Below are 113346 nucleotides of genomic sequence, written 5' to 3'. Positions count from 1 at the left end.
CAGCAACCAGCCGTTGTCGAACAACAGCCGCTGCCAGTCACGCGCCCATTGAGGCATGTGCGACACCGACTTCGGTCGCTCCTGGGTCTCGCTCTCCGAGGGCAGGTGCTCGTCGAGGAACGCCGCGAACTCGGCGCGGAACTCCTCGACATCGGAGTCGAAGGTCAATTGCATCAGGAGCTCCTGTATTCCGCGGCGATCACGGCGCGATGCTCCGCAGCCCCACCCAGCAGGAGTTCACCGGCCTTGGCTCGTTTCAGCGCGAACTGCAGGTCGTTCTCCCACGTGAATCCCATGGCGCCGAACAGCTGCAGACCGTGGCGGAACACCAATGCCTGCGCCTCTCCCGCCGATGCCTTGGCCATTGCCGCGGCCAGCCGGCGTCGAGGGTCGTCGGCTGCGATGGTCAAGGCGGCGAAGTAGGACAGCGCGCGGGCACGCTCGGTCGCGACGTGCATGTCGACGGCCTTGTGCTGCACGGCCTGAAAGGTTCCGATCGCCACCCCGAACTGCTGACGCTGCTTCACGTGCTCGAGCACCAGGTCGAGGATGCGTTGGCAGGCGCCGACTGTCGTGATGGCCATGCCGGTGAGCGCGACGTGCCGGGCCTTTTCGGTGTCGACGCGGACGCGGTCGGTGTCGGGCACGTGCGTACCGGCGAAGGTGACCTCCGCGACGTGCAGCACCGGATCGAAGACGTCGCTGCGCCGGGTGGCGGCCTCACCGGCGTCGACGACGAAGACCCCGGCCTCGGTGACCACCGCGAGCTTCTCCGCGCGGTCACCGTCGAGGACGTGATGCGCCGTTCCATTCAGGACCCAGCCCCGGGCGTCGCGATGAGCGGTCACCCCGCTGTACACGGCCGTGCCGGCCAGCTGCGGATCGAACCGGTCGCCGGCGAGGGGCGCGAACTGGGTCAATGTCGCCAGGAACGGGGTCGGATCGGTGGCGCGGCCCAGTTCCTCGGCGACGATCGCGAGTTCGACGGCGTTCTCCGGATCGTTGAGCTCGGTCCAGCCCGCGTCGACGTAGGTCTTCCACAGCGGCATGGGGTCTTCGCCGTTCTCGGCGATCCCGCGAACGAACGACGCCGGGCAAGCCTTGGTGACCGCGTCGCGCACGGTCTCCTGCCACAGTCGCTGATCGGCGTCGAATTCCAGTAACACGTGTGGCCTCCCGAGGACCTCGTCGTGGGTTGGCACGAGAATAACATTCTCGTTAGATGCTGTAACCGTTCTCTGGATTCGACTACCTCGTTTCACGGCCGCAGCGCCAAGCGACTGACCAGCGCACACCCTGACCTGCGAAGAAGTAAGCGTTCCGCTGGAGAACAAGATTCTTGCCTTTGAAGAACAAGCCTTTACTATGGCTATATGTCCGGTGCCGGCGCATGTCACAGCCCTTCGTGCGCTCCGGCCACTCGGATGGACATCGGAGACCTTGAGTGAACACACTTCCCGAGAAGCGCCAGCTCGGTAAGACACCCGTGATCGATGCCAGCGTGCACATCTTCAGCGAGTCGAACAAGGACCTGCGCGGCTTCATGCGCGAGCCGTTCAAGAGCCGCGGATTCCCGGACTACGAGATGGACTGGTACGGCGCCCCCGGGGGCGAGTACGCCCCCAACACCGAACGCGAACGCCGCTATCCCGGATCGGACCCCGAGTTCGTCGGCCGGCAGCTCTTCGAAGAACGCGGCGTCGACATTGCGATCCTGCACCCGATGACGCGTGGGATCATGCCCGACCGCCATCTCGGCACCGCGATCGCGGCGGCGCACAACGAGCTCATGGTGTCGCGCTGGCTCGAGGACAATTCCTACGCCGACCGGTTCCGCGGCACGATCCGGGTCAATCCCGACGACGTCACCGGCGCGCTGCGCGACATCGCGAAGTACGCCGACCACCCACGCGTCGTACAGATCGGCGTCCCGCTGCAGTCGCGTGAGCTCTACGGCAAACCTCAGTACTGGCCGTTGTGGGAAGCGGCCGCGGCGGCGAATCTTCCGGTCGCAGTGCATATCGAGGTCGGAGCGGGCGTTCAGTACGCGCCTACGCCGAATGGGGTGCCGAGGACATACGAGCACTACGTCAGCTTCATGGCGCTGAACTTTCTGTATCACCTCATGAACCTGATCGTCGAAGGCGTGTTCGAGAAGATGCCCACGCTGAAGTTCGTTTGGGCGGACGGGGCCGGTGACCTGCTGACGCCGTTCATGTGGCGGATGGACTGCTTCGGTCGCCCCCACCTCGAGCAGACTCCGTGGGCGCCGAAGATGCCCAGCGACTACCTGCCCGGCCACACCTATTTCATCCAGGGCGCGATGGACGGGCCCGGCGATGTCGAATTCGCCGGCGAATGGCTTGACTTCACCGGCAAGGACGACATGGTGATGTACGGGTCGAGCTATCCGCACTGGCAGCTCAACGAGCTGACGGTGCCCAGTTCGTACTCGGCGGAACAACGCGACAAGCTCTGTTGGCGAAACGCCGCACAGCTGTATGGCATAGACGTCGGGGCCGGCGTAAGCGCACAGTAAGAGAAGACTTCGTAAGGGAGGCACCATGACGGTCACAGTGAACGAGCGAAAGCCCGCCGCCGAGCGGATCGCGGTTCGCTGCGTCGACTCCGACGTGCATCCGACGCCGAGGGCCGGCGAGCTGACGCAGTACATCCCTGAGCCGTGGCGCAGCAAGTACTTCCTGACGCGCCGGGTCGGGGACCAGATCTACTACGACGCGCCTGATTACGCACACGCCTATGCGATGCGGGTGGACACGTTCCCGTCGGACGGCAACTTCGCGGGCAGCGACCCCGATCTGGCGTTCAAGCAGTTGATTATGGAGGCCGGCGCCGACATCGCCATCCTCGAGCCGGCCGCCTACCCGGCGCGCTTCCCCGAGGTGAACCACGCGATGAGCTGTGCCCTGAACGACTGGCAAGCCAACCACTGGCTGGACAGTCACAACAACTGGCACGAGCGCTGGAGGGGTTCGATCTGCGCGGCGATCGAAGCGCCGGAGGACTCCGCTCGCGAGATCGAGCGCTGGGCCGGCCACCCCTACATGGGGCAGATCCTGATCAAGGCCGAACCCCGGCCCGCGTGGGGCGATCCGAAGTACAACCCGATCTGGGAAGCCGCCACCAAGCACGACATCACCGTGAGCTGCCACCTGTCGCGCAGCCACCACGAGGAACTGCCGATCCCGCCGGTCGGGTTCCCCAGCTACAACCACGATTTCATGGTCACCTATTCGCTGCTGGCCGCGAACCAGGTGATGAGCATGATCTTCGACGGTCTCTTCGACCGGTTCCCGACGCTGCGGATCGTGTTGGTGGAGCACGCATTCACGTGGATCCTGCCGCTGATGTGGCGGATGGACGCGATCTACGAAGCCCGCAAGTCGTGGCTGGACATCAAGCGCAAGCCGTCGGAGTACGTCAAGGACCACATCAAGTTCACCACCCAGCCGCTGGACTACCCCGAGGACAAGACCGAGTTGACCCGGGCGTTCGAGTGGATGGAGTGCGAGAAGATCCTGCTGTTCAGCAGCGACTATCCGCACTGGACGTTCGACGACCCCCGCTGGCTGGTCAAGCACCTGCCCGAGCACGCCCGCGAGGCGGTGATGTTCCGCAACGGCATCGCGACATACCATCTGCCAGATACGGTTCCGGCCCTCGAGGGCCAGGTGCGGGTGTTCTGAGTTGGACGAGCAGAAGACGCCCCGGCTTGCGCAAGGGCGCGAACACGTCGTCGCCACCGTCGACGAGATCCCGCCGGGCACGCACAAACTGGTGCCCATAGGTCGGCACGGCGTCGGCGTCTACAACGTCAACGGCACGTTCTACGCCATCGCGAACTACTGCCCGCACGAGGGCGGTCCGCTGTGCTCGGGCCGCCCGCGCGGCCGCACGATCGTCGACGACGACGTTCCGGGCGACGCCGTGATGGTGCGTGACCTCGAATACATCTACTGCCCGTGGCACCAGTGGGGTTTCGAACTGGCGACAGGCACGACCGCGGTCAAACCCGAGTGGAGTATCCGGACCTACCCCGTCCGGATCGTCGGCAACGATGTGATGGTGCAGGCGTGACAGCAACTGAGTCCTCGGGCCTGGAGCTTAAGCCCTCCGAAAAGATCTTCGAATACAAGGGCGGCCGGGTCGTCTACGAAATCCTCGGCGAAGACGGCGAATTCATCGCCCTGACACCCGGAGGCCGTTTCAGCAAGGACATTCCCGGGCTGCGGCCGTTGGCGGAGGCGCTGGCCGAAGGCGGCTACCGGGTCCTGCTCTGGGACAGGCCGAACTGTGGCAAGTCGGACGTGCAGTTCTATGGCAAGAGCGAATCACACATGCGCGCCGAGACTCTGCACGCGTTGATCACCGGACTCGACGTCGGTCCGTGCATCATCGCGGGTGGGTCCGGAGGGGCACGCGACTCCATGCTGACGACGATGCTCTACCCGGAGATCGTACGAAAGCTTGTGGTGTGGAACATTGTCGGCGGCGTCTACGGCTCGTTCGTGCTCGGCGGGCACTACGTCGTGCCCAGCATCCTGGCCGCCAAGGGCATGGGCGTCGAAGGCCTGCTCCACGTCGCCGAGTGGAAGGAGCGCATCGCCGAGAACCCGGACAACGAGGCGCGCTTCCGGGCACTCGACGTCGACGAGTTCCTCAAGCTGATGCGGCGCTGGCTCAACGCTTTCGTGCCCAAGCCGGGCCAGACCATCCCCGGCGTCGAAGACGAGATGTTCGACAACATCACCATTCCGACACTGATCATCCGTGGCGGCGAGAACGACTGGGATCATCCCAAACGCACCTCGCTGGAGGTGAGCTGCCTGATCAAGGGTTCGGAGTTGATCGACCCGCCCTGGCCGGAAGACGCCTGGGAACGTGCCGGTGAGAGGTTCGCCGCCAGCGGCGGGAAGAACTTCTGCCTGTTCGACACCTGGGTGCAGGCCGCGCCCGCGATTCTCGAATTCCTGGACGACTGATGAGCGCTTGCGCGAAGAAGAGACGGCACTGATGGCGCTAGACCGTGCGAATGTGCACTTCGCAGTTGAGCGACGCCTCCAGGGCGGTGTGGACGCGACTCTCGGGCACCCGCTCGAGGTCGGACTTGCGCAGCGTCACATGGATCACGTCCCACCCGTCGTCACCGGCGACGCGTTCGATTTCGCCAGCGAGCCCCAATCCGGCGAGCACGCCGTGCGCGTCGTCATCCGTCCCCCTGCTGATGAAAGTCAGCACGCCGGGCACCGGTTTCGTGCCGAAAGCCTTCGCGCACAAACTCACCGCGATGCGTTCCAGTTCGGCGGCATCGTCACCAGCGATCAACAGCTCGACCTCACGTCGTTGTGGCGGAAGGCCGGCGAGGTTGTTCTCCACCACGTCGACGCCCGCCGCGCCGGCCGATTCGCGGAGTCGCGCCATGCCGTCGCTTAACTCTGCGGGCGCGAGTTCGCCGGCCAGATCCACGCCAACGCGCACCACGGCGGTTCTCATGCCCGTCACCCTATCCAGAGGTGCGACGCGATGACCTTCACCGCAACCGAACTCACCGTCGCCACGTGGCCACGGTGTACGCCGCGACTGTTGCGGCCCACCCAGGTGAAAGCCGAGGAGCTCGCCGAGTATGTGCAGGCCGGCGGCTACCGGACGCTGACGGACGCGGACGCACTGCTGGAGCAGATCGACCTGTCCGGTCTGCTCGGGCGCGGCGGCGCGGCCTTCCCGCTGGGGACCAAGCTGCGTACGGTGCGCGACGCCGGGCGCCGCGGCGTGCAGACGGTCATCGTCGCGAACGGCGAGGAGGGTGAGCCGGCTTCGGTGAAAGACCGCTGGCTGCTGCGCAACCGGCCGCACGTCGTGCTGGACGGGCTGCGCCTGGCCGCCGCGATCGTCAATGCACGCCGCGCGTATGTGTATGTGTCCGATCAACAGTCGGCGCTGGCGGTGAACAGTGCGCTGTCCGAACTGGACTCCCAGGTGTTCGGAGCAACGGACGTCACCGTGGTGACCGTCGAACCCGGGTACGTCGCGGGTGAGGAGACTGCCGCGGTCCGCCGCATCAACGGCGGGCCCGCAAAGCCGACCGACAAACCACCCCGGCCGTTCGAGGAGGGGGTGTCGGGCTTGCCGACGACGGTCAGCAATGTCGAGACGCTGGCCAATCTCCCGCACATCCACCAGCACGGCGCTCAAAGTTTCCGCGCGGTCGGCACGCCGATGTCGCCGGGGACGTTCCTGGCGACGATCACGGGCGGCGGCAGGCCCGCAGCGCTGTACGAGATACCGCACGGCGCCGCGTTTTCCGAACTGCTGGCATTGCACGGAGTGCCCAAGGACTCGGTGCGCGGAGTGTTGATGGGCGGCTATTTCGCCGGCCTGGTCAACACCGACATCCTCGATGCGACACTCGACCATGAAACGATTCGGCGACTCGGCAGCGGCCTTGGCTGCGGTGCGATCTCGATTCTCACTGACGACTGCCCCGTCGCCGTCGCCGCGTCGGTGATGTCGTACTTCGATCGGGAGAACGCCGGCCAATGCGGGTCGTGCTTCAACGGCACGGCGGCAATGGCGGCCGTCGTCTCGGCACTGCGCGACGGAGCAGCGGCCCAGGAGGACGTCACGCGCCTGGAGCGCTGGTCGGTGGTACTGCGAGGCCGCGGCGCATGCGGCACCCTCGACGGCGCCACGAACGTCGCGGCGAGCCTGCTGCACCACTACCCGCAGCTGATCACCAGCCACCTCGCCAACGAGTGCACGTCCTGCCGCACCGGCGCTTTCAACGAGACGCGGCCTTACGAAGTGGAGGCGGTGGGACATGAGTGACGGCTTGCGAATCCGGCTCGATCGCACTGTGTGCGACGGCTTCGGCGTCTGCGCCAAGCACGCGCCAGGGTACTTCTCGCTCGACGACTGGGGCTACGCATCGCTGATTGGCGATGGCACTGTGCCCGAGAGGGATCGCGACGCAGTGATGCGCGCGCTGCTCGATTGCCCGGTCCACGCCATCATCTACATGGGTGAGCACCGGCCGTCGGGCGACGGAGCGGCGCATCCAGATGTGCAAGAGTCACCCGAACCGGACCCGGCAACCAACAATAGCGAAGCGATTTCGGAGTTCGTCAGATGACCAGACCGCTGCCCGCACTGACTGCCCAAAACGAGTTCTTCTGGACTGCAGGCGCAGAGGGTGTCCTGCGTATCCAGGAATGCCGGGACTGCGAGGCATTGATTCATCCCCCGCAGCCGGTGTGCCGGTACTGCCGCAGCCGCAACATGGGTGTCCGCGATGTCTCCGGACGCGCCACGCTTTCGGCCTTCACCGTCAATCACAGGTTCGGCTTCCCCGACCTTCCTCCGCCGTATGTGGTCGCACAGGTCGCCGTTGTCGAGGATCCACGAGTTCGGCTGACCACAAACATCGTCGAGTGCGATCCCGACGAGCTGGAGCTCGGACAGACGGTTGAGGTCACGTTCGAGAAGATCGAGGATGTCTGGTTACCGAACTTCCGGCCCACCGCGGAGAAGAAGTTTGGCGCCTTACCCGAAGACGAGATCGCACCAACGGATTTCGCCCGGTACGTAAGCGCGCCGCTGACTACCAGCAGGTTCGAGGAGCACTCCGCGATCACCGGTATCGGCGCGTCGCGGCTGGGTCGCCGCCTGATGGTGCCACCATTGTCGCTGACCGTTGACGCGTGCGAGGCCGCGATCGCCGATGCCGGTTTGACTTGGGACGACATCGACGGGCTGGCGTCCTACCCCGGACTGGACCTCGCCGGCATGGGCGAAGGTGGTGTGACTGCGTTCGAGGGTGCGCTCGGCATCCGCCCGACGTGGATCAACGGCGGTATGGACACCTTCGGTCCCGGCGGATCGGTCATCGCCGCGATGATGGCGATCGCCACCGGCATGGCCCGTCACGTGCTGTGCTTCCGCACCCTGTGGGAGGCGACCTTCCAGCAGCTGATGAAGGAGGGCAAGGCCAGACCGCCCCAGGACCTGAGCACGTCCAGCTGGCAGATGCCGTTCGGTGCCACGTCGGCAGCACATGTGCTCGCGCTCAACGCACAGAGGCATTTTCAGCGTTACGGGACCACGCGGGAGACGCTCGGCTGGATCGCGTTGAACCAGCGCGCCAACGCCGCGCTGAATCCGACGGCGATCTACCGCGATCCGATGACCATGGACGACTACCTGAACGCCAGGCCGATCACGACACCCTTCGGGCTCTACGACTGCGACGTGCCATGCGACGGTGCCATCGCCGTGATCGTGTCGGCCGTTGACGCGGCCAAGGACATGCCGCACAAGCCGGTGCTTTTCGAGGCCGTCGGCACCCAGATCGTCGAACGCACCGACTGGGACCAGAGCACGTTGACGCATGAACCGCAAGTGCTGGGGCAGGCCGCGCACCTGTGGACGCGAACATCTTTGCGCCCCAAGGACATCGACGTCGCCGAACTCTACGACGGCTTCACGTTCAACTGCCTGTCATGGCTGGAGGCGCTCGGGTTCTGCGGCATCGGCGAGGCGAAGGACTTTCTCGACGGCGGTACAGCCATCGCCCGCGACGGTGTGATCCCGTTGAACACCCACGGCGGCCAGCTCTCCCATGGCCGCACGCACGGCATGGGCCTCGTCCACGAAGCCGTCACGCAGTTGCGCGGCGACGCAGGCGAACGTCAGGTGAAAGACGCCCGCGTCGCGGTGGTCAGTAGCGGCGGGCTCACGCCCAGCGGCGCGATCCTGATGCGGACCGACGGGTGAGCGAGGCCCGACCACGGGTCGTCTTCGTCGACGGTGTCCCGATGTCCGGCCTCGTCGCCTCGGTCGACGAACCGAAGGCTGTCGTGGTCGCGTTCCACGGCGGATCCAGTACCGCAGCGTATTTCGACTGTCCGGGGCACCCGTCGCTGTCACTGCTGCGGATGGGAGCCGACCGCGGCTTCACCATGGTGGCACTCGACCGGCCCGGGTACGGAAGCTCGGCGCCCTACCCGGACGCCATGGAGCGGCCGGAGCAACGCATTGCGCTGGTGTACGGCGCGATCGACAAGATACTCGGCGCCAACCCGCGCGGCGCGGGGTTGTTTCTCGTCGGCCACTCCGCCGGTTGCGAGCTGGCGGTCCGTCTGGCCACAGATTGCCGTGCCGAAGAGGCGGGCGTCATCGGACTCGAGTTGGCAGGCACAGGTGTGCAATACGACGCGGCGATGGCGGAGATCATGAAGGCGGCGACGGCGACCGGTCGGCCGACCGGCCTGCGCGAGGTGCTCTGGCAGCCCGCCGAGCTGTATCCGCCCGACGTGCTGTCCGGCATGACGAACTCGTCGACCGGTGCGCTCTACGAAGTGGGCATGACCAAGAGCTGGCCGCGGCAGGACTTTCCCTCGCTCGCGGCCCATGTCCGGGTGCCGGTGCAGTTCAGCGCCGCCGAACACGAGCGGGTGTGGCGATCGGATGCCGAGGCCTTGGGGCAGATCGCCGCCATGTTCACGTCATCACCGCGATTCGTGACCAACGAGCAACCGAACACCGGACACAATATGTCCTTATCGCTCAACGCCGCGGCGTACCACAGCGCAGTGCTGTCCTTCGCCGAGGAATGCGTTGTCGCGCAGCAGAACACATCGGAAGCAATGGAGGCGGGTTGATGCGCGTCGGATTCATCGGGTTGGGCAGTCAAGGTGGTCCCATGGCACGCCGAATCGTCGAAGGCGGCTTCGAGACGACGCTGTGGGCGCGCAGGGCGGCCAGCCTCGATCCGTATGCCGACACCGGCGCGAAGACCGCGGGTTCAGCCGCTGAGTTGGCAGCGGCGAGTGACCTGGTCTGCCTATGCGTGGTCGGCGACGACGACGTACGGGAAGTGCTCTACGGCGACAGCGGCGTACTGGCAGGTCTGGCCTCCGGCGGCGTGGTGGCGATCCACAGCACCGTGCACCCGGACACATGCCAGGAGATCGCGGACAAGGCCGCCGCGCAGGGCGTTTCGGTGATCGACGCGCCCGTGAGCGGCGGAGGCCCCGCCGTGGAGGAAGGTAAGTTGCTCGTCATGGTGGGAGGCGAGGAAGAAGTCGCCGAGCGGTGCCGTCCGGTCTTCGCGACCTACGCCGACCCGATCGTCCACCTCGGTCCGCTCGGCAGCGGACAGGTCACCAAGATCCTGAACAACCTGCTCTTCACCGCCAACCTCGGCAGCGCCTTGAGCACACTCGACCTCGGTGAGGCCCTTGGCATCCCGAGGGTGCGGCTGGCGGAGGTGCTCAACGGTGGCTCGGCCACCAGTAAGGCGCTCGGAAGCATCGCGATCTTCGGCGGCACGGTCGAGGGGCTCGCTCCCATCGCGGGCGGGCTGTTGCAGAAAGACGTCCGTCATGCAGCGACCATCGCCGCCAGCGCATCGGCCCCGGAAGGTTCCGTGTTCACCGCGGCCGATACGGCGTTGGAGTCGATGGAATACCCGCGGTGACCCGCGTCGGATTCGTCGGGGCCGGCCGCATGGGCGGCCCGATGGTCCGACGTCTCGTCGAGTCCGGCCATCACGTACGCGCGCTCGGTAGGACGGACGAAAAGCGCCGGGCGGTCACCGCGCTCGGCGCACAGGCGGTCGCGGGACTCCACGACATCGCCAGGGACGCAGATGTTCTCATCGTCTGTGTCTTCACCGACGAGCAGGTTGTGCAGGTGTGCTCGCCCGGCGTGCTCTCGGCGATGTCGCCCGGCTCGGCGCTCGTCGTGCACACGACCGGAAGTCCGCGCACGGTGCAGTCGATTGCGGCACACTCCCCCAGCATCGACGTGCTCGACGCCCCGGTCAGCGGTGGCCCGCACAACATCGCCGCCGGCGGGCTGACGATGTTCGTCGGTGGTCCCGACGATGCGGCCGCGCGCGTCCGGCCGGTACTCGCCGCCTATGGCGACCCGATTCTGCACGTCGGTCCGCTGGGCGCGGGCCAGGCCGTCAAGCTGACTAACAACGCGTTGTTCGCCGCCCAGATCGGACTGTTGCGGGAGGCCGTCGCGCTGGGCGATCGCCTTGGCGTGGACGAGGCACAGCTGCTGCAGGCGATCACGCACGGCAGCGGGTCGAGCCGGGTCGCGGGTTTTGTCGCCGCGGGCGGATCGGTGGACTCCTTCGTCGAACGGACCAGCGAGTTCATCGGGAAGGACGTCGAGGTCGTGCGCAAGATCGCTGCCGAGCTCGGTGAGACGATCGGGCTCCTCGACAACGTCATCAACGCCGGAATTCAACCGTGAAACAGATGCGATTCCACTGTCTCAGACCCTTCTTGTGAGGCATACTATACGTTACACAAATGCAGCCTTGCGTAACGCACGTAGACGTTAGCCACGCGGCGAAAGAGAGACCATGACCAAGCCCAAATTGGTGTTCAGCCCGGTTTCGCAGGAATACTTCGACAATCCGTACGAGATCTACAAGCGGATGCGCGACGAAGCCCCGATCTACTACGACGAGGAGGAGGACTTCTACGCGCTGACCCGGCACGAGGACGTCGCCGCCGCGCTCAAGGACACCGACGCATTTTCGTCGTCACGCGGGTGCGACCTCGGAATGGTCCGCTCCGAAGAAGCGCCGCACAAGTCCATTATCTTCATGGACCCACCGGAACACCGGCACATGCGCAGCCTGCTGAACAAGGCGTTCACGCCGCGGGCCATCCAGTCGCAACGCGAGACCATCATCGAGGTTGTCGAGCACTATCTGTCGAAATGCGACCCCGCCGGTTTCGACGTCGTGCAGGATTTTTCCGGCCCCTTCCCCGTCGAGGTGATCACCCGGATGGCGGGTGTCCCCGAGGAGTTCCGGCAGCAGGTGCGGCACTGGATCGACACCAGCCTGGAGCGTGAGCCCGGCCAGATCGACCTGTCCGAGAAGAACATGCAGGCCAACATCGACTCCGGGATCTACTACTACAGCCTGGTCCAGGAGCGGCGCCAGAATCCGCAGGACGACATGATCAGCAGGTTGATCGCGGCGGAGATCCCTGGCGAAAACGGTGAGATGCGCCAGCTCGACGACATCGAGATCACTGGCTTCTGCGCACTGCTCGGCGGGGCGGGAGCCGAGACGGTCACCAAATTGATCGGCAGTGCCGTCGTCGAGTTCGCACGGCATCCCGAGCAGTGGCAGTTGCTGCTCGACGACCGCAGCAAGGTGCCGGACGCCGTGGAAGAGTTGCTGCGTTACGTCGGCCCCGTGCAGTACAACGTGCGCTACACGCTCAAGGAAGCACACTTGCCCAGCGGCACGGTGCCCGCGCACAAGCCGGTCTTCATCATGAAAGCAGCGGCCAACCGTGACCCACGGGCGTACGACCGCGCCGAAGAATTCGACATCACCCGCGACCGCACCCAATCGCCACACATGGGTCTGGGCTACGGAATTCACAGCTGCCTGGGGGCGGCGCTGGCCCGCCTGGAGAGTGTGATCGCGCTCGAGCACCTGCTGGACTTCATGCCGCGTTACGAGGTCGACTGGGAGGGCTTACATCGGGTGACGATGCAGAACGTCGCGGGCTACCACAACGTTCCAGTGAGGGTGCTGAAGTGAGCCAGAAAATCGAAGTCGACTTCGGTCTCTGTGAGAGCAACGGGGTGTGCATGGGCATCGACCCTGAGATCTTCGACCTGGACGACGAGGACTATCTGCACGTGCTGCAGGACGAAGTGACACCGGAAAACGAGGACCGCGTCAAAGAAGCCGTGCGACAGTGCCCGCGGCAGGCGATCTTCATCAAAGACGAATGACCAAATCCCAAGTCGTCTTCGACCCGTTCTCCGAGGAATACTTCAACGGTCCCTGGGACATCTACCGGCGCATGCGCGAGGAAACGCCGGTCTATTACAACGAGGCAGAGGACTTCTACGCGTTGTCCCGCCACGAGGACGTCTCGGCGGCTTACAAGGATTTTGCGACCTACTCCTCGGCGTACGGCCTAGACCTCGCGATGGTTCGGTCCGGTGAGCCCCCGCCCATGAAGATGATCATCCTCATGGACCCACCCGAGCATCGCCATATGCGTAGCTTGGTCAACAAGGTGTTCACCCCGCGTGCGATCGAGGCCATGCGACCGATGGTGACCGAGACGATCGACCGCTACCTGAGCGCGGCCGACCCCACGGGTTTTGATGTCGTACAAGACTTCTCGGCGTATTTCCCGGTCGACATCATCACGACGATGCTCGGCGTGCCCGAGGACAAGCGCCAGCAGGTCCGTGAGTGGGTGGACACTTCGCTCCATCGCGAACCGGGCCAGATCGAGATGTCCGATGAGGGTATGGCTGCGATCGCGGAAGCCATGGGTCTGTACTTCCAGCTGATCCTGGAACGCCGCAACGAACCGCAGGACGATATGTTCAGCCGGTTGGTCGCCGCCGAGATCCAGCGTGAGGACGGTGGGGTCGAGTCCCTCGAAGACTTCGAGATCGCTGGATTCGCAACCCTTCTCGGGGGTGCCGGCGCCGAAACAGTCACCAAGTTGGTCGGCAACGCCGTCGTCGAGTTCGCGCGTCACCCTGAACAGTGGCAGAAGCTGCTCGACGATCGCAGCAAGATCCCCGCCGCGGTCGAGGAGCTTCTGCGCTACGAGCCACCGGTGCACTACAACGTCCGCCGATCGATGCGCGAGGTTCACCTCCACGGCGTCACGATCCCCGAGGGCAAACCCGTGTTCCTGCTTCAGGCTTCAGCACATCGCGATCCGGACGCGTTCACCGATCCCGACACTTTCGACATCGATCGCGACCGAACCGAGGCACAAAACCTCGGCTTCGGGTACGGCGTACACAGTTGCCTCGGCGCTGCGCTCGCCAGGATGGAGACCGCGATCGCACTCGAGCGACTGCTTGACCGCATGCCGCGCTACGAGGTGCTATGGAATCAGTGCGAGCGCGTCGCTATGCAGAACGTCGCCGGCTGGTCGCACGTCCCGGTGCGCGTTGTCTAACTTTTCCCGCGAGTAGACGCAAAACTGCCCATATTCGGCGGAAAAAGGGCAGGTTTGCGTCTGCTCGACGGAGGTTATCCACAGCGGGTCGCGCCGAGGCTTTCGCGGACCTGCACCGCACTTGATGATCGACTCGTGCGCCCAGACGACCTCTTCGCCTCGCAAGGTGGCCTGGCGACGACCAAGCAACTGCTCACAGCGATGTCATATCGCACGCTCCGCAGGCGTATCAGGGACGGGAAGGTCATCCGTGTCTGGCACGGGGTGTATGCCGATCATCCTCCCGAAGTCATCGATCGGCTCGCGGCGCTCGACCTCGTATCAGGACGATCAATCGTCGCATGCATGCACACTGCCGCGGAGCTCCATGGTTTCGGCACCGAGGTTGACGGCCGCATCCACATCCTGGATCCTGGCGTCCGCATGCGCCCCTCGTCGGCGCTGATGGTGCACCAGCGAATTGGAGCTCCACTCAAGAGAATTCACGACCGGCTTGCTACTGCGCCAGCGTGGACCGCCGTCGAAATCGCACGAACTCTTCAGCGCCCCCGAGCTCTCGCCGCTCTAGACGCCGCGCTGTTCAAGCGATGCTGCACTCTGCCGGAATTGTGTATGGCGATCGATGAGCAGAATGGCAGACGCGGAATCGTCGGCATCCGCGAATTGATCAGGAATGTCGACGGTCGGTCGGAGTCACCTCTGGAAAGTGAAGCGCGACTGGTCTTCATCGACGGCGGACTCCCGGCGCCGGAAGTTCAATACGAGATCGTCGACCGGTGCGGAAAGCTCTGGCGGGTGGACTTCGCCTGGCCAGAGGCAAAATTGGTCGCCGAGTACGAAAGTATGGAATGGCACGCAACGGCAGAGGCACTCAGGCACGACAGGATGAAGGTAGCCAGATTGCAGGAGTGCGGTTGGATGAGTATCCCCGTGGTAGTCGACGATGTGCGCAGACACCCGAAAGAGCTTGTGGCACGGATCGCCACACACCTCAACCAGAGGACCTCGCTGGCCGGTTGAGGGATGCGGGTCGACGATGTGGCTGATCGGGTCGCCCGTTTGCGGTCGCGAGGAGACGCAAACCTGCCCAAAACTTGCCGAAAATGGGCAGTTTTACGTCTGCTCGCGCAAGAACTGTCAGAGGCCGTGGAGAATGACGCCGTTGCAGTCGGCGGCGGCCTGACGCAGCTTGGCCGCCTCCTGGTAGACGTCGGAGTAGTACCACTCCTTGGCAGCCTCCTCGGATTCGAACTCCAGCAGGACCGTCTGGGTGCCGTGCCACTGCCCTTCGATCACCTCGGCCTTCGAGTCGAACGACAACAGCGTGGCACCGGCCATCGCCTGGCTCGCAAGCTTGCCGTATTCCGCCATCCCGGCCGGATCCTTGACGTCCTCGGTGATGAGGATGTACGCCTTGGGCATTCGATCTCCTTGTTCAACCGTCGATTTCGGAAATGGCTTGTTCGGGGCAGTTGGCGATGGCGTCCTTGGCTGCGCTCTCGAGCTCCGCAGGCAGCTCACCCGGCTTCGCGACCGCCCAACCGTCGTCGGTCATCTCGAACACCTCGGGGCACAAAGTGAGACACATGCCGTGGCCGGCGCACTTGTCTTCGTCGACGGTGACCTTCATCGGACGTCGAACTCGATGTGCAACTGCGTGAGCCCGCGCAGGATATATGTCGGGATGTATTGGTAATTGCGGTTGCTCGCTGGCCCGTGGTGTTTCTCGCTGATGCGGATGTCGGTGGTGCGATCGAGCAGACGCTCGAGCCCGACGCGCGTTTCGGCACGTGCCAGCGGAGCGCCGGGACAACTGTGGATGCCGCGGCCGAAGGCCAGGTGCTGACGGGCGTTCTTGCGGTCGGGATCGAAGGTGTCGGGATCCTCGAACCGCCGCGGGTCTCGGTTGGCCGCCCCGTTGATCACCATCAGCGTGCAGCCGGCACCGATCTCTTGGTCGCCGACGGTCACCGGCACCCGCGACAATCGGAAATCGCCCTTGACCGGACTCTCTATCCGCAGGCACTCCTCGATGAAATTGCCGAGGAGACTGCGATCTTCGCGCAACCGACGCTGAATGTCGGGCTGGTCGCCCATCACCTTGAGCGCCGTACTGAGCAGGCGCACGGTGGTCTCTTGACCCGCCGAGAAGACGTTCGTGGCCACGCGCACGACGTCCGCGACCTCGGGCATCGTTCCGTCCGGGAACGTCGCCGTCGCCAGTCCCGTCAGGACGTCATCACGCGGCTCGGCCCGCCGTTCCTCGACGTAGGTCGCGAAGACCTCGTAGAGGTATTCCAGCGGAGTCTTGTTCATCGTCTTGTCGGCATTGCCCACCGAGCTGCCGTGGGTGCCGCGCGCGAGCCGCTCGAGGAGGTCATCGCGATCCTCGTCGGGCACACCCAGCAGATCGGCGATGACGCGCAGCGTGAACGGTCCGGCGAACCCCTTGATGAACTCCCCCTCGCCCGGTGCCAGGAAGTCGTCGAGGATGTCGTCGGCGAGTTGCCACATCGCGTCCTCGTTCTCCTTGAGGCGCTTGGGCGTGATCAGCCGCATCAGCAGGGCGCGGTGGTTGGTGTGCGTGGGCGGGTCCAGTGTCGGCAGCTGGTCGCTGAACGGGATCTCGTCGCGGTGGTCGATGATCGTCTGCGTCACATCGTCACCTTCGAGGGGCACCGGGAATCCGGGGAACGGCCCGGTCACCGAGATGCACGACGAGAACGTCTCGGCGTCGTTGTAGACGTCGACGGCCTCTTGCCAGCCGGTCACCATCGTCACGCCGTAGTGGTCTTCGCGGCTGACCGGGCACTTGTTGCGCAGCGCCTCGTAGAACGGGAAGGGGTCGTCCGTCAGTCGACTGTCCCTGAAGAAATCAACCGAGGTCAGATCCTCCGTCATGCTTACTCCCTGAGCTCTGGCCACGAGAACGTGATTCTCATATGCGGCTATTAGATTTCCACAGTCGGCCCATCGGCGTCAACGAGGAGCTGTGCACCCGCACAGCGCAATCGCACCGCTATTGGATGGGCTCGTGCCCCAACACGGTGGTTCGCAGCATTTCCCGAGGCGAATCGGGGTCATAGGGCGCCGCGCGGTGCAGGACGCCGTTGTTGTCCCAGATGACGGTGTCCCCGACCGACCAGCTGTGGCGGTAGACCAGGTCGGGCTGGGTGGCGCGGTCCAGCAGCTCGGCGAGCAGCGCCCGGCCGTCGCCGAGGTCCATACCGACGACGTAGTCCGCCGATGCCCCGAGCACCAGCGACTTGCGGCCGCTGCGATGCGTCCACACCAGAGGGTGCTCGTGGGTGGGACGGCTACGCCACCGCGCGACCAGCTCGGGCGATGGGTCGGGGTTGACCCGACGCTGCGAAGCCTCCAGCGAGTGCACCACCCGCAGCGATCCGAACCGCCGCTTTTCTTCGTCGCTGAATGCGTCGTAGGCCGCATAGGAGTTGGCGAACTCGGTTTCGCCGCCGTGCTCGGCCACCTGCTTGGCCGACAGCACGGTGGCCTTCTGCGGGCATTCGTCGTTCAGCGGTGTGCACCCGTCGATGTGCCAGTCGAATGTGGCCCGCAGATAGGCCGCCGACGCGTTCTTCGACTTATCGAGCGTCACGGGATAGATGCCTGCGACCGGATGATGACCGTCGGATGAGTGGTCGATGTCGCCGAGTCGACGGCAGAATGCCACCTGCGCCTCCGGCGCCAGGCCGAGGCCCGGAAAGACCAGCACGCCATTGTCTTCCAGCGCCTCGAGGATGGCCGCGCCGAGCGAATCGTCGGCCGCCAGACCCTCCGGTTCCAGGCCGGTCACCTCCGCACCGACCGACGGCGTGAGTTTGTTGATCATCAGTAGGCTCATGTCAGTTCATCCTGTCGTTCAGGGCACCGGCGCGCTGACGCGGTTCATGACGGCGTCAGCGGAGTCGGCTGGTTTCTGGGTGCCGAAGACTTCGACGGCCATCGAGACCATGATCATCGAATAGACGAGATGCAGCAGATTCAGCGCGTCGTCGGGCACGTCGTGGAGCGGAAACTTATCGCAATAGTCGATCGCCTCTTCGAAACGAGGGGTGAACGCGTCGTAGAACTCGCGTATCTCCGGCATCGGAGTGCAGAGGCGGGTGGCCCAACGTTCTGGTTCGGTTGCCAAACACCATTTTTCGGCGAACGGCTCGAACTCGGCGAACGCGCTCGGTAAACGGGTGCCGGCCATGATCACACTCCCGCCGGGCTGCGCTCGGCCTGATACTCCTCGACCCAGTCGACCGCCACCTTGTGCAGATGGCGGACGAGGATCTCCTGATCACTGAGCGGGTAGTCGTCGACAACCGGCTCGTCCAGGCCGTATTCCAGCGCCGCCTGAGTGCCGCCGAGCATGCCCGCATCCTGCAGCGCGAATTCCTTGAGTACCACCGACGCGACCTCGTGCTCGATGCGCTCGCGCACGGTGCGCGCAGGATGAAAAGCGTTGTAGGCCTCGAACTTGTGCGTGTGGTGCGATGTCGGCCAGTAGCGGTACAGCAGGTACCAGCCGTGGTAGATCAGGATCTCCAGGTTCGGGAAGATCTGGAAATTGGTGATCCCCCACGGTTCGATTCCCCCCGGGTTGAGGCCGGCGGACTGGTGTGTCTCCGGCGTGCGCCACGGTCCGACAAGTCCGCTGCGCGTGACGCGTTCGACCGGGTACATGAACTCCGGCGCGAGCAACCAGCGTCGCGTGCCCGCGGTGGACACCAGGCGATGGGACCCGTCGATCTGGAAATGGCCGCACTCGAATGTGGCATTGGGCTGACGCACCTCGCTCGGCACCTGCTGCGAATGCAGCGACGGCACATGGTAGTACTCCTGGAACGCGTCGGCGAAGATCTTCCAATTGCTGTTGTTGCGCGCCTCGAATTCGTAACGCTCCGTCATCATCTCGAATGGATAGTCGTCCAGCGCGGTGATCATGGGGCCGAGGAATTCACGCAGCGTCCACCGCGGGTTGGGGTCGAAGTTGATGAAGATGAAACCGTTCCACACATCGCACTGCACCGGTTTCAGCCCGTACTGCGCGCTGTCCAGGTCGAAGAACTCACCCGGTTGTTGCACGAACGTCAGGTCGCCTCTCAGGTCGTATCGCCATCCGTGGTACTTACAGGTGAACTGGCGGCACGTACCTTTGACCTCCTCATTGGGATAGTCGTTCCACACCAACTTGTTTCCACGGTGACGGCAGATGTTGTAGAAGGCTCGGATCTGCTGGTCCTTACCCCTGACGACGATCACCGACGTCCCGGCGACCTCGATCTCCTTGGTGAGGTAGCTGCCGACGCGCGGCAGTTCCTCTACGCGAGCGATGTTGAGCCAGGCGCGCTTGAAGACCGCCTCGCGTTCGAGTTCGTAGAACTCCGGTGAGATCGAGTCGCGGAACGAGATCGGTCCGGTGCTCAGTTCCGGGTAATGCTCCGTCCAGCTACCCTCGGCCGGTTTGGGCCACTTACCCATGCGAACCTCCCTGAATCATCACATCACCGACCCGCCGTTGACACCCAGTGTCTGGCCGGTGATGAAACCGGCCTCTTCGGAACACAGGAACCCGACGGCGGCGGCGATGTCGGCGCCGGTGCCCAGGTGGCCGAGCGGGACACTCGCGGCCATCTGCTCGTTCGAGGGCAGATGGCCGGCCGCCTGCCCCGCATGCTGCATCGGCGTCTCGATCGCCGACGGCGGAATGTTGTTGACGGTGATACCCATCGGACCGTATTCCCGCGCTAGCGATCTGGTCAGCGACAACAGCGCGCCTTTCGACGCGGCGTAATGCGCCATCCCCGGCGATCCGCGCTGCGCGCTGGACGACGAGATCATGACAATGCGGCCCCAGCCGGCTTCCAGCATGTCCGGCACCGCGATCTGACAGCAGTGGAAGGTGCCGGTGAGATTGACGTCGATCAGTCGCTGCCAGGCCTGCACGCTGATGTCCGTGAACGGCGCGAAGTCCACCGCGCCCGCGCTGGTGACCAGGATGTGGACCGGGCCCAGTTCGGTGCGCACCTTCGCGAAGGCTTCCTCAACAGCGGTGCGGTCGCTGACATCAGCGGCCACCCCGAACGCCGTCACGCCCTCGGCGCGCAACTCTTCGGCGACCCGTTGCGCCGCTTCGCCGTTGAGGTCGATAACCGCCACCTTGTGCCCACGCCTGCCGAGCTCGTGACAGGTCGCTTCGCCCATACCGGAGGCCCCGCCGGTCACCACCGCCACCCGCGTCATCGCACGCTCCTCCGCTTCATCACTCGTAGACCACATGGACTGTTGGGCTGGTGGGTAGAGACTGACACGTCAACACCCAGCCTTCAGCCACTTCGTCGTCGTCGAGGGCATCGTTGTTCAGCATCCGGGCACTGCCGGTGACGATGCGTGCCATACACGTTCCGCACGAACCCGTCTCGCACGACGACGGCGCCCGCAGGCCGGACATGCGCGCCGTCTGCAGCAGCGTGTTGCCCGGCCGATAGTCGGCGGTCGCCTTCTTGCCATCCAGTTCGATGACGACCGTTTCGGTCGTCTCGGTCAAACTGTTGTCGACGTCGACCGGCACCGGGTCGACCGTGAAGCGCTCGAGGTGCACACGCGCCGACGGCACACCGGATTCCCGAACAACAGCCTCGACGGTGTCCATGAACGGATGCGGTCCGCAGATGTAGTAGTCGGCCGCACCGGCGTCTTCGATGAACGTCCGTACCGCTTCGGGAGTCACCACACCGTTGTCGTCGTCGATGTGGTGCGCGACCGCCAGACGGTCGCCGTGCTTCTCGGCCAGTCGAGCGAGCGCCTCGTCGAAGATCACCGAATCGCGATTGCGATTGGCATAGAACAGCCGAATACGGCGCGACGATCCGTCAAGGGCGGTCCGCACGAGCGACATGATCGGCGTGATGCCGCTGCCGCCCGCGAACGCCACGATCTCGTCGCCGTTGTCGCGCAGGCAGAAGCGTCCCTCGGGTGGTGCCGCATGGATCTCGACGCCCTCCGTGGCGGCATCGTTGAGCCAGTTGGACACCACGCCACCGGGATCGCGCTTGACCGTGATCCGAAGCTCGTCTTCCACCGGCGCCGACGACATCGAATAACAGCGCCGAAGATCCTGACCGGCCACATTGACCCGCAACGTCAGGAACTGGCCGGCCTGATACCGGAACCGTGCCGAGCAGTGGTCGGGCACATCCAGCACCAGGGAGACGGCGTCGGATGTCTCGCGCACCACCCGTTTGATGCGTAACGGCGCGAATCCGTCGGCCCCGTTGTTGTCGCCCATCTCGCTCAATATATCAAGTACTTGTCATTAATCTCAAGTACTGAATACTCCCCTATTGATCGATGTGATCGTCGAACAACTCGTGCCCGGTGCCCTGTTCGACGACGCGCGCCAGCAGGTCACGCAGCGTCTGCTGCTCGGACTTGCTCAGTACCCCGAAAACTTTGTCGTGCGCGGCGATTGCGTCGTTGACCACTGCCTCGGCTACCTCGCGCCCCTGGTCGGTGAGGAACGCCTGCAGGATGCGGCCGTGTTGCGGATCCTTCTTACGCACGATCAGGCCGCGTCGCTCGAGAGCGGTCAGCGCGAGTTGAACACCCTGGGGACTGATCAGCATGCGGCGCGCCAGATCGGCGCCGGACAGGCCCGGCTCGTTCGACAACTGTCGTAACACACCGATTTGGGCAGTACTCACCCCGTGGTCGCTCACCGCATCGTTGACCGTCGTCAAGGAGAAGTACCAGGCCTGCTTCAGCAGCCAGAGAATGTTGTCGGTTTGTTCCACGCCCGCTCCTCTCAGTGGTGCGCTAGCGCTTGTAGACGACGCCGTTTTTCATGACGAACCCGACATCCAGCGTGACGGCGATGTCACGTGACGGGTCGTCCGGTACGGCGACGACGTCGGCGAGATATCCGGCGGCCAGACGTCCCAACTCGCCATCGGCTTCGATGAGTTCGGCGCTGGTGATGGTCGCCGCGCGCAAGGCCTGCATGGGCGTCATCCCGCGTGACACCAGCGCGCACAGTTCTTTTGCGTTCTGCCCGTGTGGAATCGCCGGCGCGTCCGTACCGCAGGCGATGCGGACGCCGGCCTGGATCGCCTTCGGCAGCATGGCCTGGGCCTGCGGGAACACCTCCTCGGCCTTCTTGCGCAATTCGGGGGCGATCCGGTCGACCGCCATCGCCTCGGTCAGATAGGTGGTGGACACCAGAAAGGTGCCGGTGTCGGCCATTAGCTTGATGGTGTCGTCGGTGGCGAGGAAGCCGTGCTCGATGCAGTCGATACCCGCCCGAATGCAGGCCCGAATCGAGCTGTCCCCCACTGCATGTGCGGCCACCCTCACACCAGCGCGATGCGCCTCGTCGGCGATGGCGGCGAACTCCTCGTCGGAATACTGCTGCGCACCGGGCGCAGTGCTGTGTGACATCACCCCGCCGGAGGCGGACACCTTGATCAGCTTCGCGCCGTGCCGGATCTGGTACCGCACACACGCGCGCACGTCGTCGACGCCATTGGCGATGCCCTCGGCGACCGACAGCGGCATGATTCCCGGCGCGAGCCGCTGGAACACAGTCGGGTCCAGATGACCGCCGTAGGGTGTCACCGCATGTCCCGCCGGGTAGATCCGGGGACCGACGTGCCAGCCCTGCTCGATCGCGCGCTGCAGCGCGACGTCGAGCAGATAGCCGCCCGTTTTCACCATCAACCCCAGGTTGCGGACTGTGGTGAAACCCGCCTCCAGTGTGGTGCGCGCGTTGACCGCCCCCCGCAACGTCCGGTACGCGGGGTCGTCCTGCACCCCGTGCATGGGGCTCGGCAGCCCCTCCGGACCGCCCGGACCGCCGATGAGAAGGTTGAGCTCCATGTCCATCAGGCCCGGCAGCAGAGTCACGTCGCCCAGATCGATGTCCTCGTCCGGATTCTGCGGCAGGTCAACGGGATTGACGGCGAGGATTCGGTCACCCTCCACGACGATCACGGCGGGCGAGCGCACCTCGCCGGCCTCGACGTCGGCCCAGCGCGCGGCGCGCAGGACGGTGATCCTTTGAGTCACGGCACCGGTTCCGAGACGCAGTCCAGTGTCGTCGCGCCCGAGTCAGGCACCTTGGGTTGTTTCCAGCACTCGACGGGGAACGACGCCTGGATCATCGAATACAACAGATGCATCAGGTTGAGCACGTCCTCCGGCATGTCGTCCAGCGAGAACTTGTCGCAGTAGGCGATGGCCTCTTCCGCGCGCGCGGTGATCGCGTCGTAGAACGCTTGAATCTCCTGCATCGAACTGGCCAACCGTTTGGCGTAACGTTCGGCTTCGGTGCCCAGGCACCAGTCCGAAAACTCTTCGAGGTCGGCGAACTCCGGCGGCAATTTGGGCGGGCGCGCGGGCGTCGGCGTTTTCGAAGCTGCGGTCGCCATGTCACACCCCCGCGGTCTTGCGCCGGTAGTCCTCGACCCAGGCCGCGGTCTCGGTATGGAGATGGCGGATGAGCACCTCCTGATCGCAGAGGACGAAGTTGTCGAGCACACGCGATTCGACCATCGTCTGGGTGGCCTCCAGGGTGTTGGCGTCCTGCAGGCCGTACTCCTTGAAGGACACGGCGGCGAGTTCCTGCGCGATGCGCTCGCGGGGCGTCCGCGGCGCCGGGAAGTACACCGTTCCCTCGAAAATGTGCGTGTTGTGCGACGTCGGCCAGTAGTGATATGTCAGGTACCAGCCCTGGCCCCAGAACAGAATGACGAAGTTGGGGAAGAGCTGGAACGAATCCAGGCCCCACGGGTCACATTTCGCGGGATTGAGGCCCTTCGGCATCTCCCCCAGATCCGGCTTGTCCCACGGCCCGAAAAGCCCACTCCGACAGATGTCTTCGATGGGCTTGCGCATCTCGTCGGCCATCTCCCACGCGCGGATACCCGACGTGCTCACCAGCCGGTGCGGACCTTCGATGCGGTAGTGGGGAGCCTCGAACCCCGCTTCGGCCGCCGCTTTGGAGTAGGCCGTCGGCGACTGGTTCGCGTGCAGTACGGGTGCGTGATAGAACTCCTGGAACGCGTCCATGTAGAGCTTCCAGTTGGCCTTGACCTCGGAGCGGTAGTAGAACCGCGACGTCATCTTCTCGAACGGATAACCCTCGAGGTCGGTGATCATCGGCCCGAGGAAATCGCGCAGGGACTGCTCGGGTGTCTTCGCGAAGTTGACGAAGATGAAGCCCTCCCACACCTCGCAATGCACCGGCACCAGGCCGTATCGGCTCTTGTCGAGGTCGAAGAACTCCCCCTCCTGCTGGACGAAGGTGAGGTTGCCGTCGAGGTCGTACCGCCAGGCGTGGTACTTGCACGTGAACTGGCGGCACACCCCACTGGTCTCCTCCAACGGCATGTCGTTCCAGACCAGCTTGTTGCCACGATGCCGACAGATGTTGTGGTACGCCTTGACCTCACCCTTTGTGGTACGTACCACGATGATCGACGTATTGACGACCTTCAGTTCCTTGGTGAAGTAGCTGCCCTTACGCGGAATCTGTTCGACGCGGCCGACATTCAGCCATGCGCGTTTGAAAACCGCCTTGCGCTCGACTTCGTAGAACTCCGGGTCCACCGAATCCTCGTAGGACACCGGCCCCGTGCCCAACTGGGGGTAGTGCTCCGTCCAACTGCCTTCGGGTGGTTTCGGAAATCGTGCCATCACCTGTTCCTGTCGACTCGCGATCGGTGTGCGGCACACGGGCTGAGCTTGGGCGCGCCGCACACGCGAGGAGCAAAATTTGTACGGGCCTGCAGCGCTGACGGTAACGCCTCCTTCCGGTAATCGCAAGTAGTTGATACTGTGGACGACCATGGCCGAAATCTCTGAGCCTGAGCCGAACTTCGCCCAACCGTGGGCACCGCATCGATTGCGGATTTACGCCGCGACGGCCTTCTTCACCGCGTTCGTGTTCGTCCTCATGACCGTCGGTGTCAGCCTCGATGTCATCCCGCCGTCGTTCACCGTCGACGTCATCGCGAACCTGCTCTTCGGCATCCCGGTGATCCTGCTGCCGTTCGTCATCCTCTGGGATGCACCGGGCGAGAAGCGGACTCGACTCGACAAGGCCGCCGAACTCACGTTGTTCTACCTGCCGTACACGGCGTTCAGCCAGATCGGGTACGAGCTGATGTTCCTGGTCGGCCATCCGCTGGGAATGTGGACGCCGACCACGGACCCCGGCTGGAAGTGGCTGTGGTGGCAATACGGGTTGGCCGATACCCGCTACGTCAGCGGCAACCCGTGGATGTTCGCCCTGGAGGTCGTCGGAGTCACCACCGGAATCGTCGTCGTCACCATGTGGACGCGCCTGATTCGGCCGACTCTCTCGACCGAGTCGCGCATCCGGTGCCTGTGGGTGACGTTCGCCGGGATCGCGGTGTTGATGAGCAGCACGGCGGTGTATTTCCTGGCGGAGGTGGGCGCCGGGTTCAACGACATCGGGCAAGGCGCATATGGACTGTGGTTCAAGTTCATCGGCGAGAACGTTCCGTTTATCGTCCTGCCGCCGCTGGTGCTGTATTCGATCCACCTTCAGATCGACTACCTGACCAGACGGGCGGGAGCGCTGAGCCCGGACCAACAGCACGTCACGGCAACTTGATCGCCGACGTGTACATCTCGATGACCGGCCGGTAGAGGTCGACGTCGTCGAGTTCGCTGCCGAGCACGACAGCATCGCTGGTCGCGACGAGCACCTGCGCGAACGTCAAGGGCGGTATCAGCAGGGTGCCGTCCAGCCGGTCCATGCCGTCGACGATGAATTTCGCTAGCGCCTTGACGACCTCTGACCGCTTGGCAGCCACCCGCTCTCGCGCTTCGGGGTTGCGCAGTAGGTAGAGCGTGAACTCGTGGCCAAGGGCGGCGTGCTCGGCGCCGCGGTCCCGGCTGAGCTTGCGCCATCGCTTGGCGATCTCGTCGAATTCGCGCGGCCCGACCTGCTTCGCAGAGGCCATGACCTCGGCGAAGTTGTCGAAGTATCGGCGCCAGTAGCGGTCGCTGACGGCCAGGAAAAGGTCCTCCTTGGTCGCGAAGTGCTTGTAGATGGCGCCCTTGGTGTAGCCGGCTGCGCGTGCGATGTCATCGAGACTGGCAGGGGTGAAGCCCTTTTCGGCGAAGACTTCCTCGGCGGCGTCGAGCAGCAGGGAGCGGGTGTGTTCGACGCGTCGTTCCCGCGTCCAGCGCTCGACCATGACGAAAGTCTGCCACAGAATCTGAGAAACCTATTGGCTACTCAGATACTCATTGGTATCTTTTCGGAAATGTTCATCGTTCCCAGCCAGGAGTCGTCGTGAGCGGACCGTCGAAGAAACCACCCGTCACCGAATCGATGAGTCACACCGCGGTACTCGGCTCGGAGAGCCCGCGTTCATCGAACGCCATCAAGATCTGGGCGACCGTCGGCGCCGTTTTCCTGGCGCTGACGGTGTACCTCATCATCCGGTGGGTCAGCGGGCCCTATTTCGAGCCGGTGGCGGGAGGTCCGAGCGAGCCACCGATGTACATGAAGATCCCGTTGATCGCCAACGCGGTCGTGTTATGGATCGGTCTGCCGTTCGCGCTGTGGTTCTTCATCATTCGGCCCTGGTGGCGTGAACGGCGCATCACTCTCGACGGCATGCTGCTGGTGTCGATGGCACTGATGATGTTCCAGGACCCGATGATCAACTACTACAGCACCTGGTGCACGTACAACGCATGGCTGTTCAATCAGGGGTCCTGGGCACCGTACTTTCCGGGCTGGGTGGCGCACGAGGAACCGGGACATACGGTGCCCGAGCCGCTGCTGACCAATATTCCCGGCTACATGTACGGGGTGCTGCTGCTCACCATCGTCGGATGCGCGCTCATGCGCAAGATCAAAGGCCGTTGGCCGGGCATTAGCAACCTTCGGCTCGTGTTGGTCACCTATGCGATCGCCATCGTCTTCGACTTCATCATGGAGGGGCTGATCCTCCTGCCGATCGGCTTCTACTCCTACCCGGGCGCCATCCAGTCGCTGTCGATCAACGCCGGCACCCATTACCAATATCCGATCTACGAAGGCTTCATGTGGGGTGGTGTCCAGGCGGCGCTCTGTTGCCTGCGCTTCTTCACCGATGACCGCGGCCGCACCGTCGTCGAACGCGGACTCGACCAAATCCGCGGTGGGTTCGCCAAACAGCAGTTCGTTCGCTTCCTGGCGATTTTCGGCGGTGTGAGCGCATGCTTCTTCCTCTTCTACAACGTGCCTGCCACCTGGCTTGGTACGCAAGCTGATCCGTGGCCCGAAGACGTGCAGAAGCGTTCGTATTTCAACCCTGGCATCTGCGGCGACGGAACCGACCGACCGTGTCCGAATCCTGACCTACCACTGACGACCCACCGCTCAGGATTCGTCAACCACGACGGCGTACTCGTGCTACCGGAAGGGGTGGAGATCCCGCCTGTCGTGCCGATTCAAGGCGCGGACGGCAATGGCGCTCAGTAACGTTCGGCCAATGGCCGGCCCGTCGCGGGTCGCCGGTTCTGCTGAAAGGGCCCACCGGTTGTGGGAAGACGCGTTTCGTCGAGGCAATAGCTCACGAACTGGGGCGCGAGCTCATCACCGTTGCGGGTCACGAGGACATGACATCGGCGAATCTGGTCGGCCGCTTTCTGTTGAAGGGCGGCGAGACGGTCTGGGTGGACGGACCGTTGACCCGCGCGGTGCGAGCCGGCGCCAGCCCGCGGTGCGCTTCGAGAACTGGCCATCGCCGGTTCACTTACCGGGCCGGTAATCCCAGCACACGCTGCGCGATGATGTTGCGCTGAATCTCCGAGGTGCCACCCGAAATGGTGCCGGCATAGCTACTGATGTACCGGGTGAACCAGCTGGCGGTGAAAAGGTCTGGGCTATAGGGGTTATGGCGCCCGGTCAACGCCGGGCTGGTCAAACCGTCCATACCCGCGCCCTCCAGCGCGTGTCGCAGCGCGTTCTGTTCTGCCTCGGATCCGAGCAGCTTCAGCACCGAAACACCGGGGATGTCGCGCTCACCGCGCGCAGCCTGCCCGAGCGCTGCCGAACCGAGCAGACGCAGGGCTTGATAGTCCATGGCGATGGTCGCGTACCGATCCCGATTGACCTCGCCAACGGGATGGTAATCCTCCAGCAGTTGTTCGAGTCGGTTGGCGAACGCCATCCACATCATGGTCCGCTCGTGGCCGAGCGAACCGTTGGCGACTTTCCACCCCCCGCCGAGCGGCCCGACGAGGTTCTCCGCAGGAACGCACACGTCGGAGAAGAACACCTCGTTGAAGTCGACTTCGTCGCGGCCGTACACCGACGCGAACGGCCGTCGCTCCACCCCCGGCGAGTCGGTGGGAATGATGAGCGCGCTGATGCCTTTGTGTTTCGGCGCGTCGGGATCGGTACGTACGAAGGTCAGGATCAGATCCGCGTCGTGGGCGCCCGACGTCCACACCTTCTGCCCGTTGACCACGAAATGGTCGTCGACCACATCGGCGCGGGTGCGCAACCCTGCCAGATCCGACCCCGCCCCCGGTTCGCTCATACCCAGCGATGCCGTCATCTCGGCGCGCAGTATGGGCACCGCCCACTTTCGCTTCTGCTCCTCGGTGCCGAACGACAGCAGCGACGCGGCGATGATGCCGACGCCCTGCGGATTGAACGCGTGATAGATGCGGCGTCGCGCGAGTTCCTCGCGGTGCACGAATTGTTCGAGGATGCCCGCATTGCGGCCGCCGAATTCGGGCGGATTGCCCGGTAGGAGCCAGCCATGGTCGAACTGCAGACGCTGCCACCTTCGCGACCACTCCGGCACGTGTGAGGTCGATCGGGACCGCTCGGTCTCCGCCTCGGCCTCCGGAGGCAGGTGTGCGTCGAGAAAGTCGATGAACTCCTCGCGAAACGCCTCGACGTCGGCATCGAAGGTGAGCTGCACAGACCCACAGTATCAAGTACTTAACATTTGGGTCGCGGTGCGCTATGACTGAAGGGATGCTCGATTCGGAGAAGATCCTGATTACCGGTGCCACGGGAAAAATCGCGTTCCCGATCGCGCGGGCGTTGGCACAGCGCAACGAGGTCTGGGGTGCGGCCCGGTTGAGGGATCCGGCCGATCGCGACAGGCTGGCTGCCGCGGGCATCACTCCAGTCGCGCTCGACATGAGCATCGGCGACTTCGCGGCCCTCCCCGCCGATTTCACCTATGTGTTCCACGCGGCGGTCGACGCAGGCTCCGGTGATTGGGAACAATGTGTCGACACGAACGCGCAGAAGTCCGGCGATCTGCTGTACCACTGCCGCACCGCAAAGGGGTTCGTCTTCTGCTCGACCGGATCGGTGTACGGGTACCAGGGACAACGGCCGCTGCGGGAATCGGATCCGCCGGGCGTTCCGCTGCGTCCGAACTACAGCTTCTCCAAGATCGCCGCCGAGGCCGTGTGCACCTGGATCGCGAAGCAGTACGACATACCGCTCACGATCATCCGCATCTGCTCGACCTACGGCCCGGAAGGCGGAGCGCCCGCTGACCGGCTCGACATGATGTTGGCGGGCAGGCCGATTCGGCTGCACCCCGACAAACCCAACAACTACAACCCGCTCTACGAGGACGACTACGTCGAACTCGGCATCCGGGCAATGGAGGTCGCGGCGACGCCGCCCATCGTCGTGAACTGGGCCGGTAGCCAGACGGTCAGCGCCGAGGACTACTGCACCTACCTGGGTGAGCTCGTCGGCGTCGAACCGCACTTCACCTACACGGCAGACGCACACACACTGCTATGGCCCGACGTCACCTATAGGCACGAGATACTCGGTCCCACCAAAGTGCACTGGCGCGACGGGTTCCGCCGCATGGTCGCTGCCCGACATCCTGAAATCGCTCTGCCCGAAGCTGATTCGACCAACCCCTGAGGACATCCCATGCAGCTGCCCGGCACCCCGTCCGACGAGATCGACGACGTCCTGGCCACGGGTCGTGGCGATATCACCACCCTGTTCGTCTCGATGGCCACCCGGCACCCCGAGGGCAAGGATGCCGAATACTTACAGTGGCACACCCTCGACCACCGTCCAGAGCAACACCGGCTGTCCGCCGTGCGCGCCTCCATGCGGCTGGTGTCGACGCCCGCATGTCGCGCCGCGCGTGCCGCAGAGACCAAACCGTATGACGCGATCGACCATGTCATGACGTACTTCTTCCGCGATCCCAGTGGCATGGATGGCTTCCTCGAGCTGGCGCGGGCACTCATCGGCGGCAAGCGGAAGCTGCCGCTGCTGCCACCCGTCGAACGCGGTGTCTACGACGTGCGGAGCAAGTCTGCCGCGCCACGCGTCAAGGTGGGTGCCGACGTGCTGCCGTGGTGGCCGGTCAAGGGCGTGTATCTGGTGCTTGAACGTGGTGACGCGCCGGCGGATTCGTTGCTCACGGTCGACGGTGTGGCCGGCATCTGGTCCGCCGCGACGCTGGATGTCGAAGCGAGGCTGGCGAGTGCACCAACGGGTCAAACCGTCACATACTGCTTTCTCGACGACGATCCCCTCGCCACCGCGGAGCGGCTGGCGCCTGCTTTGACGGCCCGCTGGGATGGTTCCGCCGTCGAACCGCTGCTGGCCGCACCGTTCTACCCCGTCGTACCGCACGAATGGGATCGCTATGTGCCGTAGGAGGTTTAGATGCGGATCGGCCTGATGATCGGCTCGGACAAGGAACGCTCACGCGCCGACCGGCTGACCGGGCTTCTCGACGACGGCAAGGCCGCCGAGCGTGACGGTTTCGCGTCGTTCTGGATTCCCCAGGTTCCCGGGTACCTCGACGCGATGACAACGGTCGCGCTGCTTGGTCAGGTGACCGAGCGCATCGAGATCGGGACGGCAGTGGTCCCCATCCAGACCCGCCATCCGCTCATCATGGCGCAGCAGGCCCTGACCACCCAGGTCGCCTGCTCAGGCCGCTTCACGCTGGGCCTGGGCCCGTCGCACCACTGGATCATCACCGACCAACTCGGACTGCCCTACGACAAACCCGCGCTGCTGGTACGTGACTATCTCGACGTCCTGGCGGCGGCATTCGGCGGTCCCGGCCCGATTGCGGTGGACAACAACAACTTCCGGGTGCACAGCCCGGTGGATGTCACCGAGGACTACGATGTACGAGTGCTGATCGCCGCACTCGGGCCCGCGATGTTGCGGATTGCCGGCGAACGCACCGGGGGAACCATTCTGTGGATGGCCGACGAAAGGGCCATCGGCGACTACGTCGTACCCCGCATCACGGGCGCGGCGAAAGCCGCCGGCCGCATCGGGACCCGCGTCGTGGCAGGCGTACCCGTCGCACTGTGCTCGGATAATGAGAGCGACAAGGCGCGTGAGTACGCCAGCGAAGTGCTCGGTCACGCCGACTTCTCCCCCAATTACGTCCGACTGCTCGAGCACGGCGACGCAGCAGACGTCGGAGACACCATGGCCGCGGGTGACGAATCGACGGTCCTCGCCAGGCTCCGGGGCTACCGCGACGCCGGCGTCACCGATCTCGCCGTTCGCGTGGTTCCGCTTGGTGACGACGCGAAGGCTCGCAGCGAATCACGCCGCCGCACTCAGGAGTTCGTGGCCTCGCTGCTGCCGGAGTTCGCTTCTGGCGCATAGGCGCCCATGAACTCCATCGGCACACCGCCCATTGTGCAGAAGAACAGATCGACGCCCGGAATCCCCGTATCCAGCGCGGTGACATCGTCGGCGAACGACTCGGCCTTCTCGCGCACGCCGACGAAGTCGTCGGTGAGAAACGACAAAGCGGCAAGTCCCTCGGGCACGACGTCGCGCAGGTGTTTGGGAACGTCGAGCACTTCGACCAGGCCCGAATCGCCGGTACCGAGCATCGTGACATCGGCTCCCTCGGACGGCGGCCAGCCCAGCGTCTTCTCCAGGACCTCCCCGGGTACCCGCATCTGGAACTGAACCTCCATACCGACGACGTCGGTCAGGAAAGCAACGAACGTCTGCGCCGAATGGCTGCGCATCACCACGTGATGCAGATGAGCAGGCACCGTCAGTCCCCCCTATGCGCCCAGCATGACGAGGCCGCCGTCGACGGCCACGAGTTGCCCGGTCATGAAATGCGAAGCCGTGCTGCAGAAGAACACCAAGGCCGGCCCCAGGTCCTCGACCGGATCGCCCAGCGCACCGCCGAGCGGAATCGTCTTCTTGATCTCCTCGTCGATGAACTTCGCGGCCGCGGGCCCCAGAAACTCGCGAAGCCGGTCGGCCCCCGGTGTCTGCACGGCGGGCGCGAGTGCGATCGCCGAGACCTTGTCGGCGGCCCACGCCTTGGCGATCGAGCGGGTCCACGCCGACACCGCACCTTTGGTCGCGGCGTAGACCGCCGAGATCGGACTGCCCATCACCGCCTCCCCCGACCCGAAGTTGATGATGCGGCCGCCGCCGTGTTTGCGCATCACGGCATATGCCGCCTGGTTGGTGAAGATGGTCGCCTTGATATTGGTGTCCATCAGGAAGTCGATGTCGTCGCCGGTGATCTGGCCCGGTATGCCCGCCTGCCACATCCCCGCGGCGTGCAGCAGCACGTCGAGACCACCCATCTGCCCGGCCGCAGCGGCCACCATCTCATCGACGGCAGCGGCGTCGCGCACGTCGCACTGCAGCCACGACACACCGTCGACGCCGGGTGGGGGCGTCGAGTGATATGTCGCCACCACCTGCGCGCCCGCTCCGCTGAGCACCTCTACCGCTGCCGCGCCGATACCCGTTGCGCCGCCGGTCACCAATATTCGTCTGCCGTCGAGTGAACCTGTCACTCCTAGATAGTTAGACAAACGTCAACTATATGCAAGTCCCAATTTAGCTGCTACAGTCCGGTTGTGCCCAGGTCCGTCGTGGTAAATGGCGCTGACAGTGGTCAGCGTCGAGCTTCCTTTCAGCGTGCGAGGTCGCACGAAACCAAGCGCAGCCTGGTGCAGGCCGCCATGGCACTCTGGCGCACCAATGGCTACGCCCACACCACTGTCGCCGACATCTGCCGCGCCGCGGGTGTGTCGCGCGCACTGTTCTACTTCTATTTCCCCGCCAAAGAGGACGTGTTGTTCGAGGTCGGCCTGCTGTCGACGCGTGCGGCCCAGAAGAAGGTCCGCTCGATGCTCGATACCGACTACGAGATCGAGAACGTCATCGCCGAGGCGTTGCGCAGCCTCGAGCGGTCGATGGCGCGCAACCCGCGCGATCTGATCGTCGAAACCATCCTCGAGGGGTACCGGCACGAGCACCGGATACTGTCCGGCGACGAGCGGAGCGACACCGACGCCGACATGTTCGGCGAACTGCTGATGAAAGCGCAAGCCGATGGCAAGCTCGCGCCCCACGTCGACGTGAAGCACCTCTCGCACCTCGCCGGGATGCACGTCAGCGAGGGCGTACGCCATTGGGCGTCAGGCAGTTTCGGTGGTCGGTCGTTCTCGGAGGTGGTCACTGCGGACATCGCCGCACTCGTTGCCGGCTTCAACCTCAAGGCACAACGATGAAGGCGACGGTGATCACCGGGCCGAACCAAACCCAGGTGATCGACGTGCCGAAGCCGACGGTCGGGCCGAACGATGTCCTGATCAAGATGCGGGCCTGCGGAATCTGCGGATCCGACAGCCTGTACATCTCGATGGGAGGCTTGGGCAAGGGACACATGCCGCTGGGTCACGAACCGGCCGGTGAGATCGTGGAGATCGGCAGTGCGGTGACCGGTTTCGCGATCGGCGACCACGTCGTGGTCAACCCGATGATCGCGCCGAGTGGAATCATCGGCAACGGTGGTGAGAGCGGCGCGCTCGCCGAGTATCTGCTGATCGAGAACGCCGTCCGCGGGACGAGCGCTGAAGTCGTTCCCGGCCACATCCCCTTCGAGGTGGCCGCGCTCAACGAACCCATGGCGGTGGCCCGCCACGGCGTCAACCGGTGTGAAGCCAAACCATCGGACACGGTCGTGATCTTCGGTGCAGGGCCTATCGGATTGGGCGCCACCATCGGATTCAAGTCCGCGGGCGTCCGCCACGTGGTGGTCGCGGACCTGATTCCCACGCGGCTGGAGAAGGCCCTCGCAGTTGGCGCCGACGCCGTGATCAACTCCGCCGAGGAGGACGTCACGAAGCGACTCGTCGAACTGCACGGTGCCGGCGATTCGATGTTCCCCGGCAAGGCGGGTACGGACATCTATTTCGACGCCGCGGGTGCGCCGCCGGTGATCAGCACTGCGCTGAGCGCCGCCAAAACAGGCGCGCGCCTCTGTGTCGTCGCGGTGCACAAGGAACCCGTACCTGTCGACTTCCTCAACATCATGAGCAATGAGATCACCATCGTCGGGTCGATCGGTTATCCGGACGAGATCTTCGAAGTCACCAGGGACATCATCGCGAACTGGGAGAAATACGCGGTCATCGTCAGCCATACCATCCCGTTCGCCGATGTCGACGAGGCGCTGCGAATGGCCTCCACCCCCAGCGCGGCCGACAAGGTCGTCGTCGTCTTCGAGTGACCTACACCTGAGAGGAGCACGCACGTGGCGTGGGATTTCGAGACAGACCCCGAATACCAGAAGGTGTTGGATTGGGCCGACGAGTTCGTCCGCGAGGAGATCGAACCGCTGGACCTCGCGTTTCCGCACCTGCAGTTCGTGCCGCTGGAAGGCAAGCGGCGAGATGCGATCGACCCCCTGAAGGAGGAGGTGCGACGGCGTGGTCTGTGGGCCACTCACCTCGGACCCGAACTCGGCGGACAGGGTTACGGGCAACTGAAACTCGCACTACTCAACGAGATCCTCGGCCGCTCGCAATGGGCGCCGATCGTGTTCGGCTGCCAGGCGCCCGACACCGGCAACGCCGAGATCATCGCCCACTACGGCACCGACGAGCAGAAGCAGCGGTACCTGATGCCGCTACTCAACGGCGAACTGTTCTCCTGCTACTCGATGACCGAACCGCACGCCGGCGCCGATCCCACCCTCTTCACGACGTCCGCGGTACGCGACGGTGACGACTGGGTGATCAACGGCCACAAGTTCTTCTCCTCCAACGCCAGGACGGCATCGTTCCTCATCGTGATGGTGGTGACGAATCCCGATGTCAGCGCGTACCAAGGGATGTCGATGTTCCTGGTGCCTACCAACACCCCGGGGGTGAACATCATCCGCAACGTCGGGTTGTACGGTGAGCCCGAGGGGCAGGGCTCCCACGCATTGATCCACTACGACAACGTCCGGGTGCCCGCCGAGGCGCTACTCGGCGGCGAGGGCCAGGCGTTCGTCATCGCACAGACGCGGCTCGGCGGCGGACGCATCCACCATGCGATGCGGACCATCGGTATGTCGCAGAGGGCGCTGGACATGATGTGCGAACGCGCGCTCAGTCGCGAGACGCAGGGCAGCCGACTGTCGGACAAGCAGTTTGTGCAGGGTTACATCGCCGACTCCTACGCCCAGCTACTGCAGTTCCGGCTGATGGTGCTCTACACCGCGTGGGAGATCGACAAGTACAACGACTACAAGAAGGTGCGCAAGGACATCGCCGCGGTCAAGGTCGCCATGCCGACCGTGCTGCACGACATCGCTTGGCGGGCAATGCAAGTCCACGGCGCTCTGGGTGTCACGAACGAGATGCCCTTCCTCGGGATGGTCACCGGGGCCGCGGTTATGGGACTCGCCGACGGACCCACCGAGGTGCACAAGACGACGGTCGCGAAACAGGTGCTGCGCGACTACCGTCCCACCGAGGACACCTGGCCCACCGAATGGGAACCGCGCAAACGCGAAGCGGCCCGAGCGAAGTACGCCGATTACCTGGAGAATGAGGTCGGAAATCTGTGACCGAAGAACAGATCGACACCACGCGACTGGCCGAGTGGATGGACAGTGCGGGACTGCCCGGTAGGGGCGAGCCCCTCCAAGCCGACTTCCTGTCCGGCGGTACGCAGAACATCATCTACAAGATCAGCCGAGGCGAGAACGTGTGCGTCCTGCGTATGCCGCCTACGGGCGCCCCGCCCGATCGGGACAAGGGCATTCTGCGGGAATGGCGAATCATCGAGGCGCTCGACGGCACCGACGTACCGCATACCGCGGCGGTGGGCGTCTGCGCAGACGCGTCGGTTCTCGGCCGACCCTTCTATCTGATGGGATTCGTCGACGGCTGGTCGCCGATGGACCAATACGGCAAGTGGCCCGAGCCGTTCGACAGCGACATGGCGACACGTGCCGGGCTGTCATATCAGCTCGCCGAGGGCATCGCCCTGCTGTCGAAGGTCGACTGGAAAGCCAAGGGACTGCAGGATCTTGGCCGTCCCGACGGATTCCACGAACGCCAGGTCGACCGGTGGATCGCGTTCTTCGAGCGGATCAAGGGCCGAGAGATCGACGGCCTCGACGTCGCGACGCGATGGCTGCGCAACCACCGTCCCCTCGACTTCATCCCGGGCCTGATGCACGGCGACTACCAGTTCGCCAACGTGATGTACCGGCACGGCGCCCCGGCGCAAATGGCCGCGATCGTCGACTGGGAGATGGGTACGGTCGGTGATCCGAAGCTCGACCTCGGCTGGATGGTGCAGAGCTGGCCCGAGGACACCGACGAGCCGTCGGCGATGAGCTATGTCGACATGCGCGGCATGCCGTCGCGTACCGCGGTGATCGATCACTACGCGAAGGTGTCCGGACGTCAGGTCGACGATCTCGACTACTACCTGGTGCTGGCCAAGTGGAAGCTCGCGATCGTCCTGGAACAGGGCTTTCAGCGCGCGGGCGACAACGAGAATCTGCTTGCCTACGGGCCCGTCATCACCTCGTTGATGCGTTCGGCGGCCGATCTCGCGGAAGCCAGCGACTACCGGTGAGGGCCGCGGTCTGCCCGCAGTACGGACCACCGGACGTGGTCCGCATCGAGGAGCAGCCATCCCCGCGGGTCGCCACGGGACAGATCCGAATCCGTGTCGCAGCGGCCGCGGTCAACTTCCCCGACGTGCTGCTGATCGCCGACCGGTACCAGGTCACCGTGCCTGCCCCGTTCATCCCCGGCAGTGAGTTCGCCGGCGTCATCGTCGAAACCGGCCCTGGTACAACCGGGTTCACAGTGGGCGACCGGGTCACCGGCGCCGCGATGTTCGGCGCGTTCGCCGAAGAGGTCGCCGCCGATCCGGCCGGCCTCGCCCGAATCCCGGACGGCGTCGACGACCGAAGCGCCGCGGCGTTCGGCGTCGCGTACCGCACGGCCTATCACACGTTGCGATCGGTGGCGCGGGTGCGATCTGGCGATCAGGTGGTCGTGCTCGGCGCGGGCGGCGGCGTCGGTCTCGCCGCTGTCCAACTCGCCGTGCAACTCGGCGCCTCGGTGACCGCGGTGGCGTCCTCGGACGAGAAGCTGGCCGCCGCAGATTCTTACGGAGCGCGGCATTTGATCAACCATCGTTCGGGCGCGTTGCGCGATGCGTTGCGTGCAGCCTTGCCCGACGGCGCGGACGCGGTGGTCGATCCGGTCGGCGGCGAGCTGTCCGAGCCGGCTTTGCGCTCACTGCGGCGAGGCGGAAGGTTCGTGACCGTGGGCTTCGCCTCCGGCGACATCCCCCGCATCCCGCTGAATCTTGTTCTGGTGAAGGGGGTTCACGTCCTGGGCTTCCAATTCCAGGATGTTCCCGCCGACGAATTCACCCGTAATGAGGGCGAGCTCCGTGAACTTCTGATGAGCGGCGCGGTCCGCCCGCACATCGGGGCGGTCTATCCGCTCGCCGAGACGGTCCAGGCGCTCGAGCGCGTCGCCGAGGGCCGCGCGATCGGCAAGATTGTGATCGACCTCTCCCCACAAGCGCGAGCAGACGTGAAAACCCCCTAAATATCGCGTTTTAGGGGGTTTCCGCGTCTGCTCGCGGAAATGTCAACTGGCGGGAACGAGGTCGGCGGCGACGGAGGCCATCATTCCGCAGCGAAACGTCTCACTCGACGCGACACTGTCGGCCCCGGGATCATTGGCGGCGGCGAGCGCACGGGACTTGAAAGCCCGTGCGGCAGCACTCAAGTGATGCTGGGCGGAGTCGACGCTGTCGTCCAGCTCGGCGGGCAGGCTCTCGCCCCACAACGTCACCTCGGTGGCACCCTGTTCGAGCGCGTTGCGCACATGCTGGAGCACCCGCGGATCGCGGTCGAAGAGGTCGGCGGCGACGGCGACGGTCTGGGGGTGGGGCCGGTCCTCCCACTGGTCGAGCACTGCCTGCAGATCGAGCGTCTGGGCGCCGAGGATGTGCAGCGGCCGCAGATCGTCCATGCTCCCGATGAGAACGGTGACGTCCCAACCGGCCATCACGCGGTCGTAGATCCAACCGCCGGCGCAGCGCACCGCATCGAGCGCGGTCGGGGCGACCACGTCGAGTCGGTACCTCACATCGGGCTCCTCGGAGAGAAGTCGCGATCCAGTGATTCCGCGTACCCCTTGAACACCTCGGCCAGCGGGATTGAGGGATCGAGTAGCCATAGGGTCTCCATTCCATTGATAAATGCGAGAATCTCGACGGCCTTTCCGGCCGCGTCGAAATCTGGGCGATACCGGCCGTCGCTCTGGCCCTGTTTGATGAGGTCGACGATGATGCTCACCGCTTCGCGGTACCTGTGGTGCAGCCGGTCGTGCAGCGGCGCATCCGGTGCGATGTTCTCGACCAGCAGCACCGTGAAAGTCCCGACCAACTCGGGGGCACGGTCGAATCGTTCGGGTACGCGACTGAGTTCGGTGATCAGATCACCGGAGCGGTAGTCGGCATGGATCTCGTCGTCGGCGTCACGGGCATCAAGAACGGCGTTGAGCAACTGCTCCTTGGATTCGAAGTGGTGCAACAGTCCCGCCGGGGTCACCCCGGCCTCCTTGGCGATCTGCGCCAGCGAGGTGTTCCGCCAGCCGTTGCGCGCCAGTAGCCGCTCAGCCACGGCGAGTATCCGCTGCCTGCGATCCTCGCCTTTGGCGAGAAGGCTGTCATAGGGCCGTGGGGCTGTCACGGGGCTCCTTCGTCGAACCAACCTAGTGAACACACAGTAGGTAGGTTTGCGTCATGTGACAAGCCTTTTGCGGATTCGGCGCGCAAACCGACCCTGAGCAGGCGGTAACCGCGCCGAATCCGCTACAAACCGAGGGACTTGGCGATCATCACCTTCATGACCTCGCTGGTGCCCGCGTAGATCCGGGCCACGCGCGCATCGGTGTACAGCCGGGCGATCGGATACTCCATCATGTAGCCGTATCCGCCGAACAGCTGCAGGCATCGGTCGATCACTCGCTGCTGCATCTCGGTGCAGAACAGCTTCACCCGCGCCGCGTCGGCGGGCGCCAGCTCCCCTTCGACGTGAAGCATGATCGCCCGGTCGAGCATGGCCTGGGCGGCCTCGACCTCCGTCGAGCAGGCGGCCAGCTCGAACTTCGTGTTCTGGAACGACGCGACCGGCGTGCCGAACGCCTTGCGGCTCTTGGTGTAGTCGATCGCCGCGGCAATGGCCGACCGCGCCTGCGACACCGATCCCACCGCGACAGTGAGCCGCTCCTGCGGCAGGTTGTGGCCGAGGTAGCCGAACGCCTCACCCTCCTCGCCGAGCATGTTGGCGGCGGGTACCCGCACATCGACGAAGGACAACTCGGCGGTGTCCTGCACCTTGCAGCCCATCTTCTCCAGCTCGCGGCCGCGGGTGAAGCCGGGCATGCCGTCCTCGACGACGAACAGCGTCAGCCCCTTGCGACGGTTGTCCGGATCGGTTGCCGTGCGGGCCACCACGATCACCAGATCGGCCTGCATACCTCCGGTGATGAATGTCTTGGCGCCGTTGATGATCCAGTGGTCACCGTCGCGCACCGCCGTCGTGCGCATCCCAGCCAAGTCCGATCCCGTGCCCGGTTCGGTCATCGCGACCGCGGTCAGCAGTTCACCCGCTGCCAGCCCGGGGAACCAACGCTTGCGCTGCTCCTCGTTCGCGTAGTGCAGGAAGTAGGGCAGGATCACCTCGAGCTGGGTGCGCACCGTCGACAGGGTCACCAGCGCCCGGGCCGCCTCCTCCTGCATGACGACGAAGTAGCGGTAATCGGGTTGACCGCCACCGCCGTACTCCTCGGGGATGGCGGTGCCCAGCAGGCCCAGCGCGCCCATCTGCTTGAACACCTCGCGCGGCATGCGTCCGCCCTTCTCCCACTCCGGGTAGTGCGGGACGACCTCCTTCTCGACGAAGTCTCGGGCGAGCTCGCGAAACGCTTCGTGGTCTTCGGTGAAGAGATCTCTGCGCATGCTGCGTCTCCTAGGCGATGAGTTCGACAAGTGTGGCGTTTGCGGTGCCGCCACCCTCACACATGGTCTGCAGGCCGAAGCGAATGCCGTTGTCGCGCATGTGATTGACCATGCGGGTCATCAGTACCGCTCCGGACGCGCCCAGCGGGTGGCCCAGCGCGATGGCGCCGCCGAGCGGGTTGAGCTTCGCCTCGTCGACACCGGTCTCCGCCAGCCAGGCCAGGGGCACCGGCGCGAAGGCCTCGTTCACCTCGAAAACACCGACCTCGTCGATGCCGATGCCCGCCTTGTGCAACACCTTCTCGGTCGCGGGGATCGGACCGGTCAGCATCAGCACGGGATCCGCCCCGGTGACCGCCCCCGCGCGGTACCGCGCGATCGGTCGCAACCCCATCGCCACAGCGTTTTCCGCGGTCATGATCAGCAGCGCGGCGGCGCCGTCGGAGATCTGCGACGAGTTGCCCGCGTGGATGACGCCGTCCTCCTTGAACGCGGGCTTGAGCCCGGCGAGCTTCTCGACGGTGCTCCCCCGCCGGACTCCCTCGTCGGCCACGACGGGCTCGCCGTCGGTGAACACCGGCATGATCTGTGTTTCGAACGCACCGTTGTCCTGCGCGGTGGCAGCCAGCTCGTGTGAGCGCACGGAGTACTCGTCGAGCCGGGTCCGCGAGAAGCCCCACTTCTGCGAGATCAACTCCGCAGAGATGCCCTGATTGAACGAGAAGTCGCTGTAGCGCTCAAGCACTTTCGGGCCGTACGGCTTGCCGGACGCCCGGGCCGAACCAAGCGGCACCCGGCTCATCACCTCGACCCCGCCCCCGACGACGACGTCCTGCTGACCCGACATCACGGCCTGCACCGCGAAATCGAGCGCCTGTTGGCTCGACCCGCAGGCGCGGTTCACCGTCGTGCCCGGTATGTGCTCCGGCCAACCGGCGGCGAGCACCGAGTACCTGCCGATGTTGCTCGACTGGTCGCCGACCTGCGAGACACAACCCCACACCACGTCGTCGACGATGTCGGGATCTATGCCCGCACGCTCGACGAGTGCGTTGAGCACAATGGCGGACAGGTCCGCGGCGTGCATGTCCGACAGTCCCCCGTTGCGCTTGCCGACGGGGGTACGCACCGCCTCGACGATCACGGTTTCACGCATCTTGTTACTCCGATCTGGGCGGTACGGCCCATCGACCAGTGAACGCCGCCTCGCGCTTCTGCGCGAACGCCGCGTACGCCTCCGTTGAGTCTGCTGTGGCGAAGTTGCCGGGCTGCGCGCGGGCCTCGTTGGCCAGCGCTTCGCGCAGCGTCACCACGGCACCGTCGTTGAGCAGGGCCTTGCTCTGTGCCAGCGCGACGGGCGGGCCCGCGGCGAGGCGGCCGGCAAGGTCGTCGACGAACCCGTCGATCTCGTCGGCCGCCTTGATCCAGGTGACCAAGCCCAGCGAGTGGGCCTCGGCCGCGTCGATCATGTCGGCCAGCAGCACCAGCCGCTTGGCCTGCTGCAGGCCCACGAGCTTGGGCAACAGCCACGAACCGCCGAGGTCGACCGACAGGCCGCGCTTGGAGAAGATCTGGCAGAACCGCGACTCGGGCGTCGCCACCACCAGGTCGCATCCCAGCGCGAGGTTCCAGCCCGCGCCGACGGCGACACCGGTCACCTTCGCAATTGTTGGGACGGTGAGTTCGTGCAGTGCCAGCGCGACCTCGGTGAGCCGGCGCAGCTTGTGCCGGGGATGAATATCCTCCGGCGTCCCGATGTCCGCACCCGAGCAGAAGGCTCCGCCGGCGCCGGTGATCACCAGCGCGCGCAACTCGGTGTCCCGTGCGGCGGCGCGCAGGGCGTCGGCCAATTCCTCCCACAGCTGGGGGTTGATGGCGTTCTTGCGGTCGGGCCGGTTGAGCGTGAGTGTCCGCACACCGTCGACGTCGGCGCTCAACAGCACCTGTTCGGTGGTCACGTGTACGCGGGTCCGATCACTCCGTCGGCCCGAAGCTGACTGAGTTCGGCTGCGGTCAAACCCAATTCACTCAGGACGCTGTCGGTGTGCTCACCCAGCCCCGGCACCGCACCCATCGACTGTTCGAATCCACTGATCACCGGCGGCGGCCGCAAGGCCTGGATGTCGCCCGCTGAGGTACCCACGGTGCGCCAGCGGTCCCGTGCGGTCAGCTGGGGATGCACGACGACTTCGCTCGGCAGGTTGTAGCGCGAGTTGCCGATACCCGCGGCGTCGGCCGTCCTCTGGATATCGGCGAGATCATGCCGGGCACACCATGATCCGATGGCCTCGTCGAGGATGGTGCGGTTCTCGCAGCGCCCCGGGTTGGTGGCGAAGCGCGGATCGTCGGCCAGATCGGGCCGGTCGATGATCTCGCGGGCAACGCGTTGCCATTCGCGGTCGTTCGTCGTCCCGAGCACGACGGTCTGGCCATCGCGGGTCGGAAACGCGCCATACGGCGCGACCGCGGGAGATCCGACGCCAAGTGGCTCCTGGTCAATTCCCGAATGCTGCGTGTAGGTCAGCGCATAGCCCATGACATCGGTCATGACGTCGAAAAGGCTGAGTTCGACCGACGGGGCGGTGGCGGTGCCATCGGGTCGCTTTCCGCGCGCGAACAACAGCGCGAGAATCGAGATCGCAGCATAGAGGCCAGTCGTGAAGTCAGCGATCGCAGGTCCGGGCTTGGCGGGCATCCCTGGATAGCCCGTGATGGCACATGACCCCGATTCCGCTTGCACCAGAAGGTCGTACGCGCGCTTGTGTGAGATGGGACCACCTGGTCCGTAGCCGTCGATTTCGACGGGGATGACGTTGGGGTGGCGCTGCGCCAGATCGGCGGCCGAGAGGCCCATCCGTGCCGTGGATCCCGGCGCGAGGTTGGAGACGAACGCGTCGGCGCCGTCGAGGAGGCGGTGCAGGAGGTCCAAACCCTGCGGCGATTTCGTGTTCAGGGTGACGGATTCCTTGCCCCGGTTGCACCACACGAAGTGCGCGGCAAGACCGCCCGGACCGTTGACGACATCGTCGTAGGCGCGGGCGAAGTCACCCCCGTTGGGGTTCTCCACCTTGATCACGCGCGCACCGAAGTCGGCAAGCACGCGGGTACATATCGGGGCGGCGACCGCCTGTTCCATCGCCACGATGGTGACACCGGCCAACGGCGCATTCATGTGCTTATATGACCATGCCGCCGTCGACCGGCAACACCTGGCCGGTGATGTAAGAGGCCGCATCGGACGCCATGAAGACGAAAGCGCCCGCGATCTCCGACGGTTCCGCCCACCGTTTGAGCGGAATGCGGTTCATCATGTTAGCGGCGAACTTCTCGTTGGTGCGGATGGTCTCCGTCATGGGCGTCGCGGCGAGTGGCGCGAGGGCGTTGACCATGATGTTCTTCGGAGCCAACTCGCGCGCAAGCGATTTCGTGAAACCGATGAGGCCGGCCTTGGCCGCCGAATAGTTGACCTGGCCGAGGGTTCCGGTCAGCCCCGCCGCCGACGTCACATTGATGACGCGGCCCGTGCCGTCGGTGGGGATGTGCGGCAGTGCGGCCTGGGTGCAGTGGAATGTGCCCATGACGTGAATGTCGAACGTCAACCGGAACGTCTCATCCGTCAGCTTGGGAAACATCGCGGGTGACGTGACACCGGCGTTGTTGACCAGGATGTGCAGCGCTCCCCCGCCGAGCCCGGCGGCCTGCGCGGCGGCCGCGTCGGCGGCACCGCGGTCACTGACGTCCAGCGCGCACGAGTCGGCCTTACCGCCCTTGGCGCGGATGCGTTCGGCCACAGCCGATGCCGCGTCCGCGTCGAGATCGGTCACCAGGACGGCCGCGCCTGCATCGGCGAGCGCCGCGGCGACCGCAGCACCGATGCCACCGCCCGCGCCCGCCCCTGTCACCAGCGCCGAGCGGCCGGTGAGATCGAAGTAGCCCATCAGTAACTCCTCGGCATTCCGAGTACGTGTTCGCCGAGGAAGTTCAGGATCATCTCCTGACTGACCGGCGCGATCTTCATCAGCCTCGACTCACGGAAATACCGCGACACGTGGTATTCCTCGGAGTAACCCATGCCGCCGTGTAGCTGAAGGGCACGATCGGCGGCGCCGAATCCAGCGTCGGCACAGAGGTATTTGGCGGTGTTCGCCTCTCGGCCGCACGGCTTGCCGTTGTCGTAGAGCCACGAGGCCTTGCGCAGCACCAACTCGGCGGCGTCCAGACGAGCCAACGAATCGGCGAGCGGGAACTGCAGTCCCTGATTCATACCGATCGGACGGTCGAAGACGACGCGCTCATTGCCGTACTTGACAGCCTTCTCCAACGCCACGCGGCCGATCCCCAACGCCTCGGCGGCGATCAGCATTCGCTCCGGGTTGAGCCCGTCGAGGATGTACTTGAACCCCTTGCCCTCTTCACCGACACGGTCGGATTCCGAAACGATGAGGTCGTCGATGAATACCTCGTTGGAGCTGACCGCATTTCGCCCCATCTTCTTGATCGGGCGGATGTCGACGTGGTCGCGGTCCAGATCCGTCAGGAACAGCGTCATGCCATCGGTCTTCTTGGTGACCTCATCGAACGGCGTCGTGCGCGTGAGCAGTAGGATCTTCTCCGACTCCAGCGCCTTGGAGATCCACACCTTGCGACCGTTGATGCGGTACTTGTCGCCCTCGCGTTTGGCGAATGTGGTGATGCGCGATGTGTCCAGTCCCGCACCGGGTTCGGTGACACCGAAACACACGTGCAGATCGCCGTTGACGATGCGGGGCAGGGTGGCGGCCTTGAGTTCGTCGGAGCCGTGTTTGACGACGGGCTGCATCCCGAAGATCGTGAGGTGGATTGCGCTGGCACCGTTCATCGCCGCGCCCGACCGTGCCACCTCCTCCAGCAGCAGGGTCGCCTCGGTGATGCCCAGCCCATGTCCGCCGTACTCCTCGGGGATGGTCATCCCCAGCCATCCACCGGAGGCGATCGCGTCGTAGAACTCCTGCGGGAATTCGTGCGCCAGATCCTTTTTCATCCAGTATTCGTCGTCGAACCTGCTGCACAGCTCCGCGACGGACTTGCGGATGATCTGCTGATCTTCGGTCAGCTCGAAACTCATGCCCCCAGACACGTGTTCTCCTCTTCGTGCACAGCGATTTCGGCGTGCTCGGTCCCGCTGAGCGTTACCAGGCACGCCGAATTCGCTGTGGGACTCAGTCCTTGTTGCCGGTCAATTCCTTGGCGTTGGCGGCGAAGTCGGCGAAGTTCGCGCCGCCGTGTTCGTGCTTGGACAGCGCCTGGATGCTGACATCGTGGCCTTCGGCGGCCTTGCGGAGTGCGCCCACGGTGGCCTGTTCCTTGGTGATGTGGGTGAACGGGTCCCAGTGGTACCAGCGCATGGCGTTCTCGTAGGTCATCTTGTTGATCTCGACATCGGGCACGTGGTGCTCTTTGAGGACCTCGTCGAGCTGCTCGGGAGCCCCGGGCCACATCGAATCCGAATGTGGGTAATCGGCTTCCCAGCAGATGTTGTCGATACCGACGTCGTTACGCAGCTGCACACCGACGTGATCGGAGATGAAACAGGTCAAGAAGTGATCGCGGAACACCTCGGACGGCTTCTGCTTGCCGAAGTCCTGTCCGGTCCACGTCGAATGCATCTCATAGGTCCGATCAGCACGCTCCAGGAAGTACGGAATCCACCCGGTGCCACCCTCCGACAGAGCGATCTTGAGGTCGGGGTAGGCCTTGATCGGCTTGGACCACAACAAATCCGCCGCCGCCTGCACGATGTTCATCGGCTGCAACGTGATCATCACATCCATCGGAGCATCCGGGGCGGTGATCGCCAACCGGCCCGAGGACCCGATGTGGACGTTGAGCACCGTGTCGGTATCGACGAGCGCATCCCACATCGGCTTCCAGTAATCGAAGTCATGGAATGACGGATAACCCATGGCCGACGGGTTCTCGGTGAACGTCAACGAATGCACCCCCCGCTTGGCGTTGCGCCGAATCTCGGCGGCACACGCTTCGGCGTCCCAGATCACCGGCAGTGTCATCGGGATGAACCGCGCCGGATAAGCCCCGCACCACTCCTCGACGTGCCAGTCGTTGTAGGCCTGCACCAGCGCCAGGGAGAACTCGTGATCCTCGGTGGCGAACAACCGACCCGCGAAACCCGGGAACGACGGGAAACACATCGAACCCAGGATGCCGCCGGCGTTCATGTCCTTGACCCGCTCATCGACCTTGTAACAACCGGGGCGGATCTCATCCAGACCCTGGGGTTCGAGCCCGTACTCCTCCTTCGGCCGACCCGCCACGGCGTTCAACGCGACGTTCGGGATGACGATGTCGCGGAACTGCCAGGTATCCGAACCATCGGGGTTGTGCACCAGCCGCGGCGCCTCATCCAGGTACTTCTTCGGCAGATGGTTCTTGAACATGTCCGGCGGCTCGACGATGTGATCATCAACGCTGATCAGGATCATGTCTTCTTTGTTCATGCCTGCTCCCTTTCGTGGCGGCCATGTCCGAAATCTGTGATAGCACCCACACTAGTTACCCAGTCTGGTTCTCTATCTAAGGAAACTAGCTTCTCTTGATTCGAGAATCAATGTCCGAAACGACCCGAAGGGCCTTCCAGCAGCACCGTTGGACCATAAGTGGCAGGCCACCGACCCGCACATCCCGACGGTGGGATTGACCATCGGCCGGAAAGGTGGAAATCTATTGGCGAAATATGAGAACCTGATTCTCGTGAACGAGAGGAAGCACCCCGTGCGTGTGCCCCCGCTCCCCGCGGACCAATGGGATGACAGCGTCGACCACGCCTTGTCCGGCATGCTGCCTCCTGAGCGCCGCAACCCGGAGGCGGCGGGCAATCTGCTCGCGACGCTCGTCCGCCACCCCAAGCTGACCAGGTCCTTCCTTCGCTTCAACAACCATTTGATGTACAGCTCGCCGCTGCCCGACCGGCTGCGCGAGCTGGCGGTGTTGCGCGTCGCGCACCGCCGCAATTGCGAGTACGAGTGGCGCCACCACGTTCGCATGGGCGGTGAGGCCGGCCTGTCCGATGACGTCATCGACGGCATCCAGCGCGGCGAGGCCGTCGACGAACTCGACCGGGCCGTCCTTGCAGCAGTCGACGAACTCGAGGACAAGTCGGAGATCTCCGACGCCACATGGGCGACGCTCTCGGAGCACCTCGACGAACGTCAACGCATGGACCTCGTTTTCACGATCGGCTGTTATGGCGCACTCGCCATGGCCATCAACACGTTTGGCGTCGAACCCGACCAGGAGAGGTAGACACACCGTGGCATTTTTCAAGAAGCCCGACGTCGGTAGCTGGACCGAGAACTGGCCCGAGCTGGGCACCGCGCCGGTCAACTACGAAGACTCGATCGATCCCGAGCACTGGAAGCTGGAGCAACAGGCCATCTTCCGCAAGACCTGGCTACAGATGGGTCGGGTGGAGCTGATTCCCAAAAAGGGCAGCTACATCACCCGTGAGCTGCCGTCGGTCGGGGCGGGTACGTCGATCGTCATCGTCAACGACGGCGATCAGATCCGTGCGTTCTACAACATGTGCCGCCATCGCGGCAACAAGTTGTTGTGGAACGACTACCCGGGCGAAGAAGTATCCGGCACCTGTCGTCAATTCGTCTGCAAGTACCACGCCTGGCGCTACAACCTCAAAGGTGACCTGACCTTCATTCAGCAGGAGCAGGAGTTCTTCGACATCGACAAGGCGGACTATCCGCTCAAGCCGGTGCGCTGCGAGGTCTGGGAGGGGTTCATCTTCGTCAATTTCGATGACAACGCCGTATCGCTCGAGGAATACCTGGGCGAGTTCGGCCAAGGGCTGAAGGGTTATCCCTTCCACGAGATGACCGAGCACTACCGCTACCGCTCGGAGGTCAAGGCGAACTGGAAGCTGTTCATCGACGCGTTCGTCGAGTTCTATCACGCACCGATCCTGCACATGAAGCAGGCGGAGAAGGAGGAGGCCGAGAAGCTGGCCAAGTTCGGCTTCGAGGCGCTGCACTACGACATCCAGGGCGACCACTCGATGATCTCGTCCTGGGGCGGCATGAGCCCGCCCAAAGATCTGAACATGGTCAAGCCCATCGAGCGGATCCTGCACAGCGGCCTGTTCGGGCCGTGGGACCGCCCGAAGATCAAAGGCATCCTGCCCGACGAACTGCCGCCGGCCATCAACCCGGGCCGCCACAAGACCTGGGGCCAGGACTCGTTCGAGTTCTTCCCGAACTTCACCCTGCTCTTCTGGGTGCCGGGCTGGTATCTGACGTACAACTACTGGCCCACTGGCGTGGACTCCCACATCTTCGAGGCCGATCTGTACTTCGTGCCGCCGAAAAACTTGCGTGAACGGCTTTCGCAGGAACTGGCGGCGGTGACGTTCAAGGAATACGCGTTCCAGGACGCCAACACGCTGGAAGCCACGCAGACGCAGATCGGCACCCGCGCCGTTCTCGACTTCCCGTTGTGCGATCAGGAGATCCTGCTGCGCCACCTGCACCACACCGCGCACAAGTATGTCGACCGGTACAAGGAGTCACTGGCGGCCGCAAACGGTTCGGCCAACGGTGCGGTCCAAAGCAAGACCGAGAAGGACGCTGCAAATGTCTAAGCTTCCAGAGGAATTCGCGGATCTCGAGCGGTTCAGCGACTGGTGCCTGCCGACCGAGGAAGAGCGCTATCAGAAGCGGCTGAACTCGTCGATGGAGGAGATGCAGGAGTTGTACGACGCAGGCCTGGCCAGGCTCGAGGACATCATGGTCTACGTCGACGCCCGCTTCCCGCTGAAGGGAATGCCGGAGGACGCGAAGGCTCTTGTGCACCTCGGCCAGTCGATCGTGATGGTGAGCTTTCCCGTCGAGGTGTGGAAGCAGCCCCGGGTGCTCGACAGCGGGGCCGCGTACATCAGTCTCATCAAGGAGCCGGTGGTCTGAGCGTGCTGACCCTCAAAGCAGCGGGTCTTGTTGACGTCGACGCCGGAGAGATCGTCCGGCCGGGAATCGTCCACATCGATGACGGTCGGATCGTCGGCCTTGGGGAGGGATCTCAGGGTCCCGACGATCAGGTCATCGATCTCGGTGATGCCATTCTGCTGCCCGGCCTGATGGACATGGAGGTCAACCTCCTGATGGGCGGGCGGGGCGAAACCCCCGGTCTGTCCCAGGTGCAGGACGATCCGGCGATCCGCGTGCTACGCGCGGTCGGCAACGCTCGCCGCACGCTACGCGCGGGGTTCACCACAGTGCGCAACCTCGGATTGTTCGTCAAGACCGGCGGGTACCTGCTCGACGTCTCGCTCGGTAAGGCCATCGACGCGGGATGGATAGAAGGTCCCCGAATCGTGCCCGCCGGTCACGCCATCACTCCGACCGGCGGCCACCTCGACCCGACGATGTTCGCGGCGTTCATGCCAGGCGCGCTCGAGCTGACGGTCGAGGAGGGCATCGCCAACGGCGTCGACGAGATCCGCAAGGCCGTGCGCTATCAGATCAAGCACGGCGCCCAGCTGATCAAGGTGTGCGTATCCGGCGGGGTGATGTCGCTGACCGGAGAAGCTGGCGCTCAACACTATTCAGACGAGGAACTGCAGGCCATCGTCGACGAGGCACACCGGCGCGGGCTGAAGGTCGCCGCGCACACCCACGGCGCGGAGGCGGTCAAACACGCCGTGGCGTGCGGTATCGACTGCATCGAGCACGGATTCCTGATGGACGACGAGGCCATCCAGATGCTGGTGGACAACGACCGGTTCCTGGTCACCACCCGCAGGCTGGCCGAGGCGATGGACGTGTCGAAGGCTCCGAAAGAGTTGCAGGACAAGGCCGCCGAGATGTTCCCGAAGGCGCGCACGTCGATCAAGGCAGCGTACGAGGCTGGGGTGAAGATCGCCGTCGGCACCGACGCCCCAGCGATCCCGCACGGCAAGAATGCCGATGAACTCGTCACCCTCGTCGACTGGGGCATGCCGCCGGCGGCGGTGCTGCGCGCGGCCACCGTCGTCGCCGCCGACCTGATCGACAAACCGGACCTCGGCCGCATCGCCGAGGGGTATCTCGCGGACATCATCGCCGTGCCCGGAGATCCGCTCGCCGATATCGGCGTTACACGAGACGTCAGCTTTGTAATGAAGGGCGGTAAGGTCTACCGACATGACAGTGTCACCTAGTCAACAGCGGATCGAGGATCTGGTCGAGATCCAGCAGACGCTCGCCAAATACGCCGTCACCATCACCCAGGGCGACATCGAGGGGCTGATCTCTGTTTTCACCCCCGACGGCACCTACAGCGCGTTCGGCTCGACCTACACCCTTGCCCGCTTTCCCGAGTTGGTCGATGCGGCGCCGAAGGGCCTGTTCATGACGGGCACCGCCTTGATCGACCTCGACCCAGACAACCCGGACGCCGCCACCGGGACACAACCGCTGTGCTTCATCGAGCATTCCAAGCACGACATGCGAATCGGCTACTACAAGGACACATACCTACGCACGGCCGACGGTTGGCGGCTGAAAACCCGCGCCATGACGTTCATCCGGCGCAGCGGCGAGCACGACTCCGGCCGACCCCACGCGATCGGCCGGCCGGAGGCCGGATGACCAGCGAACTGACGGCTGGCACCGAGTTCGAGACAGTCGCCGAGTTCCGGTCACAACTGGTCGCATGGCTCGACAGCCACGATCTGACCCCGCCGCCGGGTGACCACTCGCTCGACGCCCACCAGGCGCAGCACGCCCGCGTGCTGAAGGAGCTCTACGACGCCGGCTGGATGCGCTGGGGCTGGCCGGAATCCGCGGGCGGCCTCGGTGGCCCGATGATCCTGCGCGCCATCGTCGGCGAAGAGGTGGTCGGCCGTCGCCTCGATGATCCGGGACCGTACTCGATGCTCGAAGTGCTGACCCCGACGATGATCGACTACGCGCGCCCCGAACTCGCCGCCGAGATGGTCCCTCGGCTACTGTCCGGCCAGGAGACGTGGTGCCAGGGCTTCTCCGAGCCCGGCTCGGGCAGTGATCTCGCATCCCTTGCCACGCGCGCCGAGCAGCGCAACTCGACCGGGGACTGGGTGATCAACGGCCAGAAGGTGTGGACGAGCTTCGCGCAGTACGCCAAGCGTTGCGTGCTTCTCACCCGAACAGGACCTGGACATTCGGGCATCACCGCCTTCTTCGTCGACATGGACAGCCCCGGCGTGGACGTCCGCCCCCTGCGCACGATGCACGGCGTCGACGAATTCTGCGAGGTGTACTTCGACGACGTGGTGGTGCCTGCCGACCGCATGCTCGGAAACCCTGGCGACGGTTGGCAACTCGCGATGGACCTACTTCCCTACGAGCGGTCGACATGCTTCTGGCAGCGCATCGCCTACCTGTACTCGCGGTTCGACGCACTGGTCGGCGAGGTGAAGAACCTCGGCCATTCGGTGGACTCGGAGCTGGGCGAGACATATCTGGCTCTGCACATGTTGCGCTGCCGCTCGCGGGCCACTCAGCTCCGGTTGGCCGACGGCAACAAGCTCGGCCCGGACACGTCGATCGACAAGGTCTTGCTGGCCGGTGCCGAACAGCAGCTCTACGATTCCACGCGCGACCTGCTTCCGAGCGTCATCGAGCTGGACGACACCGAGTGGCGCACCGAGTACTTGTATTCGCGGGCCGCCACAATTTACGGCGGCACCGCCGAGGTTCAGCGCAACATCATCGCCCGCCGACTGCTCGATCTCGGGAAGGAGTGACCGTGGCCGGACAATCGGAATGGGACGCCCAATCACTCGAACTGCTCGAAGACGGCCTGCGCAAGACGATGCTGTCCACCTCCGGCACCGAACTGGATGCGGCACTGGCTGAGCTCGGCTGGTCCGAGATGCTGTCCGACATGTCCGAGGTGGCAATTCCGCTCGTGTTCCGCCTACTGGGCGAAACCGGCTCGCACGCTTCGGTTCTCAACGATGTCGTATTGCTCGCCTCCAGCCCCGACGAGGGCTCGAATCCGGCGCTCCCTTACGCGGGCGGCGGCTGGGTGGTGTGGGACTACACCTGCGCCGACGCGAGCTCGGCCCTGGGCGGGTTGCCACTGCGGCGGGTCGAAGAGGGCGGGCATCCTCGACTGCCCGATGCGCGACGCGCGGTCGGCTGGTGGCTGGCGGGTTGCGCCAGGGCGATGCTGGCGCTCGCGCGCCAACATGCGCTGGACCGTGTCCAGTTCGGTCGGCCGATCGCGTCGTTCCAGGCGATCCGGCACCGGCTCGCCGAAACACTCGTGGCGATCGAAGGAGCCGAGGCGGCGCTGACCCTACCCGGTGACGACAACCCCGACCTGACCGCGCTGCTGGCCAAGGCGGCCGCGGGAAAGGCAGCGCTCACCGCGGCCAAACACTGCCAGCAGGTGCTGGCAGGTATCGGATTCACCGCCGAACACGAGCTGCACCATCACATCGAGCGCGCCTTGGTTCTCGACGGGTTGCTCGGCAGCTCAAAAGAACTCACGCGCAGGGCCGGAGCGGGACTGCGTGCCCGCGGCTCGGTCCCCCGCCTCGCCCACCTCTAATCGCACCGTTGCCGGGGGTCGGACCCTAGACTTCACGGGTGCCACCCGACGCGTCGAAGACCAGGGCGGGACTGCTGGACGCCGCAGCCCGCGCCTTCGCTCACGACGGGGTCTTCAACGCGTCCCTCATCGACATCACCCGGCAGGCCGGACAGCGCAACCGCGCGGCACTGCGCTACCACTTCGGTTCACGCGACGGTGTGCTGTGCGCCGTCATCGAGCGGCATGCGGAGTTCCTCGCCCGCCGCGAAGGTGAACTGCTCGAGGTAGCCACGCGCCAGGCGGGGCTCGAATCCGTCATCGAAGCGCTCGTCCGGCCCGCCGCCGAACTCGCGGACAGCGGCTGGCGCGGACGTTGCTGCCTGCTGATCATCGCCGAGCTCACCGGTGAGGACCGGGCGCAATACAGCGAAGAATTGCAGGCCGTGCTGGCCAGCACCGGCGGTGACGACGTGTTCGCGCTGTTGACCGAGCGCACCGGACATCTCACCGATGAGCTTCGCACCGAACGATTTTCGCTGATGGTGATGTTCATCCTCCGGGCCATAGCGGACCGCGCACGCCTGCTCGAGCGACGTGCACGGCATGGCCGACCACAGCTCGAGCACGAACCGTTCGTCGCAAACCTGGTGGCGATGGCCGCCGCCGCGCTGGCCGCCCCCACGGCTCGTTGACATAAGCACACCTGCTTATTACCGTACTTGCCGTGAAGGCAGTGCGCGTCGTCAAGCACGGCGATCCCACAGAAGCGCTTGAAGTCGCCGACGTTCCGACACCCGAGCCCGGCCCTGGCGAGGTCCGCATCGCGGTGTCGGCGGCCTCGGTGAACTTCGGCGACATCGCCCGGTGCCGCGGCACCGTGGCCAGCGTCATGGGCCAGATCCCGTTCACCCTCGGCATGGACGTGTGCGGCGTGGTCGACGCGGCTGGCGAGGGCGCGACAGAATGGGTCGGCCGCCGGGTCGTGGCCATGACCAACCAATCATTGGGAGGTATGGCCGAGTTCGCTCTGGCACCGGCGACCGGAACATTCGAGGCGCCAACGGAACTCGACGATGTCTCCGCGGCGGCCTTCTTGTTGCCCTTCCACGTCGGCCACCTGGCGCTGCACCGGCGCGCGAAGCTGACGGCGGGCGAGACGCTGCTCGTCGTCGGCGGAGCGAGCGCTGTCGGCACGGCAGTCATCCAGCTCGGCGTCGCCGCGGGTGCCAACGTCATCGCCGTCGCGGGCGGTCCCGACAAGGGGCGGCTATGCGAGCAACTCGGCGCCTCCTTCATCGACCGCACCGCCGCCGAACTCTTCGACGAGGTGAACGCGCACACCGACCAACGAGGCGTCGACGTCGCGGTCGACCTGGTCGGTGGCGAGCTCACCGAGACGGTCTGGACATGCATGGCCCTCGAAGGCCGTTACCTGCCAGTCGGTTTCAATGATGATCCGCAGGCGGGACTCACCGGCCGTCCGTTGCGCAAAGTGTCGATGGGGAACTTTTCGATCCTGGGCGTCATCCTCGGCTACGGCGAGCTGCCGGTCGAATTCCGTCGCTTCGGCCTCAACATGTTCGGAGCCGAGGTGGGCCGCGAGGTGCACGCAGCGCTCCTCGAACTCGTCTCGGCCCGGTCGGTTCGGCCGGTGGTCGGGCGCACGATCACCATGGACCAGGTCGCGGCGGCGCTTGACGACCATGAGCACCGGCGCACGACCGGTCGCACGGTCGTCAGGGTCGCGGGTGACTAGCACGCAAGCGCCGGGGCTGAACCCGGATGCCGTGATGTCGGCCGCCGTCGAAGCCGCCGGGTCCGACGACTTCGGGCCCGCCGACTTCGTCGAGGGGCTGACGGTGCTCTGCGCGTCGGTCGCCGAGCAAGCCAAGCTCAACGACATAGGTCGATTTGCATTGGAACAGAACATCGTCGGTGGTTTGGTCAATCGGTTGCGCATTCACGATTGGCTCAAGCGGAACCCCGCGATCCGCGAAGAACCCGTCAGTGCGCCACTAGTGGTGATCGGCTTGTTCCGGGCGGGCACGACGTTCCTGAGCCAACTGCTCGATCAGGATCCCGCGAACCGCGCGCTGTTGCGATGGGAGGCTGCCGACAGCGTGCCACCACCGTCGCCGGAGAACTACCGGTCCGGTCCCCGGGTCGATGCCGCCAACGAGGCCATCGAGATGCTCGAGTCGCTGAATCCGCAGATGAAGATCGTCCATCACGAGGACGCCGAGGGACCAACCGAGTGCATCACGCTCCTTGGCCAGGATTTCAAGAGCCTGACCTGGGAGGCGATGGCCAACGTGCCCGACTACAGTCGGTGGTTGCTCGGCGCGGACTATACATCGGCGTACGCCTACCACCGGCGGGTGCTACAGGTGCTGCAGAGCGGCGGCCACCGCGGCCGGTGGACCTTGAAGAGCCCCAACCACGCGATCGCGCTCCCGGCCCTGGCGGCGGAGTATCCGGATGCGAAACTCGTTCTTCTGCATCGTGATCCGACGGTATTGTGCGCATCGGCATGCAGCCTGATATCGACGCTCACCGGAACGTTCAGCGACGCTGACCACACCGCGTACATCGCCGAGCACTGGACCGACCTGCTGGCCGAGTCGATCGACCGCAGCGAAGCATTCCGTCGTGCGCATCCCGAGCGGGAAATCGTCGACGTCCAGTACGCCGACCTCGTCGGCGATCCGATCGGCACCGTCGAGAAGATCTACACCGCGTGCGGATACGAACTCGACGCGCAGGGTCGCGCGGCCATCACCGCATCCGTGGCGGCGAATCCCAAGGGTCGCTTCGGCACCCACGGGTACCGGCTCGAGGACTATGGGCTGCAGGCCGGCGAGATCATGGACCGGTTTGCCGACTACATCGAGCGATACGACGTTCCCCCGGAAACCAGCCGCGACTGACAGCGGGAAGGCGCTACTGGATGTTGGCTTTCATCTCGTCGAGGTTGACGAGCACTGGCCAGCCGCCGACGCTGAGCGCGTTGCCGTGGCCGGTCTGGTGGATGTCGAACACCGACTGGATGGCCGCGTAGAAGCCCTGCACGTCCAGTGTCTGGTTGACGGCGCGTTTGGCCTGCCGCAGAGCGAAAGTCGGCATCTTGGCGATCTGTTCGGCCAGCGCTCTGGTCTCGGCGTCGAGCTGATCGCGCGGCACCACCTTGTTCACCATTCCGGTGGCGGCCACTTCGTCAGCGGTCATCGCCCGGCCGGTGAACAGGATCTCCTTGGCCTTGCGTGGTCCCAGTTCCCAGGTGTGGCCGTGGTATTCGACTCCCCCGATACCCATCAGCACCACGGGATCGGAGAACAACGCGTCGTCTGAGGCCAGGATGAGGTCGCAGGGCCAGCACAGCAGCAGGCCACCGGAGATACATCTGCCCTGCACTGCGGCGATCGACGGCTTGGGCGTATTGCGCCACTTCAGCGTGTACTCGAGGTAGCGCCGGTGCTCATGCTGAATGATGAATTCCAGCGTGATCTTGTCGGGTACCGGCCCGCCGCCGCGCAGATCGTGGCCGGCCGAGAAGTGTTTCCCGTTGGCGCGCAGGATGATCACCGATACGTCGGGGTCCTCGGCGGCGCGGGTCCATGCCGCGTCGAGCTCGTCGAGGAACTCCGGGTTCTGGGCGTTGGCGGCCTCGGGCCGGTTGAGGGTGATGGTCCCGATCTTGTCGGCGACCTCGTAGTCGATGTACACGTGATTCCTAATTGCGAGGTAGGCCCAACACCCGCTGGGCGATGATGTTGCGTTGAATCTCAGAAGTACCGCCCGCGATGGTGCCCCCGTAGGTGCGGGCATAGCGCTCGAACCACGCCGAGCGATACAGATCGAGATGCTGTGCGCTGTACGGGCCCGAGAACCCGGGTGAGGCCAGCGCGTCGGGACCCGTCGCCGATAACGCGTACTCCGCCGCCATCTGCGACGCCTCCGAGCCGAGGAGCTTGAGCACCGACATCGCCGACGGATCCTCGTCGCCGCGCGCGGCCTTGGCCAGTGCGACGGACCCGAGCAGTCGTAGTGCTTGGTTGTCCATGACCAGCGTGGCGTACCGGTCGCGGTCCAGCGCCGTCGACGGTAGCCAGTCCTCGACCATCTCCTCGAGCCGGTCGGCGTAGCTGAGCCACAACATGTTTCGCTCGTGGCCGAGAGAGCCGTTGGCGACGCGCCACCCCTCGTTCAACGGGCCGACGAGGTTCTCCGCGGGCACCCGCACGTCGTTGAAGAACACTTCGTTGAAATCGAGGTCCTCCGCATCGCACATCGAGGCGAACGGGCGACGTACCACCCCGGGCAGATCGGTCGGGATCATCAGTACGCTGATGCCCTTGTGTTTGGCCGCGTTGGGATCGGTGCGAACGAAAGTCAACAGCACGTCCGCGTCGTGCGCGCCCGACGTCCACACCTTCTGTCCGGTGACGACGAACTCATCACCGTCGAGGACCGCGCGGGTACGCAACGATGCGAGATCGGAGCCCGCGCCGGGCTCGCTCATCCCCAGCGACGCGGTCATCTCGGCCCGCAGGATCGGCACCGCCCAGCGCCGCTGCTGCTCGGGGGAGCCGAACGAGATCAGCGACGCGGAGATGATGCCGACGCCCTGCGGGTTGAACGTGAGGTAGGTCCGTCGTCGGGCCAATTCCTCTTGGTGGACGTACTGCTGCAGGATCGTGGCGTTGCGGCCGCCGAACTCGGGCGGATAGCCGGGGCACAGCCAGCCGTTGTCGAACAAGAGCCGTTGCCAGCGTCTGGCCCAGTCGGGCACGTGGCTGCTGGAACCGGACCGTTCCAGCGCCTCGGCGTCGTGCGGCAGGTGCTCATCGAGGAACGAGACGAACTCCGCACGGAACGCCTCGACGTCAGCGTCGAAGGTCAGCTGCACAGTGCTCCCGGCGGATCAAAATTTTGGTAAGACTACTGTTACCAGTAAAAGGAGAATACTATTCTCCACGTGAGAAAGTTACAATCTCTGACACGTTGGCCGCGAGGGGGTCGAGGACCGCAATGGCAAGACGTTCTCCGGTACAGTCAGTCCATGTTCTCCCCACTCGGGCAGCATCCGAGCCGCCGGTGACCATACCCAGCGAAGAACCCGCCTGGAAGCAGCGCGCGGTCGAGCGATCGATCAAAACCGCAAAGCTTCGGGCCGCTCAGCGCGTTCAGCGCTTCCTCGACGCCGCCCAGGCGATCATCATCGAAAAGGGCAGCACCGATTTCACCGTGCAAGAGGTGGTCGACCGCTCACGTCAGTCGCTACGAAGCTTCTACCTGCAGTTCGACGGTAAGCACGAGCTGCTGCTGGCGTTGTTCGAAGACGCCCTGTCCCGGTCCGCCGACCAGATCCGCGCCGCCACCAGCGGCCCGGACGAGCCGATCGAGCGGCTACGGGTCGCGATCCAGCTGCTGTTCGAGTCCTCGCGTCCGGACCCCACAGCCAAACGGCCCCTGTTCACCGACTTCGCCCCGCGCCTGCTCGTCTCGCATCCGTCCGAGGTCAAAATCGCCCATGCGCCGCTGCTGGCGCTACTGACCGAGCTCATGGAAGAGGCCAGCGCCGCAGGTCAGCTGCGTGCCGGTATCAATCCCAAGCGGATGGCCGCGATAACGATGCAGACCGTGATGTTCAACGCACAGTCGAGCGGTGAAGAGTCCGAGGACGCGGCGTCGCGCCCGATCACCGCGGACGAACTCTGGGACTTCTGCGCGCACGGATTCACCGCCAGCTAGGCTGATTCGGCCTGAGAATTACGTTCTCGGCGCCGAGAATCTGACTTACACTGAGCGGGTGCCTGATCTCTGGACCGATCTGCTCGGATGCCTGGACATCACCAAGACCTCGACCGGCGACGGCGTGACCGCAGAGTACGAGGGCCGGAACCAACAGTTGGAGTACCACCGGGTGTTCGGTGGTCAATTGCTCGGTCAGTTCCTCCGGATCGCAGCGCTGACCTGTCCGGAGAAAGCGGTCAAATCCCAGCACGCGATCTTCACCCGCGAGGGCAGAGCCGATGAACCGGTCCGCTACGAGGCTGTCCGGGCGCACGAGGGACGGTCGTTCGCGGCGGTCACCATCACGGCCACCCAGAGCCGTGGTGTCATCGCCACGGCGTCGGTCAGCATGCACGCCGTCGAGGGAGGCCCCGAACATCAGGAAGTCGACAGCGTCGGGCCGGTGCTCGGTCCGGAGTACACGCTCCCGCTCGACCTGATCCCTTGGGAGACAAGGGCGTGCATCGATCTCAACGCGACCACCACAGGTCCCCCGCAGTTCGAGTTCTGGATGCGCACCCCAGCCGTCGGCGAGGAATTGGCGCCGGCACTGGCGGCGTACGCCACAGACCTGACCTTGATCGGTACCGCGCTGCGACCCATCGAGGGGGCGGATCAGCGGGGCAACGGTACGACGTTCACCTCGGCCGTCACGTCGCACACCGTGTGGTTCCATCGGCCCTTCCGCACCGACGGCTGGCTGCTGCTGCGCCAACACAGTCCGGTGCTCGCCCACGGCCGCAGCTTCGGTCGCGGCGACGTGCTCACCGAGGACGGAATGCTGGTCGCGTCCTACGGCCAGGAGGCTCTCGTACGCTTCGCGCAACAACAATGAGAAGGCCATTCTGTTAAGCGGAGAGTATAAATTGCCCGAAACGAGTCGCCGGTTGACACCATTGTGGAGCCGATGCCAGAGTTGTGAGACAAACGACAGCCATTTGTCTTATACCTTTTCTGGTCCTGCGAGAGGCGACCCGTGACGATCAGTGTTGAGAATTCCGACGTGAAAACGGCGGACGAGTTGTACTACGACCCCTACAGCGTCGAGCTGAACATGAACCCGTACCCGGTGTTCGCCCGCATCCGCGAGGAAGCGCCGCTGTACTACAACGACAAGCATGACTTCTACGCGTTGAGCCGGTACGACGATGTCAACAAGGCGTTGATCGATCACGAGACGTTCATCTCCGGCAAGGGTGCCCTGCTCGAAATCATCAAGTCCGGGATGGAGATCCCGCCCGGCACATTGATTTTCGAGGATCCGCCGCTGCACAACATCCAACGGAATCTGTTGTCGCGGATGTTCACACCGCGCAAGGTGGCCGCACTGGAACCGCAGATTCGCGAGTTCACCGCCCGATGCCTCGATCCGTTGGTGGGCACAGGAAAGTTCGATTTCGTCAACGATCTCGGCGAGCAGATGCCGATGCGCGTGATCGGAATGCTGCTGGGTATTCCGGAAGAGCATCAGCGCCGAGTCGCCGACCACGGCGAAGCCACCCTGCAGGGCGAGCAGACACTGATGGCCACCGGTGAGGTGTTCGCGGAGTTCCTCGACTACCGCACCGAGCATCCGTCCGACGACATCATGACCGAACTGCTCAACGTCGAGTTCACCGACGAAACCGGTACGGTGCGGCGGTTGCGCCGAGAAGAACTGCTCATGTACCTGACGGTCGTCGCCACGGCCGGCGCCGAAACCACCACGCGACTGATCGGCTGGGCCGGCAAGACGTTGGCCGAAAACCCCGATCAGCGACGCGAACTCGTGGAGAACCCAGCCCTGATCCCGCAGGCGATCGAGGAGATCCTGCGCTGGGAACCGCCGGCACTGCAGATGGCCCGGTACGTCGCGCGCGACGCCGAGTACCACGGCCAGACGATTCCGGAAGGAAGCGCGATACTCCTGTTGATCGGCGCGGCCAACCGTGACCACCGCCGGTTCCCGCCAGACGGCGATGTTTTCGACATCCACCGAGAGCAGCACTCGCACTTGACATTCGGTGCGGGGACCCATTTCTGCATGGGCAACGCCCTGGCCCGTATGGAAGGCCGGATCGCGCTCGAGGAGATCCTCAAGCGATTCCCGACGTGGGAGGTCGACTGGCCGAACGCGAGACCATCACAAACCACGGCGGTGCGCGGCTGGGAAGCCATGCCCACCTTCGTTCCCTGAAGTAACCAACCACCAAAAGGATTGAGAGACATGGCAGGACGTGTAGAAGGCAAGGTTGCGTTCATCACCGGCGCGGCGCGTGGACAGGGCCGTGCGCACGCGGTGCGATTGGCCTCCGAGGGCGCCGACATCATCGCCGTCGACATCTGTAAGAAGATCGACACCGTCGATTTGATCGAGGCGTCCACGCCGGAGGATCTGGCCGAAACCGCAGATCTGGTGAAGGGCCAGAACCGTCGCATCTACACCGCAGAGGTCGATGTCCGCGACTACGACGCGTTGAAGGCGGCGGTCGACACGGGCGTGGAGCAGCTGGGCCGGTTGGACATCATCGTCGCCAACGCGGGCATCGGCAACGGTGGCCAGACACTGGACAAGACCAGCGAAACCGACTGGACCGCAATGATCGACGTCAACCTCGGCGGCGTATGGAAGACCGTGAAAGCCGGTGTGCCGCATATCCTCGAGGGCGGCCGCGGCGGCTCGATCATCCTGACCAGTTCAGTCGGCGGCCTCAAGGCCTACCCACACACCGGCCACTACGTCGCCGCCAAGCACGGTGTGGTGGGCCTCATGCGCACCTTCGCCGTCGAGCTCGGCGCACAGAACATCCGAGTGAATTCCGTGCACCCGACCAACGTGAACACTCCCCTGTTCATGAACGAGCCGACGATGCGGTTGTTCCGCCCCGACCTGGAAAACCCCGGCCCGGACGATATGAAGGTCGTCGGACAGATGATGCACACGTTGCCGATCGGCTGGGTCGAGCCCGAGGACATTGCCAACGCCGTGCTGTTCCTGGCGTCCGACGAGGCGCGCTACATCACCGGCGTGACATTGCCGGTCGACGGCGGCAGCTGCCTGAAATAGGCTCTGGCGCAACGTGACTGTCGCGGAGCTGTCGCTGCCGCGCGGCTGGGAGGACATCAGCCCCGACTGGATGACGGCGGTGCTCACGCGCCACCATCCCGGCGCGGTCGTCGACGGGGTGACGGTGGTGCTGCGCGACGACGGCACCAACAAGCGGGCGCGGTTGGCGCTGACGTATTCGGCGGGTTCGGGTCCCGCGACGGTATTCGCCAAGGCCGTCGATCCCGAGCACGCCGAACTCGTCGCGCTGACGAGCGGGTTGTATCACGAACCGCGACTGTTCACCTCGGGCGTCGAGCTCGGCCTCGACCACCCGACCGTCTACACAGCGCTGATCGACGAGGACCGCTCCGACTTCATCATGATCATGGAGGACGTGGTCGCCAGGGGCGCCGATCCGCGTGACTCGACCCGGCCGATGTCGATCGATCAAGTCGCCAACGGTGTACGTGGGCTGGCCCGGATGCACAGTCGGTTCTGGGGTCCACGGCTCGACAGCCACCCGACCCTGAATTGGCTCGAACCGTTCATCGCATTCGAAGGCATGCGGTACGCGCCGCTGCACATCGCCCACGAGCGCCTCGGTGACACCGTGGCGCCCGAGATTCTCGCACTCAATGGAACGGATCTCTTCGTCGACATCTGGTCGCGCTACATCGGAACGCTGACCCGATCCACCCAGACGCTGCTGCACGGCGATCCACACATCGGCAACACCTATCTTCTGCCCAACGACGAGGTGGGCTTCCTGGACTGGCAGATGGTCCGCCGCGGCAATTGGTCGCTCGATCTCGGCTATTTCCTGCAGGGCGCGCTCACCATCGAGGACCGCAGACGCGGTGAGCGCGATCTGGTGGCGGAGTACCGCGGCGCGCTCGAGCTGCCCGCCGACGAGTTGCCCAGCGCCGACGAGGTGTGGCTGCGCTACCGAGCCTCCGTCGCGCACGGCCTGGCCATCTGGATGGCGACGCTGTCCGGCGGGGACGCATGGCAGGGCGCCGACATCTGCCTCGCGTTGGCCCAGCGCTACGGCGCCGCGTTCGTCGACCTCGACACGTGCTCGGCGCTGGACGCCATCGGATAGGTCGTTTGCCGAAAGCACCCGATCATGGGGTGCCGAGTGGTTGCATAGAACCCGTCCGAAGGGGTGGGAAGTGAAGCGACTCAATGGCATGGACGCGATGCTGTTGTACAGCGAGACGCCGAATCTGCACACCCACACGCTCAAGGTGGCAATCATCCATGCCGCTGACTATCCGGGCGAGTTCACCTTCGACGTGTTCCGCAGGACCGTGGCCCGTCGGCTGCACCTGCTCGATCCGCTGCGCTACCGGCTGATCGACATCCCGTGGAAACTGCACCATCCCATGTGGATAGAGGACTGCCCCGTCGACCTCGACTACCACCTACGCCGTGTCCAGGTGCCCGCTCCCGGCGGCCGTCGCGAACTCGACGAGGTGATCGGCCGGATCGCCAGCACGCCGCTGGACCGCACGCGTCCGTTGTGGGAGTTCCATTTCGCCGAGGGCATGGCCGACGACCGTTTCGCGCTCATCGGCAAGGTGCATCACACCCTCGCTGACGGCGTGGCCTCGGCGAATCTGCTCGCCCGGCTCATGGACCTGGCCGGCTCGAAGGCTGACGAGAACGACGACTACGTCGTCTGTGAAGAGCCGACGACGACCGAACTGCTGGCGGCCGCAGGTCGTGACCACGTCGCGCACGTCGCGGCACTGCCCGGACTGGCGCGCGACGCTGCCAAGGGATTCACCCGGCTGTGGCGGCGCAAGCAGGAGCGCACCGACCATCCCGACCTGGCGAAGATGTTCCGGACGCCACCGACGTTCCTCAACCATGTGGTCTCTCCGGCGCGGACCTTCGCCACCGCGTCTCTGTCGTTGGCCGAGGTCAAGGAGACCGCCAAGGCACTGGGCGTCACGTTCAACGACATCGTCCTGGCCACGGCCGCGGGCGGCCTGCGAGAACTGCTCCTGCGCTACGACGGGCGCGCGGACCGTCCGCTGATCGCGTCGGTGCCGGTCAGCACGGACCTGTCACCGGATCGCGTGACCGGCAACGAGATCGGCGGGCTGTCGGTGTCATTGCCCATCCACGTCGATGATCCGATCGAGCGGGTGCGGCTGACCTCGCTGTCGACTGGCCGCGCGAAGGAGGACTACGAACTCCTCGGACCAAAGCTGCAGGGACAGCTGATGGAGTACCTGCCGCCTCCGGTGACCCCGGCAATGCTTCGATGGCAATCGAAGCGTGCCGCCCACAACCGGCTGATGAACGTCGCGGTGTCCAGCGTTCCCGGCCCGCGCGAGCGTGGCCACATCGGCGGCGCGCCGGTCAGTGAGATCTACTCCATCGGGGTGCTCTCGGCGGGCAGCGCGTTCAACATGACGGTATGGAGTTACGTCGACCAGGTGGACATCTCGATCCTGTCCGACGACGAGACCTTCAACGACATCCACGAGGCCACCGACGCGATGATCCATGGGCTGAACGAGATCCGCGCGGCCGCTGGGTTGCCGCCGCTGAGCACCGTCGACACTGCGATGGCGCCTGCCCCCGCGTTGGGCTAGGAGTTGCGTAGTTCGTTGCGCAGGATCTTGCCGGTACTGCCGCGGGGCAGTTCGTCGAGCACCGTGATCTCGCGCGGCACTTTGTAATTGGCGAGGTTCTCGCGCACGTGCTGTTTGAGGGTGTCCGGTGTCGCCGACGCGCCCGGCTCGAGCACGACGAACGCGACCAGTCGCTGGCCGTACTGCTCGTCGTCGACGCCGAGCACCGTGGCCTCGGCCACCTCCTGGTGCGCGGCCAACGTCTTCTCGACCTCGATGGGGTAGACGTTCTCGCCGCCCGAGACGATCATCTCGTCGTCTCGGCCGACCACGAACAGCCGGCCGGCCGCATCAAGGTAGCCCACATCCCCCGACGCCATGAACCCCTCGTGGAAGTCCTTGGTGGTGCCCGAGGTGTACCCGTCGAAGAGTGTGCCACTGCGCACGAAGATCTGCCCGGTCTCACCGGTCGGTACCTCGTTCGACGACTCGTCGAGGATCCGGATCTCGGTGCCGTCAGCGGGCTTTCCCGCGGTGTCGGGTGCGGCGCGCAGATCCTCGGGCGTCGCGGTGGCGATCATGCCCGCCTCGGTGGCGTTGTAGTTGTTGTAGATCACGTCACCGAATTGGTCCATGAACTTGGTGACGACATCGGGGCGCATGCGGGACCCCGATGCGGTGGCGAAGCGTAATGACTTACCGCTGTATCGGTTGCGCACGTCGTCGGGCAGATCCATGATGCGGTCGAACATGACAGGCACCACTGCCAGGCCCGTCGCGCTGTAACGATCGATCAGGTCCAGCGTCGCTTCGGGGTCGAACTTGCGCCGCGTGATGATCGGACAGGCCAGCAATGCCGCGAACAACAGCTGCGAGAACCCCCACGCATGGAACATCGGCGCGACGATGACGATGGGTTCCTCCGCGCGCCAGGGGGTCCGGTCCAGCACCGCCTTCAGATCGCCGGCGCCACCGCTGCCCGCGGAACGCTTGGCGCCCTTGGGTGTTCCCGTCGTGCCCGACGTGAGCAGGATGATGTCGCTCTTGCGCTCGCTGGGCATGGGCCGCTGACCGGCATGACGGTCGATCAGCTTGTCCACGGTCAGCTCGACGTCGGTGCGATCGGTCCAACCCAGGATGCGGGTGGTTTCAGGCCTGCCCTCGAGCGCCCGGCTCACGATCTCCGTGAACTCTTCGTCGTAGATGACGACATCGGCGCCCTCACGTTCGACGACCTCGGCAAGGGCCGGACCGGCGAACGACGTGTTGAGGAGCAGGACGTCGGAGCCGATGCGGTCGGCTCCCACCAGCGACTCGATGAAACCCCGGTGGTTACGGCACATCACGGCAACGGTTTTAGGCGCCCCCGCTGGCTGCGATTGCAGCGCCGCGGCAAGGGCGTCACTACGATCGTCGATCTGCTTCCAGGTGAGGGTGCCGCGCTCGTCGATCAGACCGGGCCGGTCGGGACACCGCTGTGCGGCCGTCGCGAAGCCCGACGTGGCGGTCATGCCGACCCGGCGTACCGCCGCGCCCATCCGTAGATATCGGTCGGGGCGCATCGGGGCTATCAGCCGTGCGCGCCACAGCGTTCGAAGGAGTCCCAGAGTGTCTGCCACGATCCGTCAGCCAAGCACAGGGAAGCGGCGTTCGTTGGCGAGTTCGTCGAGCGCCTTCTGCATCACGGCCCGGACGTGGAGATCGACCATCTCGATATCGGGGTTATCGCCGAACTCGGCGGCAATGTCGATGGGGTCGAGCACCCGCGTGACGATCTTGGCCGGCAATGGCAGGTTCGGCGGGAAGAACACCGACACCCCGAACGGGAATCCCACGCTGATCGGAAGAATCTCCGCCCGCAGCCGATGGAGGCCGAGCCGCCGGGCGATCGAGTCGCCGCGGGCGAGGAACAGCTGGGTTTCCTGCGCGCCGATCGACACCATCGGCACGATCGGCACCCCGGTGTCAATCGCCGTCCTGACGTATCCCCTGCGGCCGTTGAAGTCGACGACATTCTCGGTGAACGTCGGGCGGTACGAGTCGTAGTCGCCGCCGGGGAACACGAGCACGAGGGCACCGTCGCGAAGTGCCTGGGCGGCGTTCTCCCGGTTGGCTTCGATGACGCCGGCACGATGCAACAGGTCCCCGACGGGGCCCACGAAGATCATGTCGTGGCCGAGGGTGTAGACCGGACGGTCGAAGCCGAACTTCTTGTAGAACTGCGGTGCGAATACCAGGACGTCGGGGGTGAACATGCCGCCGGAGTGGTTGGAGACCACCAGTGCGCCGCCTGCCGCGGGAATCCGATCCAAATCGCGCACTTCGGCGCGGAAGTAGCGCTTGATGAGAGGACCGACGCGATCGACGATCTGCCGGGTGAACCCGGGATCCCATTTGGAGACCTTCTTGTCCGAAGCGTCGCTCATGATGTGCTTGTTCCCAACTTTGTCCCCGGTTACCCGGGGTACATCGAGTGGTAGTACTCTCCGAAAAAGAGAATAACATATCCGCAGGTAGGAGACATATGTCGGACACCGTACTCGTCACCGGCGGCTTCGGCCTCGTCGGCTCCGCGACCGTGCGGCGGTTGGCGACGCTGGGGCGGCGGGTGGTGGTAGCCGATCTCGAGACACCCGCCAACGTCAAGGCCGTGCACAAGCTCCCGGCAGGCGTCGAAACGCGGTGGACCGATCTCACCGACACCGAACAGGTGCAGCGACTGGTCTCCGAAACCGCGCCGTCGGCGATCATCCACCTCGCCGCGATCATCGCCCCCGCGATCTACCGCATCCCCAAGGTGGCGCGGCGGGTCAACGTCGACGCGACGGCGACCCTGGTCAGCATCGCCGAGGCGCAACCGAATCCGCCGCGGTTCGTGCATGCGTCCAGCAATGCGGTGTTCGGCCCTCGCAATCCTCACCTCACTCCCCTGCCGTTGACGAGCGACGACCCGATGCGCCCGTGCGACATCTACAGCGGGACCAAGGCGGAGGCCGAGGAGATCGTGCGGTCGTCGAGCCTGGACTGGGTGGTGCTGCGATTCGGCGGTGTGCTCAGTGCCGATATGTCGGCGCTGCCGCTGAGCGCCGATGCGATGCTCTTCGCGAGTGCGCTGCCCAGTGACAACAGGGTGCAGACCGTCGACGTCCGCGACGTCGCATGGGCGTGTGCGGCGGCGACCACCGCGGACGCCGCAGGCGAAATCCTCCTGATCGCCGGTGACGAGTCGCACCGCCGCTGCTACGGCGACCTTGCGCCCGCCCTGGTCGAGGCGCTCGGCATGGCGGGCGCGATGCCCCCCGGTCGCCCCGGCAACCCCGACAGTGAAACCGATTGGTTCGTGACCGATTGGATGGACACCACGCGCGCGCAGGAAGCGCTGCAGTTCCAGCACTACTCGTGGTCCGAGATGATGGCCGAGCTCACGGACACGTTCGGGTGGAAGCGATACCCGGCGCGCCTGATCGTGCCGGTCGTCCGGGCGGTGATGACGCGTCGGAGCGCTTACTGGAAAGCTCCGGGTGTCTACGCCGATCCGTGGGGCGTCATTCGCGCCGAATTGGGCGATCCGTCGTGGGATCCGCCGAACGGACCGCGCTGACCGCATAGGGTCGCGCCGTGGACAGTTTTCAAGGGCGCGCTGCAGTCATCACCGGAGGGGCGAGCGGCATCGGCTTCGCCACCGCACACGAATTCGCGCGTCGCGGCGCCCGTCTCATGCTGGCCGACATCAATGAAGCCGGTCTGCAGGAGGCGGTGTCGGCGCTGCGCGGCGACGGGTTCGACGCGCACGGCGTGATCTGCGACACCCGCAAGCTCGACGACGTCGTCCACCTCGCCGACGAGGCGTTCCGAGTCTTCGGCACGGTGCATGTCGTATTCAACAATGCGGGCATCGCGTACGCGGGGTCGATCGCAGAGACCAGCCACGACGACTGGCGCTTCGTGATCGACGTCGACCTGTGGGGACCCATCCACGGTGTCGAGGCGTTTCTTCCGCGCATGATCGCGCAGGCCGAGGACAGCCATATCGTCTTCACATCGTCGTTCGCCGGTCTCATCCCCAATGTGGGACTCGGGCCGTACTGCGTCGCCAAGTACGGCGTGGTGGCTCTGGCGGAGACACTCTCACGGGAGGTGCGGGCCAACGGGATCGGCGTTTCGGTGCTGTGCCCGATGATCGTGGCCACCGATTTGATGTCCAACAGCGAGCGGGTGCGGAGCGCGGACTACGGTCCTACGTCGACGTCCGGGCCTGTTCAGGAGCTGCCAGACGCGTCAACCGATCCGGAGGTTCGTGCCGAGGACGTCGCGCGGCTGACGGCCGACGCGATTCTCGCCAACCGTCTCTACATCGTGCCGCATCAGGCGTCGCGGCCCTCGATCCAGCGCAGATTCGAGCGCATCGACCGCGCCTTCGATGATCAGATCGCTGACGGGTGGACTCACTGACTAACCGGGCCCGAGCTGGTAGTCGCCGGTCTGAGGGTGGTGGTACCACCCGCCCGCGGCCTGCGTGCCGCCGTCGACGTGGATGGTTTGGCCGGTGATGTAGCTCGACATCTCGGATGCGAGAAAGACTGCCGCCCCGGCCATCTCATCGACATGGCCGGGCCGGTTCATCGGAATGCCTGGAGCGTCGCTGTCCTGCATGCTGCCGCCCGACAGCGCGATGATGCCTTCGGTCAATGTCAGATCGGGGGCCAAGGCATTGACGCGGATGTTGTGGGCCGCCAGCTCGAGGGCCGCTGTCTTGGTGTAGTTGATGACGCCGGCCTTCGCCGCCGCGTACGCCGCATAGCCCGGTGCCGCGCGGGCGCCCTCGATCGACGTGACGTTGATGACGCTGCCGGGCAGGCCGGCCGCCACCAGACGCCGCGCCACCCGTTGCGTGCACAGCAGCACATGGCGAAGGTTGCTCTTGTACAGCGCGTCCCAGCCGTTCTCCGTGGTGTCCAGCAGCGATGACTTGAACACGCCGCCGGCGTTGTTCACCAGAATCGAGACCTCGCCGAGCTCGTCGACGGTGCGCTGCAGTGCCGCATCCACCTGCCCGCTGTCTCTCACGTCGACGACGATGCCCAGTGCACCAACACTTTCCGCGGTCGATGCGCAGGTTTCGGCGTCGCGTTCCCAGATGGCGACCTTGGCGCCGAACGCCGCCAATCCTTCGGCGACGCCCCTGCCGATGCCGGCGCCCCCACCGGTCACCACCGCGACTCGGCCGGTGAGCAGGATGTCCGACGGTTCGATGGCCACCGGTTGAGGCTAGCCCGTCTTGGCCTTGCTGGGCCCCATCGCCGGGGCATGTCCGATCACGCCCTGCGCTTCGAGCTCGGCGATCTCCTCGTTGGTGAGACCCAGCTCGGACAGCAGTTCGTGATTGTGCTGGCCGAGTAGCGGAGCCGGTGCGGTGTGGACGCGCTCCGGGCCGCGCGACAACGTGAACGGCAGGGTGCTGTGCGGCGTTCGGGCGTTGACCGGATGCCCGACGTCCTCGAAGAAGCCGCGGGCCGCCAGTTGCCCAATCTCGGTCTGGCGGTGCGGTTGCATGACCTTGGCTACCGGCACACCGCGTTCCCACAGCGTGTCGACGATGTCGTCACCGGTGCGGCCGGCGCACCATTTCGCGATGTGGTCGTCGATGTCGTCGTGGCGCGCGCGCCTGCCCGCCGAGGTGCTCAATTCGGGGTCCGCCGCCCAGTCGCGACGGCCGACGGCTTCGCAGAGACCCACCCATTGCTCGTCGGTCTCCACCGCGACGGCAACCCAGCAGTCGGCACGCCCGAACTCGTCGATCTCGTTGGTGCGGTACAGGTTCTGCGGTGCCGCGGTCGGTCCGCGGTTGCCGTCGCGGTTCAGCAGTGCGCCGTACGCGGAGAACTCGATGGGTTGTTCGGCGGCCACGCTCAGTGCGGCGTCGACCATCGCGGCCTCGACAAGCATTCCTTGCCCGGTGCGCCGCCGGTGCTCGAGCGCCACGAGCAGGGCGTTGAGAGCATGAATGCCGGCGTTCGGATCGCCGACCGAATACGGCTCGTACGGGTTGCGGTCGGGATAACCGGTCAGCCAGCTGATTCCCGATGCCGCTTCGATCACGTAGGCGAAGGCGGGGTTGTCGCGCCATGGACCGTCCAGACCGAAACCCGGCATTCTCAGCATCACGACGTCCTGCCTAATGGCTTGCACGGCAGCGAAATCGAGACCGATCTGATCGATCACGCGGGGCGTGAAGTTCTCGACGATCACATCGCAGGTGGCGATGAGGCGGGTGAGTAGATCGCGACCGGCTGCGCTCTGCAGGTCGAGCGTCAACCCCTTCTTGTTCGTGTTGAGCCCGGAGAAGATCGGCGACTTCTCCCACCATTGGTCCTCGGTGACGGGGATGCCCGCGATGAGCCGGGTGCCGTCGGGACGCCGGGTCGACTCCACGTGGATGACTTCGGCGCCGAGCATCGCGAGGATGTGTGTACACGACGGGCCCGCCCAGAACGTCGTCATATCGAGCACGCGCAGCCCCTCGAACGGCAGGCCGGCGGAGATGGCTTCACCTTCGCGACGCGGATGACTATCGCGCGAGCGGTAGTGCTCGGTGTGTTCACCCAGCCGCGGCGCGGGTTCCGGCGCGCGAAGCACCATCGGCGACGTCCGGTAGGGATGACCGGGCTGGGAGAAGCCATCGCGGGGGTTGACCACGAAGGAGCCGCGCTCGACGAAGTGATCGAGGCCGGTGACGTTGGCCCCGTTGGCAACCGGGGCATTCGGTATCCGGAACGCGGTGGCCAGATCCCTGATCTCGTCGACGGTCTGACTCTCGACCCACGCGTACAGCTCATCGGACTTCTCGTTGGCCTGCTCGGTGATGGACAGCGGCGAATCCTCGTCGATCCAGTCCTGGTGTCCGGTCATCGCGCACAGGTCGAACCACTGCTGCGCGGTGCCGCAGCCGATGTCGATGAGCCCGTCCCTGGCCCGGGCGATCCCGGGAACGGTCAATCGTCTGGCGTCGCGCCACGGCCTGCCGAGCATCTCGTAGTAGGCCACCGGGTAATAGGTCAGGCCGAGGATCTGGGTCTCCAGCATCGACAGGTCGACCAGTTCTGCGCCGCCCCGCAATCGCGACGCCAGCGTCGCCGCGCTCGCGTAAGCACCCGCCAGGTACTCGCCGACCTGCCCGCCGACGTACACGGGTGCGCGGTCGGCCGAGCCGCGGCCGAGCCCGACGATGCCGCCGGACCACGCCTGCAGCGTGAATTCCGTTGCGGGACGGTCAGACCACGGCCCGTCGAGACCGAACGGGGTGATCGAGGTGACCGTCAGGTGCGGGTGCGCGGACAGGATCGCGGCGGGCGTGAGCACGGAGTGTTCAGCGACCGAAGACCCGCGGGACCACACGACCGCGTCGGCGTCGTTCAGCAAAGCGTTTACATAGTCGATGTCGGCATCAACGTCGGCGACCACGCTGTGCTTCGAACAGGCCAGGAAGCTGAACAACGCCCCATCGTCGCCTGGCGCGATCTCGGCGCCGGACGCCGACCATCGACGCAGCGGATCCCCCTCGGGCGATTCGACTTTGACGACCGCTGCGCCGGCGTCGGCGAGCAGTTTGGTGCAGTAGGCACCCGCGATGCCGACGGACAGGTCAACGACGGTGTAGCCGTTCAGCGGCCCCACAGGTGCTAGTTGTCCTTCTTGCGGTTCGACTTGCTCAGCCGGAAGTCTGGCGGGAACTTGCTGTCGTTGTCGTTGACCGCGGCGGCCAGTCCGCTGTCGATCGACTCCATCATGTCGAGGTCGTCGGATTCGTCGTTGGCGACGCCGCTGCCCATGGACTCGAAGAACGCGGACAGCAGGCTGCCCATGTACTCACCCTGGTGCTGCTTGTAGACCTCGAAGAAGATCTTCTGCTGGAAGACCGTGTCGACCGGACGATTTCGGGCGCACGCCCGCGCGTACTTGTCGACCTCGGCCTCGAGCTCATCGCGCGAAACGACCTTGTTGAGGAAGTTGCAGTCATACATCTCGGCGGCGGTGAACGGTCGCCCGGTGAAGACCATCTCCTGGAACTTGCGCAGGCCCATCATCTGGATCCACGTCCACATCCGCGGTCCCCACCCGTAGTAGCGGAACGAGGGATGCCCGAAAAGGGCGTCATCGGAGGAGATCACGAGATCCGCGTCGGCACACTGGTAGAAATGCCAGCCGTAGCAGTAGCCCTTGGCCTCGACGATGCTGATCTTCTTCAGCTCCTGCAGCGGCCGATTGCCCGCCTGCACATTCGCGTACCAGGCGCTGATGGTCGCCCCGCTACGGAACGTTCCCGACGGCGGATAGTTCACCTCGCCGACTCCGTCGTCCTCCAGCCGCAGCTCGGCCAGTCGCAGGTCGGTGTTGTCGTACCCCTCCATGAACTCCGGAAGGTCGGCACCGCTTCCGAGGTTGTCACCGACGCCGCGGATCACGACGACCTTGACGTCGTTGTCGACGGTCGCCGCGCGGAGCAGATCGGCGTACCGTAGCCGCGCCATCGACGTCGGCGCGTTGAGGTACTCGGGACGGTTGAAGGTGATCGTCGCGATCTTGGTCTTCGGGTCCTTTTCGTAGAGGATGAGCTCTTCGGGGGATGGTCGACTGCCGTTCTCAGACATGGGTTCTCCTTCAGCTGATTCCGGCAGCGGCCTGCGCCGGCGAGGGGCTGGCCGTGAGCACTTCGGCTCCGGTGTCGGTGATGAGTACGGCGTCGCGGCGGAAGACCGCACCGACGCCCCGTTCCCACACGTAGGCGGTGACGGCGAGCACGGTGCCGGGCTCGAGCCGTTCGTCGGCCGAGGTCTGCGGCAGGTCGGGCGAGATCACCGGCGGGTCGAAGCCGAGACCGAGACCGTGTGCCACCGGTATCGGCGGTAGCGCCTCACCTGCGGCATCGTAGGCCGCGAGCAGACCGCCGGCCGAAGCGCCGGGTCGGCACGCGTCGATCAGCCTCTCCCACAGCTCATTCGACCGGCCGAAGAGCGCATCGGCGCCGCGAACGTCACCGACGGGCCATGTCCTGCCGACCTCACCTACGTAACCGTCGGCCAGCGCGCCGGCGGCGAAGGCCACCAGGTCGCCCTCGGCGATCCTGCGGTCGCGCCGACCGACGCGCCACGAGTGGTCGGGCGATGTGATCCACGCGCCGTCCTGGGTCGCCGAGGTGCTGTACCCGCCCGCGGTCATCGCCTCCATGAGGACGCCGTTGAGTGCCTGTTCGGTGGTACCGACCGCGAGCGCCGATACCGCTGCCGCGAGCCCGCGCCCAGCGACGCCGAGAGCGCCTCGCAGGACGCGGATCTCGTCGGGTGTCTTGATCCGCCTGGCCGCCTTCATCGCAACCTCGGCATCGAGGAGTTCCGCGTTGGGGAACGCAAGCGGCAGCAGCTTCGCGAACGACGGTGACATGGCGTCGGTTCCGACGCGTCGCGCCGTCGCCGCGCAGTCGATGCCCTTGAGCACGTCGATGATGGTCATGGGGTTCCAGGCCAGTCCGTAGAGATGGTCGTGGCCGATCTCCTCGGGAATGCCCTCATCCCACGTGCTGTTGAGGTGGATTTCACCGGTGGCGCGCACCAGCACGCAGATCGGCGCGAACGGACGGGTGCCCGCCACCCAGAGTTGCGGAGCACCCGTCACGTAACGGACGTTGGCCTGGCGTCCCAGTACCAGAACGTCGAGGTCGTGGGCATCCATCGCAGCGATGGCGCGCTCACGCCGGCCGGTGCGCAGGGCGAGGTCGTCGGGGACGATTTCTTCAGCCATGGGTCAGCTCAGTCCGTAGGGTGCGTAGGGGTAATCGGTGATGGACTGGTAGCCGTCCTCGGTGATGACCACGATCTCTTCCGCGCGGTAGCCGCCCGTACCGTCCTCCCAGACGACGGGCTCGAGTACGAGCAGCATGCCCGCCGGGAACACGAAGTTGTCGTCGAACTGCTCGCCGAGATCCGTTCCGATCATCGGCATTTCGGCGGCGTTGGTGCCGATGCCGTGGCCGAGGTAGAAGTGCGGCAGCCACGGCTTGATGCCGCCGTTGGCGGCAATGGCCGCGCGTGCCAGGTCACCGGCCGTCGCGCCGGCCTTCGTCACGGCGAGCACGGCGTCGAGAATCGATCGCCACTTCGCGAAGTTCGCGTTCTGTTCGGGCGTCGGGTCCTGCCCCACCACCCAGGTGCGGCCCCAATCGGAGCAGTACCCCTCGAAGGTGATGCTGATGTCGGTCCACAGCACGTCGCCCTTGGCCAACGGCTTCTCGGTGGGCAGCAACGGCAGCGCGAGGTCGCCGGTGGTCGTCCAGACCGCACCGCTGCTTCGGGTAGTCGGCATCACCTGCCAGATGCCTTCGATCATGTTCGTCGTGGCACCAAGCTCGAAGGCGCGCCGGACGAATCGCGCCGAGAGGTCCATCTGGCTCACGCCCGGGGCGACCAACGGCTGGACATCGAGCAGAGCCTGCTCGGTGATGCGGCAGGCCCTTCTGACGGCGGCGATCTGGTCCACGGTCTTGACCAGCTTGGCAGGACCCACGACGAGCGCGGCATCGGTTGGCGGACCGGCGGGGAACAGCCGTTCAGCGGCTCGTCGCATGGCCCCGGTGAGCTCGTCAACCGCGACGGAGGCACCCGTCGGGACCAGGCCCGCGAGCACCTTCGCGAAATGGTCGACGCCCTCGTCGAATTCGAGGTACAGCGGACCGTGGATGTGGTCCGCGGGAATCTCGGTGTCGAACGCGCTGCCCTCGGCGAACGGCATGTACAGGTGCGGATGCTCATCGTCGGCGAGCACGATCGCGACCGGGCGTTCGACATGGGACAGCCCTGCATCGAGCAGAGGCCAACTCGCGCCGGTGGCGTATACGACGTTGCCGTTGCCGAGTAATACGAGCGCGTCGACGCCCTTCTCCCGCATGGAGTCGCGCAGACTGGCGCCGCATTCGCGGTACATCCTGGCGCGATCCGGCAGATCCGGAATGTCGAGCAGCGCCACGCCCGCCGACGACGGAGACGAAACGGCTGTCACGAGATACCCAGGAACTTCTTGATGTTGGTGGACACGATCCTCACCGCGGCCTCAGGGCCTACGGCGTCGACGACCGCGGCCAACGACTTCTCGCTGTAGCCGAAAGTGCTCTCGTTGTGTGGGTAGTCCGACGACCACATCACGTTGTCGACTCCGATGCGGTCGATGAGCTGGAGACCGAGCGGATCGACCATGAACGAGGCACACATGTGGTTGTCCCAGTAGTGGCGGACGTCGTGTTGCAGTTCGTGGTTGAACATGTGCCGGTAGGAAGCCAGCATGTGCTCGGCGTCCTGCAGTGCGGTCGGCACCCAGGCGATCCCACCCTCGAACCAGCCGATCTTCAGTGACGGATGCCGGTCGAGGATTCCGGAGAACACGTACTTGGCGAATTGTTCGCGGAAGGAGTCGACGTTGACCATCATGCCCACCACGACACTGTTGTTCTGGCACGGCGTCTTGGGTGGCGTCTCCCCGATGTGGTGGCTGACTGGGATGCCGGAAGCCTCGATCTCGTCCCACACCGCATCCATGTCGGTGCTGCCGTAGTCGTAGATGTTGCCCTCGTCGTCCTTGCCGGGATTCAGCGGTAGCAGGAATGTCTTGAGCCCAAGGGCCTTCAGTTCCTCGAGGGTGCTTCTGGTGCCCTTCGGATCCCACCAGTTGATCAATCCGACGCCGTAGAAGTGGCCGTTGGATCGCTCCTGCAGGTCGGCGATGTGTTCGTTGTAGATCCGAAACACGCGCTCGCGCAGCGACTTGTCGGGGTAGTGAAACAACGCCAGTACCGCGTTCGGGAAGGCCAGCTCGGTGTCGATGCCGTCCTCTTTGAGCTCACGGATTCGCGCTTCGATGTTGTTGGAGGCCGCACCGGCGAGGTCGTCGTACTGCATGAGCACGCGGCCGAAGTCGCCGCCTGTCCAAGCCTTGCCCTTCATGCCGACCATGTACGCGCCGTCCTCGTACCAGATGCGCGGCGCGGCGCCCTTGAGTTCCTCGGGGAATCGCTCGTAGAAGATGTCGTCGGCGACCGAGATGTGGTTGTCCGCCGAAAAGATCTCGGTGCCCGCAGGCAAGCCGACGACGGCGCCGGTGGAGTGTCCCTGCCGGTTCTTGGGGGCACCGAAGCCCTCCGGCGGATAAAGGGTAGCTGTTGGGGTTGACATCGTCGGTACTCCAATCGGGCTGTGGGGCGGGCTGTTCGGTGACTACCAGGTCACCGGAAGTTCGTAGACGCCGTAGGCGAGGCGGTCGTGCTTGAAGGGCACCTCGTCGAACGGAATCGCCAGCTTGAGCGTCGGGATGCGGCGCAACAGGGTGTGGAAGACGATCTGCAGTTCGGCGCGGGCGAGCTGCTGACCGACGCACTGATGCCGGCCATAGCCGAAACCGAGTTGCTGACCGGCATCACGGGTGAAGTCCAGCTTCTCCGGTTCAGGGTAGGCGGTCGCGTCCCAGTTCGCCGGCGCGAGATCGATGATGATGCCCTCGCCCGCACGAATGGTCTCTCCGGCGATCTCGATGTCCTCGATCGCCACCCGGCGCTGCCCGTTCTGGATGATCGACAGGTAACGCATCAGCTCTTCGGCGGCGTTCGCGATGAATTTCGGATCGTCGGAATCACGAAGCAGTGCAGCCTGTTCGGGGTTCTCCAGCAGGGCGAGCACGCCGATGCCGATCATGTTCGCCGTCGTCTCGTGACCGGCGATCAGCAGGCCGGTGCCCAACTGGGCGGCCTCCTTCACGCTGATCTCGCCCGCGGTCACTCGTTCGGCCAGGTCGGAGACCGCGTCCTCGGAGGGGTTCTCCATCTTCTTCTCGACCAGATCGATGAGGTACTTGTGGAGGCTCATCGCCCCCTTCTGGCCCTCCTCCGCGGACGCGTAGCGGGCCAACCCGACGTTGGCGTGGTGTTGAAAGAACTCGTGGTCCTCATAAGGGACGCCGAGCATGTCGCTGATCACCTTGGTCGGCACCGGCAACGCCAGCTTGGCGACGATATCGGCCGGTTGCGGGCCGGCCAGTATCTCGTCAATGCACTGATCGGTGGTCTCCTGGATCACGCCGCGCAACGCCTCGACGCGCTTGAACGTGAATGGTTTCGACAGCATCCTGCGGAACCGGGTGTGCTCCTCGGCATCCGAGGTGAAGACCGACCTGGGTCGCCTGTTCACCGTCGACAACATGTGCTCGTTCCAGTGGGGAAATCCGTCGCGCCGGTCGTCGACGCTGACACGTGAGTCTGAGAACAGCGCCCGCGCCACCTCGTGTCCGGTGATCAGCCACGGCGTGGTGCCGTTCCAGATTCGCACCCGTGACAGCGGCTTGGCCTCTCCCATCTCGAGCATTGGCAACGGCGGCGCGAACGGACAACGGGCGGCCCGTTCCATCGGGTACTCCGGCACATCGGCCGAAACGTGTTCTGTGGCAAGGGTGTCTGACATGAATTCTCCGTCATTCCTCGATATGAATGGCCAGCGCTGGGCAGGCCGCGGCGGCCTTTCGGGTTTCTTCGGCTTGATCGGGTCCTGGCTCCTCGACGAGCAGCTCGACCACACCGTCGTCGCCGCGCTGGTCGAACACGTCGCCCGCGTTCATCACGCACATCCCCGAGGACACACACCTGTCCTGGTCGACACTTACCTTCACGGCCGCTCCGTGACGGGCGCCTGCCAGAGCCCCACGATCGCGTCGATGAGTCCGGAAGCGACCGAGCTCCAGGTGGTTCGCGGCATCTGCGAACTGTGAGAAATGTGCGCGCCCTCGGCGAACGCGCGCTCGAAGTCGGCGCAGGTGTGCATCATCAGGTTGCGGACCATGATGTTGCGTTCGGTGACGACGGTCATCGGCAGGTCGGGCAGGCAGCGTGTGATCCCCTGCACGACCAGCAGCACCGAGGGCGAAGCCAGCGCGTCCTTCACCACGATCTTCTGGTAGGCCGGGTCAGCGAGCGCCTGCGCGGCGAAACGCGCATACCAGGTCGGGTTCCCGAGCTGATCGAGGTGGTCGGTGAGTGAGCACACCAAACATGCGATCCAGTCCCGCAAGTCGGTCGAGTCGGCCGTGTCGGCGACCATTCGCGCCAGCATTCGCTCCATGGGCACGCGATGCTTCTGCTCGATCGCGCGCACGAGGTCGGTCTTGGTGCCGAAGTGGTAGCCGACCGCGGCGTTGTTTCCCTGCCCGGCCGCCTCACTGACCTGCCTATTGGAAACGGCGTACACACCGTGCTCGGCGAACAACCGCTCCGCCGCAGCGAGGATCGCCTCGCGCGTGATGCTGGCGCGCTCGGTGCGAACGGTCCTGCTGGCTGTGGTCACTGGATCAGTCAACCGCGCCGCGACGATTAAGTCAAGCGACTGATTTAATCTGTCGAGCGCCTTTCATGGGCCTCCCGCCTGCGCTGATGCCGCCACCGAATAGAGTCCCGCTGACCATGACCGACTCCCGGTTCACCGACAACGGCGACGCCCGGATCCACTATCTCGACTCCGGCGGCGACGACCGCGGCGCTCCCGTGGTCTTCGTGCCCGGCATGACGTGCATCGCCGACGACTACACCGAAGTCCTGCCGCTGTTCGGTCGCCGAACCGTCGTGATCGACCTGCGGGGCCATGGCCGCAGCAGTGCTCCCGTGACCGGATACGACGCGGCCACGTTGAGCACCGACGTCGGCGCGGTGGTCGACGCCGTCACCGACGGGCCGGTTCACGTGGTGACGTTCTCTCGGGGCACGACCTACGCGCTGACGTGGGCGGTCGAGAACTTCGAGCGTGTTCGCTCCGTCGCGATCGGCGACTATGTGCCGGAGGAAAAGGTGCTTACTCCGGAGATGTCGCGTCGCCTGCTCGACGGTCGCTGGCGCGGAACGCCGGTGACCGAGCGCCTCGACGTGGACGCCGCGAACAAGACGTTCCGCGCCGCACGGGAACGGTCAATGTGGGGTCGCCTTGCGCAGCAGCGACTTCCGCTGCTCGTGGTGCGCAGCGGCGAGCGCTTCCTCGTCGGAGAGCCGCAGTGGACGCGATACCAGGAACTGTTCCCGCACGCGCGACTGGTCGAGTTTCCCGACTCGCCCCACGACATTTTCCGGCCCGACCGAGCACGATTCCCTCGCCTGGTCGCCGAACACGCCAACCGTGCCGACGACGGCAGCTAGTCGGACTTGGGCTTACGTGCGACCACCTTGCCCGCAGACGTACCGCCATCGATCGGCAGGACGGTGCCGGTGACATAGCGTGAGCGGTCGGTGGCGAAGTAGAGCGCCGCTTCGGCGACGTCCTCCATGGTGCCCTCGCGCTTGAGTGGGCGGTCGTTGCGCATCTGCTCGCGGATCTTCGCCTCGAACTGCTCCAACTCCTCGAGATCCGCCCCCGATGCCGACTTGCGCACGATCGCGGTTCGGATGTTGCCGGGCGCGATGGCGTTCACCCGAATCTCGTAATGCGCCAACTCGATTGCCGCCGACTTGGTGAACTGGATGACGGCGGCCTTCGACGCCCGGTAGGTCATCACGCCGCCGCCGGCCTGGATGCCGCCGATCGACGTCAGGTTGATGATGGAGCCGCCGCCGTGCTGCGACATGTGTCGCGCGGCATCACGGGTTCCCGCCATCACCGCCAGCACGTTGACCGCCATCACCTTGTGGAAGTCCGCGAGGTCGTCGTCGAGGAAACGGCGGTGCATCGTGCCCGACACCCCCGCGTTGTTGACCATGACGTGCAGGCCGCCGAAACGGTCGACGGCCGCCGACACCAGGGCGCTCACCTGATCGACGTCGGACACGTCGGCTTCGACGAACACTGCATTGGCGCCGATGTCCGCGGCAAGTGCGGCACCGCTTTCGGTGTCGACGTCGCCGATCAGTACCTTGGCGCCCTCGGCGGCGAACCTGCGTGCCAGCCCTTCCCCAAGGCCTGACGCGCCCCCGGTGACGATCGCGACCTTGCGGGCCAGTTCGTCAGTCATGTCGCTGCTCCTTCGCGCTGCTCGGCCAGGAACGCCAGCAGCAGGTCGTTGACGGCCGCGGGTTGTTCGATCTGCGGGCAGTGCCCGACGTCGGGAATCACTGTCGAACGCGCGGACGGGATCTGCGCGGCGATCTCCGCCGCCCAGCCGCGCGGGAGCAGTTTGTCGCCGCCGCCCTCGACGATCAGCGTCGGCACGGTGATCCGGTCGTAAGCCCGTGCGCTCGACGGTAGCGGCGGCGGTTCCAGCCCGGGCCGGCGAAACCTCGCTGCCGCCAGTGCTTCCCACGCACCAGGCGCGATGCTTGACTCGTACCGTCGCTGCACGTGCGCCTCGTCGGCCACATAGGCGGGGTCGTAGAAGAGGGCTTCGACGATGCGCCGCATGGCTTCTGGCGTGGCGTCATAGTCGTAAAGCGCGGCCGAGTGCTCGTTGCGCTGGATCTCGCCTCCACCGCAGATCATCACCATGCTGCGGGCGGGGAGCACCGGTGACTCCGACGTGGCGTCCACGAACAAGTTGACCGCACCCATGGAGTTCCCGACGAAATGCGCCGACTCGACGCCGACGGCATCGCAGAACCGTGCGATGTGACGGATCCGCATCCCACGACCGTCGTTGAAGTCGATGACCTTCGCGGACTCGCCGAACCCCAGCATCTCCAGTGCGAGGACGCGATGCTGATGCGCGAGCGCGGCGATGTTGTTCTCCCAGGCGATCTCGGCGTTGACACCGAATTCACCGCCGTGCAGCAGAATGACCGGATCGCCCTGTCCCGCCTCGAGATAACCCGTGACAAGGCCGTCGACCAGGACGCTCTTTCTCTCTGCGCGAGCAGACGTGAACTCCCCCGAAATGCCGCCCAATAAGGGGTTTTCACGTCTGCTCGCGCCGGGAGCGCTCACGTGGTTTCCCACGCGGTCTGCGCGAAGGTGAGCACCTGGGTGGCCAGCATGTCGAGTTGGTCGCAGATCGAGGAGTCCTTCAGCTCGCCTGCGTCGTCCCAGATCTTGTCGGCGGAGTTGATCGCCACACCGAGCGGTGTCGGCCAGGCCCGCAGTGCGTGTCCGATGGAACGCAGCTGGCCAAGGGTGCCCACTGCCGCCTGCCAGCCGTAGGCGCAACTGATGCAACCCCAGGGCGTGTTGTCGAGGTAGACGCGCGGATCCTCTCGGAGGTCCTCGATGTAGTCGAGCGCGTTCTTGACCAAACCCGATATCGCACCGTGGTATCCCGGTGACCCGACGACGACGGCATCGGCGTCGCGCAGGGCACTGACCAGTTCGAGCGCCTTGGGGGTGCGCTCCAGCTCGTGTGGTGCGTACATCGGGAGGTCCAGGTCGGGCCCACTGAAGAAGCGGGTGCGTCCGCCCTGGCGTTCGACCGATGCCAGGCAGTAGCGAATCGCCCGCTCGGTCGACGAGTTGGCGCGCAGCGTTCCGCCGAGACCGACGATGAGCGGTGCCCCGCCGGTGGTTGTGCTTGCGGTCATGACTCCCACCTACTTGATTGCAATCGGGTTCACAGGCGATCCGACGGCGCCGGTCACCCTCAGCGGCGGTGCGATGAGCTGGAATTCGTAGACTCCGTCGGCCGCGCAATCCTCCGCCAAGGCCGTCAGATCCCAGTATTCGCCAAGCATCAGCCCCATATCGCGAAGGCACAGCATGTGCATCGGCAGGAAGCAGCCGTCGATGCCGGGGACCGGGTTCTCGACCATCAGGTTATCGGCTGCGACCGCCGCGACTTCGTGGTCGTGCAACCACGACGCGCAGGTCCAGTCAAGTCCCGCGCCGGGTTCAGCACCGTCACGTGTTTCGAGAAAGCGTGCCCACCAACCGGTTCGGATCAGCACGATATCGCCGCGCTCGACGGTGACTCCCTGGTTGCGGGCGGCCTCGTCGAGTTCGGCGGGGGTGATCGGGTCGCCGAGCTCGCAGTACGTCTTCACGCCGCGCAGGCGCACGATGTCGAGCAGCACGCCGCGGGACGTGATGCCCCGGCCGTCGACCTTGTCGATACCGCAGTGAAAAGCGCCGAGGCTGGTCACCGAACTCGCGGGGAAGCCGTTGTACAGCTTGTCCTCGTAGTAGACGTGCGACAACGCATCCCACTGGGTCGCGGCCTGCAGCGGCATGATGATGACGTCGTCGTTGAATCGCATTGGGCCGCTGGTCCAGTACTCGCTGAGCTGCATCGCGGCGGGATTCTTCAACCAGGGCGGGCCGTACTCGGCCAGCGTGCTCGCATCACCACCGTCGATCGTCATCACGTGCAGCGGGTTCTGCCGGAAGTGGAACGCCCCCTGCGGCCCGGACGACCCGAAGTCGACACCCAGCGGAAAGAGCTTGCCGTGTCGGACCAGACCGGCGGCTTGGGCGATCTTCTCCGCCGTGATGAAGTTGAGCGTGCCGATTTCGTCGTCGTCGCCCCACCGCCCCCAGTTGCGGACGTCGTCAGCGACCCGCCGGAAGTCGGTCATGCTGGGCATGGTTCGCCTCTCATCGTCGCGTCACCGATCCCGCCAGGTCTGTCTCGCCGGTCGTGCCGCCGTCCACCCAGATCACCTGTCCGGTGATGTAACTGGCCGCTTTGCTGTTCAGGAAGACCAGCACGCTGGCCTGTTCTTCGGGCGTGGCCGCGCGACCCAACGGCGTGTGGAAGGAGTCGAGGAACTCCTGGCCATACGCCGACCGCAGTTGGTCGAGAATCGGGGTGTCCGTGACGCCGGGTGCGGTGCAGTTGATCCGGATTCCCTTGGCGCCCAGCGCCACGACATTGGCCATGCCGTACAGGATGATCGCCTCCTTGGATAGCCGGTAGCCCCCTCCGTCAGCGACCGCCTCCTGATGGCGCTCACACCAGTCGATTCCCTCGGCCATCGTGTCAGTGTCGACCAGGCCCGCCGTGACCGCGGCGTTCTCCCGATAAGCCGACGCGGCCAACGACGACACACAGGCGATGGAAGACCCGGGTGGCATCGAGGGCACCAGCGACTCGGTGAATCGCCGCGTACCCAGGAAGTTGATGGTGACCACCCGCAGGGGATCGCGGATCCCAGAAGACACCCCAGCGATGTTGAACAAGGCATCGACGCGACCGCCGATCGCCGCCGCCGCCACGTCGATCGATTCCGGATCCTGGAGATCGAGCGAGATGAACTCGCCGATGTCGGACTCGGGCGGCCGGATGTCGAGGCCGATCACCTCGGCACCGAGACCGGCGAGCTGCCGCGCCACATCGGCGGCGATGCCCGAAGCACATCCGGTGACGACGACCCGGCGGCCGTCGTAGCGCCACAGCTCGTCAGTCACGTATCAACTCTTATCAGCGGCAGGATTTCTGCTCGTCCACCCCTCGCCCGTCTTGAGTTTCGCCGCCGCCGCCTCGATGCCGGCGTTCATTTCGTCCATCGCCAGCGACACCTCGTTGGCGGTGTAGTTCTCGCGACCGGTGGGCAGACCACCGAAGGCGTAGGTCTCGTCGAACAACGGCGCCTTCGACTTGGGCCTACGCGCCTCGGCCCTCGCGAGGACGGGCTCGAGCCGCTTGGCCTTCTCGGCCCTGGCCTTCTCGTCGCGCTCGATGAACTCGGGAAGGACCTCCTTGCCCATCAGCTCGATGGACTCCATCGTCTCCTCGTGTCGACGCGGTGTCAGGAGCAGGATCAGTTCGTCGACACCGCTCTCCTCGTAACCGCGTAGGAACTCGCGCACCGTCGCCGGGCTGCCGATCGGGCCGCGGTCCGGGCCGTAGACGATGCTCGGGTCCTTTTCGATCTCCTCGAGGTGACGTTCCCAGACACCTGTTCGGCCTGGGGTGTGCATGCCGGTCATGTAGTAGTGCATGATCCCGAACGCGAAGAAGCCGCCGCCCTTTCCGAGCCGCTCGATGGCCTGCTCGTCGGTCTTGGCGACCATCATCGACAGGTCGCCGCCGATCGCGAGGATGTTGGGGTTCATCTGCGGTGTGACCGGTACCGCGCTCTCTTCGAACTCCTTGTAGTACCCGTTGACGCGCTCGGTCAGCGGGCCGGGACCGGTGTAGGCGAAACTCAGTGCGCCGAGGCCCTTTTGGGCGGCCATCGACACCGAGGCGGGACGCGTACAGGCGACCCAGACCGGCGGGTGCGGCTTCTGCAACGGCTTGGGAACGACGTTACGCGGGGGCATCTCGACGTGCTGGCCCTTGAAGCCGGTGAACGGCTCTTCGGTCATGCAGCGGATCGAGACCTCCAGGGCCTCCTCCCACATCGCACGCTTGTCGGCCGGATCGATGCCGAACCCGCCGAGCTCACCCACCGAGGACGACTCCCCGGTGCCGAATTCCACCCGCCCGTTGGACAGCAGGTCGAGGGTGGCGACGCGCTCCGCCACCCGCGCGGGATGGTTGACCGCGGGAGGCAGGTGCATGATGCCGAATCCGAGGCGAATGTCCTTGGTGCGCTGGCTCGCCGCCGACAGGAAGATCTCGGGTGCAGTGGAATGGCAGTACTCTTCGAGGAAGTGGTGCTCGGTCAGCCACACCGTGGAGAAGCCGGCCTTGTCGGCTGCCTCCACCTCGTCGAGGCCGTCCTGGAAAAGCTTGTGCTCGTCGTCGTCACTCCACGGCCGCGGCAGCGGGAATTCGTAGAACAGCGAGATCTTCATTTCAATACCTTTCGATCTTGAGTGTCGAACCGGTCTGTGGCCCAGACTGAAGAGCGTTGCCGGGCAACTGGTCTGCGATGTGCTTGGCGGCCACGTAGCCGAAGGTCATGGCCGGCCCGATGGTCGCGCCAGCGCCGGCGTAGCTGCGTCCCATCACCGCGGCCGACGTATTGCCGACGGCGTACAAGCCCTTCACGAAGCTGTCATCGGAGCGGAGCACGCGCGCGTACTCGTCGGTGCGCAGCCCGCCCGAGGTGCCGAGGTCGCCGAGGATGATCTGGAACGCGTAGTACGGCGGCTTGCCCAGCGGGTACAGGTTGGGGTTGGGCAGCGTCGGGTCGCCGTAGTAGTTGTCGTAGGCGGAGTCCCCGCGGTTGAAGTCGTCGTCGTGACCCTTGCGGGCCAGCTCGTTGAAGCGATCGGCGGTGGCGCGTAGCTGTGTAGGGGGTGCGCCGATCTTGGTCGCGAGCTCCTCGAAGCTGTTGGCCTCTACGACGACTCCGGACTCCAGCCATGCCTTGGGCACCTTCCACCCAGTGGGTACCGGCGCGAACGGCACCTTCGGGATGGGCAGATGGCCGCCGACGACATAGCGATGGAACGAACGGATGTCGGTGACGAGCCAGCACGGGATGTGCGCGACGCCGGAGTTGTGTCCTTCGATCATCGCGTGGGCGAAGTCCATGTAGGGCGCCGCCTCGTTGATGAACCTCTTACCCTCGCCGTTGACCACGAACTGTGACGGCATCATTCGCTCGTTCAGCATGAACTGGAGCCTGCCGTCGGGCCAGCACATGGCGGGGAACCACCACGCCTCGTCGAGCAGGTCGGTCGAGCCGCCGACCTTCTCCCCCGCCCTGATCCCATCGCCCATCGACGCGGGATTACCGAAGCTCCAGTCCTTCTCGAGAACCGGCAGATGCTGCCTGCGCCACTCCATGTCGTGGTCGAAGCCGCCGGCGGCAAGGATGACACCGTGCCGCGCACCGATGCGCTGAGCATGACCGTCGCGCTCGACCACCGCACCCGTGACCGTTCCGTCGACGTCGGTGATCAGCTCGGTCATCGGTGCGCTCAGCCATAGCGGGATGTTGCGTTCCTTGAGCGCCAGACGCATCCTGGCCGCCAACGATTGGCCGATTGCGGCCATCCGGTCGCCGAAGACCCGAGCGCGAAACATCCGCCAGATGAGCTTCACCAGCACGGCCTTTCCGCGCCAGTTCTGCCGCACCTGATAGAACAGCCGAAGATCCTTGGGGGCGAACCAGATCCCCTTGGGCGCCAGGGCCAACGGCCGCAGCAGATTCTGCTCCTCGTCACCCAGCTCGCGCAGGTCGATCGCGGGAACGTTGATGGTGCTGCCCAACTCCGAGCCGCCGGGCAACTCGGGGTAGTAGTCGGCATACCCGGGTTTCCAGACGAATTCGAACCACCGGCTGTGCCGCTCGAGGAACTCCATCATCTCCGGCGCGCTGTCGACATACGCGCGCAACCGTGCGTCGCTGACCAGGCCGCCGGTGATTCGCTGCAGGTAGTCGAACACGCCATCGGGATCGGGTACGTAGCCGGCCTCGCGTTGCGACGGCGCCCCCGGTACCCAGATACCGCCGCCCGACAGTGCGGTGGAACCACCGAATTGCGGTGACTTCTCGACCACGAGCGTGTCGAGGCCCCGCGCATCGGCGGCCAGCGCCGCGGTCATTCCACCACCGCCGGAGCCGATGACGAGCACATCGACGGTGTGGTCGAACGAATCGGGGGTCATGGGTTGCACACCGCCGTCCTCACGGCGAATCCCGCGATGAGTTCCGGTGCCGCGCGATAAAACCGGTGACCCGTCTGGTACCGGCCGTGCGCCGCCAGCGCAGCGAACGCGGCGATCCACGTACGGATTTCGTGTGCCGAATGGCCGGCCTGCTGCTCGATCCAGCCGTTCGACCAGGCGTCCACCTCGTCGAGGCGATTCGCGTCGACGAGGTCGAGAAACGCCTGATCCCATTCCGGGTTCAGCGGCTGCAGCGGGCTGTCCCCGTGCGCGAACGCCTGCGCAGCGTCCATCACCGCCACCTGTCGCGCCTGCCGCTGCTCCGGCGTCATCGGTTCCCCACCCACGATGCGCGCGAGCGCGGCCGGCGGTGCGGTGGCCAGCGTCGGCACCGGCGGATCGTGAGACAAACCACCGGAACCCACGACCAGCACGCGCTTGCCCAAGGTGCCAAGGAAGGTGCCGACGGCGGCGCCCAGTGCCCGCACCCTACGAAGTGGCCCGAGCGGGGTGGCGACCGAGTTGATGAAGATCGGGATCACCGGCCGAAACGTCGCGTCACCGAAGAGCTTCTCCAGCGGTTGGACCGTGCCATGGTCGACGTCCATGCCGGCCGAAATCGCAACGTCCACTCCAGATTCGAGGACCGCACGTGCGCAGTCGTTGGCGATGTCCCCGGGAACATCCAACGGGCCGGCATAGGTGCCGTAGTCGCCGACACCCCGGGCCGCGGTACCGATGCAGAACGGAGGCATCGTCCGGTAGAAGAAGCCGTTGTAGTGATCTGGTGAGAAGACCACGACCAGTTCGGGATCGAAGTCCGCGACGAAACCGCGCGCGGCGGCCAGTGCGGACTCGACGTCGTCAAGAAGATCCCGCGACGGTCCCGGAAGGTTCAGCAGCGGACTGTGCGACATGCAACACAGGGCCATTGTCGCCATGGGAACTCGAGCCTCCTTCCCGGGTCAGACAGAGGACGTCGAACAGCGATGTGCTCAGCTCTGGCGCACGCTGCGCGATACATGCGCCCGCGATGCAGCGATCGGGGCGCACGAACAGCACGGAGTCGGTGAAGACGTCGAACCACGACTTGAGCGCGCCTGTCCGGTCACCGACGACCGTCACATCGGTGTCATCGTGGCCGGTCCAGTGCAGCTGGGTCATCGGCCGTGCTTCGATGAAGCTGGCCCCCAACGCCTTCCAGCGGCTGAACGCCTCGTCGCCGAGAACGGCACGCAAATTGTTACTCCAGCACAGCACGGCGAAACCGGCGCCGAGGACGTCGTCGAGCAAGACGTTCTGATCCTCGCGCGTATCGACGCGTGGCTGGATGAACAGCGTGCCCGTCGGCGAATTCTCCGGACTGTTCTCGGCGTGGAACACCGCCCCCTGCTGATACCGCGGCATCGGCTTGAACCGCATCTCGAGCACGTAGCGCTTCAGCGTCGGCACGAGCGATGCGCCGTGGATGACGCGGTCGCGAAGAGCGGCCACCCTCCGGTTCGTCGGCGAGATCACGCGCCCCACCATGGTGGACAGGTCGATCATCGCCCGTGCATGTTTGCGGCGCTCGATGTCGTAGGTGTCCAGGAGGGCGTCGCCGGCCTGGCCGTTGACCACCGCGGCGAGCTTCCACCCGAGGTTGGCGGAATCACGGATGCCGCTGTTGTAGCCCTGGCCCTGCCACACCGGCATCAGGTGCGCGGCGTCGCCCGCCAGCATCAAGCGTCCCCTGCGGAACGAACCTGCGATTCGTGAGTGGTGGGTGTAGACGCGGTGGCGGATCATGTCGACCCGCTCGGGATGCGGAACCCGTTGCGCGAGCATCTGTCTGACGAACGCCGGATCATTGGCGAGTTCGTCGGTCTCGTCGTCGTGAATCAGGAACTCGAAGCGGCGGATGCCGTGGGCGATGGAGATCGACACGTACGGCCGCTTGGGATCGGCGCCGACTTCGCTGTTCGGGTGGCCGAGCGGATCGTTCGCGATGTCGACCACCAGCCAGCGCGTCGAGGACGTGGTGCCGTCGAACGAGACTCCCATCAGCCGTCGGGTGGCGCTGCGCCCGCCGTCACACCCGACGACGTAGCGGGCACGCACGGGCTCCTTGGCGTCAGCGAATTCGAGCGTGACACCGTCTGGGGTTTCGACGCAGTTCTCCATTCGGTGCCCCCACCGCACGCCGACATGATCGAAGCGGTCGAGCCCGCCGCATAGCTCGGCGTCGACCATCGGCTGGACGAAGCCGTTGCGCTTGGGCCAGCCGAACCGCGCGTCCGGCGGTGCCATCTCGGCGAGCAGTCGGCGTTTGGCGTCGAAGAATCGCAGGATCTGGTTAGGCACGGTGTGCGGCAGGACACGGTCGACCAGACCGATGGACTGGAACGTCCGCAGCGCCTCGTCGTCCAGTCCAACCCCACGGGGATAGTCGATGAGGGTGTCGCGCTCTTCGACGATCAGCGTCCGGACACCCTGCAACCCAAGGATGTTCGCCAGAGTCAAACCGGACGGTCCGGCTCCGACGATGGCGACGTCGACCTGGTCGGGACTCATTGCTTTCCCAGCAGGAAATCGAGGTGCAGACGGTTGAAGGTCTTGGGATCTTCGTACTGCGGCCAGTGTCCGCATCCCGGCATCAACTCGAACCGGGCACCGGAGATCATCGAGGCGATGCGGCGTCCCTCGGCGACATCGGCCGTCGGGTCATCGCTGGTCCACACGACCATGGTCGGCGCGGTGATCAACCCGTACTCCCTCGGGCCCAGCAGGTTTCGCGCGCGAATCTCGGGGTCCTGCAGCGCCATGATGTCCTTCATCGCCGCGGCGAATCCCGGCTGGCGGTAGACGCGCTGACGGCTGGCGACGATGTCGTCGTAATCCTTGGACTTGTCGGCCATCAACCACTTGATGCGCGCCTGGACCGTCTCCCACGTCGGATTCTCGGCGGCCGCCATCGACAACGCGATGATGCGCTTCATGACCTCGGGATCGGCCTGCGATCCGCCCGCGGTGTTGAGCACCAGCCGGTCGATTCGGTTCGGATGATCGGTCGCGGCGCGTGCGGCGACCCAGCCCCCCAACGACTCACCGCTGATGTGGGCGCGTTCCACGCCGATGGCGTCGAGAAACGCCATCAGATGGGAGACGTAATGGTCCACTTCGAGAGCATGCCCGGGTTTGTCGGTGTATCCGTGACCCAGCATGTCGATCGACCACGTCGAGAAATGCTCGGCGTGCGACTCGAGATTGCGGACGTAGGCCTCCGCGTGCCCGCCCGACCCGTGCAAGAAGATCAGGGCGGGTTTCGCCGAGTCGCCGGCGTGCAGATAGCGGGTGCGGACGCCGGCCGCGTCGATGTACCCCTGCGAGAACGCGACCCCCTGGAGGTCACTCCAGACGCTCTCGAAGTCGAGCAGCGGAGACGTTTCCGGCACTCGTCAACCTCTCTTGACGGCGAGAATTCGATTCTCGTACCTTGTAAGCAATGTGCTCATTTATCGCACATACATGTGCACTATAGTTAGAGCATCACTCTCGCGAGTGGTAGATGTCAAGGAAAGTCAGGTAGTCGGATGCCCAAGTCGGTCGGGTCTGATTCGGTCAGCGGGATAAACCCCACTGCCGCACCGACGGGTGCGCCCGGCTCGCAGACGTTGGCGAGGGGTTTGGCCGCACTGCAGTTGGTCGCGACGTCCCGATCCGGTCTGACGGCCCAGCAGGTCGCCGACGACATCGGCGTGCACCGCACAATCGCGTATCGCCTGCTGTCCACGCTGTCTCAGTACCGGCTCGTGGCCAAGGGCGACGACGGCCGTTACCGTGCGGCCGCAGCGCTCGCGGTGCTCGGTGCATCGTTTGACAACCACTTACGCCAGCTGAGCCTGCCCACCCTCCGCGCGCTGGCGGACGAACTCGGCAGCACGGTGTCGCTGCTCGTCGCCGAGGGTGATCAACAGGTGGCCATTGCGGTCCTCGTGCCGACGAATGTGTACTACCAACTGTCCTTCCACGAGGGCAGCCGGTACCCGCTGGACCGCGGCGCCGCCGGGCTCGCGCTGCTGGCGAGCATGCCGCCGCGACCCGGTGAACGCGATCTGGTTTCCCAGACGCGGCAACAGGGTTGGGTGATCACCCACGGCGAGGTCGAGCCGAACACCTACGGTCTGGCCGTGCCGGTACGCAGACAACCGCCGTCGCCGCCAACCTGCATCAACCTCATATCCCACCGCGAGGACGTGGTGATGAACGGTAAGGACGCGGTGATCAAGGCGGCCAACGAACTGTCCATGATCCTGTCTTGAGGATCGCGGAAAGGATTGAGCACGTGACCAATTGGGATCATGAGGTCGACGTTGTCGTGCTGGGTAGCGGCGGTGCCGGTCTCACATCGGCGCTGACGGCGGCGGTCAACGGAGCGTCGGTCGAGGTGTACGAAAAAGCCGCGACGGTGGGCGGCACGACGGCGGTTTCCGGTGGCATCATCTGGATTCCGGCGCATGATCGCGCGGCCGAGGGCGAGCTGACGGTCGAGGATGCTATGAGCTACCTGCGTGCGCAGTCACTCGGCTTCATGGACGACGACATGGTGGAAACGTTCGTCCGCACCGGCCCGGAGATGCTCGACTTCGTCGAGGCGCACAGCGAGTTGCAGTTCGAGGTTGCCGAGGGATTCCCGGACTACAAGCCCGAACTCCCCGGTGGACGCCCGTCGGGCGGCCGGTCGCTGAATGCCAAGCCCTTCAACCGGTCCCGGCTTGGCCGGTGGAGTGAGCGCGTCACGTCGTTCCCCGCCGACTTCAGCAATGTCGGGATCGACGCCGAGACCCGCGCGCGCATTCATGCGTCGGTCGACGAAGAGTCTGGTGACTACTGCGTGGCGGGCACGGCACTGATCTCCGGTCTGCTGAAGGGTCTGCTCGACCTGGGCATCGCGCCACACACGAACGCGCGTGCTGTCGAGCTCTTCGCCGACGCGTTGGGAATCACCGGCGTGCGAATCACGCAGGGCGACAGCGAGTTCAATGTTCGTGCGCGGCGCGGTCTGGTACTGGGCACGGGCGGGTTCGAATGGGATCAGAAGCTGGTCGACGCGTACCTGCGGGGCCCCATGCGCGGTGCGGTCTCACCGCCGAACAACACCGGAGACGGCTTACGCATGGCGATGGCGCACGGCGCCGACCTGGCCAACATGGGCGAGGCGTGGTGGGTGCCGATCGTGCAGCTGCCCGGCGACACCTTCGGGGGTCATCCGCGCAGCCGCAGCGTTCGACTCGAACGCACCCGCCCCCGAAGCATCATCGTCAACCGTGCGGGCCAGCGTTTCCTCAACGAGGCAGGCGAATACAACTCGATGGCGGGCCCTTTCCACTACCTCGACCCCAAGCTGGGCTATGCGAACGATCCGGCGTGGATCGTCTTCGACTCACAGCACTTCAAGCGATATGGGTTCCTGGGCGTATCGCCCGAGGAAGAGGCGCCGGACTGGTTCGCACCGTCGGCCGATCTCACCGAACTCGGAGAGAAGACGGGCATCGACCCAGCCGGTCTGGTGGCCACGCTCACGGCGTGGAACGACAACGTCGCCCACGAGCAAGATCCGGACTTCGGCCGCGGTTCAAGCGCGTACGACGGCTACTGGGGTGACGACAAAGCGACCACCTCGGCGGGCAAGACCCTTGGCCCCATCGACACCCCTCCGTACTACGCCGTCCCGGTGTCGATCGGAGCAATGGGCACGAAAGGCGGACCGCGCACCGACCGCGACGGGCGAGTGCTGCACGTCAGCGGTGCGGCTATTCCAGGTTTGTTCGCCGCGGGCAATGCAATGGCAGGTGCGACCGGTAAGGCCTATGGCGGCGCGGGCGGGACACTAGGCCCCGCAATGGTATTCGGCTATCGCGCGGGTCTGGCGGTGTCGGCCCGCACTCGGTAAGCGAGCGCAAACCGTTCCACCATCGGCGGTTGCCGATCGGCTACTTTAGAGTAGCCGATCGGCTACCAAGCGGTCAAATTTTGGGTTACCCTCGTGCTGCGGACGCAAGATGTGTGCTCGACAGCATGGTCGAACAGTCGCTCGCGTGCCGACGAGCCAGGAGGGCATCCACACCCATGACAGAACTCATGAACGACGACGAACGATCCAAAGGCAGAGGCCAGGCAGCGACCGCGACTCGCGACAGGCTGCATGAACCGGTGTCGATGACGACCCGTGGTCAACGCATCATGCTGTGGACCGCACCCCCGGCCGGCGCGCTGTTCATCATCGGCTTTTTCTTGTTTCCGTTGTTCTCTCCGCCACTGTCACCGACTCTGAGCCCCGAACAGGTCGCGGCGATCTTCAGCGAGAACGTCACAGGAATTCTGGGCGTCGTGATCCTGTGCAATCTGATTGCCGGATCGCTGGTGCCCTTGTTCGCTGTCATCGCCGTACAGATATCGCGCACCGCCACGTCGAGCAGCGTCTTCACTTACGCGTACATCATCTGCGTCGGCGTCGGCACGACCGCGTTCATCCTCGCCGATTACTGCTGGGGCGTAGCGGCATTCCGGCCTGACCGGGATCCGCAGCTGATAAGCCTGTTGAACGACATGGCGTGGTTCTTCTTCATCGCGCCCGTCGGCACGATCGTCGTTCAGAACTTCTGTCTTGCGGTGAGCATCTACCTCGATGAACGGCCGGATCCGATATTTCCCCGCTGGGTCGCGCATTTCAATGTGGCGGCCGCGCTGCTACTGATCCCGAGCGCATTCTCGATCCTCTACAAGACCGGGCCGCTGGCGTGGGACGGCGCGGTGTCGTTCATACTGCGCAACGCGGTACTCGTCGTCTGGGCCGTCGTGATGTTCTTCGTCCTGCTCGGTGTGGTCAACCGTCAGGGCGACGAACGGGAGAGTCTCGCATGAGCGACACCGTCATCACATCACGCGAGTCTCCGGTTGAGTCCGCACCACCGCGACCCCGAAATCGCAAGCGCGATCAGTGGATTGCGTTCTGGCTGGTACCGATCTTTTTCAATATCTTCGGCATCGTGTTCGTGCCGCTGAGCTGGATGATGCCGCCCCGACCGCCGAGCAGTCCCGCACCCGCGGTCGTGGAGTTCATGCAGTCCCACAATCTGCTGATCGCCTGCGCGATCCTGACGTTGTCCTTCGGCCTCGCACCGGTAAGCAACGCCGTCTATCTCATTCAGATCAAGCGGATGTCAGTCAGCCCGGTTTTCCGCTATTCCATGATGGTCGGCGCGATGACCGGTGCGATCGTCGGCATGCTCTTCCCAATGTTCTGTTTCGGCCTCGGCGCGTTTCGCTCCGGCTATGATTCGTCGACGCTGAGAATGCTCTACGACTTCGGCTACCTCGCTTTCATCGGCTCGCTCGGCTGTTTCTGTGTCATGTGGATGGCCTTCGGTCTGGCCATCATTCTTGACACCAACAATGTCCTACCGAAATGGCTTGGCTACTACACCGTCTGGCAGTACGTCAGCGAACTGATTGTTGCGCCGGTCTGGATCTCGAAGTCAGGTCCCTTCGCATGGAACGGCCTGATGACGTTCTGGTTCGCCATGGCGCTCTACGTGTCGTGGCAGATCATCGTCTACGTCTGCATCTATCGGGCGATCAAGAACCAGCCCGATGACACCCTCGAAACCGCCTGGCTGTATCCCGAACCGGTGCCCTCTGATCCGCGACCGAAGGCGAACGCATGACGAACCTCGCCGAGGAATCCGCCCCCGACATACGAGACACCGGACGAATCGCCCCTCTGCGCGACCACGTTCCCGGCGAGTTGAGCATGTGGTTCTTCGTCATCGGCGATCTGCTCATCTTCGGCGTCTACTTCATCGGCTACATCTACTACCGCGGGCAGGACGCTGACCTGTTTCTCCAGAGCCAGGCACGGCTCAATCTGGACATCGGTGCCATCAACACGGTCATCCTGCTGACGAGTTCTTTATTCGTCGCGCTGGGGACGTCGGCGGCACGCAACGGCAAAGTGCCGGATGCAATTCGACTGTTCGGCATCGCATTCGCTTTCGGCGTGGCCTTCCCGGTCATGAAGGCCTTCGAGTACATCCCCGAAGTCACCGCCGGCTTGACACCGGGAACCAATCTCTTCTTCATGTACTACTACGTCATGACAGGGCTGCACTTGTGTCACGTCATGCTCGGGCTGGTGATCCTCGGCTTCGTCATTCGCAGTCTGCGGATCTCGGCGAGACCCAGGATGTCGTTCGTGGAAACCGCGGCGACCTACTGGCACATGGTCGATCTGTTGTGGGTTCTGTTGTTTGCGCTGCTTTACCTGATGAGGTGAGATGACGTCCTATATCCGCAACCCGCTGACGTTGGTCTGGGCATTGCTCACCATCGTCACCGTGGTGTCGTGGCTGACCGCTCGTGGCGGTGGCTCGGCTCATGTCGTCAATGTGACGGTTACGCTCGTCGTGCTACTCATCGCCGCCGTGAAGACGCAGTTGGTGATCTGGCACTTCATGGAGGTCCGATATGCGCCCCGGTGGCTGAAGGCGACCACCGGCGGATGGCTGGTCGGCCTCGTCGCACTACTTTTGGGCGTCTACTTCGCCGGTATGTGATTGCGGCGCGGCGGAACTGCCGATGAGCCGGTCGACGATGCCTGCCAGACCCGCGAAGCCCGGGGCTGCGGCCATGTCGGCCGCGACGCGGCCGCTGGCCCGCCGGTAGCACGGATCGGTCAGAACGTCGAGGACGGCGCGACGCATCGCTTCCGGCGTCGGATGTTCGGTTCTGATGCGTCGTCCGACGCCTGCCCATGCAACTCGGGCGCCGACCTCGGGCTTGTCCTCCTTGCCGCCCGTGGCGACGATGGGCACCCCGTGGCGCAGGGCGTATTGCACGCCGCCGTATCCGCCGTTGGTCACGAAAACTGAAGTACGTGGTAGCAGTTCATCGTAAGGAAGAAAGCTCGCTGCGCGGGAATTGGCGGGCAGCGACGGCAACGTGTCGACGGGCCGGCCGCCGGTCGAGGCGACCACCAGCACGTCCTCGTCGGCCAGCGCGTGCAGCGTCGGTTCGATGGCTTGGCCGTAGTCGGTGTTGGCGACCGTGCCCTGGGTGACGTGGATGACGGGACGGGTTCCGTCGAGATCGGGCCACCACTCCGGCAGCGGAGCCTGGGATCCGCTGGCGCACAGCGGTCCAATGAAGTGGAGGTTCTCGGGCGCGTCGGACATGGGATATTCGAACGACTGGACGCCGAATTGTGCGATGGCCTCTGCGTGCCTGCCCCAGTCCATGAAGCTGAATGGCATTCTGGTGCCGTGGGCCTGACAGTGGAGGTTGTCGACGACCTGAAATGCCGGCCGGAGGATTCGCCGAGAAGCCTTGGCCAGCAGGGCGTTGCGAGCACGGTTCATGATGCGCGCCGGTTGCAACCCCATGCCGTAGGGTGCGGTGTCGCAACTCTCGATCGGCAGCGGAATGATGCCGCACATGACGACCGGAGGGCGCAACGGACGCGGGTGCCCGAGCAGGAATCCCGCACCCAGTGACCCGACGTCGGCAAGGACAACGTCTGCCGGCTGGGCCGCCAGCGCGGCCATGATCGTTTCGTATTGAGGCTTCGCCGGCCTGGAGAAGACTTGTTCGATGTCGAACGCAACCGCCTTGGTGCCTTTCAGTGCGGCGCGTTCGGGGAAACGTTCATCAAGCGGCCGGTCGTCGAAATCGGCGTCGGGGTGCACCGGTACATACGTCGCACCCGTGGCGGCCACTTTGTCGGCGAACAGCGCCCCCGTGATGAACCGGACGTCGTCGCCGCGCCTGACGAAGTTTTCCGCAGCGGCGAGCAATGGCGCCACGTGACCGTGTGCAGGAAACGCGACGATGAGGATCGATGCCACAGTGCCCCCCGCCAATCGGCGACTCACTACTATGACGTAGTATTCATTACTGTGCCACGCAAGTCAATATCCAAGGCTGCTCCGCGGTCATATAGATCAACGCTTCGCCAGCAACAGGCTGAGGCGACGCGCGCGCGCATCTTTGGCGCGGCGGCTGAGCTGTTCGCCCGCGAGGGCTACGCACGCACAACCCTGGCGAAGATCGCCGCAGCAGCCGGAGTGTCTGCCGAAACAGTTCAGGGCCAGGGTCCGAAGGCCGCGCTGCTGATCGCCGCGATCGAATACGCCGGCTTCGGTGTGGTCGGCGAGGAGAACGTGCTCAACCTCGATGTCGGCCGGCGCCTGCTGACAATCGACGATCTCGACGAAGCACTGGACTACGTGGCAGAGACAGCTACCGACATCCATCAACGGACCGCGCCGCTGGCGCCCGCACTGTTCGGCGGCGCCGATGCCGATGACGAGCTCGAGCGGTACTTGGACCGGCTCCTCGCGAGCATCAAACTGCAGATGCACCGAATACTGGACGTATTGCGCGACCGCGGATGGCTCCGCACCGACGTTCCGTTCGATGAATTGGTCGAGACGGCGGTGGTGGTGTGCGGCGTCGAGACCTATCTGCGGATCACGCATCGCGACGGACAGAGCGTCGATACCTACCGCCGGTGGTGCCGTCGAATGCTCGCCGAGACGGTTGTCAAACACAACCTTTAAGTAGCCGATCGGCTACCCTCGTCGATGTGACGTCCACACAGGATGGCCTCAAGTTCAGCGAGATCACCCGCACTGCCGCGCAGACCCGCGTTCTTGATGCGGCGTTGAAGCTGATCGCCGAGCACGGTGTGAGCGGGACGTCGCTGCAGATGATCGCCGACGAGATGGGCGTGACGAAGGCGGCGGTGTACCGCCAGTTCAAGACGAAGGACGAAATCGTCATCGCCATCACCGAGCGGGAGATGAGCAAGCTCGAGGACGTGCTGGAAGCCGCTGAGGCCGAGGGGCATCCGCTGCGGGCGCGGGCGGTGCTTCTCGACCGGATGGTCGAGCAGGCCATCGACCGTCGCGATGCCTTCCGCGTCCCCATGTTCGATCCGGTCATCATCCGCCTGCAGGCCGAGTACGAACCGTTTCAGCGGTTCATCGAGCGCCTCTACGCGGCGCTGCTGGGCACGGAAGCCGGCGTCGAGGCGCGTCTGCACGCAGCGATGCTCTCGAGCGCGATCAGCGTCGCCGTCATGCACCCACTGCTTGCCGACGTCGACGGCGAGACGCTGCGCGTACAGCTGAAACAGATGACCAGCCGAATGCTCGGAATACCCGAATGACGCTGACTCACTTGGCGGACGAGCAGGCGATCCGAAGTCTCGTCCACCGATACGCCGATGCCGCGTCTCGGCGCGACCCTGGCAGCGTCGCAAGCACATTCACAACCGATGGCACCTGGTATTCACCGGCGTTGGGTCGTTTCGCCGGACGTGACACGATGCTCTCGTTCTTCACGTCGATGCTCGACGGCTGGAACATATTCCTGCAAGCGGTGATGTCTGGGGTGGTCGTCGTCGACGCATCGGATCCCGATCGCGCGGTAGGCCGTTGGTTCGTCCAGGAGACCGGCCAGCGCACCGAGGGCACGAACTTGATAATCTCTGGCGTCTACCACGACGAGTACATCCGTGTCGACGGCGTATGGCTGATCGGTGACCGCCGATACGACGCGCTGCTGCGAAACACCGACGGGCAGGTGACGACGCATCCGTTCCCGACGGACGTGCCCGCGATCGGTTAGGTATCGACGGGCGCGACGAACAGTTGAGCGGTCGCGGTGTAGGGATCCGACCCGCCCTCCGCGACCAGCCCAGCCAAGCGGTCCAGCTCGGGGTGGCTACGCAGCCGCGTCTGAGCCAGCGACAGTATCTGCGCCCGGGCGCGCGCCATGCGGCGTTCCGGGCTGTCCGTGCGATGGTGCACCTCGATGACCTCGACCAGCTCGGGGATGCCTTGTCCTTCTGCCGCAACGAGTTTCAATATCGGCGCCATGGTCTCGGCCTTCAGATCCCGCACCGTTTGATCGGCTCCCTCGCGATCTGCCTTGTTGACGACGACGATGTCCGCGACCTCCAGCAGACCGGCTTTTGCCGCCTGAACCGCATCGCCCGCACCCGGATTGAGAATCACGATCGTCGGATCGGCGATCGCCGCGATCTCGATCTCGGACTGACCGACGCCGACGGTCTCCAACACAACGAGGTCATACGACAACGCAGCCAGTAATCTGATCGCGGCCGGAACCGCAGCGGCCAACCCGCCGAGGTGACCGCGCGTCGCGACCGATCGAATGAGCACGTCGGAATCGTTGATATGGGCGGCCATTCGGATGCGGTCGCCAAGCAGCGCTCCCCCGCTGTATGGGGACGACGGATCGACCGCGAGCACCGCCACCCGCATGGCACGCTCACGGTACGCGGTGACCAGAGCACCGACCGTGGTCGACTTGCCCGCCCCCGGTGGGCCCGTCACTCCCACGACCCTGGGCGTCGAAACCGTGCCGAGGGAATCGAGCACCTCACCGCGGCGCGGACTTTCGACCAGGGTCAGCAGCCGCCCGGCCGCCCGGGTGGATCCGCTGCGCGCCGCCTCGATGAGCTCGTCGATGGTCATTGCGTTCCAGCTTATCCCGGGCCCGACAAATATGAGAATGCTATTCTCTCTGTTTGAGAGTGTTAGTTGCAAGAAGGGCGGCCACATGCGACTCACCGGCAAGGTCGCCTTTGTCGCCGGCGCCAGCCGCGGCATCGGAGCGACGGTTGCCGCGGCGTTGGCCTCCGAGGGCGCCGCGGTCGCGGTCGCGGCCCGCTCGGAAGAACTGGGCAAGGTGCCCGGCACCATTCATGACGTCGCGGCGCGCATCACGGCCGCGGACGGCCGGGCGTTGCCAGTACAGTGCGACGTCACCAGCGAGGAGTCGGTTGAGAAGGCAGTTGCTGCAACGGTTTCTGAGTTCGGCGGCATCGACATCCTCGTCGCGAACGCCGGTGTGCTGTGGCTCGGCCCCATCGAGTCCACGCCACTGAAGCGCTGGCAACTGTGCCTCAACGTCAACCTCACGGGCGTATTTCTGGTGACGAAGGCCGTCATCCCGCACGTGAAGGCGCGCGGCGGCGGCTCGCTCATCGCTATCACCACCACCGGCGTCGGCATGATCGACCACGGCTCCAACGCCTACTGGGTATCCAAGGCTGCGGTGGAGCGGCTGTATCTGGGCCTGGCCTCAGACCTCAAGGCGGACAACATCGCCGTGAACTGTCTGAGCCCGTCGCGGGTGGTGCTGACCGAGGGCTGGCAGGCCGGTGGCGGTGGCGTGGAGATACCACCGGAGATGGTCGAACCGCCTGAGGCAATGGCCGATGCGGCGGTACTGCTGGCCGAGCAGGACGCCGGCGGAATCACCGGAACCATCCAGCGCTCGGAAGAGCTGACCGCCTAGCGCGACCTAAGCCAGCGCGAACAGACGCAAAACTGACCTAAACTTGGGAATTTAGAGCAGTTTTGCGTCTGTTCGCGCAGTCGGTTTACTTGTCTTTCGCGATCAGCCCGTCCACGATCTTGTTGAAGTCGGCGGTCCCGAACGAGACGTATTCGGACAGGTTCGCGTAGTCCAGCGACGCCATCACCGACTTCTCGAGCTGGATGTTCATCAGGCGCTTGGTGCTCTCGAGCGCCTGCTGCGGCAACTCCATGACCTTCTTCGCACACGCGATCGCCTCGGCCAACGGATCCTCGACGACGTGATTGACCATGCCCAGCTCGAGCGCACGGGCGGCCTTGATGCGAATCCCGGTGAAGGCAAACTCTTTGGCCTGCAGCAGACTTATCTGCGACGGCCACACCAGGGGCCCGCCGTCGGCGGCCACCAGGCCGATCGATACGTGCGGATCGGCGAAGAACGCGCTCTCTGCCATGTAGACGATGTCCGAAAGGGCCGCCAGGCTGCAGCCCAGGCCGACGGCAGGACCGTTGACCGCGGCGATCACCGGGACGCGGCACCGAATCATGCCGATGACGAGATCGCGGCCGTGCTTGATCGTCTTCTGACGCAGGGCTTCGTCGTTGCGCAGCTCGTCCAGATAGTTGAAGTCGCCGCCGGCGGAGAAGGCTCGGCCCGCACCGGTGATCACGGCCGCCCGGGCGTCGGCGTCCTCGTTGAGCTCCTCCCAGATCTTGGCCAGTCCGACGTGCAGCGCGTCGTTGACGGCGTTGAGATCGTCGGGCCGGTTGAGCGTGATGATGCGGAGACCACCATCGGCCTTGACGTCGATTTCGTCTGGCATGCCGTACATTTCAGACCCCCAATCCCAATATCCGCGACGCGATGATGTTCTTCTGAATTTGTGAGGTGCCGCCCATCACGCTCTGCGCGCGGCTGTACATGTATGCACCGAACAGTTCGGGATCGCTCGTGCCGACTGTGGCCAGCGCCGCGTGTCCGACTGACTGCTCGACCCACGTCATCAACAGTTTGTCCAGCGACCCCTGCGGGCCGTGGGTGATGCCGTCCAGTTGCTCGGACAGCCGCCGACGCACGTGCAGCCTCAGCATCTCGGTCTGCACCCACGCCCACGACAACTCTTCCGGTGTCCTTCCGTCGGTTCGGGAGGCCAACTGGCGCACCAGCTTCCCGTAGCGCGCTGAGAATCCCAGCGTCGAGGGTTCGCGTTCATGGCTGACGACCGTCATGGCGAGTTTCCAGCCCTCACCGAGACTGCCGACCACGTTCTCGGCGGGCACTCGGGCGCCGTCGAAGGACACCTGCCCGAATTCCTTGGTGACGCCGCTGATCATCTTCAACGGTCGCTGCTCCACGCCCTGCTGATGCATCGAGACGACGAACGCCGACAGGCCTTTGTGTTTAGGCAAATGCTTCGGCACGTCCTTGTCGGTGCGCGCCAGCAGCAGACACCAGTCGGCGACGTCGGAGTAGCTGGTCCAGATCTTGTGGCCGTGGATCACGTACTCGTCACCGTCGCGGGTCGCGGTCGTGGTCAGCGATGCGAGGTCCGAACCGGCACCGGGTTCCGAGAAGCCCTGGCACCACCTTTCGGTGCCGTTGATCATGCCGGGCAGAAAACGCTGTTGCAGTTCCTTGCTGCCGTGATGACCGAACGCGACGACCAGGTACCCGAGGCTGGGGCGCGCGGGGGCTCCGGCCTTGGCGATTTCTTCGTCGACGATGACGTCGTACACCGGCGGCAGGTCCTGTCCGCCGTACTCCTTCGGCCAGGAGGTACCGAAGAATCCCTGCTCGTACAAAGCCTGGTGCCAGGCACCCTGAGCCGCCCAGTACTCATCGCCGGATGTCGGGAACTTGCCCTTCTGCTCGGTCAGCCAGCCGCGCAACCGGTCCCGGAATGCGGCTTCCTCCGTCGAATCACGGAAATCCAATGGTCAGCTCCTCCAGCTTGACGGGCCATGTTTCGGTGGCGGCCAGCACGCGCCGTAGATAGACGTGGGCGAGGCACTCCCAGGTGTTGCCGATGCCACCATGCACCTGGATCGAGGTCTCGCAGACGGTCAACGCCGCACGTGCGCAGTAGATCTTGGCCACCCGCGCCGCTTCGATGGCTTCGACCGCCGGAAGCTCGTCGACCGCCCATGCCGCGTGGCGTAGCACGCTGATCGAGCCTTCGATGAGAGCCAGGCTTTCGGCCAGCAGGTGACCGACGGCCTGGTACGAGCCGATCGTCGCGCCATACTGCTCGCGGACCTTCGCGTATTCGCACGCCAACGCATGCGCGCCACGCGCTGCGCCCACGAGGTCGGCACAGGTGGCGGTGAGCGCCAGTGCACGCCACCGCCCGGCGTCCTCGTTCGACAGCTGGCCGAACTCAGCCGGTGATTCGACCACTCCGGCAAGGCTTCTCGTCAGATCGACGGATTCCTGTTGGTCGGACCCGGTCGGCGCCTGCACACCATGCGCCGTCAGGTCGTCGGCGAGCACCGGCCCCAGGAAGGGGACGTCAACGAGTCCGCGTGCGAACTCCTCGGCGACGAGGGCCACCTCGACACCGGATGCGCCGTCCGAGCGCAAGGTACGGAACCCGGTGGCGTCCACCGCCTTCTCCAGGCGGGCTATCCGGTTCTGGTCATCAAGATCTGCGACCGAACCGGGTCCCAGATCGTCGGCTAGCTTGGCTGCGGCATCGCGCAGCTGCTGTTGTTCACTTGTCAGACGGACGTCCACCGACGCTGCTCCTTCAACACTCGACGCAACACCTTTCCTGATGGCAGACGGGGAATTTCGTCTACGAACACGACTCGACCTGGTCGCTTGTATGACGCGAGCTCACGGGTGATGAGACCGATCAGCTCGTCGGCCTCGACAGCGCTACGCGCCTTGACGGCTGCGACGATCGCCTCGCCGTTGGCGGCGTCGGGAATCCCGAACACCGCGCAGTCCTCGACCGCAGGATGGCCGTGCAGCACGGCTTCGATCTCGGCGGGCGCGACCTGAAAGCCGCGCACCTTGATCATTTCCTTCGAACGGTCGGTGATTCGCAGCCAGCCGTCGGCATCGAGATATCCCACGTCGCCGGTCCGGTACCAGCCGTCCGAAAAGGCCCCGGCGGTAGCCGAATCCGGCAGGTACCCGGCCATCGCGGATCCCGACCGCACCTGGATTTCACCGGGTTCACCCGGCGCAGCCGCCTCACCCGAATCCAGTGCCACCACTCGCAGGTCCACCCCGGGCACCGCGCGGCCGACGGTATCCAGACGTGCACCGGCGATGTCATTGCACGAGATGACCGGCAGTTCACTGGCACCGTACGCGGTCACCCAGCGGACGCCGGCCCGGCGGCTGACGACCTCGGCGACGCTTTGGGTGACCGGCGTGGCACACCACATCACGTACCGCAATGACGACAAGTCGTACTTCTCGAGATCAGGATGGGCGGCCAGCGCCAGCGCGATTGGCGCCACCGCCATTTCGATGGTGATCCGATCGGACTCGATATGCCGCAACATGGTGTCGATATCGAACCGCCGATGCAGCCGAATCCAGGTGCCCGTCTCGAGCGCCATCACGATGTTGAGCAGCCCGAGGATGTGCGACGGCGGCGTCATGATCTGCATGCGATCCGCCGACGACAGATCCAGCGCGTCGCGCCAGTGCCGCACCGCTACGGCAAACGAAGCATGGGTGTGGCGCACCGCCTTGGGCATTCCGGTGGTGCCCGAGCTGAAAACGAACAACGCGTCGCTCTCCGGCGGAGGTGTACCGACGCGCCGCTCTCCCGGACTGATCTCCTCGTCCAGCGACAGCATCGACATGGACTCGGCGAGCACCGGGTGATCGCCGACGGCGTGCGCGGGCGTGGTCAGCGACAGCGCGTGCTCGACCTCGGTGCGCTTCCATGCCGGGCTGAGCAGGACGGCTGAGGCGCCCAACAGCCAGATGGCCCGTAGCGCGACGACGAACTCGGGTCTGTTGGACGACATGATGGCGACGCGGTCACCGTTTCGCACGCCGCGGCGCTCGAGAGCGGCGGCCATGCCGCAGGCCAGCCCGTCGAGTTCGGGCAGAGTGTATTCACGCTCCTCGAAAGCGAGCGCGATCGCCTCACTCACAACCTGGTCCTCACTCGCCGCCCGTCACGATGCGAATTGAGAATAGCGTATCATTAAAAGAGAATGATATTCTCTAAATCCTAGAACCGATGTGCCAGGAGAGGCTTGATGACGGCAGAACCGGTGCCGAGCACACCCGACGAGGGGCAAGTGACGATCGTGCTCGATCGAAAAACGGCTTCGGTCCGACGGGTCGCCAATGAGACTCTCCTCGAGAGCGCCCGGCGCGCGGGGCTCTCTCCGCCATTCTCCTGCGAAGCCGGTAACTGCGGGACGTGCATGGGCAAAATCGTCGAGGGCAAGGCGACGATGCGGGTCAACGACGCGCTCGAAGAAGACGAAGTCGAAGACGGATACATACTTACCTGCCAAGCCATTCCGGATACCGATTCGATCAGCTTCACCTACGACGACTGAACCGACGGCATCTCGGCATGCTCGTCGAGACGCGGGGGTGGCCGGTACTCGGGGTGGTAGCCGTCGATGTGGACCGGGCTGCGCACCAGCCTGAAATCCCCTGCGGTGACGACGACTTCGGGAGTTTCCTCCAAGGCTTCGGGCAGCGTGCGCACCGCGGCAGCGGGTATGCCCAGCGGACGAAGCCTGGCCTCCCACGCGAGTGCGGTGTCCGTGGCGAGTTGGGCGGCGACGACGGCGAGCACCTCCTCGCGGTTCGCCGCCCGCTCTGCCATCGTGGTGTACCCCTCGATACCGGCCTCTGTAGCGAACGACTTCCAGAAGGCATCGTGTGTGATGAACAGCGCGAGGTAGCCGTCGGCCGTCTCGAATAGCTGCGCGGGAACGTAATACGAATGCGCGCCATACGGATAGCGTTGCGGTTCGGCGCCATCGTTCAGGTACGCCGACGCGCGATAGTTCAGCTGCGAGAGCATCACATCGCGTAGTGAGACGTCGACCTGGCCCCCGCGGCCCGAGACGATCTGCGCGAGCAGGCCCAGAGCCGCGGCGAGCCCGGTGGAGTTGTCGACCGAGGAATAGCCCGGCAAGGTCGGCGGGTCGTCGGGATGACCCGTCATTGCGGCCACCCCTGTCGCCGCCTGGATGACGTAGTCGAATGCCGGATCGTCCCCACCGTTCAGCCCGAACCCCGTCAACGCGACACAGACGATCTTGGGATTGAAGCGCGACAGTGCCTGATAAGTAAGGCCCAGCCGCTTGATCGCCGACGGCTTCATATTGACCAGCAGCGCATGCGAATTCGCGACGAGCTCACCGAGGCGGGCGCATCCTGCATCCGACCGCAGATCCAGGCACACACTCTGTTTGTTGCGGTTCAAGCTCGCGAAATAGCTGTCACTGACCTGGCGGGAGATCTCCCCGCCGGGCGGCTCGATCTTGATGACCTCGGCACCGAGATCGGCCAGCAGCATCGTCGCGTACGGGCCGGCCAACATGACGCCGACCTCAAGAATCCGGATGCCCCCCAAGGGGCCTTCACTCATCGCACGGCCTTGGCGAGTTCGGCGATCACCTCGCGCGTGCGGTATTTCGACGCGATCAGCTCATCGCGGTTCTCGCCGATGGGCAACAGCCGAACCGACAGATCCGTCACCCCCGCATCCGCGAATTGCCGGAACCGCGCGAGGATCGCCTCCTCGTCACCGGCCGCGGTCAGATCGCCGACGTCTCGGGCGTCGCCACGATCCAGCAGCCGCTGATAGTTCGGCGACGTCTCCGCCTCGGCCAGAATGCGATTCGCACGTTCCTTGGCGGCGTCGATCTCGGAGTTCGCGCACAGACACACCGGGATGCCCGCGACGATCCGCGGCGAAGGTCGGCCCGCCTCCGCGGCGGCCTTGTTGATCTTCGGCGCGATGTGCTCGCCGATGGCCTTCTCGTCGGCCATCCACAGCACCGTGCCGTCCGCGTGCTCTCCCGCGATCTGCAGCATCACCGGTCCAAGCGCGGACACCAGCACCGGCATCGGCGGATCGGCAGCGAGCACGGTCGGGTTGTGCACGGTGAAGTTATCGTTCTCGACGTCCACATCTCCGGGACCCGCGATCGCGGCGTTGAGCACCTCGAGATAGTCACGGGTGTAGGCGGCCGGCTTCTCGTAGGGGATGCCGAGCATGTCGCGCACGATCCAGTGGTGCGACGGTCCGACGCCGAGCGCCAGCCGTCCGCCGGTGGCTGCGTGCACGGACAGTGCCTGCCGCGCCAACGCGATCGGATGCTGCGCCTGCAGCGGGACGACGGCGGTGCCCAGTTCGATGCGGGATGTCCGCGACCCCATCAGAGCGACCATGGTCAGGCAGTCGAAGTCGTCGGGCACCTGCGGCATCCACGCGGTATCCATGCCCGCGGACTCCGCCCACTCGATGTCCTCGACAAGCTTTTTGACCTTGCGGGCCATATCCCCGCGCTCGGCCCCGATCATCACGCCGAGCCTCATAGCCGTCCCGCCTTCTCCGTCAGCGCCCGGACGTCACGCACCAGCGTGTCCAACGGTGTGCCGGTGGGGAACACCGCGGCAGCGCCGGCGTCGAGCAATTTCTGCACGTCGGATTCGGGGATCGTGCCACCCACCACCACGGCGATGTCCCCGGCATCAGCGGCACGCAGCGCGTCAACAGTACGCGTGGTCAGGGCGACATGCGCACCCGACAAAATCGAAAGACCCACCAGGGCAACGTCTTCCTGCAGTGCAATGGACACGATGTCCTCAATCCGCTGACGGATCCCGGTGTAGATGACCTCGAAGCCGGCGTCGCGCAGCGTGCGCGCCACGATCTTGGCGCCCCGGTCGTGGCCGTCCAGACCCGGCTTCGCGACGAGTACGCGCGCCGGGTTGCCCTGTGCAGCAGCAGATTCGGTCATTAGAACACCACCGGTTGCTGGAACTCGCCCCACACCGATTTCAGCGTCGACACCATCTCCCCCACCGTGCAATAGACTCCTGCGCAGTCGATCAGCCTGTGCATCAGGTTGTCGTCGCCCTCCGCGCCGCGCGCCAAGGCGGCCAACGCTTCCTTGACGGCGACGTCGTCCCGGTCGGCCTTGACCTTCGCCAGCCGCTTGAGCTGTTTGTCACGGCCCTCGGCGTCGAGTTCGTATGTCGCGATCTCCGGCGGTGGCTCGTCGACGACGAACTTGTTGACACCGACCACCGGCCGCTCCCCGGACTCGACCTGCTGATGAATCTTGTAGGCCTCATCAGCGATCAGACCCTGTAGGTAGCCGTCCTCGATGGCGCGCACCATGCCGCCGTGCGCTTCGAGATCGTGCATGATCTCGATGATCTTCTCCTCGGTGGCATCGGTCAGCGCCTCCACGAAATAGGACCCGCCCAGGGGGTCGGCCACCTTCGCGACGCCGGTCTCGTACGCCAGGATCTGCTGGGTGCGCAACGCCAGCGTCGCGGATTCCTCGCTCGGCAACGCGAACGGTTCGTCCCAGGCGGCGGTGAACATCGACTGCACCCCGCCGAGCACCGCAGCCATCGCCTCATACGCCACCCGGACGAGGTTGTTCTGGGCCTGCGGCGCATACAGGGACGCCCCGCCGGCCACGCAGCCGAACCGGAACATCGACGCCTTGTCGCTGCTGGCGCCGTAGCGCTCCCGCACGATCGTGGCCCAGCGGCGGCGGCCCGCCCGGTACTTGGCGATCTCCTCGAAGAAATCGCCGTGGGTATAGAAGAAGAAGGAGATCTGCGGGGCGAATTTGTCGATGGTCATCCGACCGCGCTCGACGACGGTGTCGCAATAGGTGACGCCGTCGGCGAGGGTGAACGCCATCTCCTGCACAGCGTTGGCGCCTGCGTCGCGGAAGTGAGCCCCCGCGACCGAGATCGCATTGAAGCGCGGGACCTCGGCGGCACAGAACTCGATCGTGTCGGCGATCAACCGCAGCGACGGTTCCGGTGGCCAGATCCAGGTGCCGCGCGACGCGTATTCCTTGAGGATGTCGTTTTGGATGGTGCCGGTGAGCTTCTCGCGCGGCACCCCTTTCTTTTCCGCGGCCGCCACGTAGAAGGCCAACAGGATCGCCGCGGTGCCGTTGATAGTGAAGCTGGTGCTGATCTTGTCGAGCGGGATGCCGTCGAACAGGATCTCGGCATCGGCCAGGGTGTCCACGGCGACACCGACGCGGCCCACCTCCTCGCCGTACTCCTCGTCGTCGGAGTCGTAGCCGCACTGCGTGGGCAGATCCAGCGCCACCGACAGCCCGGTACCGCCCTGATCCAGCAGGTAGCGATAGCGACGGTTGGATTCTTCGGCCGTGCCGAAGCCCGAATACTGCCGGAACGTCCACAGCTTGCCCCGGTACCCGCTTGCGAAGTTGCCGCGCGTGAACGGATACGTGCCAGGCGCGGGGGGCTCACCACCCACGTCGGCCGGTCCGTAGATGGGCTCGAGCGGGATGCCGGAGGGGGTCTGTACAGGCAGGTCAGATGGTGGAGTCATCACTCGATAACGTACTTGCAAAAAATGAGAATGCCAATACCGCACACTGGAAACGTGCAGTGAGGGGGACCCGGGGCGACGCCTCCAATACGACCGAAGGCCCAGTAAACAGCGATTATGACACTTGCCTAGAATGAGAACGTCACTACCGTTCCTTTAGAGTCCAGGTAGAATCCTGAGACCCCGCATCCGGAGGAGGCCCATGTCGAGCCCGTCACCGTTCGCCGACCGTACGCTCGTGGTGTCAGGCGGCTCTCGCGGCATCGGGTTGGCGATCGCGCTGGGCGCAGCGAAGCTGGGCGCCAACTGCGTGCTTCTGGCGAAAACGTCCGAACCGCACCCCAGGCTGCCCGGCACCGTCCACACCGCGGTGGCCGACGTCGAGGCCGCTGGCGGAAAGGGCATCGCGGTCGTCGGCGACGTGCGCAAGGAAGAGGACGTGCAGCGCGCGGTGGAGGCGGCGGTCGAACACTTCGGCGGTGTCGACATCGTCATCAACAACGCCAGCGCCATCGCGACCGAACCGACCGAAGACCTGGCCGCCAAGAAGTTCGACCTGATGATGGACATCAACGTCCGGGGCACGTTCCTGCTCACCAAGGCGGCGCTACCCCATCTGCGCAAGTCACCCAATGCGCACGTCATCACCCTGGCGCCGCCACTGAACATGAACCCTCACTGGCTGGGCGCACACCCGTCGTACACCCTGTCGAAGTACGGAATGACGTTGTTGTCGCTGGGCTGGGCGGCCGAGTACGCCGACGCGGCCATCGGGTTCAGCTGCCTGTGGCCCGAAACGTACATCGCCACCGCGGCCGTCGCCAACTCGCCGGGCTTCCAGGAGATGCTGGCCAGATCGCGCGATCCACGGATCATGGCCGACGCGGCGGTCGCGATCCTGTCCCGCCCGGCCGCCGACGTCAACGGCCAGTGCTTCATCGATGTCGACGCGCTGGCATCGGCGGGCGTGACCGACTTGTCCAGCTATGGCGGTGGGGACGACCCCATCCTTGATATCTTCGTCGACAAATCATGAGCATCTCGTTGCTGCTGGAGATGGCAGCGTCAACCAACCCGGATCGCACCGCGCTGGTGTCCGGCGAGATGCGACTCACGACAGCGGAACTGAGTGCGCTCGCCGATGGCGGTGCGGGTGTCATCGCCGCCGCCGGCACATCGCACGTGGCCTATGTCGGCCTGGGCGGCGCCATGCTCCCGCTGCTGTTGTTCTCGTCGGCCCGTGCGGGTGCGACGTTCACGCCGCTGAACTATCGCCTGAGTGCCGACGGCCTGCGCGAGCTGATCGACCGCCTGCCACAACCACTCGTCGTCGCCGACGCGGAGTACCTCGATGTCGTCGCCGGCGCCGGCAAGCTGGGGGCACCTCCCGCTTGCGGGGGAGTAATCGGGTCCGAGGAGTTCATCGCGGCCGCACGCGCCGCGGAACCGGCCGCCGAGTTCCCCGACCCGGAAGACGTCGGCGTGGTGCTGTTCACCTCGGGTACGACGTCGCGGCCGAAAGCGGTCGAACTCACGCACAACAATCTGACGAGTTACATCACCGGCACGGTCGAATTCGATGGCGCCCAGCCCGATGACGCGGCGTTGATCTGTGTGCCCCCCTATCACATTGCTGGGGTCAGCGCGGCGCTGTCGAATCTGTATGCCGGCCGGAAGATGGTGTATCTGCCGCAGTTCGACCCGTCCGAATGGGTGCGCCTGGTGCGTGACGAGGGGGTCACGTCGGCCACGGTCGTGCCGACGATGCTCGACCGCATCGTGTCGGCGCTGGAATCTGCCCCCGTCGCGCTACCCACCCTGCGCACCCTGGCCTACGGTGGATCGAAGGTCGCACTTCCCCTCGTGCGCAAAGCACTTGGGTTGTTGCCCGAGGTCGGTTTCGTCAACGCCTACGGGCTCACCGAGACCAGTTCGACGATCGCGGTGCTCACACCCGACGATCACCGCGAAGCACTCGCTTCCACCGATGTGACGGTCACCAGACGGCTCGCCTCGGTCGGTCAGCCGGTTCCGGGTGTCGAACTACAGATCCGCGGCGAAAACGGCCAGGTAGTCGGGCCCAACGAAACCGGTGAGCTGTTCGTCCGGGGAGACCAGGTGTCGGGCCGGTATGCCGAGATCGGTTCGGTGCTCGACGCCGCCGGCTGGTTCCCGACCAAGGATGTCGCCTCGCTTGACGATGCCGGCTATCTGTTCATCGGCGGACGGTCGGACGACACGATCATCCGCGGCGGGGAGAACATTGCGCCCGCCGAAATCGAAGACGTCCTCGTGGAACACCCCGCGGTGCATGACTGCGCCGTCGTCGGACCCGAAGACCCACAGTGGGGCCAGATCATCGTCGCGGTGGTGGTCCCCGCCGCTGACGCGGACCCCGACCCCGACGAGCTGCGCGAACACGTTCGATCGCAACTGCGCGGATCGCGTACACCAGACCGCGTGGTGTTCCGGGACGAACTGCCGACCAACGCGACCGGCAAGGTGTTGCGCCGTGAACTCGTCCAGGAACTGACAGCCTCGAATTGACAAGGAGCCGAACATGATCAAGAACGGCACGCGACTGCAGAGCCAGGTATGCGACACCCAGGTGATCGTCGTGCGCAGCGCCGACAGCCTCGACGATCTGCGCGCGGGCGGGGTGCCGATGGTGCCGCTGGACGCCGAGAAGTCAGCAGACGCCACTCTCGACCCGGCCTTCTCCGAAGGCAACGCGATGGGCAAGCGTTACGTCGATGAAGCCGGCGCCGAGGTGCTCGTGACCAAGGCGGGTGCGGGCACCCTCTCGGTAGGCGACACGGCCCTGTCACTCAAAGAAGCCAAGCCCCTGCCTGCGAGCGACTGATACCTTCGGCCATGTGAAGCCCCGCACGCTGCTGATTCGGTATGCGGCGGGGCTGACGTTCGCGTATCTCCTGACCACCGCCGAGGTCACCGCACTCGTCATCTCGCTAACGGGGCGAGGCCGGGCCACACCCGCAATCATCATCGCCGCCGTGGCGGTGATTGTGGTCGGGACAGCAATCGTGGCGATCGGGGCCGTTCGCATAGTCGCACCCGCGCTTCGTTGGCTCGGCATTCGCGAACCCACCGCCGACGAACGCCGGTTGGCGTTCAAGACGATGCGGCGGCAGTCCGCGATCACAGCAGCACCGTGGATCGTCGGGGCAGCGGTCATGATTCCGCTCAACCTCGGCGCCCCAGTGGAACTACAGGTGGTCGTCGCGTCGGCGATCATCTTCGGCACGATCGCGACGGTCTGCACCGGATTTCTGTTCACCCTCCGCACGCTTCGTCCGTTACTCGCCGGTGTCACAAGGGATTTCAGCGAGATCACCCCCACCACCGCACCAGGTGTACGCGCGAGGCTGCTCATCATGTGGGCGGTGACGACAGCGCTACCCGGTATCGCCATCGCGAGCCTCTTGATCATGAGGTCCAACGGATGGATCATCCAGAAGAACACTCCTGTCGAATTGGCCCTGCTGGTGCTCGCGCTCGTCGCCGTCGTGCTCGGACTAAGGGCGATGATCCTGGTGTCGCTCTCGATCTCGGATCCGCTGCGTGAGGTCGTCGACGCGATGACCCAGGTCGAGCGGGGAAAGCTCGACAGGACGCTTGATGTCTACGAATGGTCCGAAATCGGGCGGCTGCAAAGCGGATTCAACCGGATGGTCGCCGGTCTTCGTGAGCGCGAACAACTGCGCGATCTGTTCGGACGGCACGTCGGCGAAGAAGTCGTACGGCGCGCGGTCGACGAGAACGAATCATTGTCAGGCGACGAACGCAACGTCGCGATCCTGTTCATCGATCTTGTCGGCTCGACGCAGCTCGCGGCCACACACGAGCCGCACGAGGTCGCGGCGGTGCTCAACGAGTTCTTTCGGATGGTCGTCGCTGCGGTCGACGAGAAGCACGGACTGGTCAACAAGTTCCAGGGCGACGCCGTCCTGGCCGTTTTCGGCGCACCGCTGCGTACGGATGACCCCGCGTCGGCAGCACTGGTAACCGCTCGCACACTAGGCGTCCAATTACAGGTTTTGCCGGTCGATTTCGGCATCGGCGTATCTGCCGGTCCGGTCTTCGCCGGAAACATCGGCGCGGAGAACCGCTACGAATACACCGTGGTCGGCGACGCCGTCAACGAGGCTGCTCGGCTCGCCGACCTCGCCAAGGATTACGACGAGCGGGTGCTGTGCTCGGGCGCCGCGCTCGAGCGGGCGGCCGACGAGGAACGCCGCCAATGGGTCGGCCGCGGTTCCGAGACCTTGCGCGGACGCACGAGCGCGACTGACCTCTCCGCACCGCTGCGCCAGGAGCCGCCCGCAGGTTAAATCCTCGTCGCAAACGGGAATGCACGGGCATGACTTTGCGGGCCGCGCACACCGCAGCCGCTGACCGAGACGCCATTCGAGCCGGCGAGCACACCGGCCCGACGAGCGGCCTTGCGCCGGGATTCGCACAGGCCAACCTCGTGATCCTGCCTGCCGACGAGGCGCTGGACTTCCTGCGCTTTTGCGTGCGCAATCCGAAACCGTGCCCACTGCTGGACGTGACCGACACCGGATCACCCCACCCCTCCGGTATCGCCGCCGACGCCGATCTACGTACCGACCTGCCGCGGTACCGGGTTTTCCGTGACGGTCACCTCGTCGACGAACCCACCGACATCGTCGGCC

General features: G+C 65.1%; 120 protein-coding genes and 1 pseudogene (2 of these 121 cut by a window edge). 60 read left to right on the top strand and 61 right to left on the bottom strand.

The genetic code is table 11. The features are described from left to right. Together G6N36_RS28405 and G6N36_RS28400 are read right to left on the bottom strand one after the other, a co-directional pair. Positions 1-174, bottom strand: the 5' end (the start) of a protein-coding gene (locus G6N36_RS28405) for an acyl-CoA dehydrogenase family protein (protein WP_163690121.1). The gene continues 1002 nt to the left of window position 1, outside the view; only the first 174 of its 1176 coding nucleotides appear in the window; it begins with the start codon at positions 172-174; its stop codon lies beyond the left edge, outside the window. Next, positions 174-1166, bottom strand: a complete 993-nt coding sequence (locus G6N36_RS28400) for an acyl-CoA dehydrogenase family protein (protein ID WP_163690965.1) — start codon at positions 1164-1166, stop codon at positions 174-176. Before G6N36_RS28400 ends, G6N36_RS28405 begins: the two co-directional genes overlap by 1 nt. Positions 1167-1444: 278 nt before the next feature. On the opposite strand from G6N36_RS28400, the gene G6N36_RS28395 reads away from it, so the two are divergent. Genes G6N36_RS28395 through G6N36_RS28380 form a run of 4 tightly spaced genes read left to right on the top strand, consistent with a single transcriptional unit; the run spans position 1445 to position 5003 of the window. Next, a complete protein-coding gene (locus G6N36_RS28395) occupies positions 1445-2539 on the top strand; it encodes an amidohydrolase family protein (protein WP_163690120.1) in 1095 nt (364 codons plus the stop codon). A gap of 25 nt (positions 2540-2564) precedes the next feature. Next, on the top strand, positions 2565-3707 hold the full coding sequence (locus G6N36_RS28390) for an amidohydrolase family protein (RefSeq protein WP_163690119.1): 1143 nt from the start codon (positions 2565-2567) through the stop codon (positions 3705-3707). Position 3708: 1 nt separating this feature from the next. Next, complete coding sequence (locus G6N36_RS28385; RefSeq protein ID WP_163690118.1) at positions 3709-4098, top strand: Rieske (2Fe-2S) protein; 390 nt, start codon at positions 3709-3711, stop codon at positions 4096-4098. Then, on the top strand, positions 4095-5003 hold the full coding sequence (locus G6N36_RS28380) for an alpha/beta fold hydrolase (RefSeq protein ID WP_163690117.1): 909 nt from the start codon (positions 4095-4097) through the stop codon (positions 5001-5003). Before G6N36_RS28385 ends, G6N36_RS28380 begins: the two co-directional genes overlap by 4 nt. Positions 5004-5040: 37 nt before the next feature. Here G6N36_RS28380 and G6N36_RS28375 read toward each other — a convergent pair whose 3' ends face one another. Beyond that, positions 5041-5514, bottom strand: coding sequence for a hypothetical protein (locus G6N36_RS28375; RefSeq protein ID WP_163690116.1), 474 nt, complete (start codon positions 5512-5514; stop codon positions 5041-5043). Positions 5515-5544: 30 nt separating this feature from the next. Between G6N36_RS28375 and G6N36_RS28370 the strand changes: the two genes are divergently transcribed. The 10 genes from G6N36_RS28370 to G6N36_RS28325 all read left to right on the top strand — a co-directional run bounded on the left by G6N36_RS28370 (position 5545) and on the right by G6N36_RS28325 (position 15014). After that, complete coding sequence (locus G6N36_RS28370; protein WP_163690115.1) at positions 5545-6846, top strand: NADH-ubiquinone oxidoreductase-F iron-sulfur binding region domain-containing protein; 1302 nt, start codon at positions 5545-5547, stop codon at positions 6844-6846. A gap of 4 nt (positions 6847-6850) precedes the next feature. Continuing rightward, the gene (locus G6N36_RS28365; RefSeq protein ID WP_235690335.1) at positions 6851-7150 is read left to right on the top strand and encodes a ferredoxin; all 300 of its coding nucleotides are present in this window, start codon (positions 6851-6853) and stop codon (positions 7148-7150) included. After that, on the top strand, positions 7147-8790 hold the full coding sequence (locus G6N36_RS28360; RefSeq protein WP_163690113.1) for a thiolase C-terminal domain-containing protein: 1644 nt from the start codon (positions 7147-7149) through the stop codon (positions 8788-8790). The genes G6N36_RS28365 and G6N36_RS28360 overlap by 4 nt, the downstream gene beginning before the upstream one ends. Before the next feature lie 41 nt (positions 8791-8831). Continuing rightward, complete coding sequence (locus G6N36_RS28355) at positions 8832-9677, top strand: alpha/beta hydrolase (RefSeq protein ID WP_163690964.1); 846 nt, start codon at positions 8832-8834, stop codon at positions 9675-9677. Beyond that, a complete protein-coding gene (locus tag G6N36_RS28350) occupies positions 9677-10495 on the top strand; it encodes an NAD(P)-dependent oxidoreductase (RefSeq protein WP_163690112.1) in 819 nt (272 codons plus the stop codon). The genes G6N36_RS28355 and G6N36_RS28350 overlap by 1 nt, the downstream gene beginning before the upstream one ends. After that, a complete protein-coding gene (locus G6N36_RS28345; protein ID WP_163690111.1) occupies positions 10492-11283 on the top strand; it encodes an NAD(P)-dependent oxidoreductase in 792 nt (263 codons plus the stop codon). Before G6N36_RS28350 ends, G6N36_RS28345 begins: the two co-directional genes overlap by 4 nt. Before the next feature lie 112 nt (positions 11284-11395). Further along, the gene (locus G6N36_RS28340) at positions 11396-12598 is read left to right on the top strand and encodes a cytochrome P450 (RefSeq protein ID WP_163690110.1); all 1203 of its coding nucleotides are present in this window, start codon (positions 11396-11398) and stop codon (positions 12596-12598) included. After that, positions 12595-12795 carry a ferredoxin gene (locus G6N36_RS28335; protein ID WP_163690109.1) on the top strand — a complete coding sequence of 67 codons (201 nt, stop codon included), beginning with the start codon at positions 12595-12597 and terminating at the stop codon, positions 12793-12795. Before G6N36_RS28340 ends, G6N36_RS28335 begins: the two co-directional genes overlap by 4 nt. Continuing rightward, complete coding sequence (locus tag G6N36_RS28330; protein WP_163690108.1) at positions 12792-13994, top strand: cytochrome P450; 1203 nt, start codon at positions 12792-12794, stop codon at positions 13992-13994. The genes G6N36_RS28335 and G6N36_RS28330 overlap by 4 nt, the downstream gene beginning before the upstream one ends. 135 nt (positions 13995-14129) lie before the next feature. Continuing rightward, positions 14130-15014, top strand: coding sequence for a type IV toxin-antitoxin system AbiEi family antitoxin domain-containing protein (locus tag G6N36_RS28325; RefSeq protein ID WP_163690107.1), 885 nt, complete (start codon positions 14130-14132; stop codon positions 15012-15014). Between the two features lie 117 nt (positions 15015-15131). Here the strand turns inward: G6N36_RS28325 and G6N36_RS28320 are convergent, their stop codons facing one another. From G6N36_RS28320 to G6N36_RS28265, 12 genes are all read right to left on the bottom strand, one after another. Continuing rightward, positions 15132-15416, bottom strand: a complete 285-nt coding sequence (locus G6N36_RS28320) for a DUF1330 domain-containing protein (protein ID WP_163690106.1) — start codon at positions 15414-15416, stop codon at positions 15132-15134. A 13-nt stretch (positions 15417-15429) separates the two neighbouring features. Then, the gene (locus G6N36_RS28315; RefSeq protein ID WP_163690105.1) at positions 15430-15624 is read right to left on the bottom strand and encodes a ferredoxin; all 195 of its coding nucleotides are present in this window, start codon (positions 15622-15624) and stop codon (positions 15430-15432) included. Further along, a complete protein-coding gene (locus tag G6N36_RS28310) occupies positions 15621-16895 on the bottom strand; it encodes a cytochrome P450 (RefSeq protein WP_163690104.1) in 1275 nt (424 codons plus the stop codon). Before G6N36_RS28310 ends, G6N36_RS28315 begins: the two co-directional genes overlap by 4 nt. 118 nt (positions 16896-17013) lie before the next feature. Next, positions 17014-17859 (bottom strand): TauD/TfdA dioxygenase family protein, encoded by an 846-nt coding sequence (locus G6N36_RS28305; RefSeq protein ID WP_163690103.1) that lies wholly within the window; start codon positions 17857-17859, stop codon positions 17014-17016. Positions 17860-17877: 18 nt separating this feature from the next. Beyond that, positions 17878-18213 carry a hypothetical protein gene (locus tag G6N36_RS28300; RefSeq protein WP_163690102.1) on the bottom strand — a complete coding sequence of 112 codons (336 nt, stop codon included), beginning with the start codon at positions 18211-18213 and terminating at the stop codon, positions 17878-17880. Between the two features lie 2 nt (positions 18214-18215). Further along, on the bottom strand, positions 18216-19487 hold the full coding sequence (locus tag G6N36_RS28295) for an aromatic ring-hydroxylating oxygenase subunit alpha (protein ID WP_163690101.1): 1272 nt from the start codon (positions 19485-19487) through the stop codon (positions 18216-18218). 18 nt (positions 19488-19505) lie between these two features. Further along, entirely contained in the window at positions 19506-20249 is a 744-nt protein-coding gene (locus G6N36_RS28290; RefSeq protein ID WP_163690100.1) for an SDR family NAD(P)-dependent oxidoreductase, read from the bottom strand. A 19-nt stretch (positions 20250-20268) separates the two neighbouring features. After that, entirely contained in the window at positions 20269-21294 is a 1026-nt protein-coding gene (locus G6N36_RS28285; RefSeq protein WP_163690099.1) for a ferredoxin--NADP reductase, read from the bottom strand. Between the two features lie 52 nt (positions 21295-21346). Then, entirely contained in the window at positions 21347-21799 is a 453-nt protein-coding gene (locus G6N36_RS28280; protein WP_163690098.1) for a MarR family winged helix-turn-helix transcriptional regulator, read from the bottom strand. A gap of 22 nt (positions 21800-21821) precedes the next feature. Continuing rightward, entirely contained in the window at positions 21822-23069 is a 1248-nt protein-coding gene (locus G6N36_RS28275; protein ID WP_163690097.1) for a metal-dependent hydrolase family protein, read from the bottom strand. Beyond that, positions 23066-23431, bottom strand: a complete 366-nt coding sequence (locus tag G6N36_RS28270; RefSeq protein WP_163690096.1) for a hypothetical protein — start codon at positions 23429-23431, stop codon at positions 23066-23068. The genes G6N36_RS28275 and G6N36_RS28270 overlap by 4 nt, the downstream gene beginning before the upstream one ends. 1 nt (position 23432) lies before the next feature. Continuing rightward, the gene (locus G6N36_RS28265; protein WP_163690095.1) at positions 23433-24698 is read right to left on the bottom strand and encodes an aromatic ring-hydroxylating oxygenase subunit alpha; all 1266 of its coding nucleotides are present in this window, start codon (positions 24696-24698) and stop codon (positions 23433-23435) included. 151 nt (positions 24699-24849) lie between these two features. On the opposite strand from G6N36_RS28265, the gene G6N36_RS28260 reads away from it, so the two are divergent. Further along, positions 24850-25641 (top strand): emopamil-binding protein, encoded by a 792-nt coding sequence (locus tag G6N36_RS28260; RefSeq protein WP_163690094.1) that lies wholly within the window; start codon positions 24850-24852, stop codon positions 25639-25641. Here G6N36_RS28260 and G6N36_RS28255 read toward each other — a convergent pair. Then, entirely contained in the window at positions 25628-26230 is a 603-nt protein-coding gene (locus G6N36_RS28255) for a TetR/AcrR family transcriptional regulator (RefSeq protein ID WP_163690093.1), read from the bottom strand. The two genes, G6N36_RS28260 and G6N36_RS28255, sit on opposite strands and share 14 nt — an antisense overlap. Before the next feature lie 137 nt (positions 26231-26367). Here G6N36_RS28255 and G6N36_RS28250 point away from each other — a divergent pair, with 137 nt between their 5' ends. Beyond that, a complete protein-coding gene (locus tag G6N36_RS28250; RefSeq protein WP_163690963.1) occupies positions 26368-27507 on the top strand; it encodes a spirocyclase AveC family protein in 1140 nt (379 codons plus the stop codon). Between the two features lie 38 nt (positions 27508-27545). Beyond that, positions 27546-27740 (top strand): annotated as a pseudogene (locus G6N36_RS28245) (AAA family ATPase); the annotation flags it as partial. A gap of 41 nt (positions 27741-27781) precedes the next feature. Here G6N36_RS28245 and G6N36_RS28240 read toward each other — a convergent pair. Continuing rightward, entirely contained in the window at positions 27782-28960 is a 1179-nt protein-coding gene (locus G6N36_RS28240; protein ID WP_163690092.1) for an acyl-CoA dehydrogenase family protein, read from the bottom strand. 56 nt (positions 28961-29016) lie between these two features. Between G6N36_RS28240 and G6N36_RS28235 the strand changes: the two genes are divergently transcribed. Genes G6N36_RS28235 through G6N36_RS28225 form a run of 3 tightly spaced genes read left to right on the top strand, consistent with a single transcriptional unit; the run spans position 29017 to position 31668 of the window. Then, positions 29017-29937, top strand: coding sequence for an NAD-dependent epimerase/dehydratase family protein (locus G6N36_RS28235; protein WP_163690962.1), 921 nt, complete (start codon positions 29017-29019; stop codon positions 29935-29937). Positions 29938-29946: 9 nt separating this feature from the next. Further along, positions 29947-30690, top strand: a complete 744-nt coding sequence (locus G6N36_RS28230; protein WP_163690091.1) for a hypothetical protein — start codon at positions 29947-29949, stop codon at positions 30688-30690. A gap of 9 nt (positions 30691-30699) precedes the next feature. Next, positions 30700-31668 carry a TIGR03564 family F420-dependent LLM class oxidoreductase gene (locus G6N36_RS28225; RefSeq protein ID WP_163690090.1) on the top strand — a complete coding sequence of 323 codons (969 nt, stop codon included), beginning with the start codon at positions 30700-30702 and terminating at the stop codon, positions 31666-31668. Here the strand turns inward: G6N36_RS28225 and G6N36_RS28220 are convergent. Then, positions 31620-32069, bottom strand: a complete 450-nt coding sequence (locus G6N36_RS28220) for a VOC family protein (RefSeq protein ID WP_163690089.1) — start codon at positions 32067-32069, stop codon at positions 31620-31622. The genes G6N36_RS28225 and G6N36_RS28220 overlap by 49 nt on opposite strands. 12 nt (positions 32070-32081) lie before the next feature. Next, on the bottom strand, positions 32082-32837 hold the full coding sequence (locus tag G6N36_RS28215; RefSeq protein ID WP_163690088.1) for an SDR family NAD(P)-dependent oxidoreductase: 756 nt from the start codon (positions 32835-32837) through the stop codon (positions 32082-32084). Between the two features lie 63 nt (positions 32838-32900). Between G6N36_RS28215 and G6N36_RS28210 the strand changes: the two genes are divergently transcribed. The 5 genes from G6N36_RS28210 to G6N36_RS28190 are packed head-to-tail and all read left to right on the top strand — an operon-like array spanning position 32901 to position 37898. Continuing rightward, positions 32901-33557, top strand: coding sequence for a TetR/AcrR family transcriptional regulator (locus tag G6N36_RS28210; protein WP_179964886.1), 657 nt, complete (start codon positions 32901-32903; stop codon positions 33555-33557). Beyond that, on the top strand, positions 33554-34558 hold the full coding sequence (locus tag G6N36_RS28205; RefSeq protein ID WP_163690087.1) for a zinc-dependent alcohol dehydrogenase: 1005 nt from the start codon (positions 33554-33556) through the stop codon (positions 34556-34558). Before G6N36_RS28210 ends, G6N36_RS28205 begins: the two co-directional genes overlap by 4 nt. Positions 34559-34582: 24 nt before the next feature. Further along, positions 34583-35884, top strand: a complete 1302-nt coding sequence (locus tag G6N36_RS28200) for an acyl-CoA dehydrogenase family protein (protein ID WP_163690086.1) — start codon at positions 34583-34585, stop codon at positions 35882-35884. Between the two features lie 38 nt (positions 35885-35922). Then, a complete protein-coding gene (locus G6N36_RS28195) occupies positions 35923-36906 on the top strand; it encodes a phosphotransferase family protein (protein ID WP_276067917.1) in 984 nt (327 codons plus the stop codon). Next, positions 36903-37898: an NADPH:quinone oxidoreductase family protein gene (locus tag G6N36_RS28190; protein WP_163690084.1), complete on the top strand. Its 996-nt coding sequence runs from the start codon at positions 36903-36905 to the stop codon at positions 37896-37898. The genes G6N36_RS28195 and G6N36_RS28190 overlap by 4 nt, the downstream gene beginning before the upstream one ends. Before the next feature lie 42 nt (positions 37899-37940). On the opposite strand, the gene G6N36_RS28185 is transcribed toward G6N36_RS28190, so the two are convergent. The 9 genes from G6N36_RS28185 to G6N36_RS28145 form a co-directional block, all read right to left on the bottom strand. Further along, positions 37941-38444, bottom strand: a complete 504-nt coding sequence (locus G6N36_RS28185; protein ID WP_163690083.1) for a hypothetical protein — start codon at positions 38442-38444, stop codon at positions 37941-37943. After that, positions 38441-39049, bottom strand: a complete 609-nt coding sequence (locus G6N36_RS28180) for a TetR/AcrR family transcriptional regulator (protein ID WP_179964885.1) — start codon at positions 39047-39049, stop codon at positions 38441-38443. The genes G6N36_RS28185 and G6N36_RS28180 overlap by 4 nt, the downstream gene beginning before the upstream one ends. 122 nt (positions 39050-39171) lie before the next feature. Continuing rightward, positions 39172-40320 carry an acyl-CoA dehydrogenase family protein gene (locus G6N36_RS28175; RefSeq protein ID WP_163690081.1) on the bottom strand — a complete coding sequence of 383 codons (1149 nt, stop codon included), beginning with the start codon at positions 40318-40320 and terminating at the stop codon, positions 39172-39174. Positions 40321-40330: 10 nt separating this feature from the next. Continuing rightward, the gene (locus G6N36_RS28170; RefSeq protein ID WP_163690080.1) at positions 40331-41476 is read right to left on the bottom strand and encodes a thiolase family protein; all 1146 of its coding nucleotides are present in this window, start codon (positions 41474-41476) and stop codon (positions 40331-40333) included. Between the two features lie 4 nt (positions 41477-41480). Then, on the bottom strand, positions 41481-42278 hold the full coding sequence (locus G6N36_RS28165) for an enoyl-CoA hydratase/isomerase family protein (RefSeq protein WP_163690079.1): 798 nt from the start codon (positions 42276-42278) through the stop codon (positions 41481-41483). Beyond that, positions 42275-43492, bottom strand: coding sequence for a CaiB/BaiF CoA transferase family protein (locus tag G6N36_RS28160; RefSeq protein WP_163690078.1), 1218 nt, complete (start codon positions 43490-43492; stop codon positions 42275-42277). The genes G6N36_RS28165 and G6N36_RS28160 overlap by 4 nt, the downstream gene beginning before the upstream one ends. A gap of 4 nt (positions 43493-43496) precedes the next feature. Beyond that, complete coding sequence (locus tag G6N36_RS28155; RefSeq protein WP_163690077.1) at positions 43497-44258, bottom strand: SDR family NAD(P)-dependent oxidoreductase; 762 nt, start codon at positions 44256-44258, stop codon at positions 43497-43499. Further along, entirely contained in the window at positions 44258-45424 is a 1167-nt protein-coding gene (locus tag G6N36_RS28150; protein ID WP_163690960.1) for an acyl-CoA dehydrogenase family protein, read from the bottom strand. The genes G6N36_RS28155 and G6N36_RS28150 overlap by 1 nt, the downstream gene beginning before the upstream one ends. A 94-nt stretch (positions 45425-45518) precedes the next feature. Beyond that, positions 45519-46814: an amidohydrolase family protein gene (locus tag G6N36_RS28145; RefSeq protein ID WP_163690076.1), complete on the bottom strand. Its 1296-nt coding sequence runs from the start codon at positions 46812-46814 to the stop codon at positions 45519-45521. Positions 46815-47088: 274 nt separating this feature from the next. On the opposite strand from G6N36_RS28145, the gene G6N36_RS28140 reads away from it, so the two are divergent. From G6N36_RS28140 to G6N36_RS28095, 10 genes are all read left to right on the top strand, one after another. Continuing rightward, positions 47089-47619: a carboxymuconolactone decarboxylase family protein gene (locus G6N36_RS28140; RefSeq protein ID WP_163690075.1), complete on the top strand. Its 531-nt coding sequence runs from the start codon at positions 47089-47091 to the stop codon at positions 47617-47619. 7 nt (positions 47620-47626) lie between these two features. Beyond that, positions 47627-48964: an aromatic ring-hydroxylating oxygenase subunit alpha gene (locus G6N36_RS28135; protein WP_163690074.1), complete on the top strand. Its 1338-nt coding sequence runs from the start codon at positions 47627-47629 to the stop codon at positions 48962-48964. Beyond that, the gene (locus G6N36_RS28130; RefSeq protein ID WP_163690073.1) at positions 48957-49286 is read left to right on the top strand and encodes a hypothetical protein; all 330 of its coding nucleotides are present in this window, start codon (positions 48957-48959) and stop codon (positions 49284-49286) included. Before G6N36_RS28135 ends, G6N36_RS28130 begins: the two co-directional genes overlap by 8 nt. A 2-nt stretch (positions 49287-49288) precedes the next feature. Then, a complete protein-coding gene (locus tag G6N36_RS28125; RefSeq protein ID WP_163690072.1) occupies positions 49289-50518 on the top strand; it encodes a metal-dependent hydrolase family protein in 1230 nt (409 codons plus the stop codon). Then, positions 50502-50948 (top strand): nuclear transport factor 2 family protein, encoded by a 447-nt coding sequence (locus G6N36_RS28120; protein ID WP_163690071.1) that lies wholly within the window; start codon positions 50502-50504, stop codon positions 50946-50948. Before G6N36_RS28125 ends, G6N36_RS28120 begins: the two co-directional genes overlap by 17 nt. Continuing rightward, positions 50945-52084 (top strand): acyl-CoA dehydrogenase family protein, encoded by a 1140-nt coding sequence (locus G6N36_RS28115; RefSeq protein ID WP_163690070.1) that lies wholly within the window; start codon positions 50945-50947, stop codon positions 52082-52084. Before G6N36_RS28120 ends, G6N36_RS28115 begins: the two co-directional genes overlap by 4 nt. 68 nt (positions 52085-52152) lie before the next feature. Then, positions 52153-52896 (top strand): acyl-CoA dehydrogenase family protein, encoded by a 744-nt coding sequence (locus G6N36_RS28110; RefSeq protein WP_235690334.1) that lies wholly within the window; start codon positions 52153-52155, stop codon positions 52894-52896. 38 nt (positions 52897-52934) lie between these two features. Continuing rightward, positions 52935-53570 carry a TetR/AcrR family transcriptional regulator gene (locus G6N36_RS28105; RefSeq protein WP_163690068.1) on the top strand — a complete coding sequence of 212 codons (636 nt, stop codon included), beginning with the start codon at positions 52935-52937 and terminating at the stop codon, positions 53568-53570. Between the two features lie 32 nt (positions 53571-53602). Continuing rightward, positions 53603-54634, top strand: coding sequence for a quinone oxidoreductase family protein (locus tag G6N36_RS28100; RefSeq protein ID WP_163690067.1), 1032 nt, complete (start codon positions 53603-53605; stop codon positions 54632-54634). Next, positions 54627-55805: a sulfotransferase family protein gene (locus G6N36_RS28095; protein ID WP_163690066.1), complete on the top strand. Its 1179-nt coding sequence runs from the start codon at positions 54627-54629 to the stop codon at positions 55803-55805. Before G6N36_RS28100 ends, G6N36_RS28095 begins: the two co-directional genes overlap by 8 nt. 13 nt (positions 55806-55818) lie before the next feature. Here G6N36_RS28095 and G6N36_RS28090 read toward each other — a convergent pair whose 3' ends face one another. Continuing rightward, positions 55819-56601 (bottom strand): enoyl-CoA hydratase, encoded by a 783-nt coding sequence (locus G6N36_RS28090; RefSeq protein ID WP_163690065.1) that lies wholly within the window; start codon positions 56599-56601, stop codon positions 55819-55821. 7 nt (positions 56602-56608) lie between these two features. Beyond that, the gene (locus tag G6N36_RS28085) at positions 56609-57784 is read right to left on the bottom strand and encodes an acyl-CoA dehydrogenase family protein (protein ID WP_163690064.1); all 1176 of its coding nucleotides are present in this window, start codon (positions 57782-57784) and stop codon (positions 56609-56611) included. Between the two features lie 122 nt (positions 57785-57906). Between G6N36_RS28085 and G6N36_RS28080 the strand changes: the two genes are divergently transcribed. The 6 genes from G6N36_RS28080 to G6N36_RS28055 all read left to right on the top strand — a co-directional run bounded on the left by G6N36_RS28080 (position 57907) and on the right by G6N36_RS28055 (position 64305). Further along, positions 57907-58629: a TetR/AcrR family transcriptional regulator gene (locus tag G6N36_RS28080; RefSeq protein ID WP_083125664.1), complete on the top strand. Its 723-nt coding sequence runs from the start codon at positions 57907-57909 to the stop codon at positions 58627-58629. A 58-nt stretch (positions 58630-58687) separates the two neighbouring features. Continuing rightward, the gene (locus tag G6N36_RS28075) at positions 58688-59506 is read left to right on the top strand and encodes an acyl-CoA thioesterase (RefSeq protein ID WP_163690063.1); all 819 of its coding nucleotides are present in this window, start codon (positions 58688-58690) and stop codon (positions 59504-59506) included. 219 nt (positions 59507-59725) lie between these two features. Further along, on the top strand, positions 59726-60847 hold the full coding sequence (locus tag G6N36_RS28070) for a cytochrome P450 (protein ID WP_264001721.1): 1122 nt from the start codon (positions 59726-59728) through the stop codon (positions 60845-60847). A gap of 30 nt (positions 60848-60877) precedes the next feature. Next, positions 60878-61717 (top strand): mycofactocin-coupled SDR family oxidoreductase, encoded by an 840-nt coding sequence (locus tag G6N36_RS28065; RefSeq protein ID WP_163690061.1) that lies wholly within the window; start codon positions 60878-60880, stop codon positions 61715-61717. A 13-nt stretch (positions 61718-61730) separates the two neighbouring features. After that, positions 61731-62801, top strand: coding sequence for a phosphotransferase (locus G6N36_RS28060; RefSeq protein WP_163690060.1), 1071 nt, complete (start codon positions 61731-61733; stop codon positions 62799-62801). A 70-nt stretch (positions 62802-62871) separates the two neighbouring features. Beyond that, on the top strand, positions 62872-64305 hold the full coding sequence (locus G6N36_RS28055; protein WP_163690059.1) for a WS/DGAT/MGAT family O-acyltransferase: 1434 nt from the start codon (positions 62872-62874) through the stop codon (positions 64303-64305). Here the strand turns inward: G6N36_RS28055 and fadD12 are convergent. Together fadD12 and G6N36_RS28045 are read right to left on the bottom strand one after the other, a co-directional pair. Next, a complete protein-coding gene (gene fadD12 / locus G6N36_RS28050; protein ID WP_235690333.1) occupies positions 64302-65846 on the bottom strand; it encodes an acyl-CoA ligase FadD12 in 1545 nt (514 codons plus the stop codon). The two genes, G6N36_RS28055 and fadD12, sit on opposite strands and share 4 nt — an antisense overlap. 63 nt (positions 65847-65909) lie before the next feature. Beyond that, positions 65910-66710, bottom strand: coding sequence for a lysophospholipid acyltransferase family protein (locus tag G6N36_RS28045; protein WP_163690058.1), 801 nt, complete (start codon positions 66708-66710; stop codon positions 65910-65912). Positions 66711-66808: 98 nt separating this feature from the next. On the opposite strand from G6N36_RS28045, the gene G6N36_RS28040 reads away from it, so the two are divergent. Continuing rightward, positions 66809-67885, top strand: coding sequence for an NAD-dependent epimerase/dehydratase family protein (locus G6N36_RS28040; RefSeq protein WP_163690057.1), 1077 nt, complete (start codon positions 66809-66811; stop codon positions 67883-67885). Between the two features lie 17 nt (positions 67886-67902). Beyond that, positions 67903-68736, top strand: coding sequence for an SDR family NAD(P)-dependent oxidoreductase (locus G6N36_RS28035; RefSeq protein WP_163690056.1), 834 nt, complete (start codon positions 67903-67905; stop codon positions 68734-68736). Here the strand turns inward: G6N36_RS28035 and G6N36_RS28030 are convergent, their stop codons facing one another. The 9 genes from G6N36_RS28030 to G6N36_RS27990 all read right to left on the bottom strand — a co-directional run bounded on the left by G6N36_RS28030 (position 68737) and on the right by G6N36_RS27990 (position 78653). Next, on the bottom strand, positions 68737-69543 hold the full coding sequence (locus tag G6N36_RS28030; protein WP_163690055.1) for an SDR family NAD(P)-dependent oxidoreductase: 807 nt from the start codon (positions 69541-69543) through the stop codon (positions 68737-68739). 9 nt (positions 69544-69552) lie between these two features. Then, the gene (locus tag G6N36_RS28025; protein ID WP_163690054.1) at positions 69553-71958 is read right to left on the bottom strand and encodes a CaiB/BaiF CoA-transferase family protein; all 2406 of its coding nucleotides are present in this window, start codon (positions 71956-71958) and stop codon (positions 69553-69555) included. Positions 71959-71963: 5 nt separating this feature from the next. Beyond that, positions 71964-72932, bottom strand: a complete 969-nt coding sequence (locus G6N36_RS28020; protein ID WP_163690053.1) for an enoyl-CoA hydratase/isomerase family protein — start codon at positions 72930-72932, stop codon at positions 71964-71966. Positions 72933-72942: 10 nt separating this feature from the next. Beyond that, positions 72943-74079, bottom strand: coding sequence for a M24 family metallopeptidase (locus G6N36_RS28015; RefSeq protein WP_163690052.1), 1137 nt, complete (start codon positions 74077-74079; stop codon positions 72943-72945). Positions 74080-74082: 3 nt separating this feature from the next. Continuing rightward, complete coding sequence (locus G6N36_RS28010) at positions 74083-75258, bottom strand: M24 family metallopeptidase (RefSeq protein ID WP_276067903.1); 1176 nt, start codon at positions 75256-75258, stop codon at positions 74083-74085. 71 nt (positions 75259-75329) lie between these two features. After that, entirely contained in the window at positions 75330-76499 is a 1170-nt protein-coding gene (locus G6N36_RS28005; RefSeq protein WP_163690050.1) for an amidohydrolase family protein, read from the bottom strand. A 42-nt stretch (positions 76500-76541) separates the two neighbouring features. Continuing rightward, entirely contained in the window at positions 76542-77777 is a 1236-nt protein-coding gene (locus tag G6N36_RS28000; RefSeq protein WP_163690049.1) for a cytochrome P450, read from the bottom strand. Between the two features lie 10 nt (positions 77778-77787). Beyond that, positions 77788-77982, bottom strand: coding sequence for a ferredoxin (locus G6N36_RS27995; protein ID WP_163690048.1), 195 nt, complete (start codon positions 77980-77982; stop codon positions 77788-77790). Continuing rightward, positions 77979-78653 carry a TetR/AcrR family transcriptional regulator gene (locus G6N36_RS27990; protein WP_235690199.1) on the bottom strand — a complete coding sequence of 225 codons (675 nt, stop codon included), beginning with the start codon at positions 78651-78653 and terminating at the stop codon, positions 77979-77981. The genes G6N36_RS27995 and G6N36_RS27990 overlap by 4 nt, the downstream gene beginning before the upstream one ends. 116 nt (positions 78654-78769) lie before the next feature. Between G6N36_RS27990 and G6N36_RS27985 the strand changes: the two genes are divergently transcribed. After that, positions 78770-79492 carry an alpha/beta fold hydrolase gene (locus G6N36_RS27985; RefSeq protein WP_163690047.1) on the top strand — a complete coding sequence of 241 codons (723 nt, stop codon included), beginning with the start codon at positions 78770-78772 and terminating at the stop codon, positions 79490-79492. Here G6N36_RS27985 and G6N36_RS27980 read toward each other — a convergent pair. Genes G6N36_RS27980 through G6N36_RS27935 form a run of 10 tightly spaced genes read right to left on the bottom strand, consistent with a single transcriptional unit; the run spans position 79489 to position 90131 of the window. Next, positions 79489-80301, bottom strand: a complete 813-nt coding sequence (locus G6N36_RS27980; RefSeq protein WP_163690046.1) for an SDR family NAD(P)-dependent oxidoreductase — start codon at positions 80299-80301, stop codon at positions 79489-79491. The two genes, G6N36_RS27985 and G6N36_RS27980, sit on opposite strands and share 4 nt — an antisense overlap. After that, positions 80298-81158 carry an alpha/beta fold hydrolase gene (locus tag G6N36_RS27975; protein ID WP_163690957.1) on the bottom strand — a complete coding sequence of 287 codons (861 nt, stop codon included), beginning with the start codon at positions 81156-81158 and terminating at the stop codon, positions 80298-80300. Before G6N36_RS27975 ends, G6N36_RS27980 begins: the two co-directional genes overlap by 4 nt. 44 nt (positions 81159-81202) lie before the next feature. Then, positions 81203-81793 carry an NADPH-dependent FMN reductase gene (locus G6N36_RS27970; RefSeq protein ID WP_163690045.1) on the bottom strand — a complete coding sequence of 197 codons (591 nt, stop codon included), beginning with the start codon at positions 81791-81793 and terminating at the stop codon, positions 81203-81205. 9 nt (positions 81794-81802) lie between these two features. Further along, the gene (locus tag G6N36_RS27965) at positions 81803-82792 is read right to left on the bottom strand and encodes a cyclase family protein (RefSeq protein ID WP_163690044.1); all 990 of its coding nucleotides are present in this window, start codon (positions 82790-82792) and stop codon (positions 81803-81805) included. A 10-nt stretch (positions 82793-82802) separates the two neighbouring features. After that, positions 82803-83615 carry a coniferyl-alcohol dehydrogenase gene (locus G6N36_RS27960; protein ID WP_163690043.1) on the bottom strand — a complete coding sequence of 271 codons (813 nt, stop codon included), beginning with the start codon at positions 83613-83615 and terminating at the stop codon, positions 82803-82805. A gap of 3 nt (positions 83616-83618) precedes the next feature. Continuing rightward, positions 83619-84950, bottom strand: a complete 1332-nt coding sequence (locus G6N36_RS27955) for an LLM class flavin-dependent oxidoreductase (RefSeq protein ID WP_163690042.1) — start codon at positions 84948-84950, stop codon at positions 83619-83621. Position 84951: 1 nt separating this feature from the next. Beyond that, positions 84952-86715, bottom strand: a complete 1764-nt coding sequence (locus G6N36_RS27950; RefSeq protein ID WP_235690198.1) for an FAD-binding protein — start codon at positions 86713-86715, stop codon at positions 84952-84954. After that, positions 86712-87632, bottom strand: a complete 921-nt coding sequence (locus G6N36_RS27945) for a 3-carboxyethylcatechol 2,3-dioxygenase (RefSeq protein ID WP_235690197.1) — start codon at positions 87630-87632, stop codon at positions 86712-86714. Before G6N36_RS27945 ends, G6N36_RS27950 begins: the two co-directional genes overlap by 4 nt. Further along, the gene (locus G6N36_RS27940) at positions 87580-89268 is read right to left on the bottom strand and encodes a bifunctional 3-(3-hydroxy-phenyl)propionate/3-hydroxycinnamic acid hydroxylase (RefSeq protein ID WP_163690039.1); all 1689 of its coding nucleotides are present in this window, start codon (positions 89266-89268) and stop codon (positions 87580-87582) included. Before G6N36_RS27940 ends, G6N36_RS27945 begins: the two co-directional genes overlap by 53 nt. After that, complete coding sequence (locus tag G6N36_RS27935) at positions 89265-90131, bottom strand: alpha/beta fold hydrolase (protein WP_163690956.1); 867 nt, start codon at positions 90129-90131, stop codon at positions 89265-89267. Before G6N36_RS27935 ends, G6N36_RS27940 begins: the two co-directional genes overlap by 4 nt. A 156-nt stretch (positions 90132-90287) precedes the next feature. Here G6N36_RS27935 and G6N36_RS27930 point away from each other — a divergent pair, with 156 nt between their 5' ends. The 6 genes from G6N36_RS27930 to G6N36_RS27905 all read left to right on the top strand — a co-directional run bounded on the left by G6N36_RS27930 (position 90288) and on the right by G6N36_RS27905 (position 95309). Further along, positions 90288-91016 (top strand): IclR family transcriptional regulator, encoded by a 729-nt coding sequence (locus G6N36_RS27930; RefSeq protein WP_163690038.1) that lies wholly within the window; start codon positions 90288-90290, stop codon positions 91014-91016. A gap of 23 nt (positions 91017-91039) precedes the next feature. Further along, positions 91040-92647 carry an FAD-dependent oxidoreductase gene (locus G6N36_RS27925; RefSeq protein WP_163690037.1) on the top strand — a complete coding sequence of 536 codons (1608 nt, stop codon included), beginning with the start codon at positions 91040-91042 and terminating at the stop codon, positions 92645-92647. A 266-nt stretch (positions 92648-92913) separates the two neighbouring features. Further along, positions 92914-93618, top strand: a complete 705-nt coding sequence (locus G6N36_RS27920; RefSeq protein WP_163690955.1) for a hypothetical protein — start codon at positions 92914-92916, stop codon at positions 93616-93618. Next, positions 93615-94421: a hypothetical protein gene (locus tag G6N36_RS27915; RefSeq protein WP_163690036.1), complete on the top strand. Its 807-nt coding sequence runs from the start codon at positions 93615-93617 to the stop codon at positions 94419-94421. The genes G6N36_RS27920 and G6N36_RS27915 overlap by 4 nt, the downstream gene beginning before the upstream one ends. After that, entirely contained in the window at positions 94418-95029 is a 612-nt protein-coding gene (locus G6N36_RS27910) for a cytochrome c oxidase subunit 3 (protein ID WP_163690035.1), read from the top strand. The genes G6N36_RS27915 and G6N36_RS27910 overlap by 4 nt, the downstream gene beginning before the upstream one ends. A gap of 1 nt (position 95030) precedes the next feature. Beyond that, complete coding sequence (locus tag G6N36_RS27905) at positions 95031-95309, top strand: cytochrome C oxidase subunit IV family protein (RefSeq protein ID WP_163690034.1); 279 nt, start codon at positions 95031-95033, stop codon at positions 95307-95309. On the opposite strand, the gene G6N36_RS27900 is transcribed toward G6N36_RS27905, so the two are convergent. Beyond that, the gene (locus G6N36_RS27900) at positions 95277-96596 is read right to left on the bottom strand and encodes a glycosyltransferase (RefSeq protein WP_163690033.1); all 1320 of its coding nucleotides are present in this window, start codon (positions 96594-96596) and stop codon (positions 95277-95279) included. The two genes, G6N36_RS27905 and G6N36_RS27900, sit on opposite strands and share 33 nt — an antisense overlap. 51 nt (positions 96597-96647) lie before the next feature. Here G6N36_RS27900 and G6N36_RS30255 point away from each other — a divergent pair, with 51 nt between their 5' ends. Genes G6N36_RS30255 through G6N36_RS27885 form a run of 3 tightly spaced genes read left to right on the top strand, consistent with a single transcriptional unit; the run spans position 96648 to position 98382 of the window. Further along, a complete protein-coding gene (locus G6N36_RS30255) occupies positions 96648-97310 on the top strand; it encodes a TetR/AcrR family transcriptional regulator (protein ID WP_308205944.1) in 663 nt (220 codons plus the stop codon). 26 nt (positions 97311-97336) lie between these two features. Beyond that, positions 97337-97921 carry a TetR/AcrR family transcriptional regulator gene (locus G6N36_RS27890; protein WP_163690032.1) on the top strand — a complete coding sequence of 195 codons (585 nt, stop codon included), beginning with the start codon at positions 97337-97339 and terminating at the stop codon, positions 97919-97921. Further along, positions 97918-98382 carry a nuclear transport factor 2 family protein gene (locus G6N36_RS27885; RefSeq protein WP_163690031.1) on the top strand — a complete coding sequence of 155 codons (465 nt, stop codon included), beginning with the start codon at positions 97918-97920 and terminating at the stop codon, positions 98380-98382. The genes G6N36_RS27890 and G6N36_RS27885 overlap by 4 nt, the downstream gene beginning before the upstream one ends. Here G6N36_RS27885 and G6N36_RS27880 read toward each other — a convergent pair. Continuing rightward, positions 98379-99254, bottom strand: a complete 876-nt coding sequence (locus G6N36_RS27880) for an ArgK/MeaB family GTPase (protein ID WP_163690030.1) — start codon at positions 99252-99254, stop codon at positions 98379-98381. The genes G6N36_RS27885 and G6N36_RS27880 overlap by 4 nt on opposite strands. 85 nt (positions 99255-99339) lie before the next feature. On the opposite strand from G6N36_RS27880, the gene G6N36_RS27875 reads away from it, so the two are divergent. Further along, on the top strand, positions 99340-100080 hold the full coding sequence (locus tag G6N36_RS27875) for an SDR family NAD(P)-dependent oxidoreductase (protein WP_163690029.1): 741 nt from the start codon (positions 99340-99342) through the stop codon (positions 100078-100080). Between the two features lie 85 nt (positions 100081-100165). Here G6N36_RS27875 and G6N36_RS27870 read toward each other — a convergent pair whose 3' ends face one another. From G6N36_RS27870 to G6N36_RS27855, 4 genes are read right to left on the bottom strand one after another with little or no spacing between them, the layout of a single operon-like run. Further along, positions 100166-100933, bottom strand: a complete 768-nt coding sequence (locus tag G6N36_RS27870; RefSeq protein WP_163690028.1) for an enoyl-CoA hydratase/isomerase family protein — start codon at positions 100931-100933, stop codon at positions 100166-100168. 1 nt (position 100934) lies between these two features. Next, complete coding sequence (locus tag G6N36_RS27865; RefSeq protein ID WP_163690027.1) at positions 100935-102035, bottom strand: acyl-CoA dehydrogenase family protein; 1101 nt, start codon at positions 102033-102035, stop codon at positions 100935-100937. Continuing rightward, the gene (locus G6N36_RS27860) at positions 102022-102834 is read right to left on the bottom strand and encodes an acyl-CoA dehydrogenase family protein (RefSeq protein WP_163690026.1); all 813 of its coding nucleotides are present in this window, start codon (positions 102832-102834) and stop codon (positions 102022-102024) included. The genes G6N36_RS27865 and G6N36_RS27860 overlap by 14 nt, the downstream gene beginning before the upstream one ends. Next, positions 102819-104219: a class I adenylate-forming enzyme family protein gene (locus G6N36_RS27855; protein WP_163690025.1), complete on the bottom strand. Its 1401-nt coding sequence runs from the start codon at positions 104217-104219 to the stop codon at positions 102819-102821. The genes G6N36_RS27860 and G6N36_RS27855 overlap by 16 nt, the downstream gene beginning before the upstream one ends. Positions 104220-104327: 108 nt before the next feature. Here G6N36_RS27855 and G6N36_RS27850 point away from each other — a divergent pair, with 108 nt between their 5' ends. Beyond that, positions 104328-104636, top strand: a complete 309-nt coding sequence (locus tag G6N36_RS27850) for a 2Fe-2S iron-sulfur cluster-binding protein (RefSeq protein ID WP_163690024.1) — start codon at positions 104328-104330, stop codon at positions 104634-104636. Here G6N36_RS27850 and G6N36_RS27845 read toward each other — a convergent pair. The 4 genes from G6N36_RS27845 to G6N36_RS27830 are packed head-to-tail and all read right to left on the bottom strand — an operon-like array spanning position 104624 to position 108649. Then, entirely contained in the window at positions 104624-105682 is a 1059-nt protein-coding gene (locus G6N36_RS27845; protein ID WP_163690023.1) for a CaiB/BaiF CoA transferase family protein, read from the bottom strand. The genes G6N36_RS27850 and G6N36_RS27845 overlap by 13 nt on opposite strands. Continuing rightward, positions 105679-106635, bottom strand: a complete 957-nt coding sequence (locus G6N36_RS27840; protein WP_163690022.1) for an LLM class F420-dependent oxidoreductase — start codon at positions 106633-106635, stop codon at positions 105679-105681. The genes G6N36_RS27845 and G6N36_RS27840 overlap by 4 nt, the downstream gene beginning before the upstream one ends. Further along, positions 106632-107060: a cobalamin B12-binding domain-containing protein gene (locus G6N36_RS27835; RefSeq protein ID WP_163690020.1), complete on the bottom strand. Its 429-nt coding sequence runs from the start codon at positions 107058-107060 to the stop codon at positions 106632-106634. The genes G6N36_RS27840 and G6N36_RS27835 overlap by 4 nt, the downstream gene beginning before the upstream one ends. Continuing rightward, a complete protein-coding gene (locus G6N36_RS27830) occupies positions 107060-108649 on the bottom strand; it encodes a methylmalonyl-CoA mutase family protein (RefSeq protein WP_163690018.1) in 1590 nt (529 codons plus the stop codon). The genes G6N36_RS27835 and G6N36_RS27830 overlap by 1 nt, the downstream gene beginning before the upstream one ends. Positions 108650-108851: 202 nt before the next feature. On the opposite strand from G6N36_RS27830, the gene G6N36_RS27825 reads away from it, so the two are divergent. The 5 genes in view from G6N36_RS27825 to G6N36_RS27805 are tightly spaced (at most 29 nt apart) and all read left to right on the top strand, a layout consistent with a single transcriptional unit that may run on beyond the window. Next, a complete protein-coding gene (locus tag G6N36_RS27825) occupies positions 108852-109685 on the top strand; it encodes an SDR family oxidoreductase (RefSeq protein WP_163690017.1) in 834 nt (277 codons plus the stop codon). Then, positions 109682-111196 (top strand): class I adenylate-forming enzyme family protein, encoded by a 1515-nt coding sequence (locus G6N36_RS27820; protein ID WP_163690015.1) that lies wholly within the window; start codon positions 109682-109684, stop codon positions 111194-111196. Before G6N36_RS27825 ends, G6N36_RS27820 begins: the two co-directional genes overlap by 4 nt. A 13-nt stretch (positions 111197-111209) precedes the next feature. Then, complete coding sequence (locus tag G6N36_RS27815; protein WP_163690013.1) at positions 111210-111512, top strand: hypothetical protein; 303 nt, start codon at positions 111210-111212, stop codon at positions 111510-111512. A gap of 13 nt (positions 111513-111525) precedes the next feature. Further along, a complete protein-coding gene (locus G6N36_RS27810; protein WP_163690011.1) occupies positions 111526-113001 on the top strand; it encodes an adenylate/guanylate cyclase domain-containing protein in 1476 nt (491 codons plus the stop codon). A gap of 29 nt (positions 113002-113030) precedes the next feature. Beyond that, on the top strand, positions 113031-113346 hold the 5' end (the start) of the coding sequence (locus G6N36_RS27805) for a putative hydro-lyase (protein WP_163690009.1). It continues 485 nt past the right edge of the window; the window shows 316 of its 801 coding nt (coding positions 1-316); its start codon is at positions 113031-113033; its stop codon lies off the right edge, out of view.

The organism is Mycolicibacterium gadium, from assembly GCF_010728925.1.
Lineage (GTDB): Bacteria > Actinomycetota > Actinomycetes > Mycobacteriales > Mycobacteriaceae > Mycobacterium > Mycobacterium gadium.
This window is presented reverse-complemented; position numbering and strand designations above follow the sequence as displayed.

What these genes read in the sequence shown, in the direction of transcription:
- G6N36_RS28390 (WP_163690119.1), top strand. Translation starts at nt 2,565, where the DNA reads ATGACGGTCACAGTGAACGAGCGAAAGCCCGCCGCCGAGCGGATCGCG.
- G6N36_RS28375 (WP_163690116.1), bottom strand. Translation starts at nt 5,514, where the DNA reads ATGAGAACCGCCGTGGTGCGCGTTGGCGTGGATCTGGCCGGCGAACTC.
- G6N36_RS28370 (WP_163690115.1), top strand. Translation starts at nt 5,545, where the DNA reads ATGACCTTCACCGCAACCGAACTCACCGTCGCCACGTGGCCACGGTGT.
- G6N36_RS28360 (WP_163690113.1), top strand. Translation starts at nt 7,147, where the DNA reads ATGACCAGACCGCTGCCCGCACTGACTGCCCAAAACGAGTTCTTCTGG.
- G6N36_RS28355 (WP_163690964.1), top strand. Translation starts at nt 8,832, where the DNA reads ATGTCCGGCCTCGTCGCCTCGGTCGACGAACCGAAGGCTGTCGTGGTC.
- G6N36_RS28350 (WP_163690112.1), top strand. Translation starts at nt 9,677, where the DNA reads ATGCGCGTCGGATTCATCGGGTTGGGCAGTCAAGGTGGTCCCATGGCA.
- G6N36_RS28340 (WP_163690110.1), top strand. Translation starts at nt 11,396, where the DNA reads ATGACCAAGCCCAAATTGGTGTTCAGCCCGGTTTCGCAGGAATACTTC.
- G6N36_RS28330 (WP_163690108.1), top strand. Translation starts at nt 12,792, where the DNA reads ATGACCAAATCCCAAGTCGTCTTCGACCCGTTCTCCGAGGAATACTTC.
- G6N36_RS28320 (WP_163690106.1), bottom strand. Translation starts at nt 15,416, where the DNA reads ATGCCCAAGGCGTACATCCTCATCACCGAGGACGTCAAGGATCCGGCC.
- G6N36_RS28315 (WP_163690105.1), bottom strand. Translation starts at nt 15,624, where the DNA reads ATGAAGGTCACCGTCGACGAAGACAAGTGCGCCGGCCACGGCATGTGT.
- G6N36_RS28310 (WP_163690104.1), bottom strand. Translation starts at nt 16,895, where the DNA reads ATGACGGAGGATCTGACCTCGGTTGATTTCTTCAGGGACAGTCGACTG.
- G6N36_RS28305 (WP_163690103.1), bottom strand. Translation starts at nt 17,859, where the DNA reads ATGAGCCTACTGATGATCAACAAACTCACGCCGTCGGTCGGTGCGGAG.
- G6N36_RS28300 (WP_163690102.1), bottom strand. Translation starts at nt 18,213, where the DNA reads ATGGCCGGCACCCGTTTACCGAGCGCGTTCGCCGAGTTCGAGCCGTTC.
- G6N36_RS28295 (WP_163690101.1), bottom strand. Translation starts at nt 19,487, where the DNA reads ATGGGTAAGTGGCCCAAACCGGCCGAGGGTAGCTGGACGGAGCATTAC.
- G6N36_RS28290 (WP_163690100.1), bottom strand. Translation starts at nt 20,249, where the DNA reads ATGACGCGGGTGGCGGTGGTGACCGGCGGGGCCTCCGGTATGGGCGAA.
- G6N36_RS28285 (WP_163690099.1), bottom strand. Translation starts at nt 21,294, where the DNA reads ATGGGCGACAACAACGGGGCCGACGGATTCGCGCCGTTACGCATCAAA.
- G6N36_RS28270 (WP_163690096.1), bottom strand. Translation starts at nt 23,431, where the DNA reads ATGGCGACCGCAGCTTCGAAAACGCCGACGCCCGCGCGCCCGCCCAAA.
- G6N36_RS28265 (WP_163690095.1), bottom strand. Translation starts at nt 24,698, where the DNA reads ATGGCACGATTTCCGAAACCACCCGAAGGCAGTTGGACGGAGCACTAC.
- G6N36_RS28260 (WP_163690094.1), top strand. Translation starts at nt 24,850, where the DNA reads ATGGCCGAAATCTCTGAGCCTGAGCCGAACTTCGCCCAACCGTGGGCA.
- G6N36_RS28255 (WP_163690093.1), bottom strand. Translation starts at nt 26,230, where the DNA reads ATGGTCGAGCGCTGGACGCGGGAACGACGCGTCGAACACACCCGCTCC.
- G6N36_RS28250 (WP_163690963.1), top strand. Translation starts at nt 26,368, where the DNA reads ATGAGTCACACCGCGGTACTCGGCTCGGAGAGCCCGCGTTCATCGAAC.
- G6N36_RS28235 (WP_163690962.1), top strand. Translation starts at nt 29,017, where the DNA reads ATGCTCGATTCGGAGAAGATCCTGATTACCGGTGCCACGGGAAAAATC.
- G6N36_RS28230 (WP_163690091.1), top strand. Translation starts at nt 29,947, where the DNA reads ATGCAGCTGCCCGGCACCCCGTCCGACGAGATCGACGACGTCCTGGCC.
- G6N36_RS28225 (WP_163690090.1), top strand. Translation starts at nt 30,700, where the DNA reads ATGCGGATCGGCCTGATGATCGGCTCGGACAAGGAACGCTCACGCGCC.
- G6N36_RS28205 (WP_163690087.1), top strand. Translation starts at nt 33,554, where the DNA reads ATGAAGGCGACGGTGATCACCGGGCCGAACCAAACCCAGGTGATCGAC.
- G6N36_RS28195 (WP_276067917.1), top strand. Translation starts at nt 35,923, where the DNA reads ATGGACAGTGCGGGACTGCCCGGTAGGGGCGAGCCCCTCCAAGCCGAC.
- G6N36_RS28175 (WP_163690081.1), bottom strand. Translation starts at nt 40,320, where the DNA reads ATGCGCAGAGATCTCTTCACCGAAGACCACGAAGCGTTTCGCGAGCTC.
- G6N36_RS28170 (WP_163690080.1), bottom strand. Translation starts at nt 41,476, where the DNA reads ATGCGTGAAACCGTGATCGTCGAGGCGGTGCGTACCCCCGTCGGCAAG.
- G6N36_RS28160 (WP_163690078.1), bottom strand. Translation starts at nt 43,492, where the DNA reads ATGAATGCGCCGTTGGCCGGTGTCACCATCGTGGCGATGGAACAGGCG.
- G6N36_RS28155 (WP_163690077.1), bottom strand. Translation starts at nt 44,258, where the DNA reads ATGGGCTACTTCGATCTCACCGGCCGCTCGGCGCTGGTGACAGGGGCG.
- G6N36_RS28150 (WP_163690960.1), bottom strand. Translation starts at nt 45,424, where the DNA reads ATGAGTTTCGAGCTGACCGAAGATCAGCAGATCATCCGCAAGTCCGTC.
- G6N36_RS28145 (WP_163690076.1), bottom strand. Translation starts at nt 46,814, where the DNA reads ATGAACAAAGAAGACATGATCCTGATCAGCGTTGATGATCACATCGTC.
- G6N36_RS28130 (WP_163690073.1), top strand. Translation starts at nt 48,957, where the DNA reads ATGTCTAAGCTTCCAGAGGAATTCGCGGATCTCGAGCGGTTCAGCGAC.
- G6N36_RS28120 (WP_163690071.1), top strand. Translation starts at nt 50,502, where the DNA reads ATGACAGTGTCACCTAGTCAACAGCGGATCGAGGATCTGGTCGAGATC.
- G6N36_RS28115 (WP_163690070.1), top strand. Translation starts at nt 50,945, where the DNA reads ATGACCAGCGAACTGACGGCTGGCACCGAGTTCGAGACAGTCGCCGAG.
- G6N36_RS28110 (WP_235690334.1), top strand. Translation starts at nt 52,153, where the DNA reads ATGCTGTCCACCTCCGGCACCGAACTGGATGCGGCACTGGCTGAGCTC.
- G6N36_RS28080 (WP_083125664.1), top strand. Translation starts at nt 57,907, where the DNA reads ATGGCAAGACGTTCTCCGGTACAGTCAGTCCATGTTCTCCCCACTCGG.
- G6N36_RS28070 (WP_264001721.1), top strand. Translation starts at nt 59,726, where the DNA reads ATGAACCCGTACCCGGTGTTCGCCCGCATCCGCGAGGAAGCGCCGCTG.
- G6N36_RS28065 (WP_163690061.1), top strand. Translation starts at nt 60,878, where the DNA reads ATGGCAGGACGTGTAGAAGGCAAGGTTGCGTTCATCACCGGCGCGGCG.
- fadD12 (WP_235690333.1), bottom strand. Translation starts at nt 65,846, where the DNA reads ATGCGCCCCGACCGATATCTACGGATGGGCGCGGCGGTACGCCGGGTC.
- G6N36_RS28045 (WP_163690058.1), bottom strand. Translation starts at nt 66,710, where the DNA reads ATGAGCGACGCTTCGGACAAGAAGGTCTCCAAATGGGATCCCGGGTTC.
- G6N36_RS28040 (WP_163690057.1), top strand. Translation starts at nt 66,809, where the DNA reads ATGTCGGACACCGTACTCGTCACCGGCGGCTTCGGCCTCGTCGGCTCC.
- G6N36_RS28020 (WP_163690053.1), bottom strand. Translation starts at nt 72,932, where the DNA reads ATGTCTGAGAACGGCAGTCGACCATCCCCCGAAGAGCTCATCCTCTAC.
- G6N36_RS28015 (WP_163690052.1), bottom strand. Translation starts at nt 74,079, where the DNA reads ATGGCTGAAGAAATCGTCCCCGACGACCTCGCCCTGCGCACCGGCCGG.
- G6N36_RS28010 (WP_276067903.1), bottom strand. Translation starts at nt 75,258, where the DNA reads ATGTACCGCGAATGCGGCGCCAGTCTGCGCGACTCCATGCGGGAGAAG.
- G6N36_RS28005 (WP_163690050.1), bottom strand. Translation starts at nt 76,499, where the DNA reads ATGTCAACCCCAACAGCTACCCTTTATCCGCCGGAGGGCTTCGGTGCC.
- G6N36_RS28000 (WP_163690049.1), bottom strand. Translation starts at nt 77,777, where the DNA reads ATGTCAGACACCCTTGCCACAGAACACGTTTCGGCCGATGTGCCGGAG.
- G6N36_RS27985 (WP_163690047.1), top strand. Translation starts at nt 78,770, where the DNA reads ATGACCGACTCCCGGTTCACCGACAACGGCGACGCCCGGATCCACTAT.
- G6N36_RS27980 (WP_163690046.1), bottom strand. Translation starts at nt 80,301, where the DNA reads ATGACTGACGAACTGGCCCGCAAGGTCGCGATCGTCACCGGGGGCGCG.
- G6N36_RS27970 (WP_163690045.1), bottom strand. Translation starts at nt 81,793, where the DNA reads ATGACCGCAAGCACAACCACCGGCGGGGCACCGCTCATCGTCGGTCTC.
- G6N36_RS27965 (WP_163690044.1), bottom strand. Translation starts at nt 82,792, where the DNA reads ATGCCCAGCATGACCGACTTCCGGCGGGTCGCTGACGACGTCCGCAAC.
- G6N36_RS27955 (WP_163690042.1), bottom strand. Translation starts at nt 84,950, where the DNA reads ATGAAGATCTCGCTGTTCTACGAATTCCCGCTGCCGCGGCCGTGGAGT.
- G6N36_RS27950 (WP_235690198.1), bottom strand. Translation starts at nt 86,715, where the DNA reads ATGACCCCCGATTCGTTCGACCACACCGTCGATGTGCTCGTCATCGGC.
- G6N36_RS27945 (WP_235690197.1), bottom strand. Translation starts at nt 87,632, where the DNA reads ATGTCGCACAGTCCGCTGCTGAACCTTCCGGGACCGTCGCGGGATCTT.
- G6N36_RS27940 (WP_163690039.1), bottom strand. Translation starts at nt 89,268, where the DNA reads ATGAGTCCCGACCAGGTCGACGTCGCCATCGTCGGAGCCGGACCGTCC.
- G6N36_RS27930 (WP_163690038.1), top strand. Translation starts at nt 90,288, where the DNA reads ATGCCCAAGTCGGTCGGGTCTGATTCGGTCAGCGGGATAAACCCCACT.
- G6N36_RS27920 (WP_163690955.1), top strand. Translation starts at nt 92,914, where the DNA reads ATGACGACCCGTGGTCAACGCATCATGCTGTGGACCGCACCCCCGGCC.
- G6N36_RS27915 (WP_163690036.1), top strand. Translation starts at nt 93,615, where the DNA reads ATGAGCGACACCGTCATCACATCACGCGAGTCTCCGGTTGAGTCCGCA.
- G6N36_RS27910 (WP_163690035.1), top strand. Translation starts at nt 94,418, where the DNA reads ATGACGAACCTCGCCGAGGAATCCGCCCCCGACATACGAGACACCGGA.
- G6N36_RS27905 (WP_163690034.1), top strand. Translation starts at nt 95,031, where the DNA reads ATGACGTCCTATATCCGCAACCCGCTGACGTTGGTCTGGGCATTGCTC.
- G6N36_RS27885 (WP_163690031.1), top strand. Translation starts at nt 97,918, where the DNA reads ATGACGCTGACTCACTTGGCGGACGAGCAGGCGATCCGAAGTCTCGTC.
- G6N36_RS27880 (WP_163690030.1), bottom strand. Translation starts at nt 99,254, where the DNA reads ATGACCATCGACGAGCTCATCGAGGCGGCGCGCAGCGGATCCACCCGG.
- G6N36_RS27875 (WP_163690029.1), top strand. Translation starts at nt 99,340, where the DNA reads ATGCGACTCACCGGCAAGGTCGCCTTTGTCGCCGGCGCCAGCCGCGGC.
- G6N36_RS27870 (WP_163690028.1), bottom strand. Translation starts at nt 100,933, where the DNA reads ATGTACGGCATGCCAGACGAAATCGACGTCAAGGCCGATGGTGGTCTC.
- G6N36_RS27850 (WP_163690024.1), top strand. Translation starts at nt 104,328, where the DNA reads ATGACGGCAGAACCGGTGCCGAGCACACCCGACGAGGGGCAAGTGACG.
- G6N36_RS27845 (WP_163690023.1), bottom strand. Translation starts at nt 105,682, where the DNA reads ATGAGTGAAGGCCCCTTGGGGGGCATCCGGATTCTTGAGGTCGGCGTC.
- G6N36_RS27840 (WP_163690022.1), bottom strand. Translation starts at nt 106,635, where the DNA reads ATGAGGCTCGGCGTGATGATCGGGGCCGAGCGCGGGGATATGGCCCGC.
- G6N36_RS27835 (WP_163690020.1), bottom strand. Translation starts at nt 107,060, where the DNA reads ATGACCGAATCTGCTGCTGCACAGGGCAACCCGGCGCGCGTACTCGTC.
- G6N36_RS27830 (WP_163690018.1), bottom strand. Translation starts at nt 108,649, where the DNA reads ATGACTCCACCATCTGACCTGCCTGTACAGACCCCCTCCGGCATCCCG.
- G6N36_RS27825 (WP_163690017.1), top strand. Translation starts at nt 108,852, where the DNA reads ATGTCGAGCCCGTCACCGTTCGCCGACCGTACGCTCGTGGTGTCAGGC.
- G6N36_RS27820 (WP_163690015.1), top strand. Translation starts at nt 109,682, where the DNA reads ATGAGCATCTCGTTGCTGCTGGAGATGGCAGCGTCAACCAACCCGGAT.
- G6N36_RS27815 (WP_163690013.1), top strand. Translation starts at nt 111,210, where the DNA reads ATGATCAAGAACGGCACGCGACTGCAGAGCCAGGTATGCGACACCCAG.